Source organism: Streptomyces mutomycini (assembly GCF_001700505.1).
GTDB classification, from domain to species: domain Bacteria; phylum Actinomycetota; class Actinomycetes; order Streptomycetales; family Streptomycetaceae; genus Streptomyces; species Streptomyces mutomycini.
Window position 1 is genome coordinate 1 of the sequence record NZ_MAPV01000011.1, and the last position, 111,491, is coordinate 111,491.

Genomic DNA, 111,491 nt, shown 5'->3' on the forward strand with positions numbered 1-111,491 from the left:
GTCCCCGCGCCCGCCGTGCCCGCTCCCGCCCCGTACGTTCCCGCCGCACGTAACCCCGTGGACGCGAGCCTCACCCCGGAGGAGTCCCGCACCCTCGCCTCCTGGGACCGGGACCTCGACGCACTCGCCGGTGAGCTGCGCCGCGCCCGCGCCGCCGTGCGCGACGTCGTCGTCCCCGCCACCCTCTCCGCCACGCAGCTCCTGCACCTCGCCGACGACCCAGACGGTTTCGCGCGGGAGCTCGCCCGCCCCATGCCACGTCCCCCGCAGCCCGCGGCCCGCCGGGGGACCCGCTTCCACGCCTGGGTGGAGTCCCGCTTCGAGGAACTGCCGCTGCCCATGCTCGGCCCGGACGAACTCCCCGGGGGCGACGGGAACGACGCGGAGATCGCCGACGAGCGCGACCTCGCCGAGCTCAAGGAGGCCTTCGAGCGCACGGCGTACGCCCGGCGCACTCCCTACCGCGTCGAGACACCGTTCCAGATCACCCTCGGGGGCCGGGTGGTCCGCGGCCGGATCGACGCGGTCTACCGCACGGGCGACACCTACGAGATCGTCGACTGGAAGACCAGCCGGCACCGCACGGCCGACCCGCTCCAGCTCGCCGTGTACCGCCTGGCCTGGGCCGAACTGCACGGTCTGCCGCTGGACGCGGTCACAGCGACCTTCCTCTACGTACGCACCGGGGAGACGTCCCGTCCCACCGCGCTGCCGGGCAGGGAGGAGCTGGAGAAGCTCCTGCTGGACGAGCCACCTCCGCAGGGCCGATAGGCTCATGAGCATGAGCGACACCCCGGACAGCGCCGTCCGTACGTACACCGAGCAGCACCGCACGGCCTTCCTCGACGACCTCGCCGAGTGGCTGCGCATCCCGTCGGTATCCGCCCAGCCGGAGCACGACAAGGACGTACGGCGCAGTGCCGAGTGGCTGTCCGGGAAGCTCGCCGAGACGGGCTTCCCGGTCACCGAGATCTGGGAGACGCCCGGCGCCCCCGCGGTCTTCGCCGAGTGGCCGTCACAGGATCCCGACGCACCCGTCGTCCTGGTCTACGGCCACCACGACGTGCAGCCCGCGGCCCGTGAGGACGGCTGGAGCACCGACCCCTTCGAGCCGGTGATCCGCGACGGCAGGATGTACGGACGCGGCGCGGCCGACGACAAGGGCCAGGTGTTCTTCCACACACTCGGTGTCCGCGCCCACCTCGCCGCGACCGGCCGTACGACGCCCGCCGTCCACCTCAAGCTGCTGATCGAGGGCGAGGAGGAGTCCGGTTCGCCGCACTTCCGCGCACTGGCCGAGGAGCGGGCCGCCCGTCTCGCGGCCGACGCCGTGATCGTCTCCGACACCGGCATGTGGGACGAGAACACCCCCACCGTCTGCACCGGCATGCGCGGTCTCGCGGAGTGCGAGATCGAGCTGTCCGGCCCCGGCCAGGACATCCACTCCGGGTCGTTCGGCGGCGCCGTCCCCAACCCCGCGACCGCTCTCGCCCGCCTGGTCGCCGCTCTCCACGACACGGAGGGCAGGGTCGCGGTCCCCGGCTTCTACGACGGCGTCGCCGAACTCACCGACACCGAGCGGGCTCTCTTCGCCGAACTGCCCTTCGACGAGGAAACGTGGCTGCGCACGGCGGCCTCGCACGCCACCGCCGGCGAGGCCGGCTACTCGACCCTCGAGCGCGTCTGGGCCCGTCCCACCGCGGAGGTCAACGGCATCGGCGGCGGCTACCAGGGGGCCGGCAGCAAGACCGTCATCCCCTCGTCCGCCATGGTGAAGCTGAGCTTCCGGCTGGTCGCCGGCCAGGACCCGGAGCGGATCCAGGAAGCGGTCCGTGCCTGGGCCGAGGCCAGGATCCCGGCCGGTGTCCGCCACCGGATCACCTTCTCGCCCGCCACGCGCCCCTGCCTGACGCCCCTGGACCACCCCGCACTCCAGGCGGTGGCGCGCGCCATGGGACGGGCCTTCGGGAAGAAGATCCTCTTCACCCGCGAGGGAGGCTCGGGGCCCGCCGCCGACCTGCAGGACGTGCTCGGCGCACCCGTCCTCTTCCTGGGCATCTCCGTACCGTCCGACGGCTGGCACGGCCCCGACGAGAAGGTCGAACTCGACCTCCTCCTCAAGGGCGTGGAGACCGCCGCCCATCTGTGGAGCGAGCTGGCCGACGCACTCCGCTGAATCTCTGAACGCCCGATCCGCCCCCGGGGGAGTAGGAAGCACCTGTGAGCACCTTCGACAACGCCACCGCAGACCGCCCGATCGGTCTCACCGCGCCCAGCGGCATCGACCGCGCCGCGCACCACCGGCTCGACGAGGCCTGGCTCGCCGCGGCCTGGAGCCACCCGACGACCAGAGTCTTCGTCGTCTCCGGGGGACAGGCGCTCATCGACGACACCCCCGACGGCGGCACCGAGCTCGTCATGACGCCCGCCTTCGAGGCGCCCGTCACCGAGACCCACCGCTACTTCCTCGGCACCGACGAGCACGGCGTGCGTTACTTCGCGCTCCAGAAGGACTCCCTGCCGGGCCGCATGGACCAGTCCGCACGGCCCGCCGGCCTGCGTGAGGCCGGGCTGCTGCTCGGCCCGCGCGACGCCGGCCTGATGGTGCACGCGGTGGCCCTGGAGAACTGGCAGCGGCTGCACCGCTTCTGCTCACGCTGCGGCGAGCGGACCGTCATCGCGGCCGCCGGGCACATCCGCCGCTGCCAGGCATGCGGGGCGGAGCACTACCCGCGTACCGACCCCGCGGTGATCATGCTGGTCACGGACGACCAGGACCGTGCCCTGCTGGGACGCCAGGTGCACTGGCCCGAGGGCCGCTTCTCGACCCTCGCCGGCTTCGTCGAGCCGGGGGAGTCGATCGAGCAGTCCGTGGCCCGTGAGGTGTTCGAGGAGGCCGGCGTCACCGTCGGCGAGGTCGAGTACATCGCCAGCCAGCCCTGGCCGTTCCCCTCCAGCCTGATGCTCGGCTTCATGGCACGCGCCGTGACCTCGGAGATCACCGTGGACGGCGAGGAGATCGAGGAGGCCCGCTGGTTCTCGCGCGAGGACCTGACGGCCGCCTTCGAATCCGGCGAGGTGCTGCCCCCGTTCGGCATCTCGATCGCCGCGCGCCTGATCGAGCTCTGGTACGGCAAGCCGCTCCCGAGGCCGGGCAACGCGGCCTGAGAGCCCGCCCCTCTGNNCAGAGGGGCGGGCTCTCAGGCGGGAGTCAGGCGCCGAGCGCCTGCTTCACCTGCGCAAGACTCGGGTTCGTCATGACGACGTCGGAGCCGCCCTGGGCGGGAACCACCAGAACCGTCGGAACTGTCTGATTGCCGCCGTTGGCCTTCTCGACGAAAGCTGCCGAGTCCGGGTCGTGCTCGATGTTGACCTCGGTGTACGAGATGCCTTCGCGGTCCATCTGGCTCTTGAGCCGGCGGCAGTAGCCGCACCACGTGGTGCTGTACATCGTCACAGTGCCCGGCATGTCTTCGGTGCTCCCTTGTCTCGTCGGTCTCGCTGGATGCGGGGCCGCGCGTACGCTCCCGCATGGTGGGGGGAACGTCGCTCCCGCATGGAGGGAACGTACGGGACCTCGGCACCATTCCCCGCGGCCCCGGACGGTACGACGTACGGCACCGCTCCGCACCGCACCGGTATGACGTACGACACGGCACCCGCACAGCACCGGTATGACGAACGGCAGCCCCTGTGGACAACCGCCGCGCCGGTCCCTCGCGACCTGGCAGCATGGCAGGGTGACAGCAGCAACGCATTCCACCCTCTTCCCACAGGTCCCCGACTCCGCGGACGCCGTGCTCGACGGGCTCGACCCGGAGCAGCGCGAGGTCGCGCTCGCCCTCGGCGGACCCGTGTGCGTGCTGGCCGGAGCAGGTACGGGCAAGACGCGGGCGCTCACGCACCGCATCGCCTACGGGGTGCGTGCCGGGATCCTTCAGCCGACCACCGTGCTCGCCGTCACCTTCACCAACCGGGCGGCCGGAGAGATGCGCGGCCGGCTCCGCCAGCTCGGTGCGACAGGTGTCCAGGCCCGGACCTTCCACTCCGCGGCCCTGCGCCAGCTCCAGTACTTCTGGCCGAAAGCGGTCGGTGGTGAGCTTCCGCGGCTCGTGGAGCGCAAGGTCCAGCTGGTCGCCGAGGCCGCGGCCCGCTGCGGGATCCGGCTCGACCGCAACGAGCTGCGGGACGCCACCAGTGAGATCGAGTGGGCCAAGGTCACCCAGACCGTGCCCGCCGACTATCCGGCCGCGGTCGCCAAGACCCAGCGGGACGCCCCGCGTGACCCGGCCGAGCTCTCGCAGATCTACGCGATGTACGAGCAGCTGAAGCGCGACCGGTCGGTGATCGACTTCGAGGACGTACTGCTGCTCACCGTCGGCATCCTCCAGGACCGGCACGACATCGCCGATCATGTGCGCCGTCAGTACCAGCACTTCGTCGTCGACGAGTACCAGGACGTCAGCCCGCTCCAGCAGCGGCTGCTCGACCTCTGGCTCGGTGACCGGGACGATCTCTGCGTCGTCGGCGACGCCGGCCAGACGATCTACTCCTTCACCGGTGCCACCCCCGACCATCTGCTGAACTTCCGCACGCGCCATCCGGACGCGACGCTGGTCAAGCTGGTGCGGGACTACCGCTCCACGCCCCAGGTCGTCCACCTGGCCAACGGCCTGCTGAGTCAGGCCCGCGGCAAGGCGGCCGAACACCGTCTGGAGCTGGTGTCGCAGCGGGACAAGGGACCCGAACCGGTCTACACGGAGTACGCCGACGAGCCCGCGGAGGCCGAGGGCACCGCACGCCGTATCCGTGACCTGATCGCCGCCGGGGTCCCGGCCGGTGAGATCGCGGTGCTGTACCGGGTCAACTCCCAGTCCGAGGTCTACGAGCAGGCTCTCTCCGACGCGGGTGTGCCCTACCAGCTGCGCGGCGCGGAGCGCTTCTTCGACCGCCCCGAGGTGCGGGAGGCGGGCGTCGCGCTGAGGGGCGCCGCCCGCGCGGGAGGCAACGACTCGCTGCTCGACGGCGCCGACGACCTTCCTTCCGAGGTGCGGGCGGTGCTGTCCACGAAGGGCTGGACCTCCAAGCCGCCCGCCGGCTCGGGAGCGGTGCGGGACCGCTGGGAGTCTCTCGCCGCACTGGTGCGTCTGGCGGAGGACTTCGAACAGGCCAGGCCGGGCGCCACGCTCTCCGATCTCGTGGCTGAGCTCGACGAACGGGCCGCCGCCCAGCACGCGCCCACGGTCCAGGGTGTGACTCTTGCGTCGCTGCACTCGGCGAAGGGACTGGAGTGGGACGCCGTGTTCCTCGTCGGGCTCACCGAGGGCATGATGCCGATCGCCTACGCCAAGACGGACGAACAGGTGGAGGAGGAACGCCGGCTGCTGTACGTCGGTGTCACCCGGGCCCGTTTCCACCTCTCGCTGTCCTGGGCCCTGTCCCGGTCGCCGGGGGGCCGCGGGAACCGCCGGGCCACCCGCTTCCTCAACGGGCTGCGTCCCGGGTCGGCCGCGCTCGGCACGCGGGGCGGGGCCGGAGGCGGCGGCGGCATCGACCGCGGCTCCCGTGCGGGCACGGGCGGCACCGGCACACAGACCCTGGCGAGGCCGGGCCGGAGGGGTCCGGTGCGCTGCCGGGTCTGCGGCAAGACGCTCACCGAGGCCGGTGAGATGAAACTGATGCGCTGCGAGGACTGCCCCTCGGACATGGACGAGGCGCTGTACGAGCGGCTGCGGGAGTGGCGTGCGGACCGGGCGAAGGAGATCAGCCAGCCCGCCTACTGCGTCTTCACCGACAAGACGCTGATGGCGATCGCCGAGGCGGCGCCGGACAGCGAGGGCGAGCTCGTCGTCATCGCCGGTGTCGGCAACCGGAAGCTGACCAGGTTCGGGGCCGACGTGCTGGCCATCTGCGCAGGCCGGACGGTGCGTCAGGAGCCTGAGGAGGGCGACGGCGAGGTGTGAGAAGAACTCGCCGAAAAAATAGTTTGCGCCCGCAGCAGCAATCACCATAGGTTCTTAACCACGGGAACAGCGACTTCTCTGAAGCCCTGACTCCGTGCTGTACTTATCCGAATACCGCAGGATCGGCCCCGGCCGGTCCCTTGAGACGCCGAGAGGAGGCGATTGTCGTGATCAGCATCATCAACACCATCGAAGTGACCGATCCGTCGGTCGTCTCCACCTGCTCGCTCGGCCTCACCCGCTCTTCGGCGCTCTCGCTTCGTGGCATCGGTGTGTCCGGCGGCTCCGCCGTCAGCCCGCTGTCCATGACCGGTCTGCCCGTGTGGAAGCGCAATGAGCGACCGACCGAGGCACCGGAAGCAGCCGTAGTGAAGGGACAGGCCTCGGCCTATGCCTTTGCGGCAGCCGCAGCCGGTGCCGGAGCCAAGAAGCAGACGACGCAGCACCACCACAAGATGTGGGCCTTCCGTGGGCCTGAACCCTGGAGTGATCCAGCCTGATTCGAATCAGGCCGGCGCCTTCAGGGCCGCGGAACCCCACTCGGGATCCGCGGCCCTTTTGTTTTGTCCGAACGGATGAGACGAGACGAAGGAGCCTCGGGACAGCAGGACCTGGTACCAGCCGCCAACCGGCCAACAGGCCGGCACGACCAGACGAGGACAACGCCACCGTGCAACTCGAGACGCACGCCCCGTCCGTACCGCCTTCCGACACGATCTCCCCGCCCGGCCTCACGGAGGACTCCACCTTGATCCCGCTCACCGCGCTCACCGCGCTCGACGACGCCATCGAGAACCTCGGCGTACCCGTCCCCTGCCGTTCCTACGACCCTGAGGTCTTCTTCGCCGAGTCGCCGGCGGACGTCGAGTACGCCAAGTCCCTCTGCCGGACCTGTCCGCTGATGGAGGCCTGCCTCGCAGGTGCCAAGGAGCGCCGCGAGCCGTGGGGCGTCTGGGGTGGCGAGCTCTTCGTCCAGGGCGTCGTCGTCGCACGCAAGCGTCCGCGTGGCCGTCCCCGCAAGAACCCGGTCGCGGCGTGACCGCCGGCCTGGGGGCCATGGCCCCCGCACGAACGAAGCGCATCGGAACCATCGACCGTCCCCAGACCCATGACCCGCGAAATCAGGCACCAATGACCACCGCCACGAGGGAGCCCGTCGGCTCCGCGACCCCGGACGTCACCATCATCGGCGCGAACGACTCGCGCCAGAACAGGACCCGCGAAATGCAACTCATCCCAGAAGCCCTGGCCCGTGCGCATATGCACGAGCGTCTGAGGGAGGCCGAGGACGGACGACGGGGCGTGCGCCTGGTGACCGCCAAGCGGATGCAGCGACGCGCGGAACGCGCGTCGCTGCGCGCCCGCCGCGCGCTCGCCATGGCCGTCATGCACTGACAGTTCCACCAGCAGTACGGCGTACCACGGCTGCCGGGCCACCGCTCGGCCTCCCAGGCAGCCACCCTCCCCTTCTGCGGGGCCGGCCGGACACAGGCCGGCCCCGCAGTGCGTTGCGGCGCGCGCCGCCCGGCCCACGGCGTTATCGTCGGCGGGTGGACGAGGAGACTCATCACCCCGCGGAGTCCGTCACCGACCACGTGGTGTGTGCCCGCTGCGGCACCACCGCGAGATCGGACGGCCCGCCTCCGACGTGGCTCTGCTCCGTGGAGAACGGACAGCGCCAGTACTTCTGCGACGACTGCGCCCGCGCCCATATCCGTGCCGTCGAGAGCCGTCTCGACTCCGCCTGGTGGTGACCCGACCCGATGACGCGCGGGCGGGCGGCGCCCTGAGGGCACCGTTGCGGTGAGCCGAGGGCGTGGGTGCGCCTCTACACCTCGACGGCCGCGCCCTCCTCGGCGCCGTCGCTCTCGACGCTGTCCTCCTCTTCCGGCTCGTACTCCGGGAGGAATCCCGGCAGCCAGGAATCCAGTTCGTCCCGCAGCCGGACAGTCGCGCCCAGCTGGCACAGCACCCCGATCGTGCTCAGCGTCACGCGATGTATCAGCAGGTAGGACGGGGGCAGATTCAGCTGCTTGCCCAGCTGATGAGCCGGGGAGCGCGGGTCGGCGATCCGGGCGGCCTGGCTGCGCAGCCAGGAGCGGGTGAAGGTGAACTCGTCCGCCTGCGCCGGCTCGATGATGGGGAGCAGGTACTCAAGGACGGCCTCCGCTTCGAGATCGATCGACTCCTTGACGAAGCCGTCCTCCCGCAGCATGGCGTAGACGCCGTCCGCGTCCCCGTCCAGCGTCATCCGCAGGGCGTCGCCGATGGTCTGCGGCAGGCCGCCCGGCAGCCGGTCCACTGTGCCGAAGTCCAGTACTCCCAGACGCCACTGGCCGCAACCGTCGTCGAGTCCGTCCGCGTCCCTGTCCCCGTCTCCGTCCCCGGCAGTCACCTCTGCCGGAGGGAGCAGCCTGAAGTTCCCCGGATGGGGGTCCGCGTGCAGCAGACCGGTGCGCGCGGGCCCCGAGAAAAGGAAGCGCGACAGGAGCTGGCCGGCCCGGTCCCGCTGTTCCGTGGTGCCGTCGGCGATCACCTCCGACAGCGGAACTCCCTCCATCCACTCCGTCACCAGGACCTGGTCGGACTGGTGCACCACTGCCGGGATCACCACATCCGGATCGTCGGCGAACTCCACCGCGTGCTCCTGCTGGGCCCGCGCCTCGAGCTCGTAGTCCAGTTCCTCGGACACCCGGTCGCGCAGTTCCGTGATGAGCGGCTTGATGTCCATTCCGGGAACCAGCGGCCCGAGCAGCCGTGCGAAGCGGCTGAGTTGGGTGAGGTCCGACAACAAGGCCTCACCGGCGCCCGGGTATTGCACCTTCACTGCGACATGGCGTCCGTCGTGCCACACGGCGCGGTGGACCTGCCCGATCGAGGCTGCGGCAGAGGGCTGGTCCTCGAACTCCGTGAACAGATCCCGCCAGTCGTCGCCCAGCCGCTCCGCGAGCACCCCGTGGACCGTGCGGCTCGGCATGGGCGGTGCGGCCTCCTGCAGCTTGGTCAGCGCCGCCCGGTAAGGGCCCGCGACGTCCTCGGGCAGCGCGGATTCGAAGACGGACAGAGCCTGTCCGAGCTTCATCGCGCCGCCCTTCAGCTCGCCGAGCACCTTGAAGAGCTGATCCGCCGTGCGCTGCTGGACCTCGCGCGCCACGATCTCCGCGGACTTCCCGCCGATCCGCTTCCCGAGACCCCACGTGGCACGCCCGGCGAAGCCGAGCGGCAGCGCTGCCAGCTTCGCGGTACGGGTGACCGCCTTCCGGGGAAGATCAGACATGTGCCCCTCCAGTTCGCAGACTGCCGTGCCGCGTGAGTATCGGCTCCGCTCCGCCGGCGGCGGTCACCCCGCCATTGTGTCCTGCGTGGCGCCGGCCGCGGAGGTGAGCTCCACCTCAGTGTGCCCGGCGGCACCGCAGACGCAGTCGAGGTGTGGTTCCAGCCGCTGCGACCGCCAGTCCAGCAGGGGCATGGCGGCCTCCCACCGTGCCCCCGTGCTGCCGGGCAGCTCCCCATCGAGGAAGGACAGGGCGTGGGCCGCGGCGAGGCCGGCCACCGCGGTGGCCAGGCCCAGGTCACAGGCCTGCACACAGGTGCGCCGCCCTGACCTCCACTGCGCGAGCATCCGCGGCCACTGGGGGTCGGCCTCCGCACGGTTCAGTGCCAGGCAGCCCGCGCAGCCGGTGCCACCGGGAAGCACCAGCGGCCCGACCACTCCTGTGGCTTCGATCACTCCGGCGTAGAGATGGGGGGTGCCCGAGGCGATCCACGATGCGGCCGTATCCGGATCGGGTGCGTAGACGGAGAGACCGTCCCTGGGGGCCACCACGATCAGGGACAGCGCGGGTTCACCGCACGCCGGGGCCGCGCCCGTCCCGGCTGTCCCCCGGCCCGGCCGAGGAGGCCCGCCGACCGCTGTCCGGCGCACCAACTGCCGTGCGGCCGTGTCCCGGCGCTCTCCGACCGATGAGGCCGGGAGGCCACCCGGCGCGATGTCCCAGGGCTCGGCGCGGCCGCCGTCGAGCACGTCGACATGGCCTACCCCCGACCCGGACAGCACTGCGGCGATCGCCGCTCCGACCCTGCCCGCGCCGCGCACCTGGACCCGCATCGCGCGACGGGCGGCGAGTCTGCGCAGCCCGCCGCCGGGCGCCGGATGGACCACGGAGAGGGCCGCCGCGTCGGGGCGCTGCCGCTCCAGGGTCTCGGCCCGTCGGCGTAAGGCGTCGGCCTCCGGGCCGCCCGCGTCCGGATCGTCCAGCAGACCGGCCTCCGTGAGGCGGGATACGAGAATGTCCACGTGACGGTCCGACAGATCCAGAGCTCTGGCCTCTTCCCTGAGCAGCGGAAGTCCGCGTGTTCCGTCGAGCAGTTCGAGAAAACTTCCGGTGGCGATATCCATCGGCCCCAGCGTTACCGCGTGCGCGGGCGTCACACCGAATTGCACGGTGTTCCGTCCACGCCAGGCACGGCGGAGTGCGGGCTTCAGCATCGGGTGCATGACTTCTCCCAGGTCGGTCTCGGGATCCGTTGCCGTCGGAGTAGGGATCCGTTGCCAGAATGCAACGTGGCGACGAAGCGTGCCGAAAGTTATCCACAGGCTGGGGCATTAGTCGTTCAAAAGGTGCGGGACGAGAAGTGGATCAAGGGAGAACCGCCGGGGAGGCGGGACTTCCCGCACCGCCGGCAGGTAACGTCGTGCCGTGCCCGCCGACTCCTCTCCCGGTCTCGCCGGAGAGACCCACGCGCGCAGCGCCGGACGCCGGCCGCGCAGCGCAGCCACCCAGCAGCCCCGCACATCGGTGTCGGGCGCCGTCGAGGTCCGCAGGAGCGCCCGGCGCAGCAGAACGGTCTCCGCGTACCGGGAGGGCGACCGCACCATCGTGCTCATCCCGGCGCGGATGTCGGAGGCCGAGGAGCAGCGCTGGGTCGGCGTGATGCTCGACAAGCTCGCCGCGCAGGAGAGCAAGCGCGTCATCGGTGACAGCGGGCTCGCCGAGCGTGCCGAGCGGCTTTCCGGCCAGTACCTCGGGGGCCGTGCCCGCCCCGCCTCCGTGCGCTGGGTGACCAACCAGAACACCCGCTGGGGCTCGTGCACGCCCGCCGAGGGCAGCATCCGGCTTTCGCACCGTCTGCAGGGCATGCCGGAGTACGTCGTCGACTACGTCCTCCTCCACGAGCTGGCCCACCTGCTGGTTCCGGGTCACGGGCCGCGTTTCTGGCAGCTCCTGGAGGCGTACCCCCGTACCGAGCGTGCACGTGGCTATCTCGAAGGCGTCGTGGCGGCCGACCGGCTTCCGCATCTGCCCGCCGCTCGCGAAGAGTGACATCGCCGATTCTGTACCGGGTCTGTACCGGCTTGGCTCATTGTCGTGGTTTGCGGTTAGCCTGACGCGACGCATTCACCTTCGGGATGGGGGACGGTCGTTACGCATGGCCAGGGAATTTCAACGCGGCCACAAGGCCAAGATCAGTGATCTCACGTCAGGGACGGATCTGTACGTAGGTGTGCAGATCGCGGGCCCCGGCCTGACGTTCGACATCAGCTGCTTCGGTCTCGATGCCAACGAGCAGCTCTCCGACGACCGGTATTTCATCTTCTTCAACCAGCCGAAATCGCCCGAGGAGTCCATTCAGCTTCTTGGTGCCCAAGCCGGTGACACCGAGTCGTTCCGCGTCACCCTCGACCGCATTCCGGCGAACATCCACAAGCTGTCGTTCACCGCGACTCTCGATGGAGCCGGACAGCTCTCGCAGGTCGGCCCCGGATACATCCGGATCGTCGCGGGCGGCGAGGAAGTGGTGAAGTACGCCTTCACCGGTTCGGAGTTCACCACCGAGCGCGCGGTCATGCTCGGCGACTTCTACCTGAAGGACGTCTGGCGGTTCGCAGCCGTCGGCCAGGGCTTCGACGGCGGACTCGACGCGCTGCTCAAGAACTTCGGCGGGGAGGTCGCGGAGGAGGCTCCCGCCGCACCCCCCCAGGGCGCCGCTCCCTCGTTCGCGCCGCCCGCCCAGGCCTCCGCGCCTCCTGCCTTCGGTGCTCCCGCCGCACCCCAGGCGCCGCAGCAGCCCGCACCGGCGTTCGGTGCTCCGGCTCCCGCGCCGCAGCAGCAGCCGATGCACGCCGCGCCGACCATGGCGGCACCGATGGCGCCACCCGCACCCGGTCCGTACGGACAGCCGCCGCAGCAGCCGCAGTTCGGACAGGTGCCGGGGCAGGGAGCCCCGCCGTTCGGTCAGCAGCCTCCTGCCGCGCAGCCCTACGGGCAGCAGCCCCCGGCCGCCCCGCCGTTCGGCCAGCACGCTCAGGCACCGTTCGGACAGCAGCCTCCCGGCATGCAGCCGGGGATGCCGCAGGGCGTACCCCAGGGTGTACCCGCGGGCGGCGCGGGCCTGCAGGCAGCCCTGCAGCCCTACAAGGAAGCGGCCACGGGACAGCGCTGGACGTCACAGAACCAGCAGCTCATGCGCGTCGACCTCACGATGGGCGGAACGCCGGTGCTGGCCCGCCAGGGCAGCATGGTGATGTACCAGGGCAAGGTGGACTTCGGCTACAAGGGCGCCGGTTTCGCCGGCCGTATGGTCGGCAACGCGACGGGCCAGGAAATGCAGCTGATGCGCTGCACCGGCAAGGGCCAGGTCTTCCTCGCCGAGGAAGGGGCGCACCTGCATCCGATCGAGCTGCAGGGCGACGGCATCTGCGTCTCGGCGGAGAGCGTCCTCGCCTTCGACGAGTCCCTGCAGTACGAGGTCCGCAGGATCGAGGGGCACGGCATCCCCGGCGGCGCACTGTTCACCATGCAGTTCCAGGGCACGGGCACCGTCGTCGTCAAGACCCACGGCGTGCCGGTCGTCCTGCCTGTCACGCCGACCACCTTCGCCGACTGCAACGCCGTGGTGGCCTGGTCGTCCGCCTCCCAGGTGATCATCTCCAGCCAGGTCCGGCTGCGCCGCAACGCGTACCCGGGGCACAGCGGGGAGACCGTGAACCTCCAGTTCCGGGGAGCACCCGGAAACTTCGTCGTCGTCCAGCCCTACGAGGTCTGAGGGAGCCCGTCATGAATCAGCAACTCGCGGGCTTCGCCCCGACCCCCGTCACGGCCCGCATGGAGAACCACGGCCGCGCGATGCTCAAGGTCGCCATGGCCACCGGCCAGGACCTCTACGCACGCACCGGCTCGATGGTGGCCTACGAGGGCTTCATCCAGTACGAACCCAATCCGCCCGCCGTCCGCCAGATCGCGTCCCAGTGGATCACCGGTGAGGGCGCACCCCTGATGAAGTGCGCCGGCGACGGACTCCTCTACCTCGCCGACTACGGCGCGGACGTGGTCGTCATCAATCTCGACAACGACTCGCTCTCGGTCAACGGCACCAATCTCCTGGCCTTCGACGGGCACCTCTCCTGGGGTGTCGAGCGGGTCAAGGGACTGGCCAAGTTCGCCGGCCAGGGCCTGTGGAACGTCGGCATCCAGGGCACGGGATGGGTCGCCATCACCTCGCGCGGCACGCCCATAGTCGTCGACTGCGGCCGGGGCGAGGACGAGACGTACGTCGACCCCGACGCCCTCGTCGCGTGGTCCCCGAACCTCAAGGTGAAGGGCAAGCGCAGCTTCAAGGCGAGTTCCCTCATAGGGCGGGGCAGCGGAGAGGCCTATCAGATGGCCTTCTCCGGCCAGGGCATCGTCGTCGTCCAGCCGAGCGAGGACAGCACCGACCGCCTCCGGGTCCGGAACTGAGCGGGGGGAGGAACACATCATGCAGAGTCCGCTTTTCAGCCACACCGAGCAGCAGTCCCAGGACCGCTACACCGTCCAGAATCCGCAGCTCCTGCGAGTCGCACTGACCGGCCACGACGACGTGCTCGCCCGCAAGGGCGCCATGGTCGCCTACCAGGGCCTCATGGAGTTCGACGGGGAGTACCAGTCGCAGGGCCAGCGCCGCGCCCGCAGGAACACGGGCGAGGGCCTCGACCTGATGCGCTGCTCGGGGCAGGGCACGGTCTACCTGGCCAACCTCGCCCAGTACATCCACATGGTCGACGTCGACCACGAGGGCATGACGGTCGACAGCGCCTACGTGCTCGCGCTGGACTCCTCGCTGCACACCGAGGTCATCGCGGTGGACAGCCAGTACGGGATCTCCGGCACCGGCAAGTACCAGCTGAACATCTCCGGGACCGGCAAGGTCGCGCTGATGACCTCCGGTCAGCCGCTGATGATGCAGGTCACCCCTGACAAGTACGTCAATGCCGACGCCGACGCGATCGTCGCCTGGTCGAGCGGGCTGAGGGTCCAGATGCAGGCCCAGACCCACTCCACGGGCATCGCCAGGCGTCGCGGCAACACGGGGGAGGGCTGGGAGCTCAGCTTCCTGGGCCAGGGCTTCGCCCTCGTCCAGCCGAGCGAGGTGCTCCCGCCGCAGAGCGCGCAGATCGGCCAGGGTGCCGCGGCCCAGTTCGGTGTGGGCCAGCACGGCGCGCGCAGCCAGAACCAGAACAACGCCTGGAACTGAGCGGCCCCGCTGCGGCGGAGTGTCGCGGTGAGGGGGCGGTTCCCACGGGGAACCGCCCCCTCACCGGTGTCTAGCGACCCGCGTCCAGCCGCGCACGTGCACTCTCCAGCAGTCGCGCGACCGAGGCGTCCGCCACCTTCTCCACCTCGTCGTACGGGAACCAGCGCAGATCGAGGGACTCGTCGCTGATCTGCTCCACCGCTCCGGCCGTAGCCGTCGCGGCGTACTGCACATCGAGATGCCAGTGGCACGGCGCCGGGATGGGATGCCGGTCCAGCCGCACGGGCCCGCCGGGCAGCAGACGGAGCCCGGCGATCCCGGACTCCTCCGTGGCCTCACGAAGGGCCGCAGCCGCCAGGGTCGTGTCCTGGGGCTCGCAGTGCCCGCCCATCTGCAGCCACATTCGAAGCTTCCTGTGCAGCGTCAGCAGGACCCTGCCGCGCTCCGGGTCGATCACCAGCGCGCTGGCCGTCAGATGCCCCGCTCCGCACGCCTTCCACATGCCGTCGGGGTGACCGGCGAGGTGATCGAGGTACGCCTGACGCAGCTCCGCCTGCTGCGCGTCGTCCCCGTCGTAGCCCTTGAGTACGCCTACCGCGTCGTCGTGCAGGCTCACTTCCCGGTGTCGTCCTTGCCGTCGCTCTTCGGACCGTCCCCGGGCTCGTCCTCGTCCAGGGCGTCTTTCCGGTCCTCGCCCTGATCCTCGACGGCGGGCTTCTGCGGGCCCTTCGCCGCCTCGCCGAGCATCTTGTCCAGCTCGGAGAAGTCCAGCTGCTCGTGGTGGACGAAGCCGTCGGGGTCGTCCAGGTCCTGGGCCGTCGGCAGCATGTCCGGGTGCTCCCACAGCCCGTCCCGGCCGTCGACACCCCGGGCGTCCGTGAGCGAGGCCCACAGCCGCGAGGCGTCCCGCAGCCGGCGCGGGCGCAGCTGGAGACCGATCAGCGTGGCGAAGGTCTGCTCGGCGGGACCGCCGGAGGCCCGGCGCCTGCGCATCGTCTCGCGCAACGCGTCCGCCGAGGTCAGCCTGGACTTCGCGGCCTCGTGCACCACCGCGTCCACCCAGCCCTCGACGAGAGCGAGGGCGGTCTCCAGGCGGGCCAGCGACGCCTTCTGCTCCGGGGTGTCCTCCGGCTGGAACATGCCCTGCTGAAGAGCGTCCTGCAGCTGCTCGGGCTGCGACGGGTCGAACTGGCCGACGACGTCCTCGAGCTTGCTGGTGTCGACCTTGATGCCGCGCGCATAGGCCTCGACCGCGCCGAACAGATGCGAACGCAGCCACGGGACGTGGGCGAAGAGCCGCTGGTGGGCCGCCTCGCGCAGTGCCAGGTACAGCCGCACCTCGTCCTGCGGCACGCTCAGGTCCTTGCCGAACCGCTCGACGTTCAGCGGAAGCAGCGCGGCTTTGCCGGCCGGTGCCAGCGGAAGGCCGATGTCGGTCGAGCCGACGACCTCGCCGGCGAGCACGCCCACGGCCTGTCCGATCTGCTGGCCGAACATGGCGCCGCCCATGGACCGCATCATGCCGATCAGCGGGCCGGCCATGGCCTGCATCTCCTCCGGCAGGACGTCACCCATGGCCAGGCCGACGCGCTCGGCCACCGGGTCCACCAGCTGCTGCCACGCGGGCAGCGAAGCCTCGACCCACTCGGCGCGGCTCCACGCCACCGTCGAGACGGAACCCGAGGGCAGCGACGTCACGCCGTCCAGCCAGAGGTCGGCGAGACGCAGCGCCTCGTCGACGGAGGCCCGCTCCGCAGGGCCGACGCTCGCGTCCTTGCTTCCGTCCGTGGTGCCCTGCGACACCGTCTGGCGAGCGATCTGCTTGGCCATGTCCCAGTTGACCGGACCGCCCTCGTAGCTCAGCATCTGGCCGAGCTGCTGGAAGGCGGCACCCAGGTCGTTCGGGTTCATCGAGCCGAACATCGCTGCGAACGGATTGTCCCCGCCCGCGCCCGGCCCGAAGCCGAACGGGTTCGCCGGCCCGCCCGAGCCCTGCCCACCACCGGTGGGGTCCTTCTTCTTGCCTTCGTCGCCGTCTTCCGGCTCCTCCGGCGGAAGGCCGAATCCGAATGGGGTGTCACTCACGGGTTTCCTCGGCTCGTAGGGCCGCCGGCTCGAACCGACGGCGACTGCCCGACATCACCATCCAGCGTAGACACCAAAGACCGCTCGGGCCCTCAGTGCTCCGCCGGCTCCCGGCCTGCGGCAGGATGGACGCCACCTGGTACGCACGCGTCATTCGGGTACGTACTGAAGACAACCGCTGGAGACGCCCGGTGAGTTCCCCAGATCCGCAGGTTCGCGCAGCGCGAAACCTGGCCGACCCCTCGTCCGAAAGCAAGCCCACGAAAAATTCTTCCCGAAGCCGCGGCCCCGTCGTCGCGGTCACCGGTGCCGCGACCGGTGTGGGCGAGGTGCTCACCGCCCACCTCGCCGCATCCGACGCGATCAAGCAGGTCATCGCCATCGACGAGCGCCGGGGGGACGTCTCCGAGGCGACGTGGCACATCCTGGACGTACGCGACCCCGCCATCGCCGAGAAACTCCGCGGCGCGGACGTCGTCGTGCACATGGCGCTCGACCTCGATCTGGAGACCGACGCCGCGGCCCGTACCGCGTACAACGTGCGCGGTACCCAGACCGTTCTGACCGCGGCGGCGGCCGTGGGAGTCCACCGGGTCGTGCTGTGCACCTCGGCGATGGTCTACGGCGCGCTGGCCGACAACGACATCCCCCTGTCCGAGGACGCGGAGCTGCGGGCCACGGCGGAGGCCACCGGAGTCGGCGACCTCCTGGAGATCGAACGGCTCGGCCGCCGCGCGCCCCGGGCCCACCCCGGACTCAACGTCACGGTGGTGCGTCCCACGGTCCTGGTCGGCGGTACGGACACGGCGCTCACCCGGTACTTCGAGTCGCCCAGGCTCCTCGTCGTCGCCGGTTCGCGCCCCGCCTGGCAGTTCTGCCACGTCGACGACCTGGTGACCGCCCTGGAGTACGCGGCTCTGGAGAAGATCGACGGAGAGTTCGCGGTCGGCTGCGACGGCTGGCTCGAACAGGAGGAGGTGGAGGAGCTCTCCGGAGTGCGTCGCATGGAGCTTCCGTCCGCCGTCGCCCTCGGCGCCGCGGCCCGGCTGCACCGGATCGGCCTCACGCCGTCACCGGCGGGCGATCTCGCCTACACCATGCATCCCTGGGTGGTCAGTGTGAGCAGGCTCCACGACGCCGGATGGCGCCCACGCTGGACCAACGAGGAGGTCCTGGCGGCCCTCCTGGAAGAGGTGGAGGGACGCCACACGGTCGCCGGCCGGCGGCTCGGCCGCAAGGACGCCACCGCAGCGGGGGCCGCGGGGGCGACCGTCGCACTGCTCGGCACGGCGGCGCTGGTCCGACGGGCCCGAAGGGCGCGTCGGCGCTTCTAGGCCGGCGGTCCGGTCCCCCGTCCGGCAGGAGGCTCCAAGCGGTCCGGTGTGCCCCTGGTCGAAAACGCTATTCCGGGAAACCGGTGCCGTACGGCACGATGGCCCCATGGCACGCACCCACGACCACCCCGGCGAGCAGGCGGCACAGGACCCCATCCGGCTTCTGGACATCCGTGACACGCCGCTGTCCGTCGACGAGATCTTCCGCGCGGTCGGGGACGACGCCGCGGGTGGGATGGTGCTCTTCGTCGGCACCGTGCGCAATCACGACGAGGGGCAGGACGTCGGCGCCCTCGGTTACTCCTGCCATCCGACGGCCCCTGACGAACTCCGCAGGGTGGCCGAGAAGGTGGTGGCGGAGTTCCCGGTACGGGCTCTGGCCGCCGTCCACCGGGTGGGTGATCTGGGTGTGGGCGATCTGGCGGTGGTCGTCGCGGTGTCGTGCGCCCATCGGGGTGAGGCCTTCGACGCCTGTCGCAAGCTGATCGACGACCTCAAGCACGAGGTCCCGATCTGGAAGCACCAGCGTTTCTCCGACGGTACGGAGGAGTGGGTCGGCGCCTGCTGACCGCAAACCGCCCCGGGGGGCATCAGCCCCGATTTGCGTAACCGCACCCCTGCCGTGAGCGTTGGTCCTGCAGGTGGTTAATCTTCTGATCGTCAGTTGCGGTCGCTCATGGGGTAGGGAGGTCGTGATGGCAGCACTCGCTTGGCTGTTGATTCCGTTTATAGCCGCACTCGGCGCGGCGATATGGGGAGGGTGGGCAGCCCGCAATCGAACGACCGGCGATGTCACCGAACTCGCCGGCTACGCCAGGTTCCGTGAGGCGATGGAGAAGCCGCCCTCCGGTTCCCAGGCAGTCTGAGACTCCGCGACTGTACGCAGTTGCCAATTCCGCTCCGCACCCGCTCCCGTGGCCGTGGCCCGCGCAGCGAGTGGGCCCGCGACGACGCCCGGGCCGCCCCGGCCGCCCGTACGGCCCGGCCCCGACGGTGCACTGACAGGCCGTTCCCGTACTGTCGTTCCATGCCACGCCGCACCGCGACGATGCTCGCCTCCACCCTCGTTCTCATCGCGCTGCTCTGCGCAGGCGTGCTGATCCGCGTGCCGTATTCGGAGATGTCCCCCGGCCCGACCGTGAACACGCTCGGCGATGCCCGTGGCGAGCCGGTCCTGCACATCAGCGGGCGCAAGACGTATCCGACGTCCGGGCACCTCAACATGACGACGGTCCGTGTCACCGGCGCGGACTACGACATGAACATCGTCGAGGCCGTCTACGGCTGGCTGGCTCATGACAGCGTGGTCGTGCCCCACGACACCCTCTACCCGGACGGCAAGACCGAGGAGCAGTCGACGCAGGAGAACGCGGAGGAGTTCAGCCAGTCCCAGGAGAGCGCCAAGGTCGCGGCCCTGGAGGAGCTGAAGATCCCCGTCACCTCCCGTGTGGTGGTCTCCACGGTCGTCAAGGACAGCGCCGCCGAGGGTGCGCTGCACGCGGGCGACGTGATCAAGGCCGTCGACGGCACGGCGGTCGAACAGCCCGAGGACGTCGCGAAGCTCGTCACGAAGCACGAGCCCGGCGAGGACGTCGTCTTCACTGTCGTCCCGGCCAAGACCGCCGCCGCCGCCGAGAAGGCCGGCAAGGAGCCCCGGGGCTCCCGTGACGTCACCCTCACCACGCGGAAGGCGCCCGCGGACCCGTCGGATCCCTCGGCGGAGGACCGGGCGATCGTCGGGATCCAGGCAGGGACGGACCACACGTTCCCGTTCGAGGTCGACATCAAGCTGGCCGATGTCGGCGGCCCGAGCGCCGGACTGATGTTCTCGCTCGGCATCATCGACAAGCTGACGCCCGGAAAGCTGACGGGCGGCGAGTTCATCGCCGGCACGGGCACCATCGACGACGACGGCAAGGTCGGTCCGATCGGCGGGATCAACATGAAGCTCGTCGGCGCGCGTGACGCGGGTGCCCGGTACTTCCTGACTCCGGACGACAACTGCGACGCCGCGGCGTCCGACACGCCGGGCGGCCTCACGCTCGTGAGGGTGAAGACCCTCGACGACGCCAAGAAGTCCCTGGAGAAGATCCGCGCGGGGGACGCGGCCGGCCTGCCGAGCTGCTCGACGGGCTGAGACCGGCCCCCGCCGGAGGGATCAGGACTCGAAGGTGGCCGCGAGTGCCTCGGCCAGTCCCGGAACCAGCCCCGCACCGGTCAGGACCTCGGTCGGGGAGTCCTTCTCCCGCAGTCGCACGGCGGAGTCCCTCGCCCCGTCCCGCAGCACCGCCACGGTCATCCGCACTTCCTGCCGGTCGGGGTGCTCGGCGACCCAGCTGGTCAGCTGGGCGTCGGTCAGGCCGTCCGGCACGGACGCCTCCGCGGACGGCGGCAGCATCATGCGTTCCACGGTCATGGCGCAGCCGACCACGGCATCGGGCCAGGCGATCGTGGCGAGGAACTCGTCCAGCGCGGCGCCGGCGGGGAGCTCCTCCTGCTCGACAGGGGTGAGGGTGGCGGTCGTGGAAGCGGTGTCGTCGAGGCCGAGCTGGGCGGCGAGGCCCGGCTCGTGGGCACGTAGCCGGGCGGTGTCGACCAGGGCGAACAGCCTGGCCGGCTGGTCCCAGCCGAGGCTCCCGGCATAGGCGTCGATTTCGAGTACGGCGACGGTCAGGGGGCTCGCGGCCATCGGAGGGCCTGAGGGGGAAACGTTGGGCATGCCCAACATCCTGCCTCCTTCCGCCCCGGTAACGGGAACTAGGTAAAGCCTCAGTAAGTTGCATAGGTGGGCTCTACGATCGCTGGGGCCGCTTCACACGACCGCGAACTTCGAGGTGCGCACGTTGGCTTTCCAGATGCCGGACCGCGGCGGAGGCCCGACCGGGCCACGGATCAGAGTCGGCCGCCCGTCCCGGCGCGTCCGTACCCTGCTCATGACACTGGGTGTCCTGGCGGTTCTCGCCATGGCCTTCGTCATGTTCGCCGGGTTCTGGACGGACTGGCTCTGGTACAGGTCGGTCGCGTATTCGTCTGTCTTCACCACCACCCTGTGGACCAAGATCGGGCTGTTCCTCGTCTTCGGACTGCTGATGGCCGTCGTCATCGGTGTGAACGTCTGGCTCGCGCACCGGCTCCGGCCGCCGCTGAGCGCGATGTCTCTGGAGCAGCAGAGCCTGGACCGCTACCGGATGAGCATCGCCCCGTACAAGAAGTGGGTGCTGCTCGCGGTCACCGCGCTCGTCGGGCTGATCGCCGGAGCCTCCGCGTCCAGCCAGTGGCGTACGTGGCTCATGTATGTCAACGGCGTGCCGTTCGGGCAGAAGGACCCCCAGTTCAAGCTGGACGTCGCCTTCTACGCCTTCGACCTGCCGTGGTACCGCTTCATGCTCGGCTTCGGGTTCGCCGCAGTGGTGCTGTCGCTGATCGCGGCGGCGCTGACCCACTACCTCTACGGCGGGCTCCGGGTCACCAGCCCCGGCGCGCGGGCCACGGGGGCGGCCACCGGCCACCTCTCCGTGCTGCTCGGTGTCTTCGTCTCGCTGAAGGCCGTGGCGTACTGGCTCGACCGGTACGGCCTGGCCGTGAAGTCCAGTGACTTCAAGGCCACGGACAACTGGACGGGCCTGCGGTACGTCGATGCCAACGCCTACCTGCCGGCGAAGACGATCCTGTTCTGCATCGCCGTCATCTGTGCCGTGCTCTTCTTCGCGACCCTCTGGCGCCGCACCTGGCAGCTGCCCGTGATCGGCTTCGGCCTGATGGTGCTGTCGGCGATCCTGATCGGCGGCCTCTACCCGGCGATCGTGCAGAAGTTCCAGGTCCAGCCCAACGAGCAGGCCAAGGAAGCTCCGTTCATCCGGAAGAACATCGACGCGACCCGCGATGCCTACGACATCGACGACGCGAAGGTGGACGACTACTCCGGCAAGGGCACGACGACGGACGAGGCCAAGCTCCGCGCCTCCGCCGGAGAGGCCGCGAGCTACCGGGTGATGGACCCGAACGTCGTCTCCCCGGCCTTCCAGCAGCTCCAGCAGAAGAGGAACTACTACCAGTTCCCCGAGACGCTGGACGTCGACCGCTACAAGGGCGAGGACGGCAAGGAGCAGGACACCGTCATCGGTCTGCGCGAGCTCAACCTCGCCGGTCTTCCCAAGCGGAACTGGATCAACGACCACTTCACGTACACCCACGGCTACGGCGCCATCGCGGCCCGCGGCACCACGACGGGTACCAACCCGGCGGGTTCCCCCGACTTCACGGAGTCGGGTCTGCCGACCACCGGCGAGCTGGGGGAGTACGAGCAGCGGATCTACTACGGCGAGAAGACCGAGCAGTACTCCATCGTCGGCGGGCCCCAGAAGGAGCTCGACTACGAGGAGGACGGCGAGAAGACCACCAGCTACAAGGGCAAGAGCGGGGTCAGTCTCTCCAACGCCTTCAACCGCGCCGCCTACGCGGTGTCGCTCAGCGAGCCGCAGATACTGTATTCCGGGGCCATCGGGGACGGTTCGCGCATCCTGTACAACCGGACGCCCAAGGAACGCGTCGAGGCGGTCGCCCCCTGGCTGACCATCGACGGCGACGCCTATCCGGCGGTGGTCGGCAAGCGCATCCAGTGGGTCGTCGACGCCTACACCACGACCAACGGCTACCCGTACGCCTCGCGTACGACGCTCGGCGACACCACGGCCGACTCGCTGACCACCAACCAGCGCGCGGTCGTCGCCCAGCAGAACCAGGTCAACTACATCCGCAACTCGGTGAAGGCCACCGTCGACGCGTACACCGGAGAGGTCACGCTCTACGAGTGGGACACCAAGGACCCGGTGCTCAAGACGTGGCGCAAGGCATTCCCCGGGACCGTGAAGTCCAGGGGCGACATCCCGCAGGACCTGATGGACCACCTGCGCTACCCGCAGGATCTGTTCAAGGTCCAGCGCGAGCTGCTCACGCGCTACCACGTCGAGGATCCCGCCCAGTTCTACAGCGGCAGTGACGCCTGGCAGGTGCCGGACGACCCCACGAACAAGGAGCCCGGGGCCGTTCCGCCGTACTACCTGAGCATGAAGATGCCGGGGCAGGACGCGCAGAGGTTCTCGCTGACCACGACGTTCACCCCGAGAGGGCGCCCCAACCTGGGCGCTTTCATGGCGGTTGACGCCGACGCGGCCAGCAAGGACTACGGCACGATAAGGCTGCTGAGAGTCACCACCACCGTGAAGGGCCCCGGCCAGGTGCAGAGTGAGCTCAACGGCAACGACGACGTCGCCGAGTTCGTGAGGAACCTGAAGGGAACCGACTCGGACATCGAGTACGGCAACCTGCTGACCGTGCCGCTCGACGGAGGCTTCCTCTACATCGAACCGGTCTACACGCGCGGTGGCACGCAGAACTACCCGCTGCTGCGCAAGGTGGCCGCCTCGTACGGGTCGGAGATCGTCTTCGAGAACAGTCTCGGGGAGGCGCTCAACGCGGTCTTCGGGGTCGAGGGTTCCGATACGCCCACGGAGCCGACCGAGCCGCCGGGTGACACCACGGAGCCGCCTCCCACCGGCCAAGCGGCTCTGAAGGCGGCCATCGCGGACGCCCAGGAGGCATACACGGCGGGCGAGGAGGCCCTCAAGGAGCAGGACTGGGAGGCCTACGGCAAGGCCCAGGCCGACCTCCAGGACGCGCTCGAGCGAGCCGCGGCCGCGCAGCCCAAGGCCGGCAGCGCCTCGGACACCGGGGGCGCGTCGGACACCGGGGGCGCCGACAGTGCCTCGGGCGCCGAGAACGCCACGAAGCCGGAGGACGGTGACCAGGGCAGCTGAGAAAGGTCCACCCCGCGTCGTGGTACGGTTTGAACACAACGACGCGGGGTGGAGCAGCTCGGTAGCTCGCTGGGCTCATAACCCAGAGGTCGCAGGTTCAAATCCTGTCCCCGCTACTGGAAGGTGAAGGCCCGGATCCTTTGGGATCCGGGCCTTCGTCATGTCGCGGCGCCTTTTTCCAACTTGTCGGAGTGAAGTGCGGTTCGCGGGGCACGAGTTGGACTCAGTCGTGTTTCACTTGTCTCTCTGTGGGCATGTCGACAAAACGCTGAAGTGACCTCACTGGCCGCGATATACCAGGTGTCCGCGGGTTACAGGTGGTGCGACGATGGTATTTATGGGGGACAGGGCAACTCTGTTGGAGACAGGGCGGTTTGTGCAGCGACGCGGCCGGACGGCGGAAAACATGGCAGATGCGGCATTCGCCGTCGCCGTGGCCGGGACAGCTGACACCGCCGACGGCGGCCGGGAGGCCGCCGTCCTGACCGCGGACATCGTCGACTCGACCGGTGCCGTCGAGAGCTTCGGGACCGCCGGCGGCGCGGACCACACCGCGGGCGCGGACACCGTCGATCACGCCGACACTGCCGACACCGCTGATCACGCCGACGAGGCCGAGGCGCGGCACAGGCGTGCCGCGGAAGCCGGTGACACGGCGTCGATGAGCGTCCTGGGCGCTCTCCTTCTGCGCCGCGGCGATCTGGACGGCGCCGAGGCGTATCTGCGAGCGGCCACCGCCGAGGGCGACCGTGCGGCGGCCAACAACCTCGGCGTGCTCCTCCACCAGAAGGGATACGCGGACGAGGCCGCCGGATGGTGGCGTATCGCCGCTGTCGCCGGCTCCGCAGCCGCCGCGCACGCCCTCGGACGCCACTTCAGGGAGCGCGGCGACGAGCCGGGCGCCGAGTACTGGCTGCGCCAGTCCGCCGAGCAGGGGCACGCGCTGGGCGCCTACGCGCTGGCCGATCTGCTGGAGCACCGCGGGGACACGGGCGCCGAGCGCTGGCTGCGCGCCGCCGCGGAACAGGGGCACCGGGAAGCCGCGTACCGTCTCGCGCGGACGATCGAGCGCAATGCCGTCGGCGACGCGCACGACGCCTTCGGACTCGGCCGTGTCCTGGGCGACGGCCGCCGGGGGCTGGACGCCGGTACGCAGGCGAAGCCGGACAGTCCCGTCGCGGGCCCCGACGCCGGGCGGGTCGGCGAGGCCGAACAGTGGTACCGCCAGGCAGCGGCGCGCGGCCACCGCCGCGCCGCCCTGCATCTCGGGGCCATCCTCGAACAGCGCGGCGAGCTGAAGGACGCCGGCCGCTGGTATCTCACCGCCGCAAAGGACGGCGAGCCCCGGGCGGCCTGCGCCCTAGGGTTCCTGCTGCGCGACGCGGGTGACGAGGAGAGCGCGGCCGTGTGGTGGCTCCGTGCCGCCCAGGACGGTGACGGCAACGCCGCCAACGCACTGGGCGCACTGCACGCCGCCAGGGGCGAACAGCAGACCGCGGAGCGCTGGTACCGCGCCGCCATGGACGCCGGTGACGTCAACGGGGCGTACAACCTCGGCCTGCTCTGCGCCGCCCAGGACCGGATACCGCAGGCCGAGCAGTGGTACCGCCGGGCCGCTTACGCCGGGCACCGCGAGGCGGCGAACGCGCTGGCCGTGCTGCTGCTCCAGGCCGGGGATGCGACCGGGGCCGAGCCCTGGTTCTCCAAGGCCGCGGAGGCGGGCAGCGTGGACGCGGCCTTCAACCTCGGCATCCTGCACGCCGGACGCGACGAGGACCGCGCGGCGATCGGCTGGTACCAGCGGGCGGCCGCCGCCGGACACACCGATGCCGCGCTGCAGGTGGGCATGGCCTTGCTGCGGGATGGCGACGAGCGGGAGGCGGAGCGTCATCTGCGCTGCGCCGCGGGCGGCGGCAGCGCGGAGGCCGCCTTCCGGCTGGCAGGTGTCCTCGACCGGCGCCAGCCGGCCCCGGGACCTCCCGCGCTGGGAGAGCCGATGCCGGAGAGGACCGAGTGCGAGGAGTGGTACGAGAGGGCGGCCGAGCAGGGGCACCGCCGTGCCCAGGTCAGGGCCGGGATGCTCGCGGCCGCGCGCGGCGACATGGCGAGCGCCGCGGGCTGGTACCGCGAGGCCGCCGAGTCGGGAAGCCGCAACGGGGCGTTCAACCTCGGCCTGCTGCTCGCCCGTGAGGGCAGCGAGCGTGAGGCGGCCCTGTGGTGGAGCCGCGCGGCCAACGACGGGCACGGCAGGGCGGCCCTGCGCCTCGCGCTGCTCGCCGCCCGGCGGGGCGAGCTCACCGAAGGGCAGCGCTGGTGCGCCCGGGCCGTCGAGCTGGGGCCTGCGGAGGTGACCGAGCGGGCCGCGCGCCTGCTGGAGGCGCTGCACCAGGAGCTCACCGCGTGACGACGACCGGGCCGGCCCGCCATGGCTGCGCACGGGTGTCCGGCGAATGAATTTGCTCCGGTCGTCGTGAGTGCCGTACTGTTGCACTCACAACGACGCGGGGTGGAGCAGCTCGGTAGCTCGCTGGGCTCATAACCCAGAGGTCGCAGGTTCAAATCCTGTCCCCGCTACTGAAAGACAGAGGCCCGGAACCTTCCAAGGTTTCGGGCCTCTGTCGTATGCCGGTGCAAAGACCGGCGGCTGCCCGGATGAGGGGCCGCCCGGCGGGGTGCTTCGGGAAGCTCCGTCAGGCGGTGCCGGCCGGGGGCTCAGGCGGTGGCGGAGCAGTTCGGGCAGATGCCGCGGTAGGTCACCTCGACGTCCGAGACGGTGAAGCCGAAGCGCTCGTCGTCCGGCAGGTCCGCCAGCGGGTTGCCGGACGGGTGCACGTCCCGGATCGCTCCGCAGCGGGCGCACACCAGGTGGTGGTGGGGGCGATGAGCGTTCGGGTCGTACCGCTTCGCCCGGCGGTCGGTGGAGACCTCGATGACCTCTCCGAGGGACACCATCTCGCCCAGCGTGTTGTACACGGTGGCTCGGGAGATCTCCGGCAGTCGGTCGACGGCCCTCGCGTGGACCTCGTCCGCCGTCAGATGCACATGGTCCCCCTCGAGAACCTCGGCCACCACGCGCCGCTGTGCCGTCATGCGCCAGCCGCGTCCACGAAGTCGTTCCAGGAGGTCACTCATGGGGCCCAGCCTAACAGTGGAGAGACCGAGTCCCGAGTGGGTGTGACTTTAGATAGTTGTTTGACTTGGACAAAGTCCATTGTAGGATCGGTGACGTACTGGCCAAGGGCAGGTTCGGCCGAGTGCACGCTGCACAGCGAACGAGCTGTGCGGGACACATCGCTGTGCAGGACATGACGCAGGAGGCGCGCGTGACTCAGGGACCGCTCACCACGGAGGCCGGCGCTCCGGTGGCCGACAATCAGAACAGCGAGACCGCTGGCCCGGGTGGACCGGTTCTCGTCCAGGACCAGGCGCTTCTCGAGAAGCTCGCCCACTTCAACCGCGAGCGCATCCCGGAGCGCGTCGTGCACGCCCGCGGTGCCGGTGCGTACGGCACCTTCACGCTGACCCGTGACGTCTCGCAGTGGACCCGGGCGAAGTTCCTCTCGGAGGTCGGCAAGCAGACCGAGACGTTTCTGCGCTTCTCCACCGTGGCGGGCAACCTCGGCTCCGCCGACGCCGCGCGCGACCCTCGCGGCTGGGCGCTGAAGTTCTACACCGAGGAGGGCAACTACGACCTCGTCGGCAACAACACCCCGGTGTTCTTCATCAAGGACGCCATCAAGTTCCCCGACTTCATCCACACCCAGAAGCGCGACCCGTACACCGGCTCGCAGGAGGCGGACAACGTCTGGGACTTCTGGGGTCTGTCCCCCGAGTCCACGCACCAGGTGACCTGGCTGTTCGGTGACCGCGGCATCCCGGCCTCGTACCGTCACATGAACGGCTACGGCTCGCACACGTTCCAGTGGAACAACGAGGCCGGCGAGGTCTTCTGGGTCAAGTACCACTTCAAGACCGACCAGGGCATCGAGAACCTCACCACCGAGGAGGCCGTCCGCCTCTCCGGTGTGGACCCGGACAGCCACCAGCGTGACCTGCGCGAGTCCATCGAGCGCGGTGACTTCCCGTCCTGGACCGTGCAGGTCCAGATCATGCCGGCGGCCGAGGCGGCCACGTACCGCTTCAACCCGTTCGACCTCACCAAGGTGTGGCCGCACGAGGACTACCCGCCGATCGAGATCGGCAAGCTGGAGCTCAACCGCAACCCGGAGAACGTCTTCGCGGAGGTCGAGCAGTCGATCTTCAGTCCGGCGCACTTCGTGCCCGGCATCGGCCCGTCCCCGGACAAGATGCTCCAGGGCCGCCTCTTCGCGTACGGCGACGCCCACCGCTACCGCGTCGGCATCAACGCCGACCACCTGCCGGTGAACCGCCCGCACGCCACCGAGGCGCGCACCAACAGCCGTGACGGCTACCTGTACGACGGCCGCCACAAGGGTGCGAAGAACTACGAGCCGAACAGCTTCGGCGGCCCGGCCCAGACGGACCGGCCGCTCTGGGAGTCCGTACCCGTCACGGGCGGCACGGGCAACCACGAGGCGCCGCTCCACGCCGAGGACGACGACTTCGTCCAGGCCGGCAACCTCTACCGTCTGCTGTCCGAGGACGAGAAGGTCCGGCTGATCGACAACCTCGCCGGATTCATCTCCAAGGTCTCGCGCGACGACATCGCCGAGCGGGCGGTCAACAACTTCCGTCAGGCCGACGGAGACTTCGGCAAGCGGCTGGAGGCCGCGGTCCAGGCCCTGCGCGGCCTGTAGCCCTTGCCGACGGCGGTGGGCCGGATTCCCGGGGTGCTCCCGGGGGTCCGGCCCGCTGCCGTTCGCGGTGGGCCGGACGCACCCGGGGTGAAGGGGAGGGCCGGAGTCAGAGGGGCAGGTCCGCGGCATGTCTCCTGGCCGGCGCCCAGCACCTGATGATGTCGCGCACCGAGACGATGCCGACCGGACCGTCGCCGTCCAGCACGATCAGATGCCGGAAGCCGCCGTGCGTCATGGCCGCCGCCGCCTCATCGAGGGTCCAGGCGGGGGAGGCGAAGACCACGTCGGTGGTGGTGTGGGTGGAGGCGGTCTCGACGTCGGGGTCCAGCCCGGCGCCGACCGCGTCGAGGATGTCGCGCTCGGTGATGATGCCGAGGCCGCAGGTGTCCGGGTCGTGGACGACTGCGGCGCCGATGCGGCGGGCCGACATCAGCCGGGCCGCCTGACGGAGTGTGTGGGCCGGGCCGATGGTGAGGACCAGGGTGCTCATGGCGTCACGGACAAGCATCTGGGTAGCCGCCTCCTTCGGGAAGTGAGCTGTGGAGTCGCCTTCGTGAGGCGATTCACAAGTTCACAAGTGGGGGGACTCCCAGAGTCGCACCCAGGGGGGGTCTCAACAAGGGTGCGTGCGCCCGCCGTCGGTGGATACCCGGCTCAGATCACTCGTAGCGCTGGTTGAGATAGCCGAGCAGCTCGTGGTGCAGCAGCCCGTTGGACGCCGCCGCGTTGCCGCCGCCGGGGCCGGGCACCCCGTCCAGGCTGGTGAACCGCCCGCCGGCCTCCTGGACGATGATCGCGTTCGCCGCCATGTCCCACAGGGAGAGCTCCGGCTCCGCACAGATGTCCACCGAACCCTCGGCGACCATCATGTACGGCCAGAAGTCCCCGTACCCCCGGGTGCGCCAGCAGGCCCGCGTGAGGTCCATGAAGCCGTCGAGCCGGCCCTGCTCCTCCCAGCCGGTCATCGAGGCGTACGCGAACGAGGAGTCCTCGATCCGCTCGACCTTCGACACGTGCAGCCGCGACGCGGAGGTCAGACTGCGGCCGGAGAAGGCGCCGGCGCCCTTGGCTGCCCACCAGCGGCGGCTCAGCGCGGGGGCCGACACCACGCCGACCACCGGCTGGAAGCCGTTCTCGCCCGCTTCCATCAACGAGATCAGCGTCGCCCAGACGGGGACGCCCCGTACGTAGTTCTTGGTGCCGTCGATCGGATCGATGACCCAGCGCCGCGGACCCGTGCCCTCGATCCCGTACTCCTCGCCCAGGATCGCGTCGCGCGGGCGCGCCCGGTGCAGGTGCCCGCGGATGAGTTCCTCCGCGTGTTTGTCCGCCTCGCTCACCGGCGTCATGTCCGGCTTGGTCTCGACCTTGAGGTCCAGAGCCTTGAACCGGTCCATCGTCGCCGCGTCGGCGGCGTCCGCCAGTACGTGGGCGAGGCGCAGATCATCGTGGTAATCGGGCATGCCGTCACAGTATCCACAGCCACCCGCCCGGGCTACACGGACCCGTGCGGGGCGGCTTCCCGCCGGCCCCGGGGCTCAGTGCGCCGAACCGGACAGCTGCAGGCCGATCACTCCGACGATCACCAGCGAGATCGACACCAGTTTGAGCGTCGAGACCACGTCGTCCAGGAAGACCATCCCGTAGATCGCCGTACCCGCCGCCCCGATGCCCGTCCACACCGCGTACGCCGGGCCGACGTCGAGCTTCTTCAGGGCCAGCGTGAGGAGACCGAAGCTGCCGAGGGCGAACGCGCAGAACGCGACCGTCGGCCAGAGCCGGGTGAATCCGTGCGAGAGCTTCAGACACACGGCGAAGCCGGTCTCGAGCAGTCCGGCGACCACGACCAGCAACCACGCCATCGTCAGGTGCCTCCCACATAGGTGACGCTTCGTCTCGCTTGCGCGATTATGCCCTTACCGGCCGTGGGAGACCGCAAACGTGCGCGAGTCGGGCAGCCCGGTGTCCGTCGGTCCTGCCGTGCCGTGCCTCAGTCGCCCTCGCGCCGCTCACGGGTCGCGAGCAGCCTCCGCAGGGAGTCGAGCCGTGCCGGATCGGCGTGCCCCTCCGTGACCCACGGATCCAGGGCGCACTCCGGCTCCTGGCTGTCATGGGTGCAGCCACGCGGGCAGTTCTCCGTGCCCGGCTGGAGATCGGGAAAGGCGTTGATGACCCGCGAGGGATCGACGTGGTGCAGCCCGAACGACCGCACGCCCGGAGTGTCGACGACCCAGCCCCGGCCGTCCGGCAGAGGCAGTGCGAGCGCCGACGTGGTGGTGTGCCTGCCCCGCCCGGTGACGGCGTTGACCACCCCGGTCGTCCGGCGCCGGTCCTTGGGTACCAGGGCGTTGACCAGGGTCGTCTTGCCGACCCCGGAGTGGCCGACGAACGCGGTCACCCGGTCGTTCAGCAGCTCCCGCACCCGGTCGGCGGCGTCGCCGTTCTCCAGCTCCTCACGGCTGGTCACGACGTAGGGGACGCCCAGCGGGGTGTACGCCTCCAGGAGCTTGTCCGCCGAGGCCAGGTCCGACTTGGTCAGCACCAGGAGCGGGGTGAGCCCGCCGTCGTACGCCGCCACCAGGCAGCGGTCGATCATGCGCGGGCGGGGTTCGGGGTCGGCGAGCGCCGTGACCACGGCCAGCTGGTCGGCGTTGGCGACGACCACCCGCTCGAAGGGGTCGTCGTCGTCGGCCGTGCGGCGCAGCACCGACGTACGCGCGCTGATCCGCACGATGCGGGCCAGGGTGTCCTTGGCGCCGGAGAGATCACCCACCAGGGAGACCCGGTCGCCCACCACGGCGGCCTTGCGGCCCAGTTCGCGGGCCTTCATGGCCGTCACCGTGCGGTCGCCGACCAGACAGGTCAGCCGGCCCCGGTCGACGGTGAGGACCATGCCCTCCTGGGCGTCCTCGTGCTTGGGGCGGGTGTGCGTACGGGGCCGGTTGCCCTTGGGGTTGGGGCGGACGCGGATGTCGTCCTCGTCGGGGTTCTTCCCGTAGCGGCGCATGCCCTCAGACCCCGCGGCTTCCCGCCGGGGCGCCGAGCGCTCCGGGCGATACGCCGACGGCTCCCGAGGGCTCCCCGAGCATGCCGGTCCACATATCCGGGAAGTCCGGCAGGGTCTTGGCCGTCGTGCCGACGTTCTCGATCTCCACCCCCGCGACGGCGAGGCCGATGATCGCGCCCGCGGTGGCCATCCGGTGGTCGTCGTAGGTGTGGAAGGCGCCGCCGTGCAGCGGGCGGGGACGGATCCGCAGGCCGTCGGCGGTCTCCGAGACGTCGCCGCCGAGACCGTTGATCTCCTTGGTGAGCGCCGCCAGCCGGTCCGTCTCGTGCAGCCGCAGGTGGGCGACGCCGCTCAGGGTGGACGGGGAGTCGGCGAGGGCGGCGAGGGCCGCGATGCCGGGTGTCAGCTCACCGACCTCGCTCAGGTCCACGTCGATGCCGTGGACCGAGCCCGAGCCCGTGAAGGTGAGACCGTGCTCGGTCAGCTCGCACGCACCACCCATTGCGGTGAAGATCTCGCGCAGCGCGTCACCCGGCTGGGTGGTCCGCAGCGGCCAGTCGGGGACCGTGACCCGGCCACCGGTCACCAGCGCGGCGGCCAGGAAGGGCTGGGCGTTGGAGAGGTCGGGCTCGACGGTCAGGTCGCGGCCCAGCAGGGCGGAGGGGGAGACCCGCCAGACGTCGGGCTCGCCGCCCGACTCCGGCTCGTCGACCTGGGCCCCGACCGAGCGCAGCATGTCGACGGTCATCCGGATGTGCGGCATGGAGGGCAGGGCCGAGCCCGTGTGGCGCACCTCCACGCCCTGGTTGAACCGCGGCGCGGACAGCAGCAGCGCGGAGACGAACTGGGAGGACGAGGAGGCGTCGATGGCCACCGTGCCGCCGTCCAGTGCGCCCGCGCCGTGCACGGTCAGCGGCAGCGTCGCGCGGCCGTCGTCGTCGATCCGGGCGCCCAGGGACTTCAGCGCCCCGATCACACCGTGCAGCGGTCGCTCGTAGGACCGCGGATCACCGTCGAAGTGGACGGGGCCGTCCGCGAGGCAGGCCACGGGCGGCAGGAAACGCATCACCGTCCCCGCGTTGCCCACGTCCACCCGTGCGGGGCCGTGCAGACCGGCGGGGATGACCCGCCATGCCTCGCCCGAGCCGTCCGGGCCCACACCCTCCTCGATGCCGACGCCCATCGCGCGGAGCGCCTGGGCCATCAGCAGGGTGTCGCGGGAGCGCAGCGGGCGGCGCAGCCAGCCGGGCTCGGAGGACAGCGAGGCGAGGACGAGCGCGCGATTGGTGACCGACTTGGATCCGGGCACGGTGACGGTCGCGTCGACGGCCCCGGTCGCTCGGGGGGCGGGCCAGAGGGCGGGGTGCACGGAACTTTCGGTCATGCCCCTCACTTTAGTGGCTCACAGCAAACCCAGATCCTGAACAAAAAGGCCGAAACCGGGGCGTAATACAAAGGTGGTACGGGCGGGCCCGGTCACCCGCCCTCACAGCCCGAGGAGCCAGCGTCCGCCGCCGATCAGCGAGCAGAGCGACACCGCGTGGAAGAGGAAGAGCCAGATCGCGGCCGGCGCGTGCGTCAGCCGGGCGAGCTGGTCGGCGTCCGAGTCGGGGGCGCCGCCGTGCCTGCGCTTGGACTGGAGCTCGAACGCCGGGCGCACGCCGCCGAGCAGCAGGAACCAGACCACGGTGTACGCGAACGCCGACTGGACGTCGGCGGAGGTCAGCCAGGACACGAGCAGGAAGGCCGTCCCCGTGAGGATGACCGTCAGCGCCCCGTACAGATTGCGGATCATCACCAGCATCACCGCCAGGAGGGCGGTCGCCAGCCACAGCAGCAGGGTGATCCTGCCGTTGGTCAGCAGCCAGGCGCCGCCCAGCCCGAGCAGCGGCGGTGCCGTGTAGCCGGCCGCCGCGGTGAGGATCATGCCGGCGCCGGTGGGCTTGCCGCGGCTGACGGTCAGGCCGCTGGTGTCCGAGTGCAGCCGGATACCGGAGAGCTGCCGCCCCGTGAGCAGGGCGACAAGCCCGTGTCCTCCCTCGTGCGCGATGGTGATCGCGTTACGGGAGAGGCGCCATATGAGGTTCGGTACCACCGCGACGAGCGCCGCCGTGGCCGTGACGACCACCAGCCACTGCTCGGGGGCGGGCTGGGTTCCGAAGACGCGATCCCACAGATCGCCCAGTTCGGTGCTGTCCATGGTGCGGGCGGCTCCTTCAGGTCCTTGAGGGGATGGGGTCCACTCGGCCGGCGGGTCGTGGCAGTCTGGCACTTATGTGCGGACGGTATGCAGCGAGCCGGCGGCCGGAGGATCTGACCGGGCTTTTCGGCGTGGAGAAGTGGGAACCCACGGAGACCTTGGAGCCCGACTGGAACGTCGCGCCGACCAAGGAGGTCTACGCGGTTCTGGACCGTCCTGTGAAGGACGCAGACGATCAGCGTCCGGTTCGCCAGCTGCGCGCCCTGAAATGGGGACTCGTGCCGTCCTGGTCGAAGTCGCCGGAAGGGGGCGCCCGCATGATCAACGCCCGCGCGGAGACCGTCCACGAGAAGCCGTCCTTCCGCCGGCCCTTCGTGTCGAGGCGCTGCATCCTCCCGGCCGACGGCTACTACGAGTGGGTCACCGGCGCCGACGAGCGGCAGCTGGAGGAGAAGGGGAAGAAGAAGCGGCCCCGCAAACAGCCGTACTTCGTGACACCCGCGGACGGCTCGGTCTTCGCCATGGCCGGCCTGTACGAGTTCTGGCGCGACCGGACGCTGCCCGACGACCACCCGGGGGCCTGGTGGGTGACCTGCTCGGTGATCACCACCGAGGCGGAGACGGCCCCGCTCGCGGTGGCCCCCGCCGAGGGGCCCGCCTCGCTCTCCGACATCCACCCCCGGATGCCGCTGATGCTGACCCCGGACCGCTGGGACGACTGGCTCGACCCGTCGCACACCGGCATCGAGGAGCTGAGGGCGCTGCTGGAGCCGCCTCCAGGCGGGCTGATGCGGGCCTACCCGGTGGCGACGGCCGTCAGCAACGTCCGCAACAACGGCCCGGAACTCCTGGAGGAGCTGGCCGCGCCAGAGGTGAGCACGCTCTTCTGACCCGGCAGTATGGGGGCCGTGAGCCGTACTGCAGGGACAGCACAGCAGACCGAGAGCGTCGGCACGGATGCCGGAGAGGCCAGGATCACCTGGCTCCCCGCGAAGGGGGCGCGCCTGGTGCTCGCCGTCAGCCACGGCGCGGGCGGCGGCATCGAGGCACGTGACCTCCGGGCCCTGGCCGCCGTACTGCCGGGCCGCCGGGTGACCGTGGCCCTGGTCGAGCAGCCGTGGCGGGTGGCCGGGAAGAAGCTGGCTCCGGCGCCCCGGACCCTGGACACCGGCTGGCGGGGACTGTGGCCGGCGCTGACGGCCCCGGGGCTTCCGGTCGTCGCCGGTGGCCGCAGCGCGGGTGCCAGGGTGGCCTGCCGTACGGCGTCGGAACTCGGGGCCCGCGCGGTGCTCGCCCTGAGCTTCCCGCTGCATCCCCCCGGCAAGCCGGAGAAGTCCCGCGCCGGCGAACTGCTCGGCGCGGGCGTGCCCACCCTCGTGGTGCAGGGCGGCCGCGACCCCTTCGGGCGGCCGGAGGAGTTCCTTCCCGGAAGCCACCGCCTTGTAGAGGTGCCGTACGCGGATCATGGTTTCGCCGTGCCGAAGAAGGCACCACTGACCCAGGATCAGGCGATGGACCTCCTTGCCGGGGCGGTCGCCGAGTGGCTGGACGGACTCTCCTGACGACATGACCCCGGTCACGCTCCCCGCGCGCGGGCGCACCGGGAATGCGCCGTGCGGAGCGGCTGTTGTGGCTGGTGTCGGTACAACAACGTCGTACGTGAAGAGGGAGTCCGTCGCATGGGTTCGACCATCTGCCCGAAGCGCTCGAACGCCGCAGATCTGGAGTGGACCGTGCTGCATGCGGCGAGGAGCACCCCGGCGCGCGCTCCGGGCGGAGCCGATCGACAGCCCGCGAAGAAGCAAGGTCGACTATTCTCCGAGGCGAGCGGGTCCGGTCTCGGTTCCGCCACATCGTTGGAGGAGGTGGGTCCGGTCACTGGGACCGACACAGGGACCGACGACGGCCGCGCGCAGGAGACGACCGCCGAGCGCAACGCGCGCTTCGAGCGGGACGCCCTCGGATTCCTGGACCAGATGTACTCGGCCGCGCTCCGCATGACACGCAACCCAGCGGACGCCGAGGACCTGGTGCAGGAGACCTACGCCAAGGCGTACGGCTCCTTCCACCAGTTCCGTGAGGGCACGAACCTCAAGGCGTGGATGTACCGCATCCTCACCAACACCTTCATCAACTCGTACCGCAAGAAGCAGAGGGAACCCCAGCGCAGCGCCGCCGAGGAGATCGAGGACTGGCAGCTGGCGCGTGCGGAGTCGCACATGTCGACCGGTCTGCGCTCGGCGGAGTCCCAGGCGCTCGATCACCTGCCGGACTCCGACGTGAAGTCCGCGCTGCAGTCGATCCCCGAGGAGTTCCGCATCGCCGTGTATCTCGCCGATGTAGAGGGCTTTGCCTACAAGGAGATCGCGGACATCATGGGGACACCCATCGGTACGGTGATGTCCCGGCTGCACCGGGGACGCCGTCAGCTGCGCGGCATGCTGGAGGACTACGCGCGTGAGCGCGGGCTCGTCCCGGCCGGAGCCGGTGAGTCGGACGAAACGAAAGGCTCGGCCTCATGAGCTGCGGAGAGCCGCACGAGACGGACTGCTCAGAGGTTCTCGATCATCTCTACGAGTTTCTCGACCATGAGATGCCCGAGGGCGACTGCACCAAATTCGAGGTGCACTTCGAGGAGTGCTCCCCGTGCCTGGAGAAGTACGGCCTGGAGCAGGCCGTGAAGAAGCTGGTCAAGCGCTGCTGCGGACAGGACGACGTCCCCTCCGACCTGCGCTCGAAGGTGATGGGACGGATCGACCTGATCCGTTCGGGACAGGCCGTGCCCGAGCAGGACGTGACCATGGGCGGCGCGGACCGTCCGGCCGCCGCCGAGTGACCACCGCCGCGTGACCCCTGCCGCGTGACCGGCATCCGTCCGCGCGGCGGTTCGCCCCGCCCCCCGCTGTGTCACCCGAATGTGCTAATTCGGCTCGTTCGGGCCCCGACCGATTTCCCAGTCGCTAGCCTGGCGCCTCCATCGACCAGGCTGGGGGCGGGCGGTACGGGTGAGGGGCACACCGGGGGCAGCACGCGTCCATATCCTGTGCGCGGCGGTCTGTGCCGTACTCTGCGCCGCTCCCGCACTGTCCCCCGGGGCCGGCACCCCATGGGGCACGCTGGGCCTCCTGGCCGCGCTCTGCACGGCCTGTGAACTCCCCGGCCGCTGCCGCTTCTTCGGCAGGGCCGTGCCGGTCAGTGCCGGATCGTTCTTCCCCGTGCTGCTCACCGCCGCCTTCCTGCTGCCGCCGTCCGCCGCCGTCCTCGTCGCCGTACCCGGCGCACTCGCGGGCCGTGTGGACCGGCCGCCCGTCGCGGCCCGCCGCATCTGGCGGGCCGCCCAGCTCGCCCTGACCGTCGGTGCGGCCTCATGGACCTACGCGCTCCTCGGGGGACCGGCCACGCTCGGCGGCGCCGCGGAGGGCGCCGTTCCCGACCTCCCCTACGCCCTGGTCCCTGCCTGCGCCACGGCACTCGTCTTCAGCCTCGTGCTGGCGGCGACGGACGGCGGCATCCTCGTCACGGCCGAGCGCGTGGCCGTCCGGCACGCCTGGCGCGGGCTGCCGGCCGGTTCCGTGGGACCGCATCTGGTGCACGCGCTCGCGGGGCTGATGATGGCCGTCCTGTGGCGCAGTTCCTACGGCCCGCTGTCCGCGCTCGTCGTCCTGCTGCCGATGTACATCTCCTGCTGGGTCTTCGCGCAGTACCACCGCCGGCAGGCGGCACACCGCGCCACGATCAGGGCACTCGTCCAGGCCGTCGACATCAAGGACGGCTACACCCGTGGACACAGCGAGCGGGTGGGCCGCGCCTCCGAGCTGATCGCCCGTGAACTCGGCATGGAGGAGAGCCGGATGGAAGCCCTCCGCTTCGCCGGCATCCTGCACGACGTCGGCAAGCTGGGCGTCCCGACGAGGGTCCTGCGCAAGGACGGGCCCCTCACCCCCGAGGAGCGCCGGGTCATCGAGCTGCACCCGGAGTACGGCCACGAGATCGTCCGGGGCATCGGTTTCCTGGACGAGGCGCGCGAAGCGATCCTGCACCACCACGAGCGGCTCGACGGCAGCGGCTATCCGTACGGCCTCGCAGGCGACAGGATTCCCGAGTTCGCCCGTGTCGTCGCCGTCGCGGACGCCTTCGACGCGATGACCTCGACGCGCTCCTACCGCCGCGGACGGCCCGTTCCGGCGGCCGTGGAGGAGCTGCGGCGCTGCGCCGGCAGTCAGTTCGACCCGCGAATGGTACGAGCGCTTGCGCGCGCCCTGGACCGGCACGGCTGGTCCGCAGCGGCCAACACGGTCACCTCGGACGAGGAAGGGCCAGGACTGCCGGTGCAGCGGCCGGGATCCCTGCCGGCCGCCACAGGGTCCCCGGACCGGCCCGGACAGCAGCGGTGACCCCCGTCCGGACCCCGCCGGCCGTCCTCGCGGTACGTGGCGCCGCGCTCCTCCTCGCGGCGGTAGCCCTCGGGCACACCCTGTGGACCGGCGTCGTCGAGCCCGGGCACGCCCTCGCCTTCGGTGTGCTGGTCACCGTGGGCGAGCTGGCCCGCTGGGGCGCCCTGCCCGGTGAGCGCGAGCCCGCGCCGCTGGGGGCGGCCGGCGCACTCGCGTACGCGCTGCTCGGTCGCAGCGCCGGAGAGGACACCTCGCACGGCGTCCTCCAGGTGATCACGGTCGTCGTCGCGGCCCAGCTGCTCGCCTCCGTGCCGCACATGGCGCGCGGCAGCGGCCCCGGGCCCGACCAGGCGGCCCGCCGCGTGCTGACCGTGGCCTTCGCCGCCGTGTGCTTCCAGCCTCTCCATCATTCGGGCCGGTCGGAACGCTGGTTCGGGGAGGGGCCATACGTCACCCTCTTCCTGGTCGTGACCCTGGTGCTCACCGCACTCTGCGACGCAGTCCTCACCGCTCTGACGGCGGACACGTCCCGTCCGTACGGGCCGCAGCTCCGCGACGAGCTCCGCGCGCTCAGCGGCATCGGCTCGGCGGTCGGCGCGACCGGTGCCGTAATGGCGCTGGGGGTCGCCGTCGCCGGACTGTGGGCCCTGCCGGTCCTGTGTGTACCGCTGCTGCTCACCCAGGTGTCGTTCCGCCGCTACGCCGCCGTCCGTACGACGTACAGGCAGACCATCGCGTCGCTGGCCCGCTCCACGGAGATCGCGGGCTACACCCCGCACGGGCACGCCCGCAGAGTGGCGGAGCTCTCCACTGCCGTCGGGCGGGAGCTGGGGCTCGCCGGCCCCGAGCTGACCGTGCTGGAGTACGCGGCGCTGATGCACGACATCGGCCAGCTCTCGCTCGTCGACCCGGTGGCCGAGGGGGCGACCGCCGTCCTGCCGGCGGCGGAGCAGCGCCGGATCGCCCTGCTCGGCGGGGCGGTGGTCCGGCAGACCGGGGTGGATCCCGCGGTCGCCGTGGTGGTCGAGCAGCAGGCGGATCCGTACCGGGAACAGCAGACCGCCGCCAGGATCGTCCGTGCGGTCAACGCGTACGACGACCTGTGCGGGGAAGGCGTCAAGGGGCCCCTGGGGGCTCTGGAGCAGCTCAGGCTCGGCACCGGCAGCGACTACCAGCCACAGGTGGTGGAAGCACTGGCCAGAGTCCTGGCGCGGGGCGGTCTGACCCCGGCCGGGGCTGGGTAACCCATGGGTAATGAGCGGGCGTCCGGCCGGGCATGGTTGGATGCGAAGGAGAGCGGAAAACGAGGGTGTCCAGTCGGGACAGGCGGGAATCGTGAGGATCTTCGGGAAGGTACGGCATCGGCCGTCCGCCTCTTGGCGGCAGGCCACGGACCGCGCGTTCACGCTGATCGGCGACGGCCGGTACGAGGACGCGGGGGCCCTGCTGACGCGCGCGGCGGACCTTGAGCCCTGGCTCTCCGAGTCCTGGTTCAATCTCGCGCTGCTGCACAAGTTCCGGCACGACTGGGAACAGGCGAGGGCCGCGGGCCTGCGCGCCGTGGCGCTGCTCGACCGTGAGTCCGGGGCCCCGGACTGGTGGAACGTCGGGATCGCCGCCACCGCGCTGCAGGACTGGCCGCTTGCGCGCAGGGCCTGGCAGGCCTACGGGCTGAGAGTGCCGGGCAGTGGTCAGCACGGCGCGGCGGCGAACAGCGAGCCCACCGGCATGGAGCTGGGCAGCGCGGCCGTGCGGCTCTCGCCCGAGGGCGAGGCCGAGGTCGTGTGGGGCCGCAGGCTCGATCCGGCACGGCTGGAAGTGCTGTCGATCCCGCTGCCGTCCTCGGGGCGGCGCTGGGGAGAGGTCGTCCTGCACGACGGGGTGCCGAACGGCGAGAGGATCACGGCGGCCGGGCCGTCGTACCCGGTCTTCGACGAGATCGAGCTGTGGGCGCCTTCTCCCGTCCCCACCTGGGTGGTGCTCCTGGAGGCCGCCACCGAGTCGGACCGGGACGCGCTGGAGAAGCTCGCGTCCGATGCCGGATTCGCCGCCGAGGACTGGTCGTCCTCCGTGCGGCTGCTCTGCCGCGCCTGTTCGGAGAGCCGGATGGAGAGCGACGAGGGTGACGGCGAGCATCTGGACCCGCACGACCACAGCGAGCCGGGCCACCCAGGGCCACTGGGCCACCGCACCGCCGGTGACCTGTGGGTACCGGAGCGTGAGTGCGGCATAGCCGCCCCGCCCGGCCTGGTCCGCGGCCTGCTGGACGGCTGGGTGGCGGACAGCCCGGACAGCCGTGAGTGGCGGGATCTGGAAGAAGTCTGCTGACCGGTGCCCGTAGGCTGTACGGGCACCGATGCCGGTGCGGGTACTCACGGGTTCAGGTTTGCAGGAAGGCGTACGGCGGACATGTCGCAGCAGGAGACGGACGAGCAGACCGGTGTGGACGACGAGGGCTTCCTCGTGGACACCGAGGACTGCGAGGCGCGCGAGGCCGCGCACCGGGAGCGCGGCACCTCCCGCCCGGTCACGGTGGTCGGCAATCCGGTGCTGCACAAGGAGTGCAGGGACGTCACGGAGTTCGACGACGAGCTCGCGCGGCTGATCGACGACATGTTCGCCAGCCAGCGGACGGCGCAGGGCGTGGGCCTGGCCGCCAACCAGATCGGTGTGGACCTCAAGGTCTTCGTCTACGACTGCCCCGACGACGACGGGGTGCGGCACGTCGGCGCCATCTGCAACCCGGTGCTGGACGACCTCGCGCCGGAGCAGCGCAACCTCGACGACTCCAACGAGGGATGCCTGTCCGTGCCCACGGCATACGCCCCGCTCGCGCGTCCGGACTACGCCGTCGTGCGCGGTCAGGACGCCCGGGGCAACGCGGTGAAGGTGCGCGGCAGCGGCTACTTCGCGCGCTGCCTCCAGCACGAGACGGACCACCTGTACGGCTACCTGTACATCGACCGGCTCTCGAAGCGGGACCGCAAGGACGCGCTGAAGCAGATGGCGGAGGGCACCCCCCGCTACGAGGTCGTCCCGAACGACTGACCCGGCCACAGGGGAGGGGCCTCGCCGGCGGCGGGGCCCCTCCCCTGTGCCCCGGTGGTGCGGGCGAGCAAATGCCTCTTGGTCAACCAGCGTTTCAGCGGCGGTAGTTGACGCGCGTCGACCCGTCCGCCAGGCTCGTCCTCACGCCTCACCTCTACGCCTCACCGTGCAGGGAGATCCCATGCTCAGACGTACCGCACATCTGTTGCTCGGCCTTGTCATGACCATGGCCTTCGCCATCGGCGGTGCCGTCGTCACCGCCGGCACCGCGCAGGCCGACGGCTGTTACACCTGGAGCCGCACCCTGTCGCCCGGCGCCACCGGCGCCGACGTCACCCAGCTCCAGATCCGGGTGGCCGGCTATCCGGGATACAACTCCGTACTGGCCATCGACGGCTCGTACGGCCCCGCCACCACGGCAGCGGTCAAGCGCTTCCAGTCCGCCTACGGCCTCGCCGCGGACGGTGTCGCCGGACCGGCCACGCAGTCCAAGCTCTACGCGCTGCAGGACGACGACTGCACGCCGATCCACTTCACCTACCCCGAGCTCAACCAGTGCAACAGCACCTGGGCGGGCGGAGCGGTCGCCGCGGGCACGGCCAAGGCCAACGCCCTGAGCAGCATGTGGAAGCTGGAGGCCCTGCGGCACGCGCTCGGCGACCAGTCCATCCGGGTCACCAGTGGCTTCCGGTCCTACTCCTGCAACTCCGCGGTCGGCGGGGCGTCGAACAGCCGTCATCTGTACGGTGACGCGGTCGATCTCGGTTCCGGTCCGCACTCGCTGTGCACCATCGCCAAGCAGGCCCGGTACCACGGGTTCAACGGGATCCTCGGCCCGGGGTACCCCGGTCACAGCGACCACATCCACGTGAACCAGGGCCCGAACCACTTCTGGTCGGCCTCCGGCTGCGGCATCTGACGGTACTCCGGGGGCCGTCCGCTCAGGCCGCCTCGGCCAGGGCGTCCGGCCCCCGGAACGTGCGGCGGTACGCGTTCGGGGTCGTGCCCAGCGAACGTACGAACTGATGCCGCAGCGCGGCCGCGTTACCGAAGCCGGTCCGTCCCGCGATCGTGTCCATCGTCGCGTCCGACGTCTCCAGCAGGTGCTGCGCCAGCAGTACGCGCTGCCGCAGCAGCCAGCGGTACGGCGTGGTGCCCGTCTCCTGCTGGAAACGGCGGGCGAAGGTCCGGGGCGACATGTGGGTCTGCGCCGCCAGCTGTTCCACGGTCATCTCCTGGTCGAGATGACGTTCCATCCAGGCGAGGGTCTCGCCGACCGTGTCGCACCGGGTGCGGGGCAGCGGACGCTTGATGTACTGCGCCTGGCCGCCGTCCCGGTGCGGGGGGACCACCATGCGGCGGGCTATGGCGTTCGCGACGGCGGGGCCGTGCGCCTGGCGGACCAGGTGCAGGGCGGCGTCGATGCCGGCGGCCGTACCCGCCGACGTGATGACCGGGCCCTCGTCCACGTAGAGCACGTCCGGCTCCACGACGGCTTTCGGGAAGCGGCGCGCCAGCGCGTCGGCGTGCCGCCAGTGGGTGGTGCAGCGGCGGCCGTCCAGGAGTCCGGCCGCGCCGAGGACGTACGCGCCGGAGCAGACGCTCAGCACGCGTGCGCCGCGCTCCACGGCCCGGCGCAGGGCGTCCAGGACCTCTTCCGGGTACTCCCGGTCCATGAAGCGGCTCCCCGCCGGTACGGCGACGAGGTCGGCCTCCTCCAGGCGTTCCAGTCCGTGGGGTGTGCTGATGGTGAAACCGGCGTGGGTCTGCAGGACGGGGCCCTCCGCCGAGACCACCGCGAAGTCGTGTACAGGCAGCCCCTCGTCGGAGCGGTCGAGCCCGAACACCTCGCACAGGACGCCGAGTTCGAAGGGGTGTACCTCGTCGAGCAGCAGGACGGCGACATTCTTCAGCATGGCGCCATTGTGGCAGTAATTCGATGCTGCATGACAGTCCTGCCACTGCCGGATTCCCCTCGCGAGGGCGACAGTGGAGCCATGAACACATTCCTGAGCTACCTGGTCATAGCCGCACTTTTCATCCTCGTCCTGCTGCCCGCCCTCGTCGGCCTCGCACGGGAGCGCCACATCGACCGCCAACTGCGCGACGCGGAACGGCGGAGGCGGGCGCAACCCCCGGAGGCGGCAGGCGCCGCGCTGCCGGTCACGGCCACGCGGCGCCCGTACCTCAGGTCCTGGGCGAGGGTCTAGAAGGCCCTTGAAGGGTGCGGAGGGGCAGGAGAGGTCAGAAGTCGTCGTCGAAGCCGACGGACCCCTCCACCGCCACCTGGTACGCGGAGGGGCGGCGTTCGAAGAAGTTGGTCAGCTCCTGCACCCCCTGGAGCTCCATGAACGAGAACGGGTTCTCGGAGCCGTAGAGCGCGGGGAAGCCGAGCCGGGTGAGCCGCTGGTCGGCGACGCACTCCAGGTACTGGCGCATCGACTCGGTGTTCATCCCCGGCAGGCCCTCGCCGCACAGGTCGCGGCCGAACTGCAGCTCCGCCTCGACGGCCTCCTTCAGCATGTCCGTGACCTGCTGCTGGAGGGCGTCGTCGAAGAGCTCCGGCTCCTCCTTGCGGACGGTGTCCACGACTTCGAAGGCGAAGTTCATGTGCATCGTCTCGTCACGGAACACCCAGTTGGTGCCCGTCGCGAGACCGTGCAGCAGCCCCCGCGAACGGAACCAGTAGACATATGCGAACGCGCCGTAGAAGAACAGACCCTCGATGCAGGCGGCGAAGCAGATCAGGTTGAGCAGGAAGCGCCGGCGGTCGGCCTTCGTCTCCAGCCGGTCGATCTTCTCGACCGAGTCCATCCACCGGAAGCAGAACTGCGCCTTCTCGCGGATCGAGGGGATCTCCTCGACCGCGTCGAAGGCCGCCGCACGGTCCTCAGGGTCCGGCAGATAGGTGTCGAGCAGCGTCAGATAGAACTGGACGTGCACGGCCTCCTCGAACAGCTGACGCGACAGGTACAGCCGCGCCTCGGGCGAGTTGATGTGCTTGTAGAGCGTCAGCACGAGGTTGTTGGAGACGATCGAGTCACCCGTCGCGAAGAACGCGACCAGCCGGCCGATCATGTGCTGCTCACCGGGTGAGAGCTTGGCGAGGTCGGACACGTCCGAGTGGAGGTCGACCTCCTCCACCGTCCAGGTGTTCTTGATCGCGTCCCGGTAGCGCTCGTAGAAGTCCGGGTAGCGCATGGGACGCAGGGTCAGTTCGAAGCCCGGGTCGAGCAGGTTCTTGTTCTCGGACGTACTCATCACTGGCAGGCCTCGCAGGACTCGGGGTTTTCGAGGGAGCAGGCGATCGCGTCGGCGTCGGGCGCCGAAGCCTGCTGTACGGGGATGGGGGCGGTGGCCGCGGACTTCCCGGACGCCGCGCGGGCGATCCGGGTCGCCGGGCGCGAGCGGAGGTAGTACGTCGTCTTCAGCCCCTGCTTCCAGGCGTACGCGTACATCGAGGAGAGCTTGCCGATCGTCGGTGTCTCCAGGAACAGGTTCAGCGACTGGCTCTGGTCGAGGTACGGCGTACGGGCCGCCGCCATGTCGATCAGACCGCGCTGCGGGATCTCCCACGCGGTGCGGTACAGCGCTCGTACGTCCTCGGGGATCCAGGCGAAGCCCTGCACGGAGCCGCTCGCCTCGCGCAGTGCCTCACGGGTCCGCGCGTCCCAGACGCCGAGCTGCTTCAGCTCGTCCACCAGGTAGGCGTTGACCTGGAGGAACTCGCCGCTGAGCGTCTCGCGCTTGAAGAGGTTGGAGACCTGCGGCTCGATGCACTCGTACACCCCGGCGATCGACGCGATCGTCGCCGTCGGCGCGATGGCGAGCAGCAGGGAGTTGCGCATCCCGGTCTTCGCGATCCGGGCGCGCAGCGCGTCCCAGCGCTCGGGCCAGTGCGGCTCGGTGTCGTAGTGGTCGGGGTGCAGCACGCCGCGGGCGGCGCGGGTCTCGGACCAGGCGGGCAGCGGGCCGGACCGCTCGGCCAGGTCGCAGGACGCCTCGTAGGCGGCCAGCATGATCCGCTCGGAGATCTTCGTGGACAGCGCGCGGGCCTCGGGGGAGTCGAAGGGCAGCCGCAGCTGGAAGAAGACGTCCTGAAGACCCATCGCGCCCAGACCCACGGGCCGCCAGCGGGCGTTGGACCGGCCGGCCTGCTCGGTCGGGTAGAAGTTGATGTCCACGACGCGGTCGAGGAAGGTCACGGCGGTGCGGACCGTGGCGTCCAGCCGCTCCCAGTCGATGGTGCCGTCGGCGACGAACGAGCCGAGGTTGACCGAACCGAGGTTGCAGACGGCCGTCTCGCCGTCGTCGGTGACCTCCAGGATCTCGGTGCAGAGGTTGGAGGAGTGGACGACCCGGCCCGGCTGGGCCGTCTGGTTCGCCGTGCGGTTGGAGGCGTCCTTGAACGTCATCCAGCCCTGGCCGGTCTGCGCGAGGGTGCGCATCATGCGGCCGTACAGCTCACGGGCGGGCATGGTCTTGCGCGCCAGGCCCCTGGCCTCGGCGGCGCGGTAGGCCGTGTCGAACTCGTCGCCCCACAGGTCCACCAGCTCGGGGGCGTCGGCCGGGGAGAACAGCGACCAGTCCGTGTCCGCGTCGACACGGCGCATGAACTCGTCCGGGATCCAGTGCGCCAGGTTGAGGTTGTGCGTACGCCGCTGGTCCTCGCCGGTGTTGTCGCGCAGCTCCAGGAACTCCTCGATGTCCGCGTGCCAGGTCTCCAGATAGACGGCGGCGGCACCCTTGCGCCGGCCCCCCTGGTTGACCGCGGCGACCGAGGCGTCGAGCGTCTTCAGGAACGGCACGATGCCGTTGGAGTGCCCGTTGGTCCCCCGGATGAGTGAACCACGGGCGCGGATACGGGAGTAGGAGAGTCCGATGCCGCCCGCGTGCTTCGAGAGGCGGGCCACCTGGTGGTAGCGGTCGTAGATCGAGTCGAGCTCGTCCAGCGGAGAGTCCAGCAGGTAGCAGGAGGACATCTGCGGGTGCCGGGTGCCGGAGTTGAAGAGGGTGGGGGAGGACGGCAGGTAGTCCAGCCTGTTCATCAGCCCGTACAGCGCGGCCACTTCCTCCAGGGCGCGCTCGGAGTTGTCCTCGGCGAGGCCTGCGGCGACGCGCAGCATGAAGTGCTGCGGGGTCTCGATGACCTGGCGGGTGAGCGGGTGGCGCAGCAGGTACCGGCTGTGCAGCGTCCGCAGCCCGAAGTAGCCGAAGCGGTCGTCGGCGCCGTCGGCGAGCGCCTGGTCGACCAGGGCGTCGAGGGCGGCGGCGTGCAGCGCGACGAACTCGGCCGTACGGTCCGCGATCAGACCCTCGCGATGCCCGGCGGCGACCGACGCCGAGAAGGAGACAGCGCCCTGGCCGGCGGCCTCGTCCGCGACGGCCCGGGTGAGGAGCCGCGCGGCGAGCCGGGAGTAGGCCGGGTCCTCGGAGATCAGACCGGCGGCCGCCTCGGTGGCCAGCGAGCGCAGCTCCGCCTCGTCCGACCGGGCGTTGCGACCGCGCAGCGCGGCGGCAGCTACCCGGCCGGGGTCGGTGTCGGGCAGATCGGCGGTCAGGCCGGTCAGGGTCCGCAGCAGTGCGGTCCCGGGCGCGTCGGTCGTGCGGTCTTCGGATTCCGCGGCTGAAACCGGGTCGGCTGGCGCGATGGTCACTGGGGCTATCCCTCGCTCGGCTCGGGGCCTGCGGGAGCGGGGCAGCCGGGCACGGAGGCACCCGGGGGAGGGGCGGCGCGGCGCACGGCGTCCACCGGCCCTCCGCGGGGCCCGGACGTCTCTGCGTCCGGTTCGGTCGAGCCGGACGCGCTGTCGACAGGTCTTCGGACTGTCGCCGGTGCGCAGAAGCACACCGGTCACACCGTTGCGGGACAGTTCCGGATTCGCACCGGATTCCCCTGCGACGACAGCGAGGTCGAGCATACATGTGGGGGCTGCCGATTGAGGCAGCCCCCACATGTAGTGTCGCGGCGGTTCGGAACTCCAGGCGGAATGTCAGGAGCGCGGCCGCGGTGTCCGCCCCGGCTCCGTATGAGGGCGGTCCCGCAGGACCGGTACCCGATACGACGCCGTCCCGGCAGGGCTGACCCTGCCGGGACGGACGGATGTCACGCTCGACGACTGCCGTGGGGGTCAGTGACCGCCCGGCGCACCCGCCGTGGCCGGGGGCAGTTCGGCCTTGACGCCCGGGTCGCCCACGTCCGCGGTGTAGTCGGACGGCGAGGTCTCGTCCACACCGGCCGGGGCCTTCAGCGCGTTGAGGACGAAGGTCAGCACGACCACGACGACGATGTTCAGCACGATCGCGGTGAGACCGATGTAGCCGATCTCGCCGATGCCCGGGATCTCCTTCGAGGACCCGCCGAAGTGCTTCTGGGTCGGGCTGGCGACGCCGTACGCGGCCGCCGTGCCGTAGAGCATGCCGACCGCCCAGCCCGCGAGCAGGGCCCAGCGGTGGAACCACCGGGTGAACAGGCCGCCCACGAGGGCCGGCATCGTCTGGAGGATCCAGATGCCGCCCAGCAGCTGGAAGTTGATCGCGACCGTCTTGTCCATGGTGAGGACGAAGGCGAGCGCGCCGACCTTGACCATCAGCGAGACCAGCTTGGAGACCTTCGTCTCCTGGGCCGGGGTCGCGTCGGGCTTGATGAAGTCCTTGTAGATGTTGCGGGTGAAGAGGTTCGCCGCGGCGATCGACATGATCGCGGCCGGCACCAGCGCTCCGATCCCGATCGCGGCGAAGGCCACGCCCGCGAACCAGTCGGGGAACATGTTCTCGAACAGCTGCGGGATCGCGAGCTGCCCGTTGTCCACCTTGATGCCGGCGGCGATCGCCATGAATCCGAGCAGGGCCAGCAGGCCCAGCATCAGCGAGTACAGCGGCAGGATCGTGGTGTTGCGCCGGATCACCTCACGGCTGCGGCTGGAGAGCGTCGCCGTGATGGAGTGCGGGTACATGAAGAGGGCGAGAGCCGAGCCCAGAGCCAGCGTGGCGTAGCCCCACTGGCCCATGTCGCCGGGCACGAGCGAGCCGCGCGGCTGGCCCGTCGCCTCGTTGGTCTGCGCGTACGCCTCGCCGGCCTTGGAGAAGATCTCGTCGAAGCCGCCGAGCTTGATCGGGATGTAGATGATCGCCACGGCGATCACCAGATAGATCAGGCCGTCCTTGACGAACGCGATGAGCGCGGGCGCGCGCAGTCCCGAGGAGTAGGTGTACGCGGCGAGGACCGCGAACGCGATCAGCAGCGGCAGGTCCCTGATGAACCAGTGCGTGGTCTCGCCGCCGCCGACGCCCATGACGTCCAGCACGGCCTGGATGCCGACCAGCTGGAGCGCGATGTACGGCATCGTGGCGAGGATGCCGGTGAGGGCGACCGCCAGCGAGAGCCCCTTCGAGCCGAAGCGGCCGCGCACGAAGTCCGAGGTCGTGACGTAGCCGTGCTTGTGCGACACGGACCACAGACGCGGCAGGAACGTGAAGATCAGCGGGTAGACGAGGATCGTGTACGGGACGGCGAAGAAGCCGGCCGCGCCCGCCGCGTAGATGGCCGCCGGTACCGCGACGAAGGTGTACGCCGTGTAGAGGTCGCCGCCCAGCAGGAACCAGGTGACCCAGGTGCCGAACGACCGTCCGCCCAGGCCCCATTCGTCGAGGCTGGCCTCGTTCTCGGCCTTGCGCCAGCGCGAGGCCATGAATCCGATGACCGTGACGGCCAGGAAGAAGAAGATGAATACGGCGAGTGCGACGCCGTTCACGCCGTCCTTCATGCTGACGCACCCCCCTTGCGGGCGCGCTGGTCACGCCGCCACAACACGTACGCGATCATGGTCAGACCGGTTGAGATGAGCACCCAGAGCATCTGGTACCAGTAGAAGAACGGGATGCCGATGAAGGTCGGTTCGACCCTCGCGTACGAGCTGACCCAGAGCAACGCCACGAACGGGGCGATCAGGCATAGCGCGATGACCACCCTCCCGGGTGTGACTGTCGGTGGTTTCGCACCGGTTTCCTCTTGCATGTGGCGACTCCGTCCCCTCGCTGATCACCTGTGTAATGCGCAGGAAATCTAAGCGAGAGTTCCGGCCACCGTCACCCCTGTCCGCATTGCGGTCCTGCAACGGTACGGCGTCGCCCGAAATGACTGATCCCCCCGCTTGTGCAGGGGGATCGGACGTTCCGTGGAGCGGACCGGCCTCAGTCCGTGGGGCGCTTCAGACGGGCCACGAACTTGTACCGGTCACCCCGGTACACCGAGCGCACCCACTCCACAGGCTCGCCGTCCCCGTCGATCGAGTGCCGGGACAGCATGAGCATCGGAAGGCCGACGTCCGTGCCGAGCAGGCCCGCCTCGCGCGGTGTGGCGAGCGAGGTCTCGATGGTCTCCTCGGCCTCGGCGAGCCGGACGTCGTAGACCTCGGCCAGCGCGGTGTAGAGCGAGGTGTACTTCACCAGTGAACGGCGCAGCGCGGGGAAGCGCTTGGCCGAGAGGTGCGTGGTCTCGATGGCCATCGGTTCGCCGCTGGCGAGCCGGAGCCGCTCGATCCGCAGCACCCGCCCGCCCGTCGTGATGTCCAGCAGTCCGGCGAGTGTGTCGTCCGCCGTGACGTAGCCGATGTCCAGGAGCTGGGAGGCGGGTTCCAGGCCCTGGGCGCGCATGTCCTCGGTGTACGAGGTGAGTTGCAGGGCCTGGGAGACCTTCGGCTTGGCGACGAAGGTGCCCTTGCCCTGGATGCGTTCCAGCCGGCCCTCGACCACCAGTTCCTGGAGGGCCTGGCGCACGGTGGTGCGCGAGGTGTCGAACTCCGCCGCCAGGGTCCGCTCGGGCGGCACCGGAGTGCCGGGCGGCATGGTGTCCGTCATGTCGAGGAGATGGCGCTTGAGCCGGTAGTACTTCGGGACGCGTGCGGTGCGCGCACCCGCACCGGTCTCGCTCGTGCTGCTGCCCCCGTCGGCACCCATGGCCCGCCTTCCCGACTGCTGCGTTGCTGCCGTCACCGGCTCCTCCGTCTGTCGCGGCTCACATGGTGGCACGGCCTCGTCACGGGTCGTCGCCCTCCCTCAGGTGTCGGTCCGATAACGGACGCGAGTGCACTTCTTATACACCCTTGACACCCCTAAAGGTCTAGGCCAAGCTCCCGGTACTGGTCTAAACCATTAAAGACCAGGTCCCAGCCCCACAGGTAGCGCCAGGCGTACGTCTTCGCGGTGGGCGGGGGGTTGCTGGTATCCCTGAGGAGGGTGTGGCATGAAGCGCAAGCTCATTGCGGCAGTAGGCGTCGCAGCGATGATGACCGGGATCGCGGCGTGTGGTGGGGACAGTAGTGACAACGCCTCGAAGGACCCGAAGGACCGCACCGAGAGCCTGACGGTCTGGCTCATGGTCGACGCGCAGAGCACCTGGCCGGAACTGGTCAAGGACGTCAACGCGCAGTTCAAGAAGAAGTACCCCAAGGTGAAGGTCGACGTCCAGTACCAGCAGTGGGCGGACAAGGCCAAGAAGCTCGACACGTCCCTCGGCGGCGACAAGTTCCCGGATGTCGTCGAGCTCGGCAACACCGAGACGATGCAGTACATCCTCAACGGCGCGCTCGCCGAGATCGACCCCAAGAAGTACGACAACTCGGACACCTGGATCAAGGGCCTGAAGGACACCTGCACCTTCGAGGGCAAGCAGTTCTGCGTGCCCTACTACGCGGGTGCCCGTGTCGCGGTCTACAACAAGGACATGCTGAAGAAGGGCACCGGCAGCGACACCCTTCCGCAGACCGAGGACGAGCTGCTCGCCGCGCTCGACAAGGTCTCGGCCGAGTACGGCAAGAAGGACAAGCGCTTCTCGTCCCTCTACCTCCCGGGCCGTTACTGGTACGCGGCCATGTCCTACGTCGCGGCGTACGGCGGCTCCATCGCCGAGTACGACGAGGGTGCGAAGGAGTGGAAGGGCAACCTCTCCTCCGCCGAGTCCCAGAAGGGCATCGAGCACTTCGTCAACCTGGTCAAGAAGTACAACAAGGCCGACCTGACGAAGGACGAGCAGGACCACGCCAACGTCATGGCCAACGAGAAGGCGGCCCTGATCTACGGCAACGGCTGGGAGGCCGGCTCCGTCGTCGACGGTGCCAACAACGGCAACCCGAAGCTCGAGGGCAAGATCGCCACGGCCGGTATGCCCGGCCCGGAAGGCAAGGCCCTCCCGTCCTTCATCGGCGGTTCGGACCTCGCGGTGACCGCCAAGTCCAAGGTCACCGACCTGGGCGAGGACTGGGTCTCGATGTTCACCAGTGAGAAGTCGCAGGAGGTGCTCACCTCCAAGAACATCCTCCCGAACAACGAGAAGCAGCTCGAGCCGCTGAAGTCGAAGCCGGAGACGGCCGCCGTCGCCAACGCGGTGCCGGACGCCTGGTTCACGCCGATCGCGCCGGGCTGGACCTCGATCGAGAAGGAGGAGGTCCTGGAGAACATGCTCCTGGAGATCCTCAAGGGCGCCTCGGCCGCCGACGCCGCCAAGAAGGCCGACGACAAGATCAACGAGCTCATCAACAAGTAGTCCCCGGGCCTACGGCTCTCCAGGCGGGGGTCCGGCGAACACCGGGCCCCCGCCTCCCTTTCTCAGGTAGAAACGCCGTGATTCCCGGATGCAGATCCCCGGAATCCCGATGGAAGGTCAGTCACGTGACTGCTGCCGACACCAAGGCCGCCGGTCCACCGGTCACCCTGCCGCGTGCCCCGGAGAAGACCGGGACCTCGCCCTCCGGGCAGGAAGCCGGCGGGCCGAGCACGAAGAAGCGGAGGAAGAAGGGGGAACTCCTCCCCTACCTCCTGATCCTGCCGGCGATCCTGGCGATCGCCGCCGTCTACGTCTACCCGCTGATCAAGACCGTGATCATGTCCTTCCAGGACCTGGGACGGGCGGCCCTCTGGGGCAACGGCGAGACCCCGTGGGTCGGCTTCGAGCAGTTCACGAACATCCTCGGCGACCCCGAGTTCTGGTCGGTCGTCGGCCGGACCCTCGTCTTCATGACCATCTGCGTCGTGCTGACCATGGGCATCGGCCTGCTGATCGCCCTGATGATGCTGAAGCTCTCCACCTGGGTGCGGCTCGTCCTCACGGTGGCCCTGATCGCCGCCTGGTCCATGCCGCTCATGGTCGCCGCGTCGGTCTTCCGCTGGTTCTCCGACTCCGACTACGGCCTGATCAACACCCTGCTCGCCGACATCACGGGCAACGAGGACGAGTGGCTCGGCCACAACTGGTTCCTCGACCCCTGGCAGGGCTTCGGCATCATCACGCTCCTGGTCGTCTGGGGAGCCATCCCGTTCGTCGTGATCACGATGTACGCGGCCCTCACCCAGGTCCCCAAGGAGCTCGAGGAGGCGGCCTCACTCGACGGGGCCACCGCTTACGGCGTCTACCGCTACGTGACCTGGCCCGTCATCAAGCCCGTCTTCACCATGGTCGCGACCCTCTCGGTCATCTGGGACTTCAACGTGTTCGGCCAGATCTGGCTGCTGCGCGGAAACAAGCCCGAACCCGACTACGAGACCCTCGGCCTCTACTCCTTCTCCAAGGCCTTCGAGTCCACCTCCTTCAGCCAGGGCAGCGCGATCGCGCTGATCACCGTCCTGATGCTCTCCGGTGTCGCCGTGTACTACCTGCGCCAGCTGATCAAGACGGGAGAGGTCGAATGAGCGCCTCCACGCCCACGAACGCGCCGGCCCAGGTCCTGAGGCCCGACCGCAGGAGGAACCGCCTCGGCTACAACATCCTGGCGCTGGTCACGGCCGGGGTCATGGCCTTCCCGGTCTACTGGCTGGTCGTCAGCTCGCTGCGCCCCAACCACGAGATCCGGTCCTACGACCAGACCCTGTGGCCGTCCTCCCTCACCTTCGACAACTTCGCGCGCGCGGTGAAGCAGGACAACTTCGCCACGGCGATCCAGTCGAGCCTCATCGTGTCGGTCACCGCGGTGGTCGGCGGCATGATCATCGCGACGCTCGCCGCGCTCGCCATCGGCCGCTTCCGCTTCTTCGGGCGGAAGGCGCTGATGATGATCATGATCCTGGTCCAGATGCTGCCGCCGACCGCGATGCTGATCCCGATCTACCTCCAGCTGAACGCGCTGGGCGGCATCGACGAGTACTGGGGACTCATCGTCGTCTACCTGGTGTCCACGCTGCCGTTCGCGACCATCATGATCCGCGGGTTCGTGATCAACATCCCGGTGGAGCTGGAGGAGTCCGCGATGGTGGACGGCTGTACCCGCATGGGGGCCTTCCGCCGGATCATCTTCCCGCTGCTCGCCCCGGGGCTCGCGGCCGCGTCGATCTTCGCCCTGGTCAACGCGTGGAACGAGTACCTCTTCGCGTACATCCTGATCAACGACAACTCCAAGTACACGCTCAACGTGTGGCTGATGACCTTCACCACGGAACGCGGTACGGACTACGGCGCGCTGATGGCCGCCTCCACGCTCATCTCCATCCCGGTCGTCATCTTCTTCATGATCATTCAGGGGAAGATGGCCACGGGGCTCACCTCCGGCGCCGTGAAGGGATAACGCAGCCCCATGACCACCCTCGTATCCACCACGGACACCGTCACCCGTGACGCGCTGGCCGTCCTCCAGCCGGGCTTCACCGGCACGAGCGCCCCGGACTGGCTCCTGCGCAGGGTCGGCGAAGGCCTGGCCTCCGTCGGGCTGTTCGGCCGGAACATCCACTCGCCCGAGCAACTCGCCGGGCTCACGGCCCGGCTGCGGGCCGAGCGGGACGACGTACTCGTCGCGATCGACGAGGAGGGCGGCGACGTCACCCGGCTCGAGGTCCGCAACGGCTCGTCCTTCCCCGGCAACCTCGCTCTCGGCGCCGTCGACGACGTCGACCTGACCAGAGCCGTCGCCCGGGAGCTCGGCCGCCGGCTCGCCGAGTGCGGGGTCAACCTCAACTGGGCGCCGTCCGCGGACGTCAACTCCAACCCGGACAACCCGGTCATCGGCGTACGCTCCTTCGGCGCCGGCACCGGGCTCGTCGCCCGCCACACCGCCGCCTACGTCGAGGGACTCCAGACCGCCGGTGTCGCCGCCTGCACCAAGCACTTCCCCGGCCACGGCGACACGGCGGTCGACTCGCACCACTCGCTGCCCCGCATCGATGTGGACCTGGACACACTGCACACGCGTGAGCTGGTGCCTTTCCGTGCGGCCATCGCAGCGGGTTCCAAATCAGTGATGAGCGCCCATATCCTGCTTCCCGCACTCGACCCGACGCGGCCCGCGACCCTGAGCCCGCGGATCCTCACCGGTCTGCTGCGCGGGGAACTGGGCTACGACGGGCTGATCGTCACCGACGGCATGGAGATGGACGCCATCGCCGGCACGTACGGCATCGAGCGCGGATCGGTCCTCGCCATCGCCGCGGGCGCCGACGCCATCTGCGTCGGCGGCGGGCTGGCCGACGAGGACACCGTGCTGCGGCTGCGCGACGCGCTGGTGGCGGCGGTGCGGAGCGGTGAACTGCCCGAGGAGCGGCTGGCCGACGCGGCCGCACGTGTACGGGCCCTCGCGTCCTGGACGCAGGGGGCCAGGGGGGCTGCCCCGGAGCCGGGCGCGGACATGCAGGAGGGGACCGCGCCCGGCGCCGGCGTCGGGCTGGTCGCGGCCCGCCGGGCCGTGACGGTCACGGGATCCGCCGAGCCGCTGAGCGAGCCGGCGTACGTCGCGGCGTTCACCCCGGTCGCCAACATCGCGGTCGGCGACGAGACGCCGTGGGGCGTCGCGGCCGAGCTGGCCCGGATACTGCCGGGCACGGAGACGGGCACCTACGGCAGCGGGAGCGCGTCACCGGCCGCCGAGGTGCTCGGTGCGGCGGGGGAGCGGCGCATCGTCGCCGTCGTCCGCGACGCACACCGGCACGCGTGGATGAGTGAGGCGCTGGACGCCCTGGTGGCCGCACGTCCCGGCACGGTCGTGGTCGAGATGGGCCTGCCCGTGGCGCCGCCCCGGGGCGCGCTGCACATCGCCACGCACGGCGCGGCACGCGTGTGTGGTGTCGCGGCGGCGGAGGCGATCACGGGCCGGGCTTCCTGAGACGGCGACGCACGAGGGCCGGGTCACCTGTGACGGTGACCCGGCCCTCGTGCTCGATGGGATGGGTCCTACAGGCCCTGCCACCGCGGCTTCGCCGCATACGTGGCGCGGAAGTAGTCCGCCAGCTTCAGCTTGGAGGCCGCCGCCTCGTCGACCACCACCGTGGCGTGCGGGTGCAGCTGCAGTGCCGACGCCGGCACGACCGAGGCGACGGGGCCCTCGACGGTCCGGGCGACCGCGTCGGCCTTGCCGGCGCCGGTGGCCAGCAGGACAGGGTGGCGGGACTCCAGGATCGTCCCGATGCCCTGCGTGATGACGTGGTGCGGCACCTGCTCGATGTCGTCGTCGAAGAAGCGCGCGTTGTCGATCCGTGTCTGCTCGGTCAGCGTCTTGATGCGCGTGCGGGAGGCGAGTGAGGAGCACGGCTCGTTGAAGCCGATGTGCCCGTCGGTGCCGATGCCGAGGAGCTGGAGGTCGACGCCGCCCGCCTCGGCGAGCGCCTTGTCGTAGGCATCGCAGGCCGCCTGCACGTCCTCGGCTGCGCCGTCCGGCCCCATGAAGGACTTCTCCGACAGGCCGAGCGGCTCGATGACCTCGCGCAGCACGACCGAGCGGTACGACTCGGGGTGGCCGGCGGGCAGCCCGGCGTACTCGTCGAGCTGGCAGATGCGGGCGCGCGAGGCGTCCACGGCGCCGGAGCGGACCTTCGCTGTCAGCGCCTGGTAGATGGGCAGCGGGGTCGAGCCGGTGGCTACGCCGATCAGGGCGTCGGGCTTGCGGCTCAGCAGGGCCGCGATGGCCTCCGCGATGAGTTCGCCGCCTGCCGTGGCGTCCGGAACGATGACAACTTCCACGCTGTGCCTGCCGATCTGGAGAGTGGCGTCATGTGGTATAGACCAATTGTGGGGCCCAATCTAGCAGAACGGCGCGGCACGGAGGCGAACCGTCCACGTGTGCGTCACTGCTTGTCGCCCTGTCGGCGGACGGCTCCGTCCGCGGGGTGAACGCCCCCGGAAACACCCGCGGGCCGCGGCGCCGGGACGGGACCCTCAGCCCGTCCGGCACCGCAGCCCGGAGCTGCCTGGCCGGCGGTGTGCGGTGCCTCCGGCCACTGGAGGTACCGGCGCAGTCAGGGCAGAGAGCGCCGGATACCTCGGTCCGCCCCCCTGTGCGGGGAGGGCGGAGGTCTGTCGCGCAGGGGAGGCATCATGCCTGTCATACCCCTACGTGGTGCATTGTGGACTAGACCAAAAGCTCATGTCCATCCATGGGCGCGGACATTCTCCGGCCCGGGTCCTTCCCCGCACAGTGTCACGTATCCGCGGTCCGATCGGTTCGGAACCTCTTCGTCCCCGCGGGTACGCTCGCACATGTGCCCTCCATGAACGACCTCGTCCGCCAGCACACAGCCCTGAGTGACACCGACCTCGAGTGGCTCCATCTGCTGGTCTCGGAGTGGCAGCTGCTCTCCGACCTGTCATTCGCCGACCTCGTCCTGTGGGTGCCCACCCGTGACGGGACCCGCTACGTGTCCGTGGCGCAGATGCGGCCCAACACCGGCCCCACCTCCTATCAGGACGACATGGTCGGCCACCTCGTGCCCCGTGGCCGCCGGCCGCTGCTGGACGCCGCCCTGGACGAGGGCCGCATCGTGCGTGAAGGCGACCCGGAGTGGCGGGAGGAGGTGCCCGTCCGGGTCGAGTCGATCCCCGTACGGAGGGAGGGCCGGATCCTCGGCGTCATCGCCAGGAACACCAACCTCCTCACCGTGCGCACGCCGTCCCGGCTGGAGCTCACCTACCTCCAGTCCGCCTCGGACCTCGCCCAGATGATCGCCGCCGGGTCCTTCCCGTTCCCCGGCCAGCAGGTCGACATGGACGCCTCGCCACGCGTCGGCGACGGGCTGATCAGGCTCGACGCCGACGGCGTCGTGCAGTACGCCAGCCCCAACGGCCTCTCCGCCTATCACCGGCTCGGCCTGGCCTCGGACCTCGTCGGCCACAACCTGGGCGAGACCACCGCGGAACTCGCGCCGTCGCGCGGGCCGGTGGACGAGGCCCTGGTCAAGGTGGCGAGCGGCTACGCGCCCCGGGAGTTCGAGGTCGAGGGCGCCGGCGGGGTCATCCAGCTGCGCGCGATCCCGCTCAAGCCCAAGGGGGTGCGCATCGGTTCGCTGGTGCTGCTCCGTGACGTCACGGAACTCCGGCGCCGCGAGCGGGAATTGATCACGAAGGACGCCACCATCCGGGAGATCCATCACCGGGTCAAGAACAACCTCCAGACGGTGGCGGCCCTGTTGCGGCTCCAGGCGCGCCGGATGGACTCGGAGCGTGGCCGTGAGGCGCTCAACGAGGCTGTGCGGCGCGTCGGTTCGATCGCCATCGTCCATGAGACGCTGTCCCAGAATCTGGACGAGCGGGTCGAGTTCGACGAGATCGCCGACCGGGTGATCGCGATGGTCGCCGAGATCTCGCCGGGCAAGGTCACCTGCCGCCGCACGGGACGCTTCGGAATCCTTGACGCGGAGGTGGCCACTCCGCTCTCCATGGTGCTCACCGAGGTGCTGCAGAACGCGCTGGAACACGCGTTCACCGTGGCGGAGCACGGCACGGTGGAGGTGTCCGCGGTGCGCGGCGGCTCTCCGGCCGAGGGCCGGCTGCTGATCACCGTGACGGACGACGGGCGCGGGCTGCCCGAGGGGTTCGACCCCCAGCGGGCCGGCAACCTGGGTCTGCAGATCGTGCGGACGCTGGTCGAGGGTGAACTCGGTGGCACCTTCGGCATGGTGCCGGCCCCGGTGCGCGGCACGCAGGTGGTGCTCGACATCCCCGTACGGAACGACAAGTAGCAAGGTGGTGCGGCGGGCGCCGCCACACAGCAGTGGGCCCGGACCGTGGTGACGGTCCGGGCCCACTGCGTGGTGCTCACGATGCGATGCGTTTCGGGGGTACTGCGCGCTGCGACTCGAAGGCGGGGTTGTGCGTACGCTCTGTACGCGCCGCCGGGCTGAGGCTCGTCGTGCGGGGGGCGTCGGTCAGGCGCTGGCGTTACGCGCCCGGTTGCGAGCGGCGCGGCGCTTCATTGCGCGGCGCTCGTCCTCGCTGAGGCCACCCCAGACGCCGGAGTCCTGGCCGGACTCGAGCGCCCACTGCAGGCACTGCTCCATGACGGGGCAGCGACGGCAGACGGCCTTGGCTTCCTCGATCTGCAGCAGCGCAGGACCGGTGTTGCCGATGGGGAAGAACAGCTCCGGGTCTTCCTCACGACAAACGGCGTTGTGACGCCAGTCCATGGCTGCTACCTCTCCTTGGTATTACATGCTGATGCTTGTGAATGTGAACGCTTTCACGAATCCCCCCGCGGACAAAGGTCCGACGCCCAGATGAGCTGGATGTGGTCCTGTTGTGGTGAGGAGGGGTTCTGGCTCTCAGTGGAGGCCGATGTTGCGGGCCGTCCCGATCGCCATGTAGAGATTCGCAAACCTCGGCGGCGGATACAACCCCTTCTGGAAAGTTTTTTTTGATTCCTCGGTGTCGACTAGGTCACAGCCGTACTTCTAAGGGGTGGGGGCCAGCCCAAACGTTCGAGTCAAAGGACTTTGGCCCCTTCCACTCACACAATCACACGCAGTGCACGGCGTACGCCTGTGAACGTCACGCTCGTACGCAGTCCCAGGTGGTCACCGTCCATCTGGAAGGGCAGTGGAGCCTTTGAATGCAAGGTGAAGTCCGTGAGGTCGTGCATGGATACGGCGTGCTTGCCGTGTGGGCCCTTCTCGGGGCTCGAGGTGAGCAACTGAGTGGCGTACCGGGTCACGGCGGGGGTGGAGAGACGCTTCAGGCCGAGGATGTCCAGGGCGCTGTCGAAGGAGGCCTTCGGCGAGGCGTATATCGGACGATTCCCCAGGTAGGTCCAGGGGGCGGTGTTGCAGATTATCGACAGTGCGAGGTCGGTGACCGGGTCCCGGCCGGGGACCTCGAGGGTGATCTGGCCGGCGCGCCGGTGCGGCTCCTCCAGGAACTGCCGGAGCACCTGGCGCACGTACAGCGCATGGGTGGACCGCTTGCCCCGCTCGCGTTTCTGTTCGACCCGGCCGATGACACCCGCGTCGAAACCGAGTCCCGCGCAGAAGGTGAACCATCGCCCGGGGACGGCCTCGTCCGCCGTGCCCGGGGTGCCGGCGGCCAGGCCGAGCCCCACCGTGCGCTCGCTGCGGTCGGCGAGGGCGTCCAGGATGGCGCCCGTCGCCTCCACGGCGTCGTTGGGGATGCCGAGGGCACGGGCGAACACGTTGGTGGAACCGCCGGGCACCACGGCCAGGCTCGGCAGGTTCTCGGGGTCCGGTCCTTTGTGCAGCAGCCCGTTGACCACTTCGTTCACGGTGCCGTCGCCGCCCAGGGCGACCACCAGGTCCACGTCGTCGGAATCGGCGGCCCTACGCCCCAGGTCCCGGGCGTGGCCGCGGTACTCCGTGGTCACGGCCTCGATCTTCATCTCGCTCGCGAGGGCGTGGATCAGTACGTCACGGGTCCGCGCACTGGTAGTGGTGGCAGCTGGGTTGACCACGAGAAGTGCGCGCATGCCCGCCAGGGTACCCACCGCGCCGTACCGCCCTGAAGTCACGATCCACCGGGCTCACATCCGGTCACGCAGCGTGACGGCCCTTCCGTGGTGTGCGCGTCCCGGCCCCGGCTTCGCTTTCGGCGGTCCGGGATGCGAATCTGAGAGGCGTGAGCACTCAGCAGAACGCGCCCTCCCCGTCACCTTCGGCCGGCCCGGAGAAGCCGGGCCGGATCGCCGCCCTGGCCGCACTCAACGCGCTCGAAGGCGCGGCGCTCGTCGTCGGCGGGATCTACATGCTGGCCGTCGGGCTCCTCGGGCGGCCCGACAGCATCCAGCAGGCCGAGATGGGCGGGCTCACTCTGGTGGCACTCGGTCTGATTCCGCTCTTCGCCGCGCGTGGGCTGCTGCTGCGGCGCAGCTGGAGCCGCGGCCCCGCGCTCATCACCCAGCTCATGGCGCTGCCCGTGGCCTGGACGCTGCTGCGGGCCCAGGGCGCCCTGATCCCCGCGGGCATCGTCCTCGCCGCGGTCGCCGTCACGGGGCTCGTGCTCGTGCTCAACCCCGCGACCACGCGGGCGCTGGGCATCCGGGGGCCGCGGACGACCCCCGACGCCTGATCCGTCGTAGTTCCCCTGCTCCCGCGGGCCGGCTACTCCTCGACGAGCAGTCGCTCGCGCAGCTGGGCGAGCGTCCGCGCGAGGAGACGGGAGACGTGCATCTGGGAGATGCCGACCTCCTGGGCGATCTGCGACTGGGTCATGTTGCCGAAGAAACGCAACAGCAGAATCCGCTTCTCACGCGGCGGGAGGTCCTCCAGCAGAGGCTTGAGCGACTCGCGGTACTCGACGCCCTCCAGTGCCTCGTCCTCGGAGCCCAGCGTGTCCGCGACCGCCGGTGACTCGTCGTCCGTGTCCGGGACGTCCAGCGAGAGCGTGCTGTAGGCGTTGGCCGATTCCAGCCCCTCCAGGACCTCCTCCTCGGAGATCCCCAGGCGCTCGGCCAGCTCGTGCACGGTCGGGGAGCGGCCGTGCTGCTGGGAGAGCTCGGCGGTGGCCGTGGTCAGCGACAGCCGCAGCTCCTGGAGCCGCCGCGGCACCCGCACCGCCCAGCCCTTGTCCCGGAAGTGGCGCTTGATCTCGCCGACGACCGTGGGGGTCGCGTACGTCGAGAACTCGACGCCGCGGTCCGGGTCGAACCGGTCCACCGACTTGATCAGGCCGATCGTGGCGACCTGGGTCAGATCGTCCAGGGGCTCGCCCCTGTTGCGGAATCTGCGGGCCAGGTGTTCCACGAGCGGCAGGTGCATCCGCACCAGCCGGTTGCGCAGCTCGGCCTTCTCCACGGAGCCGTCGGGAAGTGCCCGGAGCTCGATGAAGAGCGCCCGCGCCCCGCTGCGGTCCCGTGGATCGTGGTGCCCGTGCTCGCTCATCTGGACCGCCCGCTCCGCCTGCGGCTGCTCCGCCGCGACCGGACGGCCCTGTGTTCCGTCCGCACCGTTCGCCTCGCCCTCCGGATGCGGCCGGGCCTGCTGTTCCGGGAGGGCTGCCGGGCGTACCGCTTCCGACCGGATCGTCTCGTCACGCACAGGACCGTCCCCGTTCCCGTCGCTCACGCCGGCCCGGGTCCCGCGCCGCGCTGTTTGTACAGGCTGATGCTGACCGTACGGTCGTCGGCGACCGTGGAGTCGACCTTGCCGGCCAGTGCGGAGAGCACCGTCCAGGCGAAGGTGTCGCGCTCAGGGGCGCGGCCGTCCGTCGTGGGTGCCGAGACGGTCACCTCGAGGGAATCCCCGACGAGCCGGAAGACGCAGCTGAGGACGGAGCCGGGCACGGCCTGCTGGAGCAGGATCGCGCAGGCCTCGTCGACCGCGATGCGAAGATCCTCGATCTCGTCGAGAGTGAAGTCCAAGCGGGCTGCGAGGCCGGCCGTGGCCGTACGCAGCACCGACAGGTAGGCACCCGCAGCGGGCAGCCGGACCTCTACGAAGTCCTGGTTCCCGGGCTCGCCTGCGATCTGGGACACCCTCACCTCCAAGGTGGCACAAACTCGTTCGAGGCTCCGGGACGAGTGCCCGGGGCCGTATGGTCCGTCGTCGGTTCTGTGGTCAGGCGACGCTGTCGCCACCCATGATGCCGTGTCGCCGGGACCGCAGCCTTGCGATTACTCATCGTATGCACATGGGTACGCACAGTGGCTAGGGGTCTGCGGCGGTCAATTGCGAAGAACCGGCGCCGGTTTGACGTACCCAGGCGTCAGACGATCGAACCGTCCACGAAGCACCAGCGCCAGCTCTCCGACGAGTCGAAACTGCGCATCACGGGATGGCCGGTCGCCTCGAAGTGCGCCGAAGCGTGCTTCAGGGGCGAGGAATCACAGCAGCCGACATGCCCGCAGACCAGGCACAGCCGCAGTTGCACGGGATGGGTGCCGGCGGCCAGACACTCCGGACAGGTGTCGCTGAGCGGGGCGGGCTCGGGGCGCGGCAGTTCCGATACGTGGGGGCACTCACTCATGATGGCCACGTTACGTCGGATGTGAGGACAGCGAGATGGACGCATTGCCGCTGGTGGCGCTCATCGCGGTGAGCGCGGTGGTCGCCGGGGCCGCCCGCCGGACACCGGTGCCCGCACCGCTGCTGCTGGTCGCGGCCGGACTGCTGGCCTCGTACCTGCCCGGAGTGCCCAGCTACACCCTGGACGCGCACATCGTGCTGCCCCTGCTGCTGCCGCCGCTGCTGTACACGGCGGCGGTCGACAGCTCGTACCTGGATCTGCGGGCCAACCTGCGGCCGGTCGCGCTGCTCTCCGTCGGGTACGTGCTCTTCGCGACGATCGCGGTGGGCTGGCTCGCCTACCTGCTGGTGCCGGACCTGCCGCTCACCGCCGCGCTGGTGCTCGGCGCCGTCATCGCACCGCCGGACGCCGTCACCGCCGCGGCGGTCGCCCGCCGGGTCGGCCTGCCCGCCCGGCTCACCACGATCCTCCAGGGGGAGTCCCTGGTGAACGACGCCACCGCCATCACCGCCTTCAAGGTGGTGCTCGCCGCGGCGGTCGGCGAGGGCATGAGCTGGGGCGAGGGGATCGGCGAGTTCCTGCTGGCGTCGGTCGGCGGAGTCGCCGTCGGCCTGCTGCTGATGGTTCCGCTGCACTGGCTGCGCACCCACCTCAAGGAGGCGCTGCTGCAGAACACCCTGTCGCTGCTGATCCCCTTCGTGGCCTACGCGGCCGCGGAACGGGTGCACGCCTCCGGGGTGCTCGCCGTGGTCATCGTCGCGCTCTACCTGGGGCACCGCTCCTGGCAGGTCGACTTCGCGACCCGGCTCCAGGAGGCGGCGGTATGGAAGATGGTCGCGTTCGTCCTGGAGTCCGCGGTCTTCGCGCTGATCGGGCTGCAGCTGCCCTTCGTCCTCCGGGAGCTGGGCGCGTACAGCGTGACCGAGGCGCTCCAGTACGCGGTCCTCGTGTTCGTCGCCGTGGTGGTCGTGCGCTTCGTCTGGGTGTACCCCGCGAGCTACCTGCCGCTGTGGCTGTCCCGGCGCATCCGGGAGCGCGAGGGGCCGCTGCCCTGGACATCGCCCCTGATCATCGGCTGGGCCGGCATGAGGGGCGTCGTCTCCCTCGCCATCGCCTTCTCCATCCCCCTGCTCACGCACGAGGGGGAGGACTTCCCCGCGCGCAGCCTGGTGCTGTTCCTGACCTTCACGACCGTCATCGGGACGCTCGTCGTCCAGGGACTCAGCCTGCCCCTCCTGGTGCGCGTCCTGAAGCTCCCGGGACGCGACGTACGCGCCGAGACGCTGGCCGAGGCGCAGGCGCAGAGCGAGGCGTCGGCGGCCGCGGACGAGCGGCTGGACGGGCTGCTTGCCGACCCGGTCAACGCGCTGCCCGATCCCCTGACCCAACGGCTGCGCGCCGTGATGGAACGCCGCCGCAACGCCGTCTGGGAACGGCTCGGGGCGGCGAACCCGGTGACCGGGGAGTCGGCGGACGACACCTACCGGCGGCTGGCGAGGGAGATGATCGCCGCCGAGCGCGAGGTCTTCGTACGCCTCAGGGACGAACGGAGGATCGACGACGAGATGCTGCGTGCCCTGCTGCGCCGGCTGGACCTGGAGGAGGCCGCCGCCTACCGGGAGTCGGACGGCGGCTGACCGTCGCCCGGCGTCCGGGGCCGTCCGGTCACGACCGCGGTGACCGTGTGCCCCGGAGCGAAAGCGCCCTCTCCCGCGAGCACGGTCAGCCCGTACAGGAGTTTGGCCACGTAGAGCCGTTCGACGGGCAGACCGTGACGGTCCTCGAAGTCGTCGGCGAAGGCGTGCAGCTCGGGTGTCGTGCGGGCGTAGCCGCCGAAGTGGAAGCGGTCGTCCAGGGCCCACTGTCCGGCCGGGGCACCGAACGCCTCCTGCTGCAGATCACGCACCGCCGCTCCCAGGAAGCCGCCGCGCAGGACGGGGACACCGAGGGCGCGCTGCCGGGGGCCGAGCCCGGCGGCCAGGCCCGCGAGGGTGCCGCCGGTGCCGCAGGCGACCGCCACGGTGCCGGCCGGGCCGCGCAGTTCGCGGCCGAGCTCTGTGCAGCCCTGTGCCGCGAGCGCGTTGCTGCCGCCCTCCGGGATGACCGCGCACTCCCCGAAGAGGCTCAGCAGGCCTTCCAGGACCGCGGGAGAGGTCTTCGCGCGGTAGGTCGCGCGGTCCACGAAGTGCAGCCGCATGCCGTCGGCCGCGCATTGTGCGAGGGAGGGGTTCAGCGGCCGGTGGGCAAGCTCGTCGCCCCGTACGACGCCGACGGTGGGGAAACCCAGCAGCCGTCCGGCTGCGGCGGTGGCCCGGAGGTGGTTCGAGTAGGCCCCGCCGAAGGTCAGTACGGTGCGGCCGGCGGCGGCCCGGAGATTGGGTGCGAGTTTGCGCCACTTGTTGCCCGGCAGGTCCGGGTGGATCAGATCGTCCCGCTTGAGCAGCAGCGTCACGCCGTGCCGTGCGAAGCGCTCGTCCTCGGCCGGCTGCAGGGGTGAGGGCAGCACCGGCCGCAGCCGGGAGAGACCGAGCGCTTCGTCGTACATGCCTTCATTGTGTGCCGCCCCGTGCCGCCCTACTTCAGCCGGTCGTGGATCCGGTTGCGCATGCCCGTCATCGAGAAGCCGCGCGGATCGACCTTGCCGGGCTGCCACTCCCGGTGTCCGATGACCGATGGGGCGTCCCAGCCGTGGAAGCGGCAGAGCGCCGCCGCCGCCTTCTCGACGGCCTCGAGCTGGACGGCGGGCCAGGGGTCCTCGCCGTCGCCGAGGTTCTCGCACTCGAAGCCGTAGAAGTGCCGGTTCCCGTCGGTGTTGGACTCGTTGTCCGACGGCAGTCGCTTCTCGGCGACCACGGCGCGCAGGACGTCGTCGTCGCCGAGGCCGGCGTGGTTGGCGCGGCCGTAGCCGACGAGATGGACCCGCCCGTCCTTGGCGATCACGCCGTGGCAGAGCGGGCCCGGCAGCCCCGGGTGTCCGTCGCGGCAGATCTCGACGGTGCGGGCCGTGCCCTTCGTGACGGTGTGGTGGAGCATCACACCGTGCACCGGCCCCCAGGGGCCCTTGTGATTGCGGTTGTGCGTACGCCAGTCGCCCACCTGGACGACGGTGAGTCCCTCGTTCTTCAGGGCCTTGAGGAAGTTGCTCGCTGACATGGGTGAGGACATGTCCGACTCCTTTTCCGGCGGGGGAGCGTGTCCGTACAGCGCTCTTACCGGAACGCAAGGCTCCGGCAAACCTGTTCGGGCGCTGTTTGCACCTTGTGCGATTTGATCCGGACAGTCCGCGCGTGCCCTCGTGCGGGTGTGCTCAGCCCTGGGCGAGCCAGAGGTCGGGACCGAACACCTCGTAGTGGATGTCGGCCGCCGCGACCCCCTTGTCCAGCAGCTGGGCACGGACGGCGCGCATGAAGGGGAGCGGACCGCAGAGATAGGCGTGGGTGCCCGGGGCGACCGGAACACCGCTCAGGTCGACCGTGCCGGTGAGCTCCGCCGGGTGGCCGGGCTCCGGGTTCTCGTACCAGAAGTGGGCGACGGCGTCGGGAAGCTTGCCGGTGAGCGCCGCGTGGTCCGTGCGCAGCGCGTGGTCGGCGGGCGACCGGTCGCCGTGGACCACGACGACGGGGGAACGGTGCTCCTTCTCCGCCAGGTGCTCCAGCATCGACAGGATCGGAGTGCAGCCGATCCCGGCCGAGGCGAGGAGCAGCGGTACGTCGGAGCCGTCGAGAACCAGGTCGCCGTACGGCGCGGAGACACGCAGCCGGTCGCCCGGGTGCAGTCGCGCGTGCAGCTGCGCGGAGACCTCGCCCTCCGGACCGACGCCGGCCCGTACCCGCTTGACCGCGAAGGTTCGCTCGTCGACGCCGGGTGCCCCGGTGAGGCTGTACTGGCGTATCTGCCGGGCGCCGTCGGGGAGTTCCACCTGGACGGAGACGTACTGGCCCGGCCGGAAGGCGGGGGCGGGCGCGCCGTCGGAGGGGGTGATCCGGAAGGTGGCCACGTCAGGGGTGTCCTCGATGCGGGAGGCCACCGTCCATTCGCGCCACACGTCCCCCGCCGTCACGCCCTGCTGCGCGTAGAGCCGTTCCTCGATCGCGATCAGGGCGTTGGCCATCAGCCAGTAGACCTCGTCCCAGGCCGCGGCCACCTCGGGAGTGACGGCGTCGCCGAGTACCTCTGCGATCGCGGCGAAGAGGTGTGTGTGCACGATCTCGTACTGCGGGGCGGTGATGCCCAGTGAGGCGTGCTTGTTCGCGATGCGGCCCAGCATCACGTCGGGCCGGGTGTCCGGGTGTTCGACGAGCTGGGTGGCGAAGGCCGCGATGGATCCGGCGAGCGCCTGACGCTGTGTTCCGGAAGCCTGGTTGCCCCGGTTGAACAGGTCCCGGAGCAGCTCGGGGTGAGCGTCGAACAGCTTCCGGTAGAAGAGGTCCGCGATGTCCCCGATGGCCGCCCCCACGGCGGGGAGCGTGGCTCGGACGGTGGCGGTCGACGTCTCGGAGAGCATCGGGTGACTCCTGGGGTGTGAGCCGGCCGTGTCCGCGGCCGGGCAGCTAATTGGTATATGGAATGCGTATTTTTGGGCAGTGCGATCCACCCCTGTGCGCAGCAGGCGTTCGGGGGCGGGGTGTGTGGCCGGATCAGGCCGGCGCGGGGCGGCCGCGACTGATGCCGAGCAGCAGCGGGCCGGTGGGGGAGGAGGTGAGATCGCTTACGGTGAGCGGGTCGAGCGAGGCGTGGAAGGCCTCTTCCGCCCGGCGTAGCGCGGAGCGGAGCCGGCAGGCGGAACGCAGGGGGCACGGGGTGCTGCCCTCGCATTCGACGACCTCGCCCGGCCCTTCCAGCTCCCTCACCAGGGAGCCGATCGAGGCCGACCGGCCGGCGGTCGTGAGGGAGAGACCCCCGCCCCGGCCCCGCCGTGCGTCGACCAGGCCGAGGTGCTGGAGGCGGGCGACGACCTTGGCCGCATGGGTGTAGGGCACCTGCATGGTGGCCGCCACCTCGCGGGTGGTCGGCGGGTCCTCGCCCTCGGCCGTGACGGCCAGGCGCATCAGTACCCGGAGCGCCACATCGGTGAATCGCGTCAGCCGCATGGCGGTAGCGTAGATAAGTTGCATAGGAGATGCAACTTAGGGCGCTGGCTGTACGTGCGAGGGGGCGCGCCGTCATGGGGGTGCGGTCCCGTGACGCATGCGGGGCGCGCGGGAGCAGGAGAGGCGGCCGGCGGCCATGCCGAAGCCGAACGCAGCTGACGGGATACCGGCGAGCAAGGTCATCACCGACCCGGACAGGCTGGGCCGTTACGCGCACGACGAGGCGGAGTGGACCCCGGCGGGCCCGCCCCTTGCCGTCGTACGGCCCCAGGACAAGGTCGCCTCGGGTGCCCCCTGCTGCACCGAACGGCCCTACCGCAGCGGTTCGCTGAGCTCGACGGCGCGCAGAGCCGCCGCGAGCGCCTGCTCGTCGCCGACGTCCAGGGCCGTGTCGGTCAGCTTGACGACGTGTTCGTCACCGTGTGCCAGGGCCCGTTCGAAGACCTCCTCGGGCGTCACCGTGCCCGGTGGGGCGTAACGCACCGGGGCGGCCGGTGCGTACATGGCGGTCACAGCCGCGGACGCCGTCCATGCCGCCTGGAGGCTCGGAACCCACAGGGGCCGCGGGAGAGCGGGAAGGGTTCGCAGGACGGCGTTGGGCGCCGTGGCCGCGTGGACCAGCATCGTCGCGTCGCCGTGGCCGTGGGTGGCGTACCGGTGAGTGGCCGCCGTGACCAGTTCGGTGAGCCGTCGGTGTGCCTCGGCCGGGTTTGTGACCGTCGCGGCCCAGACCGGCAGGCTCCTGATCCGGCCGAGCCGGGTGGGGAAGCCGCCCTCCCGCCCGGCGACGGGCGGCACCGCGTCGAGTGCCGCCGCAGCACTGTCGGCACCGGGTACGGGGGCAAGAATCCGCACGGGGTGGTGGCGGGCCGCCCAGTATCCGAGGCCGTGGGCCAGCTCGGTCAGGCGCGGCCCGGTGCTCTCGTCCGCCAGGAGCGTGCGTACGGCGTGGCCCACACGGATGACCGGATGCGTCGATCCGCCGTACATGCCGGGCAGGAGGCGGGGCCACCACCGGGTGAGCACCTCGCGCCAGGTCCGGTCGGCGAGCTCGCGTCCGAAGTAGGCGATCCAGCCGGCGGCTCGGCGCGGATCGCCCAGTGCGGAGGGTCCAGTTGGCGTCCGTGACCGTCTCGACGAACGCCGGGAACTCCTCGAGTCTCGACGCGTACAGGTCGAGCCAGCGGTGCACGGCCGCCGCCCGGCCGTTGGCGGCGAGGGCCTCGACCGCCATCGGCGCGTGGTTGGTGAGCCGCCCGAGCCGCTCGGGGCCGCTGAGGTGCAGCCGCTGGAGTGCCTCGTCGAGAGTGCCTGTCGTATCCATGGCGAGAACGCCAGGAGGCCGTCCGCGGCGGCGTAACGGGCATACGGCCGAGGTGGTGTCGGGCCGGAGTCCTGGACGTGTCGTCCCGCCGAGTTGCTGATGCAGCTCGGGGCGGTCGGCTGCCTAGCGCGGGCGAACGTGCCCCGACTCAAGCCCGATTAGTCACACTCTTTTGTGTAATAGCGCGCGGTGTCCTCCGGCTGCGAGTCTTCTTCTCGCAGGTCAGCCCATGATCGAGAGGATGTCGGATGTCCGTTGGTGAAGAGGTTCGCGACACGCAGCCGCCGCAGCAGAGTCTCGGCACAGCGGCTGCGCGGAACCTCGCGACGACGACCAAGTCCGCCCCGCAGATGCAGGAGATCACCTCGCGGTGGCTGCTGCGCATGCTGCCGTGGGTGCAGGTGCAGGGCGGCACGTACAGGGTGAACCGCCGGCTGAGCTATTCGGTCGGCGACGGCAGGGTGACTTTCGTCCAGACGGGCGACCGGGTCACGGTCATCCCCGCCGAGCTCGGTGAACTTCCCGCCCTGCGCGACTTCGGCGACGAGGAGGTACTGGCCGAGCTGGCGCGCAGGTGTGAACAGCGCGACGTCGCGGCCGGGGAGGTGCTCGTCGCGTCGGGGGAAGCGGCGGACCGGGTGCATCTGCTGGCCCACGGCAAGGTCGAGAAGATCGGCAGCGGGCCGTACGGCGACGAGACGGTGCTCGGGGTCCTGGCCGACGGCGCCTACTTCGGCGACCACGTCCTGGTCGACGGCGACGCCACCTGGGAGTACACGGCCCGTGCGGTGACCGCCTGCACGCTTCTGACCTTGCGCCGGTCCGATGTCCTGAACCTCGCTGCCCGCGCGGACTCGCTCCGCGACCATCTCGCCGGGCTGCTCGCCATCCCGCACCAGCGCACCAACAAGTACGGCGAGGCGGAGATCGACCTTTCGGCGGGACACGTGGGGGAGAGCGTCGTCCCGCACACCTTCGTCGACTACGAGTCGGCGCCCCGCGAGTACGAACTGAGCGTCGCCCAGACGGTGCTGAAGGTCCACAGCCGGGTGGCCGACCTCTACAACCAGCCGATGAACCAGACCGAGCAGCAGTTGCGGCTCACGGTCGAGGCGCTGCGTGAGCGCCAGGAGCACGAGCTCATCAACAACCGGGAGTTCGGGCTGCTCAACAACTGCGACTACGGGCAGCGGCTCCAGCCCCACGACGGGGCGCCCGGCCCCGACGACATGGACGAACTCCTGTCGCGGAGGCGCGGATCGAAGCTGTTCCTCGCCCATCCGCGCGCCATCGCCGCGTTCGGCCGGGAGTGCAACAGGCGGGGCCTGGTGCCGGAGAGCGTCGAGGTCGGGGGGCATCACGTGCCTGCCTGGCGGGGGGTGCCGATCTTCCCGTGCAACAAGATCCCGGTCACCGACGCCCGTACCACATCGATCATCTGCATGAGGACCGGCGAGGCCGATCAGGGCGTCATCGGGCTCCAGCAGAGCGGCATCCCGGACGAGATCGAGCCGAGTCTCTCGGTCCGCTTCATGGGCATCGACGAGCAGGCGATCATCTCGTACCTCGTGACGGCCTACTACTCCGCCGCCGTCCTCGTGCCCGACGCCCTCGGCGTCCTGGAGAACGTGGAGGTGAGCCGCTGGCGGTGACGCTCCCCGGGGGCCGGGCGGCAGCCGCCCGGCCCCCGGCAGGCCGCCGCGACCAAGGTGCCCCCCCGGGGTGCCCGGAAGGAGTGACCATGACCATGACCAGTACGGATACCGAGATGGAGGGGCACAAGGCCGCCGTGCTCCTGGAGCACACCCGCAACGCCGTCGACCCGCACCTGCGGGCAGCCGTCGAAACGCTGCCGGGGGCGATACGCCGGGTCGCCATGTACCACTTCGGCTGGCAGAACGCCGACGGTACGCCCGCCTCCGGGCAGGCCGGCAAGGCCATGAGGCCCGCGCTCGTCCTGGCCGCCGCCCGTGCGCTGGGAGGGGATGCCCAGGCAGCGATGCGGGCGGCCGTCGCAGTGGAGCTCGCGCACAACTTCACCCTGCTCCACGACGACGTCATCGACGAGGACACCACCCGGCGGCACCGGCCCACGGCCTGGGCGCTGTTCGGTGTGCCGGACGCCGTCATCACAGGTGACGCCCTGCTCGCCCTCGCTCTGCGGCTGTTGGCGAACGACCCGCACCCGGCATCCGGACAGGCCGCGACGCGGCTTTCGACCTGCGTGATCGAACTCTGTGCGGGACAGCAGGCCGACTGCGCCCTGGAGGAGCGCGGCCCCGACGACGTCACGCTGGACGAGTGCCTGGCCATGGCCATGGCCAAGACGGGCGCACTGCTGGGCTGCGCCTGCGCTCTGGGGGCGCTGTACGCCGGAGCGGGGGAACGGGAGGTCGACGCCATGGACGGCTTCGGCCGGGAGGCGGGTCTCGCCTTCCAGCTCATCGACGACCTGATCGGCATCTGGGGGGACACGGCCCGCACGGGCAAACCGGTCGGGGCGGACCTGACCGCCCACAAGAAGTCCCTGCCGGTGGTGGCGGCACTCACGTCGGACGCCCCCGCCGCCGCCGAGCTCGCCGCCCTCTACCGGGGTGCCATGAACACACCGGCGGAGGTGCGGAGCGCCGCCGACGCCGTCGACCGGGCCGGTGGCCGGGACTGGGCCCAGATCGCCGCGGCGGACCGGATGGCCCGTGCCGTCCACCACCTGTCCCGTGCACTGCCGGCGCCCGCCGACGCCGGAGAACTGCTGGCCCTCGCCGAGTTCGTCACGCGCAGAACGCACTGACCGGGCCGCCCGTGACCGGCTTCGAGGGCCAACTCTAGGATTCCGTGCGTCGGTTGGGACCACCATCACGGACGAAGAGGACGGGGCCGGTCATGGGTGTGCGCGTACGGCAGGCGGACGAGCGGGACAGGGATCAGGTCGTACGGATCCTTGAACAGGCCTTCCACGACGACCCGGTGAGCAGCTGGGTCTTCCCCGACGAGGAGCACCGGCGGGCGGTGCACGGGAAGTTCCTCGGGGTCTTCGCCGACGTCACGCTGGAAGGAGGCCGGATCGACCTGCTGGAGGACGGGACGGCCACGGCTCTCTGGCTCTCCGTGCCGGCGGGCGCGCCGGAGGACGACGACACCCCCGCGCTCATGCGGGAGACCGCGGATCCCGACAACGAGAGGGCCGAGCTGGTGGGGAGGCTCACGGGTGCCGTACACCCCCATCACCGCGCGCACGAGTACCTGTTGATGATCGGCGTCTCTCCTGAGCGCCAGGGGGACGGTATAGGTGAAGCGCTGATGAGGGGGGTCCTGGAGCGATGCGACCGGGAGGGGACCCCCGCCTATCTGGAGGCGAGCAGCGCGCGCAGCCGCGGTCTCTACGAACGGCTCGGGTTCACCTTCACGGGGCGGACCGTCGACCTTCCCGGGGGCCCGTCGATGTGGCCCATGTGGCGTGAACCCCAGGACGGATGACCGGGATCGGGCACCGGAGGTGCGGAAGGGGGTGCCACGGGGAGGGCCCGGGGGCACGGGCTACAGTCCCTGCTCATGACAGATGAGTCGTGGGCAGGCTGGTACCGGGACCGTCAGGGTTCCGAGGCCGTCATTCTCACCACGGACGGACAGCAGCTCCGTATCCGCGTCCGGGGCACGGACTTCGAGGGCGAGAGCTTCGACGCTCTGGGTCCCGTCTCGGGTACGCCTCTCCAGGAGGGGCTGTTCGACCTGGTGGACGGCGTGCTCGACGACTGCGTCCTGGAGTGGGACCTCCCGCTCCCGGTCCTCGTGGCCGGGACGGTCCGCCAGGCCACGCTCAGCTGCCTGCTGTCCCTGCGCAGGACGGACCCGGATCTGTATCTCGCCCTCCATCTGGACGGGGCGGTGTACGAGTCGAACCGCGCCGAGGGCGACTTCGCCGCGGCGCTGGCGACGGTCCAGCGGATCATGCCGCAGGACATGCATCTGCAGACGTGCATAGCCTGCGCCTTGTCCGACTACTTCCCGGCCCCGGCCCGCGGTCTGTCCGGCGGGCTCGCCTGCTTCCGCGGCGCGAAGGACGCGTACCGCGATGCGTCGGGTGGGGGCGACGTCGCGGACCTCTGGGACCGGCGTACCGGATTCGTCCAGGAGATATGGAGCTGCCGGGAGTTCGAACCGCGCCCGGCACACGGGGCCGGCACGGGCCATCGGGGCGCCTTCCCGCTCGAACTCGCCTGAGCCCCGCCCGGGCGGTCCGGACCGGCCCCAGGCCCCGGACGTGCCCGTGGGGCCGCCCCGCTGTCGCGGAACGGCCCCTGCGCCGGTGGCGCCGTGCTGTCAGGACGCGGTGCGGGCGAGGGCAGCCGCGAGGCCGTTCTGCCAGAGGCTGTTCACCCGCGAGCGCTCGGTCGCGTTCGGAGTCGCGTTCGTGCAGGACGTGCCGGGGCCACCACCCGACATGAGCTCGCTGCACGGACCGGTGTAGTGGTCCGGCAGCCCCAGCACATGCCCGGTCTCATGAGCCGTGACCCGGGTCGAGTTGTACTGCTGGTTCTGGGCGTAGTCGAGGAAGATGTAGCCGCTGCCGTGCCCGTTCGTGCTCGCGTACGAACCCCGGGAGTCGTTGCCCTCGCGGTAGGTGAAGTCGGGGTTCGACCCCTCCTGCAGCTTGACGTTGCTGACCGAGCTGTTCCAGATGCTCGTGCTGCTGGCTATCTGGCTGCGGAAGCTCGGGGCGTTGGTGGTGCTGTAGATCACGGTGACGGCTGCGGCGCCCGGGTTCGCGGCCCGCTTCTCGGCGACCGATTTCATGACGGCGTCGAAGAACGCCTTGTTCGCGGCGGCGTTCTCGCTCGAACCGGCGTACGCGGCGTACCCGGCCTGCGCCGAGGCCACGCCGGCCGTGGGCACGGGAGCCGGAGCGGCGGCGACCGCGGGGGTGGTGCCCAGCGCGGCGGCGAGTCCGAGACCAGCAACGGCCGACATGACAGCTGTCCTGAAGTGCCTCATGGGGGGTGTCTCCTACCTGTCCGATGAACCCCGTCCGGAGGCGGACGGGGAACGGGTGGGGGGTACGGAGAGAGTGTCGGGGCAGCCGGGCCCGCGGCGGATGATGTCAACCGGCGATAGCGCCGCCCTATCGCCCGGACAGGAAGCACACAGGATCACCACGTGCCGGTCGCCCCGACACCCCCTGAATCGGCCCGGTTGGTGGGGGTTGGGACATCTGGTGTCCACGTACGAACAGTCATACGCTCGCCGTCATGGAGCTCGAGGTGAGACACCTCAGGGCGCTCTGCGCCATCGCCGACACGGGCAGCCTTCACCAGGCGGCACGGCGGCTGGGCGTCAGCCAGCCCTCCTTGACGACCCAGCTCCAGCGGATCGAGAAGACCATGGGCGCTGAGCTGTTCCGCCGGGAGCGGACGGGCTGCCTGCCGACGCTCCTGGGGCGTGCCGTCCTCAGCCGCGCCCGTCCCCTGGTGGACGGCATGTCCGCTCTGGTCGGCGCCGCGACGGCGGAGGCCGAGGCCGCCCGGGCCGGTGGCCCCTGCCTGCGGATCGGCTCCACCGGGAGCCGCGTCATCGGCGGCTGGCTGCGCGGACTGCGGGTGAGGCTGCCCGGCACGGACATCTCGCTCCGGGTGGATGTGTCGGCCCGGGCGCTGCTGGGCGCGGTGGCGGCCGGCCGGCTCGACGTGGCCTTCGTGCACGAGGTGGAGGGGTGCCCGCTCGCCGTTCCGGACGGACTGAACCAGCGCGTACTCCTCGAACGCGAACCGCAGTTCATCTCGCTGGCCAGCGACCACCCCGCGGCCGGACAGCCGGTCGTGGACCTCGACGACCTGGCGGGGGACCGGTGGATGGTCGACCCCTCGGTGGACGGTGAGTGGGACGGGGTGCGCCGGGTCCTCGGCGCCGCGGGTCTCGATCCGCCCGTCCTGCACGGCGACTACCTCACGGCGGCTTCCCTCGTCGTGCTCGGTGAGGCGGTCGCCCCCTGCCAGCCGACCACGGTTCCCCGTGAGGACATGGCGATCCGCCCTCTGCGCGGTGACCCCCTGGCGGTGCGGCTGCTGCTGGTCTCGCGGCCGGGTGCGGACACGGACGCCGTGTACGAGGAACTGGAGGCGGCCTACCGCGACGCGGCTCGGCGGGCCGAGGAGTACCACCGGTGGCTGCTGCGTCATCGCAGCCCCCTGGCCCACACGGCCTGAGGCGGAAAGTTCCCCGTTCTGCCGACAGCGAGGTCCGGTTCCCAACACCTGCTGCGCCGGGCACGATCACCGTATGAAGCTCTTGATGCTCGGCGGTACGGAATTCGTCGGACGCGCGGTCACCGACGCCGCTCTCGGGCGGGGCTGGGAGGTCACCGTCTTCCACCGGGGCCGCCACGCCGCCCCTGCCGGAGTCCGGACGCTGACCGGCGACCGGACGACGGGCGGGGCGGGGCTCGCCGCGCTGGCCGACGGCACCTGGGACCTGGTGGTCGACACATGGAGCGGCGCACCCTCGGCCGTCCGGGACGCCGCCCGGCTCCTGTCGGGCAGAGCGGGACACTTCAGCTATGTCTCCAGCAGGTCGGTGTACGCCTATCCCACCCCCGCGGGGCTCGCGGAGGACGGGCCACTGGTGGCCGGCGCCTCCCCGGACGCCGGAGCGGACACCCCGTACGCCGAGGCCAAGCGCGGCGGGGAGCTCGCGGCGCTCGACGCCTTCGGCGACCGTGCCCTGCTGGCGCGGGCCGGGCTGATCCTCGGCCCGGGGGAGAACATCGGCCGTCTGCCGTGGTGGCTGGGCCGGACGGCCAGGGGCGGGCCCGTCATCGCGCCGGGGCCGGCGGATGCCGCGCTCCAGTACATCGACGCGCGTGACCTGGCGGACTGGCTCCTCGACGCGGCGTCGAACGGACTGGCAGGCGCGTACAACACCGTGAGTCACCCGGGGCACACGACCATGGGCGAGTTTCTGGAAGCCTGCGTCCAGGTGACCGGTTCCCGCGCCCAACTGCGCTGGACCGAACCCGAAGTGCTCCTCGCGGCAGGCGTCGAGCCATGGACCGACCTGCCGGTCTGGCTGCCCGCCGGAGAGCTCTACGACACCCTGCACATGGGTGATGTCGCCAAGGCGCACGCAGCCGGTCTGCGCTGCAGACCGGTCGGCGACACCGTCGCCGACACCTGGGCCTGGCTGCGCGAACGGGGAGGGACCGCCCCGCAGCGGCCGGACCGGCCCTCGGTCGGTCTCGACGCGCAGACCGAGGCGAAGCTCCTCGGCGCGCCCGAAAGCCCTTAGCGTGGCCCGATGACCGAACAGTTGCTGCACCTCACGGAAGAGCCCCTGTGGGAGGCCGCCCGCAGAGCCGGGACGTACGAGATGTCCACCCGTGGCCGCACCCTGCGGGAGGAGGGGTTCATCCACTGCTCGCTGCCCCATCAGCTCCCGGCTGTGGCACGGGCGTTGTACGGGTCCGACGACGAGGGCCTGGTGGTCCTGGTCATCGACCCCGGCCGTCTCCCGGCACCCGTCCGGTACGAGGCCATGGAGCCCGGTGGCGAGGAGTTCCCGCACATCTACGGGCCGCTGCCGGCGAGTGCCGTCGTCGAAGTGCGCTCCTGGGCCAGGCACATGGCACAGGAGGAGGGCGAGGCGGGATGATCAGCTCTCTCGTAGCGGTGACGGGCGCCGGCGGGGCGGTCGGCGGCCGGGTGGCCGCACGGCTGGCCCGGACCGGCGTGCCCGTGCGTCTCCTGGGCCGGAACCCCTCCCGGCTGCCCCGGCTGCCCGGCGCGGTCGCCGCTCCAGCCGCCGCGTACGGCGACGGCGAGGCGATGCGCCGCGCGCTCGACGGTGCGCACACCCTGTTCCTCGTCTCGGCGCACGAGAGTCCGGACCGGGTTCTGGAGCACACCACGGCGGTGGACGCGGCCCTCGCCGCGGGCGTCGAGCGCATCGTGTACGTGTCGTTCCTCGGTGCGGCTCCGGACGCGACGTTCACGTTCGCGCGCGACCACTGGCACACCGAGGCGCACCTGAGGATGACCGGCGCGCGCCACACCTTCCTCCGCGACAGCTGGTATCTCGCGGCGATCCCCGCGATGACCGGGCCCGACGGGACCCTGCGCGGTCCCGGTGGCGAGGGACGGGTCTCGGCCGTTTCCCACGAGGACATCGCGGACGCGGCGTCAGCCGTCCTGCTGGACGAGGGAACCGTCCACGACGGCGCGACGTACGACCTCACGGGGCCCGAAGCGTTCACCCTGGCCGAGGCGGCCGAAGAGCTGAGCCGGTGCACCGGCCGCACGATCCGGTACGTGCCCGAGACCAGGGAGGAGGCCTACGCCTCCCGCGCCCACTACGGGGCCCCGGAGTGGGAAGTAGCCGGCTGGGTCACGTCGTACGAGGCGATCGCGGCCGGTGAGCTGGACACCGTCTCCGATGCCGTCCCCACGCTCACCGGCCACCCGGCCCGGGGCCTGGCCACCTTCCTCCAGGAGAACCCGGAGAGCTGTCGGCACCTCCTCCCGGGAGCCTGAGCGGGCCCACCGGCCCCGCCACTGGGCCCGCCCAGGGCCCCTGGGCCCATGACCGCAGCCCGGCCGACTGTCTCCAGGAGGACCCCGACAGCCAGGCCGTCTCCGGGAGCCTGAGCGGGCCCACCGGTCGCGGCGGCTGGGCCCGCTCAGGGCCCCCGGGCCCATGACCGGGCAGACCTCGCTTCCGTAGCGTCGAAGCGGGCGGCTTTCGGCGTGCAATCCCCAAAGCTGCCCTCGGCAACACGTGCCCGATTCAGCAGCCCTGAGGGAGCGAAAATGTGCGATTCCTGCGCAACAGCGGCCGAGGCGACGACGGCGGACGGGACGGAGCGGGGCGGCGGCCTGTCCCGCCGCGGCCTGATGGCCGGGCTGGGGCTCGGCTTCGGCCTTGCCGCGGTGGGTCTGCCGACCGGAGCGACGACGGCCTCTGCGGCGACGGCTTCGGCGAAGAACGGCAAGTGGGCCAATCCGGCCCTGGGCCGCTTCCCCGCCGGCGGTCACTACGGTGCGCCCAGAGGCGGTGCCGCGCACGCGGGTCAGGACGTCTCGAACTCGACGGGCACCGGGGTGTACGCGGCGGCGGCCGGCACGGTCGTCCGCCGTTCGTGGGGAGGCGGGCTCACCGGCCGGACCGGCAACGCCCTGGTCCTTTCGCACGGCGGCGGCCAGTACACCTACTACGGCCATCTCAGCGCCTACCGGGTCGCGCTCAATGCCACGGTCGCCGCCGGTCAGCGCATCGGCGACATGGGAGCCACCGGCAATGTGACGGGGCCCCACCTGCACTTCGAGACACACTCCGGAGGGCTCGGCGTCACGGTCGCCCCCGTCGCCTTCCTGGCCGCCCGGGGTGTGGACCTGGGTGGCGGCTGGCCCAGGATCGACCCCGGAGCGAGCGGCGCGACGGTCGTCGTGACGCAGCAGCTGATGACGCAGCGCGGCTACGGTCTGGTCGCCGACGGGCAGTACGGCACGGTGTCGTCCGACGCCGTCAAGCGCTTCCAGAATGCCAAGGGCCTGGTGGCCGACGGTCAGGTGGGCCCGGCGACCTGGCCGCATCTCGTCTACACGCTGCGTCAGGGCAGCGGCGGCTCTCATGTCCGGGCGCTGCAGACCGCGTTGAACAGGCGTAGTGCAGGCCTGGCTGTCGACGGTACGTTCGGAGCGGTCACGACGACCGCCGTGCGCACGTACCAGGGCGTCAACCGGCTGGTCGTCGACGGCGAGGCGGGCCCGGTGACCTGGCAGGCGCTAGTCGGCTGACGACCGGTTCCCGGGCCGTGGGGCTACGTCGAGGCCCGGCGGATCACGCGTGGGTGGCAGGTACGTGGCCCGGGGCGCGGGCCTGGGACGACGTGAGTCCCGAACCGGTGTTCTCCCAGCCGGGCGACCTGGCACGGGCTCTGCGCAACTCGGTCGCGACGGCTTGAAACCGTCCACGGCCCCCGTCGGACGAGCCCGACCGGCAGATGAAAAACTGACCGCACCCGGTCCGGACGGTGTCCTGTCCGGACCGGGTGCGGCAAGTAGGCCGATGCGACCCGCGAGACCGGGGGTCGGACAAGCCCAGGCGTGGATCACGCCTTCTTGGTCTCCTAGTAATGGGCCGGGTCGGCGACCTGCAGCGTTGATCGCTGCAGGTTGCTGACCTGGCCTTTTGCTGTTGGCTGGGGATGGGGTGCGACGGTCTTGACTGGGTGTCCTGCGGACTGTGTGCGGACTGCTGTGTTGCGTTTAGAGTGGCAACTCGGATCCTGTGGGGGCGCCGTGGTTCAAGGGCGCAGGCGAAAGCTCTCCACGCGGCTCGCCACGTGCCCCAGGTGGATGCGCTCAGGGCGGCCGACAAACAGGTAGAACATCGACTCCGGCACATAGCCGGGCCTACGGAACCAGTTCCGAACCTTGGAGCCCATGCCCATTTCGTCCGCGATTTCGGCTAGCACGCGCTCGGTGTCCTCGTAGATACGCCCCCTTTGGAGGCGCCCCTTGGATCTGTTCATCATGAAGTCCGTCAGTACCGGGATGCTGCTGCCGCTGTCTTTTATGGCCCAGTTCTGCAGCGACCTGCTGGCGCCCAGGATGTCGTTGATGGCGTTGCCGGCCTGCACGTGGTGCCACACGTCGAGAAGCGTTGCAAAATGGCCCGGGTGTTTCAGTTCCTCGACTACGTTCGCGAGGAAGCGGACCATAAGCATTGCGTTGCGGTCGACACGCACCGGGACCTGTGTGCCAAGTACGGCGAGCACACCTTCGCGGAGTAGCAGGTCGGTCACGCTGACTGCGCCAGCGCCCCTAGGGGCGACATGACAGGCGCTGAGCATTACGACGGGAGGCGTATCCCCGGGGCCGAGGCCGAGTTCCAGGCATAGCTTGTCGCCGATGACGAGCCCGGCTACGTTGCCCCTGAATGAGCCGTGTGCGCTGATGATCAGAAAGTCCGGGCGGTACTCGGTGACGGCGTGGCGGAGGGCATCTGGGGTGAGTGTTTCGACCTCATCGATCTTGAGCGCATCGCCCGCTTCCTGGGCGGTCTCCTTCGCGACCTTCCAGCCCTGGCGCGAGAGTCGGCCCACAGGGTCACTGGTAGGTATGCATTCTGCGATGAGGACCCTCACTCTGCCATTGAGGTTGACGCTTGAGGGCGTGTTGGTCTCGTGCTGGAGGGTGCGGATCAACGGAGTAAGCGGGCGGTAGGTAAGGGGCAACCGTGCAGTCAGCGGGGAGGTGTCGCCGGGCAAGGTTAGGAGGCCGAGGGGGAAGTTGGAGAACACCGTTAACTGCGACGCCCGTTTGATCAGCTCGACGACGTCCTCGCTCCAAACGCAGCTGGCGGCAGCGTCGAGACGTGCCATCAGCCTGCGAACGCTGGCGGGGTTCTCGTTGCCGATGAAGTGTCGTTCCAGTTCGGCCAAAGCCACGAAGGCATCCCGGGGGACGGGCGGCATCATTAGCCCAAGCCCGTTTGTGGCAACGGCGTGATGTGTCGCGGCGAACTCGATGGCGGCGTCTTCTACCGCGCTGTCGGAACGCTCGTGAAGTGCCACGGACCAGACGTTGGGTTCAACTTCGCTACTGAGAGGGGAACTGTGGCTGCGCAGTTCGCTGCTATATGCCGTGCGTGAGTAGGCGACAGCAACTCCTGGTAGCGCGAGCGTCAAGGGGAATCTGAGACTTCGCGCTTCTTCGTCTAGTGTGCTGTCGAAGCGCTGTTCGGCGACTTCCCGCGATGTTTGCTCACTTTCCAGCCGAGCAATTGTAGCGAGGAGGATCTGCCCGTGCACCGCTCGTAAGGCCAGCCCGTCGGCGCCATTATCCAGCGAAGGCTCGGCGAGGTCGTCAGCCCACCCCATCTGCCTTGCGAGCCTTCGGTGGGGTAGTAGGACAGGAGCGAGATCCAGGCGTCGAGTCAGGGTGAGTGCGTTCCCCAGCGGCTCGCTGTCTGGGACGAAGTGACGGTGGATCGCCTTCCAGTGTGCGGTAAGGCTTTCGTCGCCTAGGGAGGCGTAGCCCACTGCAGGCAGAGCGAAGTCCATAGTCTTGGAGCGTTGTCGGGCCTCTTCCAGCAAGTCGTCGGGGCACACCACTAGTGTGCGATGGAGCCCACGGAAGAATCCGTCGACGTATCTTGCATCGAACACGTCAATCGGTAGGAGCAGGATGTGATGGTCGAGCTTCAGCTGCTGGGCCGCTTTGAGGATCCTGGCTGGTGTGTCGACGAGGTCGCTGAGGGTGCTCGGAAGGTGCAGGGTGTACCAGAGTCCCGGGAGCGCGGCGGCAGCGGCTCGGGATATTCCATGGGGTACGGTCACATCCTTGTTCGCGACTTCGTCCATCTGTTCCATGGCGAAGGGCGAGTAAACCGCCGGATTGGTTCCGCCGTTCTGGGCGCGACACAGGACGACATAGCCGAGCGGCCGCTCAAACGGTGATCCCGATTCCATGATCGCGCCCTTTCCAATGCGAAAATTGCTGCCTATTCACAGCTTTTTTCTGTTCGCCGCTTGAACCCGTCTACGTCCAGCCGTCCAGCGATACCTGAAGCCCCCCTGTGAGGTAGCGATGGAGGGCGCTGGCCGTAGTGTCCACGAACGCCTCGGGAATGGCCTTGGCGTCGATCCAGCAAACCTGGCTGTGCTTGCGGGGTTCGCGGTTTTCGGGTTCGCCGGTCCATTCGTGGGTGGCGAAGACGACCGTGAGGAAGCCATTGGGGGACTCAACGCCCCAGGCTCCGTGGATGATGTGGGCGACCTTGAGGGCCTCCGGCTTCACCGTGAGGCCGGTCTCCTCGTACAGCTCGCGGACCGCAGTCTCGGTGATCGGCTCCCCCGGCTCGCTCTTGCCGACCGGCAAGTCCCACAGGCCCTGGGCGAACTTGGCGTTCTCGCTGCGCTGCAGGAGCACGACACGGTTGGCCGCCTTGTCGTGGACGATGACGGCCGCGACCAGCAGCGTCATCGAGTCGAGCGCCGGCTTGAGGGCTTGGGGGCGGTTGTCGGTCTGCTGAGCCACGAGGTTCCCTTCGTCGGGCAGGTTGTTGGGCATGTTAGGCGAGGGCCTCGCGGGCTCGGCGGGCGAGATCTGCGGCTCCGGGGACGCGGCGGCGCTGGTAGATCGCGAGCGTGGAGCGGATCGAGGTGATCGCCTTGCGGGTGCGGTCGGAGGTCATGCCCTCCATGAGGACCAGGGCCTGGGTCCAGGCCGCGACAGCTTCATCGGCTCGGGCCTGGGCGGCGAGGCTGTCGCCGAGGTCGGCGTGGGTGAGGGCGTGGACTCGCTTGTACTTCTCCGGGTCCCAGCGGGTGAGCGCGTCGCGGTGCTGCTGTTCCGTACCGATGTGGTCGGCGAGGTCGGTCAGCGTGCGTGCGGTGTGGCTGGCCACGGTGCCGGCTGCTGGGCCACTAACGCGGGAGAAGCTGGGCTGGGGCCCGTCTTCGCGCAGGAGTGCGTCTTCGGCGGCTAGGAGAGCGCGGGCGGCCAATGGGTTCTCGCCGACCGCTGCGTAGGCGCGGGCGTGCGTGATGTGGAGGAGAGCTTCGGTCTGGCCGTCCACGTGGCCGAGGCCGCGGGTGAGGGCGCCCTCGACGAGCTCGACGCAGTGGTCTGGTTGCTTGAGGCTGAGAGATTGATGGGCGAGGGCGCGCATCATCCATGCGGCGTGGCCGTGGGGGTCCGCTTCGCAGGCGAGTTGGTAGCCGACCTGGTAGTAGCGCTGGGCGGCGCCTTCGTGGCCGAGGTCGTGGTGCTTCCACCCTGCGAGGTAGGCGAGTTCGGTGACGGCGCCGAAGGCGGCCTGACGTAAGGCTTCTGTGGGGAAGCGGCCGCGCAGCATGGGGGCTGCCGTGTCGGCGAGGTACGCGGTGACTGTGGTCAGGCCGTGGCCGCCGCCGAGCCGTTCGTCGGCGGCGCTGAAGGCTGCCGTGATCTGTCGTACGACGTCGATGTCGTCGCTGCCGACGAGGGAGCGGGCGGTGCGGGCGCGGAGCATCCGCGAGGTGGCTTCGTGGTCGTGCAGGAGCGGCATGGCCACGCCGGCCGTGGTGAAGGCGGCGATGGCGAGGAAGCGGCGGCGCTCGACGTCCGCGCGGCCGAGGTCGGTGACCGCGGTGACGGGGTCGGTGTCCGGTGGCGACTCCGTGTCGGGTGAGTGGAGGCCGAGCTCGGTTCGGGTGACGACGCGTCCCAGCCGCCGGGAGAGGGCTTCGGCGAGGTACTGGCCTGCCTGGCCGGTCGGTGTGCGGGCACCGCCCACCCAGTGGGAGATGGCCGACTTGTTGGTCTGGAGCAGTTCGCCGTTCTCGGCGGCGATGCGGCGTACGTCCTTGGCGAGTGCCTCGTACGTGCACCCGGCGGCGTTGATCGTCTCGCGCAGGCGGGAGTTGTCGCTGGTCGGTGCCGGCACGATCGCCTCCACTCCGATTCCGTAAACCGCGTATACCGCTTGACCTCCGTCACACCGTACCCACTCTGCGTAGCGGGCGGTTCACTTATCGACAGCCGCCCCACTCACGGCATCACGGGCCGGGCGGCCCCCAAGTTCCGTACGCCTTAACGGGCTCGGGCATTCCTGTGCCCCGGTCCGGACGATCAGAGACGGAGACACGGTGACCACCATCGACACCGCGACCATCACGGTCGAGCTGCCCGACGCCTTCGACCCGCGCTGGAACCGCCTGCCCGGCATCCAGGTGGACGGTCGGCGCGTCACCATCGACCCGGCCGAGTACTTCTTCCGCTTCGAGTCCAGCACCTGGCTCGTCGCCGACTGGGAGTTGGTGAAGGCGCAACTCCTGGACGTGGACGAGACGACCGAGAGCGCGGTCGAGCAGCTCGCGCTCGACTTCATCAAGCAGCACAGCGAATCCACCTCCGACGCGGCCCGTGTGCTGGCGACGGCGTACGGGGTGTACGCGTACCTCTTCCGCGAGGAACACCTGGCCGGCCTCGGCCTCCCGCAGATCACCGCCGACCACCTGCGCATGCTGCGCGAGGCCGCCACGCTCATGGCGCTCAACAAGGTCGAGTTGGACGGGCACATCTCCAACGTCGGCCCGTGCTGGTTCTTCCCCGCCGCCACCTCCGTCGTCTTCGACCTGGACGACGCGACGGGCGGAATGCTGGACGAGGTCTACCACGGCGGCTGGTTCAACGAGTACCGCCGGATCGAGTCCATCAAGGCCCACGCCGCGCTCGGCGGCAGACTCGTGCACGGCTGCCAGTCCGTCCCGGACCAGTCCGGCGGCGTCGTCGCGCCCTACGGTGCCTCGATGGCCAACTTCCGTGACGACCTGGCCGAGTTCAAGGCGGGCTGGATCGAGCAGGTCTACGCCCGCCGCGTGACCGCAGCCGAGTAACCCCACCCCAGTACGGCTCCGGGGCGGGCCAGCTCGCGCGCGCCCGCCCCGGAGCCAACCAGCCCCCTGGAGACCCCCATGGCCCAGAGCCTGTCCGCCGCCCTGCTGGACGACCTGTGCACCCTCGTCGGCAAGCCCCTCCCCGAACGTACCGAGATTCGCGTCTGGGGCATGTCCGGCGTCGAACGCGTCACCTTCCCCGACAGCACCACAGCCGTCTTCAAATACGCCAAGGAACCCTTTGACCGCGAGGCCCAGGCCCTGCGGGCGGCATACCAGCGACGGCTCCCGGTCCCAGCCCTCCACGCCACTGCCACGCAGGACAAGTGGCTCGGGATGCTCATGGACGACCTCGGCACTCCCGTACGGGACGCCGACGACCTCGACGGTGTCGCCGCCGCCGTGATGCTCCATGCCGCCCGCCCGGCCGGCGGTCTGCCCCTCCTCGACGGTGCCGGCCTCGCAGCCCTGCCCGGCCGAGCCCTCGATCACCTCCAGCGGCTGCGGAAGACCGACCGCTGGACGGACTGCGACGACATCGAGACCGCGCTGGGGAAGATCTCCGCCGCGGCCGAGGCCCGTGTCCAGGGGGCGACGCTCGACCCGTTCGGCTGGGTGCATTCCGAGTTCCACCCCACGAGCGTCCACATCGGGGAGAACGGCTGGCACCTCCTCGACTTCGCACGCGCCTTCACCGGCCCCGGCCTGATCGACCTCGCCTCGTACCACGGCACCACCGACGTGCCGAGCCCCTTCCGCATGCGGGTACTCCTGGAGCAGTACGTCACCGCAGGTGGCCATGAGGACGCCCTCGCCGCCCGGGGCGGCCTGACCGCCGAGGCATGGGCCCTGGGTTGGCATCGGATGTGGGCCGTGGAGTGGTTCATGGAGCAGGCCATCCGCTGGATCGACGACCCGGCTAAGGACCCCGCGTACATCCCCGTTGTCCGCCGCCACCTGAACGACGTGGTCCAACTCCTGGAGGTCTAGGTGCTCGCCCAGGTCTCCCCCTGGTACACCCATGCAGCCCAGCGCACAGCCGCTGTCCCCGCACACGCCCTCACCGCGCCTGCCCGGATGGAATGGAGCACCCACGCCGGCCTCGGTCCGGGCGCCGAGATTTTGGGCCGGGACCTGTGCGGCAAACGCGTCCTGGAGCTGGGCTGCGGCCCCGGCCACAACGTGGCCCACCTTGCGAAGCACCACCAGGCCCGTGTCACCGGGGTGGACCTGGTCGGCCTGCAGGTGCGCCGGGCCCGCTCCCACTACGGCCACATCGACGGTGCCACGTTCGCCGCCGGCCACGCACTGCACCACCTTCAGGCCACCGGCCGGACCTTCGACGCGATCTACTCCGTCTTCGGTGCCGTCGGCCTCGTCGCCCCCGAGCTCCTCCTCACCGCCGTTTCCCGAGGCCTGAAGCCTGGCGGTGTCCTGGCCTTCTCCGTCCCTCACCCGGCACGGGCCGGAAGACATCCATCCACGGACGACCGTCCGCGCGAGGACTACGTCACCATGCCCGACCGCACCCGATTGCCCCTCGCTCGATGGGAGTTCGACGCCCGCCGCTGGGGAGCCCACCTCTCCCGGGCGGGCCTGGGCGTCACCTCGACGGTGGAGCTGCGGCACCCGCGCCGTGACCCGTGGCCCACCACCCTCCTGATCACCGCCCGTAAACGCTGACCGACGGAGGCACGATGACCCTGCCCTACCTGCTTCTCGACATCGACGGCGTACTCATACCGTTCCCGGCCGCCGACGGGAGCACCCCGCCCACCCACGTCCGTCACACCGTCCTGCCTACCGGCCGGCGCTCCGACGACTCCGTGCCCATCTGGCTCGACCCGAGCCAGGGCCGCATTCTCACCGACCTCCTGACCAACGGGATCGTCACCCCCGTGTGGTGCACGAGTTGGCGCAACGACGCCACCACGATCATCGGCCCCCTCCTGGGGCTGCCCGACTTCCCTTACCTCGACCTGCCTCGCCCCCAGATCACCACCAGCCACCCCGACGGCTACCTCTGGAAACGCGACCACGTCGATGTCTGGCTGGCAGACGCCCCCGCCGTCTGGATCGACGACGACTTCACCAGCCTCGACCACGACTGGGCGGCGGAGCGTACCGCCAGCGGAACGCCGACCCTCCTCGTTCAGCCAGACCCACACCTCGGGCTGCAGCCCGAGCACCTGACCGAACTCAGGACGTGGGTTTCGCGGATACTCACAACCCACGCCGCATGAGGGCTGGCGCCCTTGTTGCCATGAGCAGCGAGGGCATCAGAGTGTTGCTCAAGCTTGAGCCGTCTGTGGTCTGTGGCAGGTATCGGCACCGCTGATGTCGGAGGCGGCTGGAACACTGCGACCGTGATCAACGAATCAACCCCGGACCTTCCCGCAGACTCCCTGCCACCCGCAGCGCAGGCCGAACTCACAGGCATCGCCTGGGAGGAGCTGCCGCACCTCTGCACGGGCCGGCACGATGTGCCCGACACCCCGGACATCCTCGGCGCAGTGCTCGCCGCCGACCCGGCCCACCGGGTGCGGGCGGTCGGGGATCTGTACCGGCTACTCCTCCATCAGGCGCGGGTGTTTCCGGCGACCGCCCCGGCGGCCTTGGTCCTCGCTCGTCTTCTCGACGATCCGCGCACCCTCGCCGAAGGCCGGTGGGAGCGGAGGGCCGGTCGGCGGCCGCTCCGTGCCGAACTGCTGAACTGGCTAGCTTCGTTCGCCGACATTGCCCGACTGGACATCGAGGATGGTGTCGGGGCGGCGCGGGATCTGGCCGCTGCCCGTTCGGCACGGCCGGTGCTCCACGACTGCATCGCGGATTTCTGCGACGCCGATGATCCACTGGTGAGGGAGGCCGCGCTCGCGGCCACCGCCCTGCTCCTGGCCGACCCCTGCCTCGTCTCGTCCGTCCCCCGGTACGCACCTGCCGTTCGTGCGGTCCTTGCCGTGAGCGCAGACTCGTACTACCGGTGGATCGCCCGGGAGCGCTTGGCGGCCTGGGGCGAGAGCGTCACTGGTCTTGTCGCCGCAGAGGAGGAACACTGCGCAGCCCTGGACCGGGCACACGCTCTGGCGGACGACCCGTTCGGGGAGGGCCAGGAGCAGGCGATCCGCTGGCTGGAAGCGCAGCCCGAGGACACCGCGGCTCCGGAACAACGCGGCCGCCGACGTGAGGACCCGCCCGCGCCCACACATGCGGCCCCGCCGGAACCAGCACCCGAACCGCCGGTACCCGCCCCAGGGAGCGAGGCGGGGTACCAAGGCCCGTGGCGAATCGCCAGGCAGGAGGAGCGCGCCGAGTGGACGTTCACGCCGTACGTAGGAGTCGGCCCTCTGCACTTCGGGATGACACTGGAGGAGATCACCCATGCTCTCAGTGAAGGACCGGCCGTCTCGTCCTACTTCGCTCACGGCGATGGCCAACAGCTCAACTACGTCGATTTCGCCGAGATTGGGATCAGGGCCCTCTTCGAGGAAGGCCGCCTGGGGTGTGTCGCCGTGAACGCCCTCACCGGCCCCCAAGTGAGACTGGAGGCAGCCCCGCTGACCGGCTGCGCGCCTTCCCAGGTGGAGGACTGGCTCGTCCACCGCACGACACTGCAGTCCGGCAGCCTGATGTACAGTCCAGCCGCCGATCCGGTCTTCGTCGACCTCGGCCTCGCAATCCGATCCCAACGGGCTGGCGACATCGTCCTGACCCGACCGCTCTTCCTGCTCCATGACTGGCTCGATCTGTGGCACTCGCTGCCCAGTGAAGAGTGGAACTACGCCTAGAACGGGATGGCGAGAGCATTTGACCAGGCCGTCAGCGGCGCCGACCGCGCTCTTGGGGCATCATGGCCACTGGTGTGGCCGGAAGGTTTGGGGCGGTGGACATGGACGATGGGCCGTTGAAGGTGTTTCGCCTGCGCGCCGCCTGAACCAGCTTGTTCGGCTGAGCGTAGACGTGCCAGTTGAGCACCTCGGCGGGGTGCTCGGCACTGTCGAGTTCCTGCTGGGTACCCAGCTCAGCCAGGAGACGCCGGGGGTTGTGGCCGGCGGTCTCGGCGTGGGCGAGAGTTGTGGTCAGAGCGGTCCAAGTGGGGTCGGCGAGGATCCGGTCGGCGTGGTCGGGAAAGGCCGCGCGGAGGTCTTGCTCGAAGCGGCGGGCGGTCTCGGCCCGTGGTGCGCGGCGGGATAGGTCTGCCAGGACGGGGGCGGCGGCCTGCTGATAGCCCGCCTGGAGGTGGTGGAAGGCTTCTTCGGCCGCAGCGACCTGTTGTTCGTGGCCTCGCCGCTCGTGCCACCTGGCGGCGGCGCGGGTCAGGTGCACGGTGGCGAAGAGCAGGGCGATGGTGAGTCCGCCGGGTCCGTTGGAGGCGTAGGTGAGTTCCTTGGCGGCTTGGCGTAGGGCGTGGGCTGCTTGGTGGTCCGCGCGGGTAGCGGATCGGCGGGCGCGGTTGAACGCTGTGGCGGCTGCGCGTAGCTCTGCGCGGTGTGGGCCGGGTGTGGCGCTGGCGATGTTGTAGAGGACGTCGCCGAAGGCGGCGAGCTGGCCTTGGGCGGCGGCATGGTCGTCGGAGTCGAGGGCGAAGTGCGCCGTCTGAATCGCGGTGATGGTGTGCTGCCACGGCTCGGCGGGATCTGCCGCGAACCTGGGGCGGTCGGTTACCTCCTGGTCGGGGAGGCGTTCGCGGAGGCGGTTGATGGAGAGGTCGGGGGCGAGTTTCGAGCCGCCGTACCAGATGGGTTCGCCAGCGCTGTTGGTGTCGCCGGGTGCGGCGAGGCTGTAGCCGATCACGTCGCCGCTCTCGGGGCCGAGGCGTGTCTTGACCTTGATGCCGAGGGACTGCAGCACGGTGAAGTAGTCGGCTTCGGTGTGTACTGCGGCGGCGACCGCGTATGCCCGCTCGCGCAGCCAGTGCCGTGCCGTCACGGTCTGGCCCTGGCGCTCGGCCTTGGCGCGTTCGGCACCGGTGGGGGTGCGGGGCGCGGTGAGGTCGCCGGACTTCAGGCGGCGCAGACCGAACTCAGCTTCGATCCGACGGCACTCGGCCTGAGCTCGTCGGCCGTCCTGGTGGGTGCGTGGGCGGCGTCCGTCGGCGCGGACGGTGGTGGCCATGATGTGGATGTGGTCGTCGGCGTGGCGTACCGCGATCCATCGGCATGCCCTCTCGTCGCCGTCGGGGGCGATGCCCGTAGCGTGCACGACGCGGCGGGCGACCTCGGCCCACTCGGTGTCTGTGAGGTAGCGGTCGCCGGGGGCGGTGCGGACCGGGCAGTGCCAGACGTGCTGCGGTGGCTTCTTGCCGCCCAGCTCGCGGGTGCGGAGGTCGACGTGGTGGTCGAGTCGCCTGGCGAGCTGGGAGTAGGTGGCTGCCGGGTCGCGGCCGGGGTCGGGAGCGCCGGCCATGTCCCAGGCGGCGACGATGTGGGGGTTGGTGTGCTCGTCGCGGCGGCCAGGGCCGAAGAGGTAGGCGATCAGTCCGCGGCTGTCGGAGCCGGTGGAGACGTCAGGAACCATGAGCCGTGCCGTTCGCGAGGAGCTGGTCGATGAGGTGGAAGCTGTTCTGTGCTGCTTGCTCGACGCGGTCGAGAACCGTCTCGGCGCGCTCGGGCACGGTTCCTCGGTTGATGGCTGCGGTGATCTGGTTGAGGTTGCCGCCGATGCGGTTCAGTGCGACGGTGTGCGCCTCGACGGCCTCGATCAGCGGGCGGAGAGGATCGTCCTCCGGGCTGCCGACCATCCCCGCCTTGCCCTGCGCAACAGCCAGGGCTGCGTCCCCGACGAATCCGGCGAACCTCTGACCGCGCTGGTGAGCGGCGGCGCTGATCACCTGGACTGCGGTGCGTGTAAAGCGGATGGTCTTCTCCTGGTCGCGCTTCTCCACGGTGCGCTTGCGGTTCATCTGCGCGGGCAGGGCAGGGGCGTCGAGATCCCGCCAGGAGAGCTGCTCGACGAGCGGCGGGGCATCGGCCGGGCTACTGGGAGGAGCGGAGTCGGCTGCGGGCCGGCCGGAGTCCTCGGCCACCCCCTCCTTCGGCTCGGGCGCCCCCTGGCGCTCGGCCTTGTCCTCCGCCATCCCTGAGGCGGGGGCAAGCGCGGACGAAGCCTCGCTAGAGGCTCGTTCGCTCCAGCTTGCTGCTGGTCGTCGGGTGAGCCTGAACAACTTCCTGCGGCGGCGGGGGGTGGGGTCGTCGGCGTTCGATTCGGGCATGGTGGTGCTCCGTCAGTCGTGTGGGGTGGCCCGTCGTCGCATCCGTCGCATCCGTCGCGTGGCTGGTCAGCACAGGTACGGAGACGGAGGCAGGTACGGAGTGATCCGTAACGCCGAGGAGATCCGTCCCCGCGCTGACCTGCGCGGGGACGGATGCGACGGATTGATGCGGACCTGGTGTCAGCGAGTGGGCCTGGGGCCTGCGGGCCCTCCCGGCGGGCCGGTGGGCAGCGTCCCGGACGGAGGGGCGGGCGGCCTGCCCCGGGTCGGATGTGCCGGGACCTCGGCGGTGGGTGCCGACAGGGCGGGGTCGGGGCAGTAGCGGGCCCAGGCGTCCACGAACTGGTTGCGGGCGTACGCCTTGGCCTGCCTGCCCTTCTCGAATCGGTAGTTGGCCGGGCTGATACCGAAGTCGCGCAGCAGATTCGCCAGGTGGTAGGCGTTCAGCCCCTTCGTGCCGTACTCCGCCCACGGGGCCTCGGCGTCCTGGATGAGCACGGCGAGCAGGTCCTGGCTGCGCATGGCCTCCTTGCCGGCCTCCTGGTCGAAGACGCGGCGGATGTCACGCAGCAGCCGCGTCTTCAGCGTCGTCTGCTCGTCTTGGACCACCTCGTTGCGCGTCATCGCCAGACAGGCGGCACGTGCCCGCGCGGGCCATTGCCCGCCGGCGAGGTCGGCGACGATGACGAGCGGCTCCCATGTGTCGGCGGCGCGGTCCTCGACGGGCATCTTCGGCACCGCGCCCGCGACGGTGCCACGCAGCGGGACCAGCCAGTCGGCCAGCCGGTCGCGAAGCGCGTGCAGTTCCGGCACGGAGTACCGCGAGCGGAACGGGGTGATCCGCTCGCCCGGCTTGCGCTTCTGCATGCGGATGACGATCGCGCGGTCCATGATCGTGTCCGGCAGGTCGCCGATACCGGCCAGAGCCGCCATCGCGAAGGTGGGGAACGCGGTTGGCTTGTGCTCCGGCCCGGAGATCCGCCAGGCTGGCCGGTTGCGCTGATGCCCGGCGTTCAGCAGGCCGCGCAGGTCCTCCTTGTCGCCCGCCTTGGGGCCGAAAATTGTGTCGGCCTCGTCCACCAGCAGCGTCGGCGGGTTCTTGCCGATGACGCGGAAGACGACCGCGGGGGAGGTGTTCACCGTCATCATCGGCTGGTGGACGGTCTCGTAGAGAACGTCCAGGAGACGGGACTTGCCGCACCCCTTGGTCGGTCCCACCACGGCAAGCCGTGGCGCGTGCTGGAGGCCGGGCTGGATGTGGGAGGCCGCGACCCAGAGGGTGACGGCGGTCAGGGCCTCGTCGCTCGGCAGCACCACGTACCGCCCGATCGCCGTGCGGACATCGTCCAGCAGCGCGCTGCCTTCGCCTGCCGGCCCGCCGCTATCTTGGGACTCTGGTCCGCCTGGAGCAGGAACGCCTGCGCTGTCCGACGCTGTTGTCGGGGCACTAGCTTCGGCAGGTCGGGAATCGCGTGAGCTCCGGCTCGGAGCATCGGCGGGCGGGCCTCCGATGGCGGGGCGTGCTTCTCGGTCGCGAGGCAGACCCTGGCCCGGGACCGCGATCGGTGGCCAGGCAACACCGGATGCCTTCGAGGTGGCGGGGGACGTAGGGTCCTTCATAGATGTTCCTCTCAGGTGGGGGCGAGACGGGCAAGGTCTCGCCCCCGACCAGTTCGTTCAGGGATGGGCGAGGTGCAAGGGGATCTCCGGTCCTCGGCGTAGGCGCGCCGAGGGCCGTTCCTGTGTCCGGGCGGTCCCGCGGCTCATGAGGCCAGGCCCCACTCGTCTCCGCCGTCGATCAGCGCGCGCTCGTAGCGCAGCAGTTCGGCCTCGGGGTAGAGCACCCGCTTGCCGACCTTGATGCCGCGCGGCCCCTTCTTGAGCTGGCGCCAGTAGCGGACAGTGCTCTCGGCGGTGCGGTAGCGCTCGGCGACCTCGGCAGTGGTCAGGTATCGCATGTGTTCCCATTCGGCTAGGCGGCGATTCGATCTGCATAATCAGTACCTCATGATCGGCGGTTAGCCAAACCGGGAAGCCCATGTTTCAATTTGGATAGCGACGGTCGCGATGGAGGTTCGATGGCAAGCGAGAAGCCCGAGGGTGGCGAGGTGCCGCTGCTCTACAGCGAAGGCAACGTGGCGGGCCGTGTGGCCCTGGAGCGCGAGGTCAGAGGGTGGAGCACGACCGAGCTGGCCGAGCGGGTGACCAGAGCGGGCGTGAAGATGAACCAGACGGCCGTGTGGCGCATCGAGAACGGCTCACCCCGCCGTCGGATCAACCTCGATGAGGCGCTCGCCTTCTCCCGCGTCTTCGAGCTCCCCCTCGAAGAGCTGATGTCCCCGCCCCTCGAAGGGCTCGACGTCGACAGCCGACGGCTCGTCCAGGAAGCCGTCGAAGCGTTCTACGAAACCCGTGACGCCCGCGACCGTCTGCACCGTGCCGTGGTCGCCGTCGCCGGCCACATCAAGGCCCACCCGGACAGCTCGCGAGCGATCCACGAGCAGTGCCTCCGCCTCATGGGGGACGAGCGAGACGCGCGCGTCCTCAGCGGCGACATCGAGGACGGGGGCCACTACTGACAACCAGCACAGAGGAGAAGCCACTTGGCGAACGTACAGAAGCGCCCCAACGGCAAATGGCGCGCCCGCTACCGTGATCTCGACGGCAAGGAGCACGCTCGCCACTTCGACCGGAAGCTCGACGCCCAGCGCTGGCTCGACGAAGTCACGACCAGCGTGGTCACCGGTCAGTACGTCGACCCGCGCGCCGGTCGCATCACGTTCCAGAAGTACGCCGAGAGGTGGCAGGGCTCGCTCATCGCGAGCGAGGCGGGTGAGCGCATCACCGATAACGCGCTCCGGCTCCACCTCGTACCGGCGTTGGGCGCCCGCTCACTGGCGGCGATACGCCGTAATGACATACAGGTGCTCTTCAAGCACCTGTCCGACCAACTCGGCCCCGGCAGCGTCCGGAACGTCCACGACGTCCTCGTGCGCGTCATGACCGCGGCCGTGGACGACAAGGTCATCGCATCCACTCCGTGCCGCCGGATCACCCTTCCGGTCATGCCGGACGAGGAGGTCACTCCGCCCACCGTCGCCCAGGTGGAGGCCATGGCACGCGTGATGCCGCCGTACATCCGGGCAGCCGTCGTCGTGCTCGCAGGGTCAGGCTTGCGCATAGGTGAGTTGCTGGGCCTGAAGGTGTCGGACGTCGACTTCAAGGCCGGCAGCATTCGCGTGGAGCGGCAGCGGCTCCAGTCGGGGAAGATCGGCCCGCCGAAGACCGCGAAGTCCCGGCGTACGGTTCCGGTCGGGGAGGTCGTCACCGACGCGCTCCTCGGGCACCTCGCCGCGCGCCCCTCCACGGAGTGGCTGTTCACGATGGAGGAGGGGGAACCGCTCAACTACCGCCGCTGGAAAACCGAGTGGAATTGCGCACGTAGGGCGCTCCAGGCGGCGGAGAGCGAAGCAGCCAAGCGTGAGGGCCGCAAGCCCGTCGAGCTGCCGCACATGGTGACCCACGACCTGCGGCACTTCTACGCCTCCGCGCTCATCGCGGGCGGGGCGAGCGTCAAGCAGGTCCAGATGGTCCTCGGCCACGCGTCCGCCGTCATCACCCTGCGGATCTACGCGCACCTGTGGCCGGGCGAAGAAGACCGCACCCGGTCCGTGATGGACGCCGTGCTCGGCGGCCTGCGGACCGGGTGCGGACCGGTAGGCCATATGACCAGCGAAACCGCAGGTCAGACGGCCTAACCGTAGATCAAGCCTTCTTGGTCTCCCAGAAGATCGTGTCGATCTGGGCGATCAGGTTCAGAGCCTTCTGGCCCGTGGCCGGGTCGTTCGAACCCTTGGCCGCGGAGAGCGCCTTCAGGGTGTCGTTGACCAGCTGGTGCAGCTCCGGGTACTTCTCGAAGTGCGGGGGCTTGAAGTAGTCGCTCCAGAGCACCGAGACGTGGTGCTTCGCGAGCTCGGCGCGCTGCTCCTTGATCAGAACGGCGCGCGTGCGGAAGTCCGCGTCCTCATTGGCCTGGTACTTCTCCTGGACGGCCTTGACGGACTCCGCCTCGATGCGGGCCTGGGCCGGGTCGTACACGCCGCAGGGCAGGTCGCAGTGGGCGCTGACCTTCACCTTGGGGGCAAACAGGCGGGAAAGCATGGAGCTGTCCTTCCTCGTGATCGTCTTCTCAGGTGGGACATTACTCCGTAGGAAGCCTCTTTCACCGGCTGCCCCCTGGTGCTTAGGCCAAAAGTCCGGGGTGAGGATGAGACCGGCGGCCGAGAATGCGAAGCGGTTCGCGCGGGAGGATGGACCGGGAGGTGCCACATATGCCGGAACCGGCGCAGGAGCCGTGGAGTGGGCGGGCGGCGCGTAAGCCGTTCCAGGTGGTGGAGGTGACGGGGCCGTCGATGGTGCCCACGCTCTACCACGGGGACTGGCTGCTCGTGCAGCGCGGGGCGCCGGTGCGCCCCGGGGACGTGGTGATCCTGCGTCACCCGCTCCAGCAGGACCTGCTGGTCGTCAAGCGGGCCGCCGAGCGGCGGGGCCGCGGCTGGTGGGTGCTGGGCGACAACGCGTACGCGGGCGGGGACAGCACGGACTACGGGACGGTGCCCGAAGAGCTCGTGCTGGCCCGGGTGCTGGCCCGCTACCGGCCGCTGCGCAGGGATCAGCGGTCGGTGCTCGGGCTGCTGGGCTGGGCGCTGTCCGCGGTGCGCCGCGTCTCGCCGGAGAGTTCCGTCTCCAGGCGCTTGCGGGCCCGGTAGGCGGCCACGTTGGCGCGGGTCGCGCAGCGGTCCGAACAGTAGCGCCGCGAGCGGTTGGTCGAGGTGTCGAGGTAGGCGTTGCGGCACGGTGCCGCCTCGCACAGTCCGAGCCGGTCCACGCCGTGCGAGGTGAGGTGGAAGGCCAGGCCCATCGCGGCGATCGCGGCGAAGCCCGCCGTCGCGTTCGACGGGTGGTCTGCGAGATGCATGTGCCAGTCCGGTTTGCCGTCCTCGTCCCGAGTGTCATGGCCGGAGATCTGCGGGCTCACCGGGAACTCCAGCAGAGTCGAGTTGAGCAGATCGACGGCGAGGGTCTCGTCGCCCTCGTCGGCCGCCTCGAAGACCGCGCGCAGCCGGGCCCGCACCGAGCGGAAACGGGTCACGTCCGCGTCCGTCGCACGGCGGGCCGCCTGGGCGTTGGCGCCGAACAGTTCCCGGACGGACTCGACCGTGGTGAGGGAGTCCCTGCCGCGGGCCGGCTCCTCGGTGTTGACCAGACGCACGGCATAGTCCGAGTAATAGGCCAGTTCCACTTGTAGTCCTTACGGCGTCGGTCTATGGTCGCTGTGTCGACCAGTGTAATGGGTGGTTGCGCCCAACAGGCCTTACGGAGGCGGTGGCAGGTGGAGGTTCCGGTGACGGCGACGGGCACCGACTGGCGGTCCTGGCAGGAGAGCTGGGACCGGCAGCAGGAGTGGTACATGCCGGACCGCGAGGAGCGGTTCCGGGTGATGCTGGACATGGTGGAGGCCGTCGTGGGGCCCGAGCCGCGTGTGCTCGACCTGGCGTGCGGTACGGGCAGTATCACGGACCGGCTCCTCAAGCGGTTCCCCCGCGCCACCAGTACCGGGGTCGATCTCGACCCCGCGCTGCTCGCCATCGCGCGCGGCACCTTCGAGGGGGACGAACGCGTCACCTTCGTGACCGCCGACCTCAAGGACGCCGCGTGGACGCAGCGGCTTCCGCACCCCTCGTACGACGCCGTGCTCACCGCCACCGCCCTCCACTGGCTGCACAGCGAGCCGCTCGCCGGCCTGTACGGGCAGATCGGCGGACTGGTCAGGGACGGCGGAGTCTTCATGAACGCGGACCACATGATCGACACCGGCACCCCCCGCATCAACGCCGCCGAGCGTGCCCACCGGCACGCGGCCATGGACCGGGCCAGGGCCGGAGGGGCCGTGGACTGGGCGGAGTGGTGGGCCGTCGCGGCGAAGGACCCGGTCCTCGCGGCACCCACCGCCGAGCGGTTCGAGATCTACGGCGAGCACGCGGACGGCGACATGCCCTCCGTCCACTGGCACGCACGCACCCTCCGCGAGGCCGGCTTCGGTGAGGCACGCGCGGTCTGGGCCTCGCCGTCGGACAGCATGGTGCTCGCCCTGAAGTAGGGCGCGCAGAGGCACGGCGGAGGGGCGGCTCCCGGCCGCCCCTCCGCCGCTTTCCGCTATGCCCCGCGATCCCCTGCAACCTCCCCGCTGCTCCGGCGCACTGGAAGGGTGAGACGGTCCGCATCCGCGGACCGGGAAAGGGCGCCGATGACGCGGATCGATGACGATTCCGCACTGCACGCGTTCGTGGAGAGCAGACGCACGGCGCTGTTCCGCAGCGCCTATCTGCTGTGCGGCGACCGGCACGAGGCCGAGGATCTGGTCCAGTCGACGCTGGTGAAGGTCGTCCTCGGGGGTGAACGGCACGGGCGGTTCGACAACATCGAGGCTTACGCCCGCAAGACCCTCGTCAACACCTTCATCGCCGGACGCCGCCGGTTCTGGCGCCGCGAACAGCCTTACGGAGAACTGCCCGACCGCGCGGGAGACCCCGCCGACACGGACACCGGACTGATGGTGCGGGCGGCACTCGCCCGGCTCACGGTCAAGCAGCGAACCGTGCTGGTGCTGCGCTACTGGGAGGACCTGAGCGTCGAGGCGACCGCCGACCTGCTCGGGATGCGGGAGAACACGGTCAAGAGTCACACGGCACGAGGGCTTGCGGCGCTGCGCGCCGGCATGGCCGCGGACATGGCGGAGGAACTTGTATGAACGATGTACGCGAACTGCTGGAGCGGGCCGCCGAGGGTGCCGGCCGGCCCGCCGTCTCCACCGGCGCGGTGTATGCCCGGGCCGCGAGGATCCGGCTTCGGCGCAGGGCCGCCGGGGCGGTGGCCGTCCTCGCGGTCGTCGCGGCCGGTGGCGCCGCACTGCCGGGGCTCACCGGTCCTGCGGCCACGGAGCAGACCTCCGTGGCGGCGGTCCCGGTGAGCGACTCCGGCCGGCAGGGCAAGGCCGAGTCGCTGACCGCGCTGCTGCCGAGGGGCGTGGGTGACGTCACGCGGGTCTCGCTCCTGACCCTGACCAAGAACGCGACCCCGGAGCAGGCGGAGAAGACCTATGCCGGCCCGCTGGACGGCGAGTACCTGATCCGCAAGGACGGCGGCACCGGTTATCTCCTCCTGAGGTACATGAAGGGCTCCGCCGTGGCCGAGAGGTCCGGCGGCACGGGCCTGGATGACGTCTGCGCGGCGCGGAGCGGCGAACCGGCCTTCACCGACTGCGCGCGGGAGGAGCTTCCGGACGGCAGCATCCTGACGACCTGGAGCGACTCCATGGCGTACGCGGGCCAGGACGGCACCCCGGAGTGGGGCCCCGAACGCGTCGGGCGCCTGGAGCTCGGGGACGGCTCCCTACTCGTGGTAAGGGCCAGCAGTGGCTATCTCGGTGACCGGTCCCAGGGGCCGCTGCTCACGGGCCCGCCCCTCGACCAGGAGCAGCTCCGGACGTTGATACAGCGCCCGGAGCTGCTGCCGCACGGATGACGTAGCGGCGGGGCTGCTGCGGGGCGATGGAGTTACGGCGGGGCAGACGGTCGCCCGATCACACGACGCCGGTCGCCTGCAGCCGGGCCGCGCTGGGGGAGTGCGAAGGAGGGCGGTACGGGACCGGGTCCCGTACCGCCCTCGCGTGCTCGGCCGGGCTTACAGCACCTTCGACAGGAACGACTTCGTCCGGTCGTGCTGCGGGTTCGTCAGGACGTCGCGCGGGTGGCCGGACTCGACCACGACGCCGTCGTCCATGAAGACCAGCGCGTCGCCGACCTCACGGGCGAAGCCCATCTCGTGCGTGACGACGATCATCGTCATGCCTTCCTCCGCGAGCCCGCGCATGACGTCCAGGACGTCGCCGACCAGTTCCGGGTCGAGCGCCGATGTCGGCTCGTCGAACAGCATCAGCTTCGGCTCCATGGCCAGGGCGCGGGCGATGGCCACCCGCTGCTGCTGTCCGCCGGAGAGCTGGGAGGGGTAGTTCCCCGCCTTGTCGGACAGGCCGACCCGGTCCAGCAGCCGCTCCGCACGGGCCCGGGCGACGGCCCTGGTCTCGCCCTTGACCTGGATCGGGGCCTCGATGACGTTCTCGAGGGCCGTCATGTGCGGGAACAGGTTGAAACGCTGGAAGACCATGCCGATGTCCCGGCGCTGGAGCGCGACCTCGCTGTCCTTGAGCTCGTAGAGCTTGTCGCCCTTCTGCCGGTAGCCGACGAGGTCGCCGTCCACGTACAGCCGCCCGGCGTTGATCTGCTCCAGGTGGTTGATGCACCGCAGGAACGTCGACTTGCCGGAACCGGACGGGCCGATCAGGCAGAACACCTCACGCGGGGCGACCTCCAAGTCGATGCCCTTGAGGATGTGCGCGGCGCCGAAGGACTTGTGGACGCCCTCGGCCTTCACCATGGCGGTCATGCGGAGACACCCCCCGAAGGACGGTTGCTGAAGGAGGCGAGGTTGACCTTGACCCGCTGCCACGGAGTGAGCGGCAGGCTGCGCAAGGAGCCACGGGCGTAGCGGCGCTCCAGGTAGTACTGGCCGACACTGAACACGCTGGTCATCACGATGTACCAGATGGAGGCGACGAAGAGCATCTCCATCACCGCGTAACTGGTCGAGCCGATCTGCGACGTGGAACGCAGCAGCTCGTTGTAGGTGACCGCGTAGACCAGGGACGAGGTCTTCAGCATGTTGATGAACTCGTTGCCGGTCGGCGGGATGATCACGCGCAGGGCCTGGGGGAGTACCACGCGGCGCATGGTCTTCGCCTGGGTCATGCCGAGTGCGTGCGACGCCTCGGTCTGGCCCTCGTCCACCGACTGGATGCCGGCCCGGACGATCTCGGCCATGTACGCGGCCTCGTTGAGGGCGAGCCCCAGCAGGGCGCACATGAACGGCGTCATCACGTCGGTCATCTCGTCCTTGTAGATGAACGGGATGTTGAGCACCGGGAAGATCAGGGCCAGGTTGAACCAGAGCAGCAACTGCACATAGACCGGAGTGCCGCGGAAGAACCAGATGTACAGCCACGCGACCCAGCTGGTCACGGGGTTCCTGGAGAGCCGCATGACGGCGAGCACCACACCCAGGATCACGCCGAAGACCATGGCCAGCACACTGATCATCAGCGTGCGGCCCGCCCCCGCGAGCACGGTGTCGTCGAACAGCTTGTCCTGGACCGCCTGCCACTGGATGTTGCCCTGCGAGAAGGCGTAGACCAGAGCTGCCAGCAGCGCGAGCACGACTGCGCCGCTGATCCAGCGGCCGTAGTGCCGGACGGGGATGGCCTTGATGGTCTCCGGTGCGACGGTGGTTGCCTTGGAGACGGGTGCGTCGGCGACCGATGGGCCGCCGGGCACCTTGTCGAACTTGTCAGTCACGGTGACTGCCCTTCGGTGGTGCGCCGGTCACTTGCCGCCGTTGACGGCGGCCTTGTCGATCGCGCCGGTGCCGGCCCCCCACTTGTCGAGGACCTTCTGGTAGGAACCGTCGGCGATGATCGCGTCCACGGCTTCCTTGAGCGCGTCCCGCAGCTCGGTGTTGTCCTTGTTCACGGCGATACCGAACGGGCCGGCGTCGACCTGCTCGCCGACGACCTCGAAGTCCTTGCCGCCGTTGGCCTTGCGGGCCAGGTCGAGGGCGACCGGGTAGTCGTTGACGCCGGCGACCGCACCGCCCGACTTCACGCGGGTCTGGGCCTCGGTGTCGTTCTCGAAGGACTGGATGTCGACGGCCTTCTTGCCGCCGTCCGTGCAGGCCTTCGACTGCTTCTGCAGGGCCTTCTCGTACGTGGTGCCGCGCTGGACGGCCGCGCCCTTGCCGCACAGGTCCTCGATGGACTTGATGCCCTCGGGGTTGCCCTTCTTGGTGTAGACGGCGGTACCGGCCAGGAAGTAGTCGACGAAGTCGACGCCCTTGCCGAGCTTCTTGCCGCTGTCGTCCAGGCCCTCCTGGCGCTGCTTGTTGTCCGTGATGGACGACATGGCGATGTCGTGGCGGCCGGTGTTGAGAGCGGTGATCAGACCGTCGAAGGAGCCGGAGGTGAACTCGAACTTCACGCCCAGCTGCTTGCCGAGGGCCGTCGCGAGGTCGGGGTCCACACCGACGATCTTGCCGTTCTCGACGGACTCCATCGGGGCGTACTCGGCATTCGTGCCGACCTTGATGACGCCGGACTTCTGGTACTTCTCCGGGAGCTTGTCGAAGAGCGGGGCGCTGTTCTCGGCAGTGCCGTCACCGGCCTTCGTCGAACCGCTTTCGGTCTGGTCGCCGCACGCGGTCAGCAGCAGGGTGCCGGCGACCGCGACTGCGCAGACCGCGGCAATCCGGGACTTCGCGGCCGTACGGCAGAGGGTGCTTGCGGTCATGATCGGAATCCTCCGGCAGTGAGGGAGCGCTGGTCAGATGGTCACGCACACACCTTCGAGTGACGCCACCTTGTGTGATTACGGCATCTTGCCATTCGGACTCGCCCAATCAGGGGGCCGGGCATGTCAAAATCGGGTAACGGGCGACCCCCGAACATCAATGGACCGGTACCGCAAGGCCGGACCATCTGCTGGAAAGTGCGTGCTCCTCCGGAGAATCTCCGGTGCGTCTCGACCTACGGACGGCCTTTGTAGCCCTTAGTGGACTTGTCCAGATATTCGGCTATGAGTCATGTCACCGAGTCGATACCGACTCGTAAGAGGCCCGGTCCGTCCGGTAAGAAAGACTTTTACACCCCTCATCCGGGGCTCAGGGCGCGTGTGCGGCGCGCCCGCGCGTATCTGTTCCCCTGCCGGAGCGGTCCGACCGCTCAGCGCCGGGAACGTACGCGGTGCCCGCCCACCCCTCCTCAACCAGGAGTGGCCACCCTCAAATGATGAAGACTTAAGGGGTCAACACAATGGCAGCGGAGATCGTCAATCCTCGCAGCGACAGCAAGACGCACGGCACGGCCGGTGCGGCAGGGCTCAGCAGTGCGGACGAGCCCTTCGATCCGGCCTTCGCCCTCCACCGCGGCGGGAAGATGGCCGTGCAGGCCACCGTTCCGATCCGCGACAAGGACGACCTGTCCCTCGCGTACACGCCCGGCGTGGCCAAGGTGTGCAGCGCCATCGCCGAGAATCCGGAACTCGTCCACGACTACACCTGGAAGTCGCAGGTCGTGGCGGTCGTGACGGACGGCACCGCCGTCCTCGGGCTGGGCGACATCGGGCCCGAGGCATCCCTCCCCGTGATGGAGGGCAAGGCGATCCTCTTCAAGCAGTTCGGCGGGGTCGACGCGGTGCCGATCGCGCTGGCCACCACCGACGCGGACGAGATCATCGAGACCGTGGTGCGCCTCGCGCCGTCCTTCGGCGGGGTGAACCTGGAGGACATCTCGGCCCCCCGGTGCTTCGAGATCGAGCGCAAGCTCCAGGAACGTCTCGACATCCCGGTCTTCCACGACGACCAGCACGGCACTGCCGTGGTGACCCTCGCGGCCCTGCGCAACGCGGCCAAGCTGTCCGGCCGGACGCTCGGTGACCTGCGCGCCGTCATCTCCGGTGCCGGTGCGGCTGGTGTGGCCATCGCGAAGTTCCTGCTGGAGGCGGGCATCGGCGATGTCGCCGTCGCCGACCGCAAGGGCATCGTCAGCGGCGACCGCGACGACCTCACGGACGTCAAGCGCGAGCTGGCGGAGCTCACGAACCGGGCCGGCATCACCGGCTCCCTGGAGACGGCGCTGGCCGGCGCCGACGTCTTCATCGGGGTCTCCGGCGGCACGGTCCCCGAGCCCGCCGTGGCCTCGATGGCGCCCGGCGCGTTCGTGTTCGCCATGGCCAACCCGAACCCCGAGGTCCACCCCGACGTCGCGCACAAGTACGCGGCCGTGGTGGCGACCGGGCGGTCCGACTACCCGAACCAGATCAACAACGTGCTGGCGTTCCCCGGCATCTTCGCGGGCGCGCTGCAGGTGCGGGCCTCCCGGATCACCGAGGGCATGAAGATCGCCGCGGCGAACGCCCTGGCGGACGTCGTCGGCGAGGAGCTGGCTGCGGAGTACGTGATCCCGTCGCCCTTCGACGAGCGGGTCGCTCCCGCCGTCACGGCAGCGGTGGCCGCGGCCGCCCGGGCCGAGGGTGTCGCGAGGCGCTGACGCAGAGAGGGGCGGGGCCGGGTGCGCGGGTCGCACCCCGCCCCACCTCTTTCCGTAGCCGGCCCCGCCTTCCGGCCCTCGCCTTCCGGGTGCGGCTCCGTCCGTCCGCGGAGGGCGGGGGCGCACGCAGGTGGGCTGGGGTGTGTGTCACACCACCGAACAGTTACGTCACGGCGCGTCACGGCCTATCGTCATGGCCATGTTCGCCGCCTACGCAGCCCGCATCGACCGTGACCGGCCCCTCGACGGACTCGAGCTGGGTGAACGCCCGGCGCCCGAGGCGCGGTCCGGGTGGACCACCGTCCGGGTCCGGGCCGCATCCCTCAACCATCACGACCTCTGGTCCCTGCGCGGCGTGGGCCTCGCCGAGGACAAGCTGCCCATGATCCTCGGGTGCGACGCCGCAGGGGTCGACCAGGACGGCAACGAGGTCGTCCTGCACTCCGTCATCGGCCAGACCGGGCACGGCGTCGGCCCGGACGAGCCGCGCTCCATCCTCACCGAGCGCTACCAGGGCACGTTCGCCGAGCAGGTCACCGTCCCCAGCTGGAATGTGCTGCCCAAGCCGAAGGAACTCACCTTCGAGCAGGCCGCCTGCCTGCCGACCGCCTGGCTCACGGCGTACCGGATGCTGTTCACCAACGCCGGCGTGCGGCCCGGCGACTCCGTCCTGGTGCAGGGGGCGGGCGGCGGTGTGGCCACGGCCGCGATCGTGCTCGGCAAGGCCGCCGGGCTCCGGGTGTTCGCCACCAGCCGTGACGAGGCCAAGCGCAAGCGGGCCGTCGAGCTGGGGGCGGTCGAGGCCTACGAGCCCGGTGCGCGGCTGCCGAAGCGTGTCGATGCCGTCATCGAGACCGTCGGAGCGGCGACCTGGTCGCACTCGGTGAAGTCGCTGCGGCCCGGAGGCACCCTGGTCATCTCGGGTGCCACCAGCGGCGACCGGCCCTCGCACGCCGAGCTGACCCGGATCTTCTTCCTCGAACTCAAGATCGTCGGTTCCACGATGGGCTCCAAGGACGAACTGGAGGACCTGCTGTCGTTCTGCGCGGCCACCGGCGTGCGGCCCGTCATCGACGAGGTGCTGCCGCTGGACCGGGCCCGCGAGGGCTTCGAGCGGCTCGCCACCGGTGACCTGTTCGGGAAGATCGTCCTCACCACCTCGTGAGGACGGCCGATGAGCTGCCGGCACCGGGAGGGCTGTTGCTGAGGCCCTGGCAGCCGGACGACGCTCCGGCGGTGCTCCGTGCCTTCGCGCCCGAGGAGATGGCGCGTCAGACGGCTCGGCCCGTCACCACCACCGCCGAGGCGCTGGAGTGGATCGCCGCCCGGGAGGGCGAACGGGCGGCCGGCAGCGGATACGCGTGGGCCGTCGTCCGGGAGGGCGTCGCGGTCGGATCTGTGGCCGTGGCGGCGGTGAACCATGTCCACGGCACCGGCTGGGTCTCGTACTGGACCACGGGAACGGCACGCGGGACAGGGGTTGCCGCCGCGGGCGTGCGGGCGCTGGCCCGCTGGGCCTTCGGCGGCCTGGGGCTCCACCGGCTGGAGCTCGGACACCGGACGAACAACCCGGCCTCCTGCGCCGTGGCCGTACGAGCCGGCTTCGCCGCGGAGGGCATCGAACGCGAGAAGCTCCGCTACGGGGATGCCCGCTACGACGTGGAACGCCATGCCCGCCTCGCCACCGATGATGTCAACGGAGGTTGACAGCCTTCGAGTGTCGATCCGGGCCGAGGCGGGCTGACCGGACCGCGTGGGCCGGCCCGGGCTGGGCGGCCGCCGGCCCACACGCGGCCATCAGGATGTTCCGGAGGTGCCTGGCGTCTTGGAGGTGCCTGGCGCCTTGTCGGTCGCGTCACGCAGCAGCGAGTCGATGTGTGCCGCGGCGGTGGCCAGATGGCCGCGGGCCGCGGAGAGCTGACTCTCTGAGACGCCCCGGTCCCGGGCCGCGTCACGGATGTCGTCCCGGAAACGGTCCAGCAGACGGTCCAGGTCGCGGGCCGGATCGCCCGTGGTCGCGGCGTCGGCGGCCCACTCGATGTCCGGCTCCTCGGGTGCCGGGCGGCTGTACGAAGGCCAGGTGCCGGTTCTCGCGAAGCTGCCGAACTGGCCGGTGATCTCGGCCAGTCCGTCCCGCACACCTGCGGGCCAGTCGCCCCGCGAGAAGTGTTCCTGGACCTGTCGCGCGGCGTTCTGCATCTGCTCCCGCGCCTTCTCGTGCGCCTCCTGAGCCTGGCGGCGGGCCCGGTCCGCGTCCTCACGGGCCTTGCGGGACTCGTCCTTCGCCCTGCGGGCCTGCTCCTTCCATTCCTGTTTGGCCTTGCGCAGCTCCTCCTTCGCCGTGCGCCACGCCTCCCTCTCCCCGAGGCCGGGGTCCCAGCCGCTCCGGTCGCCGCCGGCGGTGTGCCGGGACTCGGAGGCCGCCGCGCGCATTTCGCTGCGAAGCCGCCCGGCCGCGCCACGCACGTCATCCCGGATCTCGGCGGCCAGCTCGGAGACGGACTCGCGGATCTCCAGCTCGAGATCGGCGAGCTCGCCGCTGCGGCCTGCCAGTTCGGCCCGCCCGGCGTCGGTGATGGAGTAGACCTTGCGGCCGCCCTCGGTGGCGTGGGTGACCAGGCCCTCGGCCTCCAGCTTGGCCAGCCGCGGATACACGGTGCCCGCCGACGGTGCGTACAGCCCCTGGAAGCGCTCCTCCAGGAGTCGGATCACCTCGTATCCATGGCGGGGCGCCTCGTCCAGCAGCTTGAGGAGGTACAGCCGCAGACGGCCGTGGGCGAATACGGGGGCCATGTCAGAGCACCTTTCCGGTCGGCTCGGCACCATGCGCACTGTCCTGAGCAGGGGGCCGACGCAGCAGGGCGATGGAGCCCGACACGGTGGTCGCCTTCAGCTTCCCCGTGCCCGCTCCCAGTGTGCCGGTGATCTTCTTCGCGCCCCACTGGCCTCCCACGCGCAGGTCCTCGAAGGCATTGGAGACGGAGCCGCTCGCGGTGTTCGCCTCGACCCTCGCGTCCGCCGGGTGCGGCAGCCGGATGGCGATCTCGCCGGACACCGAGGTGAGTCTGATGTCCGTCGGCTTCGGCGAGGTGTCGAGATCGAGCACCATGTGGCCGGTCACGGACTCCGCCCGGACCGAGGTGCCGGCGCCCTCGACGACCGTGAGGTCTCCCGAGACGGACTGGAAGCGGAGGTCGCCGGTGACGGCCTGGGCCTCCAGGCTGCCGGACACGGTCTCGGCCCGGACGGCTCCGGAGAGACCGACCAGGGTGCTGTCGCCCGAGATGCCCCGCAGCTCCGCGCGTCCCCGGATACCCGAGACGACCGCCTCGGCTCCGATCACGCCGACCTCCACCGTCGCGCCGGCGGGCACGGCCAGCGAGACCACGGCGCTGCGTTGCGGACTCCGGCGGTCGAGCCAGGTGAGGAGGCCCTGCCATGGCAGGTCCTCGTAGGCGACGGTGAGTGTGCCGTCCTCCAGGGTCACGATCAGAGGGGGACCGGTGAGCGCGGACACCTCCAGCCGGGCGGTCGGTTCGTCCGTGCCGACGACATTGATCATGCCGTCGACGATGCGCACGTTCAGTGCTGTCACGGGGTCGTCGAAGGCGAGCTTTCGTGGCTCGGCGACGCTCCACGTCGATTCAGGCATGAATCCGACCTTCCGCTGGATAGCATGACGCAACATATCGCGTCTACTTGAGAACACGATATATCGCGGACTGGGGAAGTCAAGGGTGAATCGAAAGGGTGCTCGCGCAGAGGGGTGCGAGAGCGGCGGGAGAGCGGCAGGAGTGCGGGCCGGGGCGGGGCGGGAGTGTGGGCCGGAGAGTGGCGAAGGGGTGCCGAATGGTTCATATGCGGGCAAATTGCCTTAGCGTGAGGGGCATGACCGCGACATCCGTGGGCGCCCTGCTGTTGTGCCGGGCCGACCCCGAGACCGTACGGCCCGTGGCCCGTCTCCTGCATGAGCGCATGCTGCTCCTGCCCGCCGGAGAGGGCTGGAGCGTGCTCGTCCCCGAGGGGAAGCCCTGGCGGAGGAACGGACACGAAGGCGGCGGCAGGGCGCCGGCCGACCCGGGCGCGGGAGGAGCACCGGCCGACGGCATCGGCCCGGAGCCCGTCGACCGCGTCGTCGGAGGCTGGGCCACCGCCCTCGCGGTGGGCTCCACCTGGCCCGTACTGGCCCTGTGGTGGGACGGTGACCGGTCCGGCTACACCCTCGCCTCGGGCTTCCGCCGCCCGGTCGGCTACATCTGGCTGGCCGACGGCACCCCGGCGGCCGAGGACGAAGCCATGCGGACGTCCGCCCTCCGGCTCGGCCTGGACCCCGTCCTGGACGTGCAGGCGCTGGAGGCCCTCACCCGCGCCGACCCGGAGGCGGACGCCGACGCCCGGCTGCGCGGACTGCTCGCCGTGCTCACCCGGGCCCGGGTGGACCTGCCGCCCGGTCTCTCGCCGGGCGAGCCGGCCGACCGGCTGCGCTCGGTCGCCGGGATCCATCCGGAGGCGGAGCAGATCGAATGGGCCGGCTGGCGCGACGCGGTGCGCGAGGAACTCGACGCCGTCGAGAGCAGCGGCCTCGGCCCCTGGGTTCTCGGCCCGAAGGCCAGGGCGGTGGCCACGGCTCAGGTCGCCACGGGCCTGCCGCTCGCCCTGTGGGGAGCCCGCCGGCGCAGCGGCGGATGGATCGCCGCAGGGCTGGTCCTTCTCGCGCAGGGCCTGCTGGGGTTCGCGTACGACCGCCTCAGGAACGAAGGGGGCGGCGGCAGGCGGTGACTAGTCGTCCTCGTCCTCGTCGTCCAGCCGTGCCAGCCAGGTCGCGAGCCGCTCGACCGGGACCTCGAAGTCGGGATTGAGGTCGACGAACGTACGGAGCTGCTCGGCGAGCCACTCGAAGGTGACCTCCTCCTCGCCGCGCCGCTTCTCCAGTTCCTCGATGCCACGGTCCGTGAAGTACATACGACCAGAATAACGAGGCCGGAATGCCGGAGGACCCGGCCCCGCCAGTTGCTCGCGGGGCCGGGTCCTCCGGTGACGTACAGCCGCTGATCAGGCCTCGAAGACCTCGGAGACCAGCTGGGCCTGCTCGGCCTGGTGACGCTTCGCCGAGCCGACCGCCGGAGACGAACCGCGCGGGCGCGAGATGCGCCGCAGGCGCTCACCGTGCGGCACGTCGGCGCCGACGGCAAGGTCCAGGTGGTCGATCAGGTTGAGCGCGATGAACGGCCACGCACCCTGGTTCGCCGGCTCCTCCTGGGCCCAGAGGTACTTCGCGGCGTTCGGGTACTTGGCGATCTCGGCCTGGATCTCCGCACCCGGCAGCGGGTACAGGCGCTCCAGACGGATGATCGCCGTCTCCGTGTCACCGCGCTTCTCGCGCTCGGCGTCCAGGTCGTAGTAGAGCTTCCCGGACACGAAGACGACCTTGCGGACCGCCTCGGCGTTGACCGTCTCGTCGCCGATCACCGGGCGGAAGCCGCCGGTGGTGAACTCCTCCACCTTCGAGGCCGCCGCCTTGAGGCGCAGCATCGACTTCGGGGTGAAGACGATCAGCGGCTTGTGGTGCGGGTTGTGCACCTGCCACCGCAGGAGGTGGAAGTAGTTCGACGGGAGGGTGGGCATCGCGACCGTCATGTTGTCCTGCGCGCACATCTGCAGGAAACGCTCCGGACGGGCGGACGAGTGGTCCGGGCCCTGGCCCTCGTAGCCGTGCGGCAGCAGCAGGGTGACGCCGGACGTCTGGCCCCACTTCTGCTCGGCCGAGGAGATGAACTCGTCGACGACGGTCTGCGCGCCGTTGACGAAGTCACCGAACTGCGCCTCCCAGATGACCAGCGACTCCGGACGGGCCAGCGAGTAGCCGTACTCGAAGCCCATCGCCGCGTACTCGCTGAGCAGCGAGTCGTAGACGTTGTAACGGGCCTGTTCGTCGGAGAGGTAGAGCAGCGGGGTGTAGTCCTCGCCGGTCTTCTGGTCGACGAGAACGGCGTGACGCTGGCCGAACGTGCCGCGACGGGTGTCCTGGCCGGCGAGCCGGACCGGGGTGCCCTCCATCAGCAGCGATCCGATGGCCAGGGTCTCGCCCATGCCCCAGTCGATCGTGCCGTTCTCCACCGAGGCGGCGCGACGCTGCATCTGCGGCATCAGACGCGGGTGGACGGTGATCCCGTCGGGGATGTTGACCTGGGACTCGGCGATCAGCTTCACGACCTCCGAGGAGACCGCGGTGCCCACCGCCACCGGGAACTCGGCCTGGACGTCCGGGACATGCGGCTGGGAGGGCGCCGAGGTGGCCTCGCGGACCTCCGCGAAGACCTTCTCCAGCTGGCCCTGGAAGTCCTGGAGCGCCTGCTCGGCCTCCTCCAGCGTGATGTCGCCGCGACCGATGAGGGACTCGGTGTAGAGCTTGCGCACCGAGCGCTTCTTGTCGATCAGCGTGTACATCTGCGGGTTGGTGAACTCCGGGTTGTCGCCCTCGTTGTGACCGCGGCGGCGGTAGCAGATGAGGTCGATGACGACGTCCTTGTTGAACGTCTGCCGGTACTCGAAGGCGAGCCGCGCGACGCGGACCACGGCCTCCGGGTCGTCGCCGTTGACGTGGATGATCGGCGCCTCGATCATGCGCGCCACGTCCGTGGCGTACATCGAGGAGCGCGAGGACTCCGGGGCGGCGGTGAAGCCGACCTGGTTGTTGATCACCACGTGCACGGTGCCGCCGGTGCGGTAGCCGCGCAGCTGCGACATGTTCAGCGTCTCGGCGACGACGCCCTGGCCCGCGAAGGCCGCGTCGCCGTGGAGCGCGACGGGCAGGACCGTGAAGTCGGTGCCGCCCTTGTTGATGATGTCCTGCTTGGCGCGGGCGATGCCCTCCAGGACCGGGTCGACCGCCTCCAGGTGCGAGGGGTTGGCGGCCAGCGAGACCTTGATCTGCTCGCCGTCCAGACCGGTGAAGGTGCCCTCGGCGCCGAGGTGGTACTTGACGTCGCCGGAGCCGTGCATCGACCGCGGGTCGAGGTTGCCCTCGAACTCCCGGAAGATCTGCGCGTACGACTTGCCGACGATGTTCGCCAGGACGTTCAGCCGGCCGCGGTGGGCCATGCCGATGACGACCTCGTCGAGGCGGGCCTCGGCGGCGGAGTCGATGACCGCGTCGAGCAGCGGGATGACGGACTCGCCGCCCTCCAGCGAGAACCGCTTCTGGCCGACGTACTTGGTCTGCAGGAACGTCTCGAACGCCTCGGCGGCGTTGAGGCGGCGCAGGATCCGCAGCTGCTCCTCGCGCTCCGGAGCCGGGCGCGGACGCTCCACCCGGTCCTGGAGCCACTTGCGCTCCTTCGGCTCCTGGATGTGCATGAACTCGATGCCGGTGGTGCGGCAGTAGGACTCACGCAGGACACCGAGGATGTCGCGGAGCTTCATCATCGTCTTGCCGGCGAAACCGCCGACCGCGAAGTCGCGCTCCAGGTCCCACAGGGTGAGGCCGTGCTCGGTGATGTCCAGGTCCGGGTGCTTGCGCTGGCGGTACTCCAGCGGGTCGGTGTCGGCCATGACGTGGCCGCGGACCCGGTAGGAGTGGATCAGCTCGAAGACCCGCGCGGCCTTGGTGACGTCGTCGTCGTGCGAGGCGTCGATGTCCTTGAGCCAGCGGACCGGCTCGTAGGGGATGCGCAGCGCCTTGAAGATCTCGTCGTAGAACTCGTTCTCGCCGAGCAGGAGCTGGGCCAGGACGCGCAGGAACTCGCCGGACGCGGCACCCTGGATGACCCGGTGGTCGTACGTCGAGGTCAGGGTCATGACCTTCGAGATGCCCAGCTTGTTCAGGGTGTCCTGCGAGGTGCCCTGGAACTCCGCCGGGTAGTCCATCGCGCCGACGCCCATGATGAGGCCCTGTCCGGGCATCAGGCGGGGCACCGAGTGGACGGTGCCGATGCCGCCGGGGTTGGTCAGCGACGCGGTGACACCGGAGAAGTCGTCCATGCCGAGCTTGCCGACGCGGGCACGGCGGACGATGTCCTCGTACGCCTGCCAGAACTCGAAGAAGTTGAGCGTCTCGGCCTTCTTGATGGCCGCGACGACCAGCTGGCGGTCGCCGTTCGGCTTCACCAGGTCGATGGCGAGGCCGAGGTTGACGTGCTCCGGCTTGACCAGGGTCGGCTTGCCGTCCTTCACCGCGAAGGAGCAGTTCATCGACGGCATGGCCTTGAGGGCCTGCACCATCGCGTACCCGATGAGGTGCGTGAAGGAGATCTTCCCGCCGCGGGCGCGCTTCAGATGGTTGTTGATGACGATGCGGTTGTCGAAGAGCAGCTTCACGGGGACGGCGCGGACGGACGTGGCCGTCGGCAGCTCCAGGGAGGCGTTCATGTTCTTCGCGACCGCGGCCGAAGGGCCACGCAGCGTCACGAACTCCGGGCCGCCCGGGGCCTCGGCCGGGGCCTCCGCCTTCGCGGGTGCCGGGGCGGCCTTCGCGGGCGCGGCCTTCGCCGGGGCGGCCGGGGCCTTGGCGGGAGCTGCCGGAGCAGCGGCCGCGGGCTTGGCCGGGGCAGCGGGGGGCGCCGCCGGGGCCTGCGCCGGAGCTGCGTTGTTCACGGTGTTCACGGCGGCGGCCGGAGCCGGGGTCACCGCTCCCGCGGGTGCGGGGACGGGCTTGTCCGCCGTGCCGGACGTACCCGGCTTGTAGTCGGCGAAGAAGTCCCACCAGGCACGGTCGACCGAATTGGGATCCTGGAGGTACTGCTGGTAGATCTCGTCGACGAGCCACTCATTGGGGCCGAAAGCGGCGGCCGGGTTGGACCCGGAGCCTGCTTCTTGATCGGTCGAGATGCTCGAGTTACTGGGGGACTGAGACGACACGGCGGCAACCGCCCTCTTCCGCTTCACAAGGTGATGGACAGCGGAAATCAAGGCTACGCCTCCCGAGCCGTTACGTGCAGGCCGGGCCGGTCTTCGTCGTGCACATCACATCGGAAGCCGGGTTTCGGCGCAT

At 70.2% G+C, this 111,491-nt stretch carries 106 protein-coding genes, 2 tRNA genes, 1 pseudogene and 1 riboswitch; of the genes and pseudogenes, 62 read left to right on the forward strand and 47 right to left on the reverse strand.

Annotation, left to right across the window (positions count from 1 at the left end):
* The 3 genes from BFF76_RS00665 to nudC all read left to right on the forward strand — a co-directional run.
* On the forward strand, positions 1-771 hold a 771-nt coding region (locus BFF76_RS00665), incomplete at its 5' end, for a PD-(D/E)XK nuclease family protein (RefSeq protein WP_141695555.1).
* A gap of 10 nt (positions 772-781) precedes the next feature.
* Complete coding sequence (locus BFF76_RS00670; protein ID WP_031091229.1) at positions 782-2,176, forward strand: dipeptidase; 1,395 nt, start codon at positions 782-784, stop codon at positions 2,174-2,176.
* A gap of 44 nt (positions 2,177-2,220) precedes the next feature.
* Entirely contained in the window at positions 2,221-3,168 is a 948-nt protein-coding gene (nudC, locus tag BFF76_RS00675) for an NAD(+) diphosphatase (RefSeq protein WP_031091232.1), read from the forward strand.
* A 43-nt stretch (positions 3,169-3,211) separates the two neighbouring features.
* Here the strand turns inward: nudC and BFF76_RS00680 are convergent, their stop codons facing one another.
* On the reverse strand, positions 3,212-3,469 hold the full coding sequence (locus BFF76_RS00680) for a mycoredoxin (protein ID WP_031091234.1): 258 nt from the start codon (positions 3,467-3,469) through the stop codon (positions 3,212-3,214).
* Between the two features lie 271 nt (positions 3,470-3,740).
* Here BFF76_RS00680 and BFF76_RS00685 point away from each other — a divergent pair, with 271 nt between their 5' ends.
* From BFF76_RS00685 to BFF76_RS00705, 5 genes are all read left to right on the forward strand, one after another.
* Positions 3,741-5,963 carry an ATP-dependent DNA helicase UvrD2 gene (locus tag BFF76_RS00685; protein ID WP_065846681.1) on the forward strand — a complete coding sequence of 741 codons (2,223 nt, stop codon included), beginning with the start codon at positions 3,741-3,743 and terminating at the stop codon, positions 5,961-5,963.
* Between the two features lie 167 nt (positions 5,964-6,130).
* Positions 6,131-6,463: a hypothetical protein gene (locus BFF76_RS00690; RefSeq protein ID WP_053930439.1), complete on the forward strand. Its 333-nt coding sequence runs from the start codon at positions 6,131-6,133 to the stop codon at positions 6,461-6,463.
* A 170-nt stretch (positions 6,464-6,633) separates the two neighbouring features.
* Entirely contained in the window at positions 6,634-7,002 is a 369-nt protein-coding gene (locus tag BFF76_RS00695; RefSeq protein WP_031091240.1) for a WhiB family transcriptional regulator, read from the forward strand.
* Positions 6,999-7,358: a hypothetical protein gene (locus BFF76_RS00700; RefSeq protein ID WP_079122283.1), complete on the forward strand. Its 360-nt coding sequence runs from the start codon at positions 6,999-7,001 to the stop codon at positions 7,356-7,358. The genes BFF76_RS00695 and BFF76_RS00700 overlap by 4 nt, the downstream gene beginning before the upstream one ends.
* Before the next feature lie 155 nt (positions 7,359-7,513).
* Entirely contained in the window at positions 7,514-7,717 is a 204-nt protein-coding gene (locus BFF76_RS00705) for a hypothetical protein (protein ID WP_031091244.1), read from the forward strand.
* Positions 7,718-7,791: 74 nt separating this feature from the next.
* On the opposite strand, the gene BFF76_RS00710 is transcribed toward BFF76_RS00705, so the two are convergent.
* A complete protein-coding gene (locus BFF76_RS00710; protein WP_031091246.1) occupies positions 7,792-9,240 on the reverse strand; it encodes an ABC1 kinase family protein in 1,449 nt (482 codons plus the stop codon).
* A 63-nt stretch (positions 9,241-9,303) separates the two neighbouring features.
* Complete coding sequence (locus tag BFF76_RS00715) at positions 9,304-10,461, reverse strand: ThiF family adenylyltransferase (protein WP_065846683.1); 1,158 nt, start codon at positions 10,459-10,461, stop codon at positions 9,304-9,306.
* Between the two features lie 202 nt (positions 10,462-10,663).
* Here BFF76_RS00715 and BFF76_RS00720 point away from each other — a divergent pair, with 202 nt between their 5' ends.
* The 4 genes from BFF76_RS00720 to BFF76_RS00735 all read left to right on the forward strand — a co-directional run bounded on the left by BFF76_RS00720 (position 10,664) and on the right by BFF76_RS00735 (position 14,477).
* Positions 10,664-11,287 (forward strand): M48 metallopeptidase family protein, encoded by a 624-nt coding sequence (locus BFF76_RS00720; RefSeq protein WP_053930441.1) that lies wholly within the window; start codon positions 10,664-10,666, stop codon positions 11,285-11,287.
* Positions 11,288-11,393: 106 nt separating this feature from the next.
* Positions 11,394-13,010: a TerD family protein gene (locus BFF76_RS00725; protein WP_031091250.1), complete on the forward strand. Its 1,617-nt coding sequence runs from the start codon at positions 11,394-11,396 to the stop codon at positions 13,008-13,010.
* Between the two features lie 11 nt (positions 13,011-13,021).
* Positions 13,022-13,702 carry an AIM24 family protein gene (locus BFF76_RS00730; RefSeq protein ID WP_031091251.1) on the forward strand — a complete coding sequence of 227 codons (681 nt, stop codon included), beginning with the start codon at positions 13,022-13,024 and terminating at the stop codon, positions 13,700-13,702.
* Between the two features lie 19 nt (positions 13,703-13,721).
* Positions 13,722-14,477, forward strand: coding sequence for an AIM24 family protein (locus BFF76_RS00735; protein WP_031091252.1), 756 nt, complete (start codon positions 13,722-13,724; stop codon positions 14,475-14,477).
* A 70-nt stretch (positions 14,478-14,547) separates the two neighbouring features.
* Here BFF76_RS00735 and BFF76_RS00740 read toward each other — a convergent pair whose 3' ends face one another.
* Complete coding sequence (locus BFF76_RS00740; protein ID WP_031091253.1) at positions 14,548-15,093, reverse strand: NUDIX hydrolase; 546 nt, start codon at positions 15,091-15,093, stop codon at positions 14,548-14,550.
* On the reverse strand, positions 15,090-16,562 hold the full coding sequence (locus BFF76_RS00745) for a zinc-dependent metalloprotease (RefSeq protein ID WP_053930442.1): 1,473 nt from the start codon (positions 16,560-16,562) through the stop codon (positions 15,090-15,092). Before BFF76_RS00745 ends, BFF76_RS00740 begins: the two co-directional genes overlap by 4 nt.
* Positions 16,563-16,753: 191 nt before the next feature.
* Here BFF76_RS00745 and BFF76_RS00750 point away from each other — a divergent pair, with 191 nt between their 5' ends.
* From BFF76_RS00750 to BFF76_RS00760, 4 genes are all read left to right on the forward strand, one after another.
* Positions 16,754-17,896 (forward strand): SDR family oxidoreductase, encoded by a 1,143-nt coding sequence (locus BFF76_RS00750; RefSeq protein ID WP_065846685.1) that lies wholly within the window; start codon positions 16,754-16,756, stop codon positions 17,894-17,896.
* Between the two features lie 106 nt (positions 17,897-18,002).
* On the forward strand, positions 18,003-18,464 hold the full coding sequence (locus tag BFF76_RS00755) for a molybdenum cofactor biosynthesis protein MoaE (protein WP_031091259.1): 462 nt from the start codon (positions 18,003-18,005) through the stop codon (positions 18,462-18,464).
* Between the two features lie 127 nt (positions 18,465-18,591).
* Positions 18,592-18,762, forward strand: coding sequence for a hypothetical protein (locus BFF76_RS32815; RefSeq protein WP_167359457.1), 171 nt, complete (start codon positions 18,592-18,594; stop codon positions 18,760-18,762).
* 161 nt (positions 18,763-18,923) lie between these two features.
* Positions 18,924-20,033, forward strand: a complete 1,110-nt coding sequence (locus BFF76_RS00760; RefSeq protein ID WP_031091262.1) for a YlbL family protein — start codon at positions 18,924-18,926, stop codon at positions 20,031-20,033.
* A 21-nt stretch (positions 20,034-20,054) separates the two neighbouring features.
* Here the strand turns inward: BFF76_RS00760 and BFF76_RS00765 are convergent, their stop codons facing one another.
* A complete protein-coding gene (locus BFF76_RS00765; protein ID WP_234316673.1) occupies positions 20,055-20,624 on the reverse strand; it encodes a PPA1309 family protein in 570 nt (189 codons plus the stop codon).
* 127 nt (positions 20,625-20,751) lie between these two features.
* Between BFF76_RS00765 and BFF76_RS00770 the strand changes: the two genes are divergently transcribed.
* The 4 genes from BFF76_RS00770 (at position 20,752) to BFF76_RS00785 (ending at position 26,286) form a co-directional block, all read left to right on the forward strand.
* Positions 20,752-23,712 carry a UPF0182 family membrane protein gene (locus BFF76_RS00770; RefSeq protein WP_065846687.1) on the forward strand — a complete coding sequence of 987 codons (2,961 nt, stop codon included), beginning with the start codon at positions 20,752-20,754 and terminating at the stop codon, positions 23,710-23,712.
* Between the two features lie 42 nt (positions 23,713-23,754).
* Positions 23,755-23,828, forward strand: a tRNA-Met gene (locus BFF76_RS00775).
* Between the two features lie 212 nt (positions 23,829-24,040).
* Entirely contained in the window at positions 24,041-26,116 is a 2,076-nt protein-coding gene (locus tag BFF76_RS00780) for a tetratricopeptide repeat protein (RefSeq protein ID WP_065846689.1), read from the forward strand.
* Between the two features lie 96 nt (positions 26,117-26,212).
* Positions 26,213-26,286 (forward strand) — tRNA-Met (locus BFF76_RS00785).
* Between the two features lie 138 nt (positions 26,287-26,424).
* Here BFF76_RS00785 and BFF76_RS00790 read toward each other — a convergent pair.
* The gene (locus tag BFF76_RS00790; RefSeq protein WP_031091271.1) at positions 26,425-26,844 is read right to left on the reverse strand and encodes a Fur family transcriptional regulator; all 420 of its coding nucleotides are present in this window, start codon (positions 26,842-26,844) and stop codon (positions 26,425-26,427) included.
* A 173-nt stretch (positions 26,845-27,017) separates the two neighbouring features.
* On the opposite strand from BFF76_RS00790, the gene BFF76_RS00795 reads away from it, so the two are divergent.
* Entirely contained in the window at positions 27,018-28,490 is a 1,473-nt protein-coding gene (locus BFF76_RS00795) for a catalase (protein ID WP_031091272.1), read from the forward strand.
* A gap of 106 nt (positions 28,491-28,596) precedes the next feature.
* On the opposite strand, the gene BFF76_RS00800 is transcribed toward BFF76_RS00795, so the two are convergent.
* From BFF76_RS00800 to BFF76_RS00825, 6 genes are all read right to left on the reverse strand, one after another.
* Positions 28,597-28,998 carry a CBS domain-containing protein gene (locus BFF76_RS00800; RefSeq protein ID WP_053930446.1) on the reverse strand — a complete coding sequence of 134 codons (402 nt, stop codon included), beginning with the start codon at positions 28,996-28,998 and terminating at the stop codon, positions 28,597-28,599.
* 151 nt (positions 28,999-29,149) lie between these two features.
* Entirely contained in the window at positions 29,150-29,953 is an 804-nt protein-coding gene (gene hisN / locus BFF76_RS00805) for a histidinol-phosphatase (RefSeq protein WP_031091273.1), read from the reverse strand.
* A gap of 75 nt (positions 29,954-30,028) precedes the next feature.
* Positions 30,029-30,352: a DMT family transporter gene (locus BFF76_RS00810; RefSeq protein WP_031091275.1), complete on the reverse strand. Its 324-nt coding sequence runs from the start codon at positions 30,350-30,352 to the stop codon at positions 30,029-30,031.
* 128 nt (positions 30,353-30,480) lie between these two features.
* On the reverse strand, positions 30,481-31,497 hold the full coding sequence (rsgA, locus tag BFF76_RS00815) for a ribosome small subunit-dependent GTPase A (protein WP_065846691.1): 1,017 nt from the start codon (positions 31,495-31,497) through the stop codon (positions 30,481-30,483).
* A gap of 4 nt (positions 31,498-31,501) precedes the next feature.
* The gene (gene aroA, locus BFF76_RS00820; RefSeq protein WP_065846693.1) at positions 31,502-32,881 is read right to left on the reverse strand and encodes a 3-phosphoshikimate 1-carboxyvinyltransferase; all 1,380 of its coding nucleotides are present in this window, start codon (positions 32,879-32,881) and stop codon (positions 31,502-31,504) included.
* 102 nt (positions 32,882-32,983) lie between these two features.
* Entirely contained in the window at positions 32,984-33,697 is a 714-nt protein-coding gene (locus BFF76_RS00825) for a M50 family metallopeptidase (RefSeq protein ID WP_031091281.1), read from the reverse strand.
* Positions 33,698-33,771: 74 nt separating this feature from the next.
* On the opposite strand from BFF76_RS00825, the gene BFF76_RS00830 reads away from it, so the two are divergent.
* From BFF76_RS00830 to BFF76_RS00870, 9 genes are all read left to right on the forward strand, one after another.
* Positions 33,772-34,587, forward strand: a complete 816-nt coding sequence (locus tag BFF76_RS00830; RefSeq protein ID WP_031091282.1) for an SOS response-associated peptidase — start codon at positions 33,772-33,774, stop codon at positions 34,585-34,587.
* Between the two features lie 9 nt (positions 34,588-34,596).
* Positions 34,597-35,259 carry an alpha/beta hydrolase family protein gene (locus BFF76_RS00835; RefSeq protein WP_065846695.1) on the forward strand — a complete coding sequence of 221 codons (663 nt, stop codon included), beginning with the start codon at positions 34,597-34,599 and terminating at the stop codon, positions 35,257-35,259.
* Between the two features lie 303 nt (positions 35,260-35,562).
* A complete protein-coding gene (locus tag BFF76_RS00840) occupies positions 35,563-36,219 on the forward strand; it encodes a sigma-70 family RNA polymerase sigma factor (protein ID WP_031091284.1) in 657 nt (218 codons plus the stop codon).
* Positions 36,216-36,533, forward strand: a complete 318-nt coding sequence (rsrA, locus tag BFF76_RS00845) for a mycothiol system anti-sigma-R factor (protein ID WP_031091286.1) — start codon at positions 36,216-36,218, stop codon at positions 36,531-36,533. Before BFF76_RS00840 ends, rsrA begins: the two co-directional genes overlap by 4 nt.
* Positions 36,534-36,702: 169 nt before the next feature.
* Positions 36,703-38,091, forward strand: coding sequence for an HD-GYP domain-containing protein (locus tag BFF76_RS00850; RefSeq protein WP_053930451.1), 1,389 nt, complete (start codon positions 36,703-36,705; stop codon positions 38,089-38,091).
* On the forward strand, positions 38,088-39,335 hold the full coding sequence (locus tag BFF76_RS00855) for an HD-GYP domain-containing protein (protein ID WP_065846697.1): 1,248 nt from the start codon (positions 38,088-38,090) through the stop codon (positions 39,333-39,335). Before BFF76_RS00850 ends, BFF76_RS00855 begins: the two co-directional genes overlap by 4 nt.
* Positions 39,336-39,426: 91 nt before the next feature.
* Complete coding sequence (locus BFF76_RS00860) at positions 39,427-40,419, forward strand: tetratricopeptide repeat protein (RefSeq protein ID WP_031091292.1); 993 nt, start codon at positions 39,427-39,429, stop codon at positions 40,417-40,419.
* Positions 40,420-40,500: 81 nt separating this feature from the next.
* Positions 40,501-41,139, forward strand: coding sequence for a peptide deformylase (gene def, locus BFF76_RS00865; protein WP_031091293.1), 639 nt, complete (start codon positions 40,501-40,503; stop codon positions 41,137-41,139).
* Between the two features lie 181 nt (positions 41,140-41,320).
* Positions 41,321-42,058 (forward strand): D-Ala-D-Ala carboxypeptidase family metallohydrolase, encoded by a 738-nt coding sequence (locus tag BFF76_RS00870; RefSeq protein ID WP_031091295.1) that lies wholly within the window; start codon positions 41,321-41,323, stop codon positions 42,056-42,058.
* 22 nt (positions 42,059-42,080) lie between these two features.
* Here the strand turns inward: BFF76_RS00870 and BFF76_RS00875 are convergent, their stop codons facing one another.
* Positions 42,081-43,055, reverse strand: coding sequence for a GlxA family transcriptional regulator (locus BFF76_RS00875; protein WP_065846699.1), 975 nt, complete (start codon positions 43,053-43,055; stop codon positions 42,081-42,083).
* Positions 43,056-43,136: 81 nt separating this feature from the next.
* On the opposite strand from BFF76_RS00875, the gene BFF76_RS00880 reads away from it, so the two are divergent.
* Positions 43,137-43,349, forward strand: a complete 213-nt coding sequence (locus BFF76_RS00880) for a hypothetical protein (RefSeq protein ID WP_053930453.1) — start codon at positions 43,137-43,139, stop codon at positions 43,347-43,349.
* 34 nt (positions 43,350-43,383) lie between these two features.
* Here BFF76_RS00880 and BFF76_RS00885 read toward each other — a convergent pair whose 3' ends face one another.
* From BFF76_RS00885 to BFF76_RS00905, 5 genes are all read right to left on the reverse strand, one after another.
* Entirely contained in the window at positions 43,384-44,400 is a 1,017-nt protein-coding gene (locus tag BFF76_RS00885; RefSeq protein ID WP_031091301.1) for a ribonucleotide-diphosphate reductase subunit beta, read from the reverse strand.
* The gene (locus tag BFF76_RS00890; RefSeq protein WP_031091303.1) at positions 44,400-46,796 is read right to left on the reverse strand and encodes a ribonucleoside-diphosphate reductase subunit alpha; all 2,397 of its coding nucleotides are present in this window, start codon (positions 46,794-46,796) and stop codon (positions 44,400-44,402) included. Before BFF76_RS00890 ends, BFF76_RS00885 begins: the two co-directional genes overlap by 1 nt.
* Positions 46,797-46,934: 138 nt before the next feature.
* A riboswitch (cobalamin riboswitch) is annotated at positions 46,935-47,060 on the reverse strand.
* A 210-nt stretch (positions 47,061-47,270) separates the two neighbouring features.
* Positions 47,271-48,905, reverse strand: coding sequence for a monocarboxylate uptake permease MctP (gene mctP, locus BFF76_RS00895; RefSeq protein WP_031091305.1), 1,635 nt, complete (start codon positions 48,903-48,905; stop codon positions 47,271-47,273).
* A complete protein-coding gene (locus tag BFF76_RS00900; protein WP_031091308.1) occupies positions 48,902-49,156 on the reverse strand; it encodes a DUF3311 domain-containing protein in 255 nt (84 codons plus the stop codon). Before BFF76_RS00900 ends, mctP begins: the two co-directional genes overlap by 4 nt.
* Before the next feature lie 176 nt (positions 49,157-49,332).
* Complete coding sequence (locus BFF76_RS00905) at positions 49,333-50,097, reverse strand: GntR family transcriptional regulator (RefSeq protein WP_031091309.1); 765 nt, start codon at positions 50,095-50,097, stop codon at positions 49,333-49,335.
* 286 nt (positions 50,098-50,383) lie between these two features.
* Between BFF76_RS00905 and BFF76_RS00910 the strand changes: the two genes are divergently transcribed.
* The 4 genes from BFF76_RS00910 to BFF76_RS00925 all read left to right on the forward strand — a co-directional run bounded on the left by BFF76_RS00910 (position 50,384) and on the right by BFF76_RS00925 (position 55,220).
* Entirely contained in the window at positions 50,384-51,682 is a 1,299-nt protein-coding gene (locus BFF76_RS00910; protein WP_031091312.1) for a sugar ABC transporter substrate-binding protein, read from the forward strand.
* 125 nt (positions 51,683-51,807) lie between these two features.
* Complete coding sequence (locus BFF76_RS00915; RefSeq protein WP_065846701.1) at positions 51,808-52,824, forward strand: carbohydrate ABC transporter permease; 1,017 nt, start codon at positions 51,808-51,810, stop codon at positions 52,822-52,824.
* Positions 52,821-53,693 (forward strand): carbohydrate ABC transporter permease, encoded by an 873-nt coding sequence (locus BFF76_RS00920; protein WP_031091317.1) that lies wholly within the window; start codon positions 52,821-52,823, stop codon positions 53,691-53,693. The genes BFF76_RS00915 and BFF76_RS00920 overlap by 4 nt, the downstream gene beginning before the upstream one ends.
* 9 nt (positions 53,694-53,702) lie before the next feature.
* Entirely contained in the window at positions 53,703-55,220 is a 1,518-nt protein-coding gene (locus BFF76_RS00925; RefSeq protein ID WP_065846703.1) for a glycoside hydrolase family 3 protein, read from the forward strand.
* A 68-nt stretch (positions 55,221-55,288) separates the two neighbouring features.
* Here BFF76_RS00925 and nagB read toward each other — a convergent pair whose 3' ends face one another.
* Entirely contained in the window at positions 55,289-56,074 is a 786-nt protein-coding gene (gene nagB, locus BFF76_RS00930) for a glucosamine-6-phosphate deaminase (protein WP_065846705.1), read from the reverse strand.
* A 527-nt stretch (positions 56,075-56,601) separates the two neighbouring features.
* Between nagB and BFF76_RS00935 the strand changes: the two genes are divergently transcribed.
* A complete protein-coding gene (locus tag BFF76_RS00935; RefSeq protein WP_031091323.1) occupies positions 56,602-58,068 on the forward strand; it encodes a sensor histidine kinase in 1,467 nt (488 codons plus the stop codon).
* Between the two features lie 186 nt (positions 58,069-58,254).
* Here BFF76_RS00935 and BFF76_RS00940 read toward each other — a convergent pair whose 3' ends face one another.
* Both BFF76_RS00940 and BFF76_RS00945 read right to left on the reverse strand, forming a co-directional pair.
* The gene (locus BFF76_RS00940; protein ID WP_003953983.1) at positions 58,255-58,512 is read right to left on the reverse strand and encodes a WhiB family transcriptional regulator; all 258 of its coding nucleotides are present in this window, start codon (positions 58,510-58,512) and stop codon (positions 58,255-58,257) included.
* A 320-nt stretch (positions 58,513-58,832) separates the two neighbouring features.
* Positions 58,833-59,801 (reverse strand): diacylglycerol/lipid kinase family protein, encoded by a 969-nt coding sequence (locus tag BFF76_RS00945; protein ID WP_065846760.1) that lies wholly within the window; start codon positions 59,799-59,801, stop codon positions 58,833-58,835.
* Positions 59,802-59,950: 149 nt separating this feature from the next.
* Here BFF76_RS00945 and BFF76_RS00950 point away from each other — a divergent pair, with 149 nt between their 5' ends.
* Complete coding sequence (locus BFF76_RS00950) at positions 59,951-60,400, forward strand: hypothetical protein (RefSeq protein WP_208604801.1); 450 nt, start codon at positions 59,951-59,953, stop codon at positions 60,398-60,400.
* A 32-nt stretch (positions 60,401-60,432) separates the two neighbouring features.
* Here the strand turns inward: BFF76_RS00950 and BFF76_RS00955 are convergent, their stop codons facing one another.
* The 3 genes from BFF76_RS00955 to BFF76_RS00965 form a co-directional block, all read right to left on the reverse strand.
* Entirely contained in the window at positions 60,433-61,395 is a 963-nt protein-coding gene (locus BFF76_RS00955; RefSeq protein WP_420877196.1) for an RNA polymerase sigma factor SigF, read from the reverse strand.
* The gene (locus tag BFF76_RS00960) at positions 61,392-61,805 is read right to left on the reverse strand and encodes an ATP-binding protein (RefSeq protein ID WP_014154139.1); all 414 of its coding nucleotides are present in this window, start codon (positions 61,803-61,805) and stop codon (positions 61,392-61,394) included. Before BFF76_RS00960 ends, BFF76_RS00955 begins: the two co-directional genes overlap by 4 nt.
* Positions 61,806-62,035: 230 nt before the next feature.
* Entirely contained in the window at positions 62,036-62,296 is a 261-nt protein-coding gene (locus BFF76_RS00965) for a UBP-type zinc finger domain-containing protein (protein ID WP_031091329.1), read from the reverse strand.
* 35 nt (positions 62,297-62,331) lie between these two features.
* Between BFF76_RS00965 and BFF76_RS00970 the strand changes: the two genes are divergently transcribed.
* A complete protein-coding gene (locus BFF76_RS00970) occupies positions 62,332-63,933 on the forward strand; it encodes a Na+/H+ antiporter (protein ID WP_065846707.1) in 1,602 nt (533 codons plus the stop codon).
* Here BFF76_RS00970 and BFF76_RS00975 read toward each other — a convergent pair.
* The 5 genes and pseudogenes from BFF76_RS00975 to BFF76_RS00995 all read right to left on the reverse strand — a co-directional run bounded on the left by BFF76_RS00975 (position 63,909) and on the right by BFF76_RS00995 (position 68,710).
* On the reverse strand, positions 63,909-64,841 hold the full coding sequence (locus BFF76_RS00975) for a 1-aminocyclopropane-1-carboxylate deaminase/D-cysteine desulfhydrase (protein ID WP_065846709.1): 933 nt from the start codon (positions 64,839-64,841) through the stop codon (positions 63,909-63,911). The two genes, BFF76_RS00970 and BFF76_RS00975, sit on opposite strands and share 25 nt — an antisense overlap.
* A 29-nt stretch (positions 64,842-64,870) precedes the next feature.
* The gene (locus BFF76_RS00980; RefSeq protein ID WP_053930457.1) at positions 64,871-65,461 is read right to left on the reverse strand and encodes an N-acetylmuramoyl-L-alanine amidase; all 591 of its coding nucleotides are present in this window, start codon (positions 65,459-65,461) and stop codon (positions 64,871-64,873) included.
* 142 nt (positions 65,462-65,603) lie between these two features.
* Positions 65,604-66,800 carry a globin domain-containing protein gene (locus BFF76_RS00985; protein ID WP_053930458.1) on the reverse strand — a complete coding sequence of 399 codons (1,197 nt, stop codon included), beginning with the start codon at positions 66,798-66,800 and terminating at the stop codon, positions 65,604-65,606.
* 133 nt (positions 66,801-66,933) lie between these two features.
* Positions 66,934-67,386, reverse strand: a complete 453-nt coding sequence (locus BFF76_RS00990; protein ID WP_031091337.1) for an RrF2 family transcriptional regulator — start codon at positions 67,384-67,386, stop codon at positions 66,934-66,936.
* A gap of 312 nt (positions 67,387-67,698) precedes the next feature.
* Positions 67,699-68,710: pseudogene (locus BFF76_RS00995) on the reverse strand (questin oxidase family protein).
* Between the two features lie 248 nt (positions 68,711-68,958).
* On the opposite strand from BFF76_RS00995, the gene BFF76_RS01000 reads away from it, so the two are divergent.
* The 4 genes from BFF76_RS01000 to BFF76_RS01015 all read left to right on the forward strand — a co-directional run bounded on the left by BFF76_RS01000 (position 68,959) and on the right by BFF76_RS01015 (position 72,931).
* Positions 68,959-70,362, forward strand: a complete 1,404-nt coding sequence (locus BFF76_RS01000) for a family 2B encapsulin nanocompartment shell protein (protein WP_053930459.1) — start codon at positions 68,959-68,961, stop codon at positions 70,360-70,362.
* 95 nt (positions 70,363-70,457) lie between these two features.
* The gene (locus BFF76_RS01005) at positions 70,458-71,501 is read left to right on the forward strand and encodes a family 2 encapsulin nanocompartment cargo protein polyprenyl transferase (protein WP_199831580.1); all 1,044 of its coding nucleotides are present in this window, start codon (positions 70,458-70,460) and stop codon (positions 71,499-71,501) included.
* 92 nt (positions 71,502-71,593) lie between these two features.
* Entirely contained in the window at positions 71,594-72,187 is a 594-nt protein-coding gene (locus tag BFF76_RS01010) for a GNAT family N-acetyltransferase (protein ID WP_031091345.1), read from the forward strand.
* A 75-nt stretch (positions 72,188-72,262) separates the two neighbouring features.
* Positions 72,263-72,931 carry a DUF6304 family protein gene (locus tag BFF76_RS01015; RefSeq protein WP_065846711.1) on the forward strand — a complete coding sequence of 223 codons (669 nt, stop codon included), beginning with the start codon at positions 72,263-72,265 and terminating at the stop codon, positions 72,929-72,931.
* A gap of 99 nt (positions 72,932-73,030) precedes the next feature.
* On the opposite strand, the gene snpA is transcribed toward BFF76_RS01015, so the two are convergent.
* A complete protein-coding gene (gene snpA, locus BFF76_RS01020; protein WP_031091349.1) occupies positions 73,031-73,702 on the reverse strand; it encodes a snapalysin in 672 nt (223 codons plus the stop codon).
* Positions 73,703-73,956: 254 nt separating this feature from the next.
* On the opposite strand from snpA, the gene BFF76_RS01025 reads away from it, so the two are divergent.
* From BFF76_RS01025 to BFF76_RS01045, 5 genes are all read left to right on the forward strand, one after another.
* Complete coding sequence (locus BFF76_RS01025) at positions 73,957-74,910, forward strand: LysR family transcriptional regulator (RefSeq protein ID WP_053930461.1); 954 nt, start codon at positions 73,957-73,959, stop codon at positions 74,908-74,910.
* Positions 74,911-74,983: 73 nt separating this feature from the next.
* The gene (locus tag BFF76_RS01030) at positions 74,984-75,988 is read left to right on the forward strand and encodes an NAD-dependent epimerase/dehydratase family protein (protein WP_244167200.1); all 1,005 of its coding nucleotides are present in this window, start codon (positions 74,984-74,986) and stop codon (positions 75,986-75,988) included.
* Positions 75,989-75,997: 9 nt separating this feature from the next.
* Positions 75,998-76,351, forward strand: a complete 354-nt coding sequence (locus BFF76_RS01035; protein ID WP_065846713.1) for a DUF952 domain-containing protein — start codon at positions 75,998-76,000, stop codon at positions 76,349-76,351.
* On the forward strand, positions 76,348-77,229 hold the full coding sequence (locus BFF76_RS01040) for an SDR family oxidoreductase (RefSeq protein WP_031091357.1): 882 nt from the start codon (positions 76,348-76,350) through the stop codon (positions 77,227-77,229). Before BFF76_RS01035 ends, BFF76_RS01040 begins: the two co-directional genes overlap by 4 nt.
* Before the next feature lie 276 nt (positions 77,230-77,505).
* Complete coding sequence (locus BFF76_RS01045) at positions 77,506-78,492, forward strand: peptidoglycan-binding protein (protein WP_065846715.1); 987 nt, start codon at positions 77,506-77,508, stop codon at positions 78,490-78,492.
* Positions 78,493-79,001: 509 nt separating this feature from the next.
* Here the strand turns inward: BFF76_RS01045 and BFF76_RS01050 are convergent.
* From BFF76_RS01050 to BFF76_RS01060, 3 genes are all read right to left on the reverse strand, one after another.
* Positions 79,002-81,170, reverse strand: a complete 2,169-nt coding sequence (locus tag BFF76_RS01050; protein WP_079122284.1) for a CHAT domain-containing protein — start codon at positions 81,168-81,170, stop codon at positions 79,002-79,004.
* 70 nt (positions 81,171-81,240) lie between these two features.
* On the reverse strand, positions 81,241-81,771 hold the full coding sequence (locus BFF76_RS01055; RefSeq protein WP_065846719.1) for an NUDIX domain-containing protein: 531 nt from the start codon (positions 81,769-81,771) through the stop codon (positions 81,241-81,243).
* Between the two features lies 1 nt (position 81,772).
* Positions 81,773-83,128 carry an NsdA family TPR-like regulatory protein gene (locus tag BFF76_RS01060; RefSeq protein ID WP_065846763.1) on the reverse strand — a complete coding sequence of 452 codons (1,356 nt, stop codon included), beginning with the start codon at positions 83,126-83,128 and terminating at the stop codon, positions 81,773-81,775.
* A 202-nt stretch (positions 83,129-83,330) separates the two neighbouring features.
* Here BFF76_RS01060 and BFF76_RS01065 point away from each other — a divergent pair, with 202 nt between their 5' ends.
* From BFF76_RS01065 to BFF76_RS01085, 5 genes are all read left to right on the forward strand, one after another.
* Positions 83,331-84,080, forward strand: coding sequence for a hypothetical protein (locus BFF76_RS01065; protein ID WP_065846721.1), 750 nt, complete (start codon positions 83,331-83,333; stop codon positions 84,078-84,080).
* Between the two features lie 78 nt (positions 84,081-84,158).
* Positions 84,159-85,070 (forward strand): phosphotransferase family protein, encoded by a 912-nt coding sequence (locus tag BFF76_RS01070; protein ID WP_065846723.1) that lies wholly within the window; start codon positions 84,159-84,161, stop codon positions 85,068-85,070.
* Positions 85,071-85,763, forward strand: coding sequence for an SAM-dependent methyltransferase (locus tag BFF76_RS01075; RefSeq protein ID WP_065846725.1), 693 nt, complete (start codon positions 85,071-85,073; stop codon positions 85,761-85,763).
* A 14-nt stretch (positions 85,764-85,777) separates the two neighbouring features.
* Positions 85,778-86,323 (forward strand): HAD domain-containing protein, encoded by a 546-nt coding sequence (locus BFF76_RS01080; RefSeq protein WP_065846727.1) that lies wholly within the window; start codon positions 85,778-85,780, stop codon positions 86,321-86,323.
* A gap of 123 nt (positions 86,324-86,446) precedes the next feature.
* Positions 86,447-87,865, forward strand: coding sequence for a serine/threonine-protein kinase (locus BFF76_RS01085; protein WP_065846729.1), 1,419 nt, complete (start codon positions 86,447-86,449; stop codon positions 87,863-87,865).
* A gap of 31 nt (positions 87,866-87,896) precedes the next feature.
* Here BFF76_RS01085 and BFF76_RS01090 read toward each other — a convergent pair whose 3' ends face one another.
* From BFF76_RS01090 to BFF76_RS01105, 4 genes are all read right to left on the reverse strand, one after another.
* Positions 87,897-89,594: a relaxase/mobilization nuclease domain-containing protein gene (locus tag BFF76_RS01090; protein WP_065846731.1), complete on the reverse strand. Its 1,698-nt coding sequence runs from the start codon at positions 89,592-89,594 to the stop codon at positions 87,897-87,899.
* Positions 89,584-90,153 (reverse strand): hypothetical protein, encoded by a 570-nt coding sequence (locus BFF76_RS01095; protein WP_065846733.1) that lies wholly within the window; start codon positions 90,151-90,153, stop codon positions 89,584-89,586. Before BFF76_RS01095 ends, BFF76_RS01090 begins: the two co-directional genes overlap by 11 nt.
* A gap of 315 nt (positions 90,154-90,468) precedes the next feature.
* Positions 90,469-91,908, reverse strand: coding sequence for a DUF3631 domain-containing protein (locus BFF76_RS01100; RefSeq protein WP_167359458.1), 1,440 nt, complete (start codon positions 91,906-91,908; stop codon positions 90,469-90,471).
* Between the two features lie 143 nt (positions 91,909-92,051).
* Positions 92,052-92,246 (reverse strand): helix-turn-helix transcriptional regulator, encoded by a 195-nt coding sequence (locus BFF76_RS01105; RefSeq protein WP_030628141.1) that lies wholly within the window; start codon positions 92,244-92,246, stop codon positions 92,052-92,054.
* Positions 92,247-92,366: 120 nt separating this feature from the next.
* Here BFF76_RS01105 and BFF76_RS01110 point away from each other — a divergent pair, with 120 nt between their 5' ends.
* Together BFF76_RS01110 and BFF76_RS01115 are read left to right on the forward strand one after the other, a co-directional pair.
* Positions 92,367-92,867: a helix-turn-helix transcriptional regulator gene (locus BFF76_RS01110; RefSeq protein ID WP_028438806.1), complete on the forward strand. Its 501-nt coding sequence runs from the start codon at positions 92,367-92,369 to the stop codon at positions 92,865-92,867.
* 24 nt (positions 92,868-92,891) lie between these two features.
* Complete coding sequence (locus BFF76_RS01115; protein WP_065846735.1) at positions 92,892-94,046, forward strand: tyrosine-type recombinase/integrase; 1,155 nt, start codon at positions 92,892-92,894, stop codon at positions 94,044-94,046.
* Positions 94,047-94,053: 7 nt separating this feature from the next.
* Here BFF76_RS01115 and sodN read toward each other — a convergent pair whose 3' ends face one another.
* A complete protein-coding gene (gene sodN / locus BFF76_RS01120) occupies positions 94,054-94,449 on the reverse strand; it encodes a superoxide dismutase, Ni (protein WP_065846736.1) in 396 nt (131 codons plus the stop codon).
* A 170-nt stretch (positions 94,450-94,619) separates the two neighbouring features.
* On the opposite strand from sodN, the gene sodX reads away from it, so the two are divergent.
* On the forward strand, positions 94,620-95,057 hold the full coding sequence (gene sodX / locus BFF76_RS01125) for a nickel-type superoxide dismutase maturation protease (protein WP_065846738.1): 438 nt from the start codon (positions 94,620-94,622) through the stop codon (positions 95,055-95,057).
* Here sodX and BFF76_RS01130 read toward each other — a convergent pair.
* On the reverse strand, positions 94,961-95,590 hold the full coding sequence (locus tag BFF76_RS01130) for a CGNR zinc finger domain-containing protein (RefSeq protein WP_053930465.1): 630 nt from the start codon (positions 95,588-95,590) through the stop codon (positions 94,961-94,963). The genes sodX and BFF76_RS01130 overlap by 97 nt on opposite strands.
* A 48-nt stretch (positions 95,591-95,638) precedes the next feature.
* On the opposite strand from BFF76_RS01130, the gene BFF76_RS01135 reads away from it, so the two are divergent.
* From BFF76_RS01135 to BFF76_RS01145, 3 genes are all read left to right on the forward strand, one after another.
* The gene (locus BFF76_RS01135) at positions 95,639-96,448 is read left to right on the forward strand and encodes a class I SAM-dependent methyltransferase (protein ID WP_065846740.1); all 810 of its coding nucleotides are present in this window, start codon (positions 95,639-95,641) and stop codon (positions 96,446-96,448) included.
* A 147-nt stretch (positions 96,449-96,595) separates the two neighbouring features.
* The gene (locus tag BFF76_RS01140; protein ID WP_031091387.1) at positions 96,596-97,099 is read left to right on the forward strand and encodes a SigE family RNA polymerase sigma factor; all 504 of its coding nucleotides are present in this window, start codon (positions 96,596-96,598) and stop codon (positions 97,097-97,099) included.
* On the forward strand, positions 97,096-97,872 hold the full coding sequence (locus BFF76_RS01145; protein ID WP_065846742.1) for a hypothetical protein: 777 nt from the start codon (positions 97,096-97,098) through the stop codon (positions 97,870-97,872). Before BFF76_RS01140 ends, BFF76_RS01145 begins: the two co-directional genes overlap by 4 nt.
* Positions 97,873-98,031: 159 nt before the next feature.
* On the opposite strand, the gene BFF76_RS01150 is transcribed toward BFF76_RS01145, so the two are convergent.
* Genes BFF76_RS01150 through BFF76_RS01160 form a run of 3 tightly spaced genes read right to left on the reverse strand, consistent with a single transcriptional unit; the run spans position 98,032 to position 100,745 of the window.
* Complete coding sequence (locus BFF76_RS01150) at positions 98,032-98,793, reverse strand: amino acid ABC transporter ATP-binding protein (RefSeq protein ID WP_065846744.1); 762 nt, start codon at positions 98,791-98,793, stop codon at positions 98,032-98,034.
* Complete coding sequence (locus BFF76_RS01155; protein ID WP_031091392.1) at positions 98,790-99,758, reverse strand: amino acid ABC transporter permease; 969 nt, start codon at positions 99,756-99,758, stop codon at positions 98,790-98,792. Before BFF76_RS01155 ends, BFF76_RS01150 begins: the two co-directional genes overlap by 4 nt.
* Before the next feature lie 27 nt (positions 99,759-99,785).
* Positions 99,786-100,745, reverse strand: a complete 960-nt coding sequence (locus BFF76_RS01160; protein ID WP_031091394.1) for an ABC transporter substrate-binding protein — start codon at positions 100,743-100,745, stop codon at positions 99,786-99,788.
* Positions 100,746-101,266: 521 nt separating this feature from the next.
* On the opposite strand from BFF76_RS01160, the gene BFF76_RS01165 reads away from it, so the two are divergent.
* From BFF76_RS01165 to BFF76_RS01175, 3 genes are all read left to right on the forward strand, one after another.
* Positions 101,267-102,502, forward strand: a complete 1,236-nt coding sequence (locus tag BFF76_RS01165; RefSeq protein WP_053930468.1) for an NAD(P)-dependent malic enzyme — start codon at positions 101,267-101,269, stop codon at positions 102,500-102,502.
* 199 nt (positions 102,503-102,701) lie between these two features.
* Positions 102,702-103,667, forward strand: coding sequence for a zinc-binding dehydrogenase (locus BFF76_RS01170; protein ID WP_031091403.1), 966 nt, complete (start codon positions 102,702-102,704; stop codon positions 103,665-103,667).
* Positions 103,664-104,209 carry a GNAT family N-acetyltransferase gene (locus BFF76_RS01175; protein ID WP_065846746.1) on the forward strand — a complete coding sequence of 182 codons (546 nt, stop codon included), beginning with the start codon at positions 103,664-103,666 and terminating at the stop codon, positions 104,207-104,209. The genes BFF76_RS01170 and BFF76_RS01175 overlap by 4 nt, the downstream gene beginning before the upstream one ends.
* Positions 104,210-104,299: 90 nt before the next feature.
* On the opposite strand, the gene BFF76_RS01180 is transcribed toward BFF76_RS01175, so the two are convergent.
* Both BFF76_RS01180 and BFF76_RS01185 read right to left on the reverse strand, forming a co-directional pair.
* A complete protein-coding gene (locus tag BFF76_RS01180; RefSeq protein WP_053930470.1) occupies positions 104,300-105,295 on the reverse strand; it encodes a PadR family transcriptional regulator in 996 nt (331 codons plus the stop codon).
* Position 105,296: 1 nt separating this feature from the next.
* A complete protein-coding gene (locus tag BFF76_RS01185) occupies positions 105,297-106,154 on the reverse strand; it encodes a DUF4097 family beta strand repeat-containing protein (protein ID WP_031091408.1) in 858 nt (285 codons plus the stop codon).
* 236 nt (positions 106,155-106,390) lie between these two features.
* On the opposite strand from BFF76_RS01185, the gene BFF76_RS01190 reads away from it, so the two are divergent.
* Entirely contained in the window at positions 106,391-107,281 is an 891-nt protein-coding gene (locus tag BFF76_RS01190) for a hypothetical protein (RefSeq protein ID WP_065846748.1), read from the forward strand.
* Here the strand turns inward: BFF76_RS01190 and BFF76_RS01195 are convergent, their stop codons facing one another.
* Positions 107,282-107,464 carry a DUF6104 family protein gene (locus tag BFF76_RS01195; RefSeq protein ID WP_031091411.1) on the reverse strand — a complete coding sequence of 61 codons (183 nt, stop codon included), beginning with the start codon at positions 107,462-107,464 and terminating at the stop codon, positions 107,282-107,284.
* A gap of 90 nt (positions 107,465-107,554) precedes the next feature.
* Positions 107,555-111,358 (reverse strand): multifunctional oxoglutarate decarboxylase/oxoglutarate dehydrogenase thiamine pyrophosphate-binding subunit/dihydrolipoyllysine-residue succinyltransferase subunit, encoded by a 3,804-nt coding sequence (locus tag BFF76_RS01200; RefSeq protein ID WP_065846750.1) that lies wholly within the window; start codon positions 111,356-111,358, stop codon positions 107,555-107,557.
* Positions 111,359-111,491: the final 133 nt, after the last annotated feature.

What these genes read in the sequence shown, in the direction of transcription:
- BFF76_RS00920 (WP_031091317.1), top strand. Translation starts at nt 52,821, where the DNA reads ATGAGCGCCTCCACGCCCACGAACGCGCCGGCCCAGGTCCTGAGGCCC.
- hisN (WP_031091273.1), bottom strand. Translation starts at nt 29,953, where the DNA reads ATGCCCGATTACCACGATGATCTGCGCCTCGCCCACGTACTGGCGGAC.
- sodN (WP_065846736.1), bottom strand. Translation starts at nt 94,449, where the DNA reads ATGCTTTCCCGCCTGTTTGCCCCCAAGGTGAAGGTCAGCGCCCACTGC.
- BFF76_RS01095 (WP_065846733.1), bottom strand. Translation starts at nt 90,153, where the DNA reads ATGGCGGAGGACAAGGCCGAGCGCCAGGGGGCGCCCGAGCCGAAGGAG.
- BFF76_RS01090 (WP_065846731.1), bottom strand. Translation starts at nt 89,594, where the DNA reads ATGGTTCCTGACGTCTCCACCGGCTCCGACAGCCGCGGACTGATCGCC.
- BFF76_RS01110 (WP_028438806.1), top strand. Translation starts at nt 92,367, where the DNA reads ATGGCAAGCGAGAAGCCCGAGGGTGGCGAGGTGCCGCTGCTCTACAGC.
- BFF76_RS00755 (WP_031091259.1), top strand. Translation starts at nt 18,003, where the DNA reads ATGGCACGCACCCACGACCACCCCGGCGAGCAGGCGGCACAGGACCCC.
- BFF76_RS01045 (WP_065846715.1), top strand. Translation starts at nt 77,506, where the DNA reads ATGTGCGATTCCTGCGCAACAGCGGCCGAGGCGACGACGGCGGACGGG.
- BFF76_RS00905 (WP_031091309.1), bottom strand. Translation starts at nt 50,097, where the DNA reads ATGGGTGCCGACGGGGGCAGCAGCACGAGCGAGACCGGTGCGGGTGCG.
- BFF76_RS00765 (WP_234316673.1), bottom strand. Translation starts at nt 20,624, where the DNA reads ATGTTGGGCATGCCCAACGTTTCCCCCTCAGGCCCTCCGATGGCCGCG.
- BFF76_RS00725 (WP_031091250.1), top strand. Translation starts at nt 11,394, where the DNA reads ATGGCCAGGGAATTTCAACGCGGCCACAAGGCCAAGATCAGTGATCTC.
- mctP (WP_031091305.1), bottom strand. Translation starts at nt 48,905, where the DNA reads ATGAAGGACGGCGTGAACGGCGTCGCACTCGCCGTATTCATCTTCTTC.
- BFF76_RS01150 (WP_065846744.1), bottom strand. Translation starts at nt 98,793, where the DNA reads ATGACCGCCATGGTGAAGGCCGAGGGCGTCCACAAGTCCTTCGGCGCC.
- BFF76_RS00935 (WP_031091323.1), top strand. Translation starts at nt 56,602, where the DNA reads ATGAACGACCTCGTCCGCCAGCACACAGCCCTGAGTGACACCGACCTC.
- BFF76_RS01035 (WP_065846713.1), top strand. Translation starts at nt 75,998, where the DNA reads ATGACCGAACAGTTGCTGCACCTCACGGAAGAGCCCCTGTGGGAGGCC.
- rsrA (WP_031091286.1), top strand. Translation starts at nt 36,216, where the DNA reads ATGAGCTGCGGAGAGCCGCACGAGACGGACTGCTCAGAGGTTCTCGAT.
- BFF76_RS01135 (WP_065846740.1), top strand. Translation starts at nt 95,639, where the DNA reads ATGGGTGGTTGCGCCCAACAGGCCTTACGGAGGCGGTGGCAGGTGGAG.
- BFF76_RS01015 (WP_065846711.1), top strand. Translation starts at nt 72,263, where the DNA reads ATGACAGATGAGTCGTGGGCAGGCTGGTACCGGGACCGTCAGGGTTCC.
- BFF76_RS00715 (WP_065846683.1), bottom strand. Translation starts at nt 10,461, where the DNA reads ATGCACCCGATGCTGAAGCCCGCACTCCGCCGTGCCTGGCGTGGACGG.
- BFF76_RS00770 (WP_065846687.1), top strand. Translation starts at nt 20,752, where the DNA reads ATGCCGGACCGCGGCGGAGGCCCGACCGGGCCACGGATCAGAGTCGGC.
- BFF76_RS00975 (WP_065846709.1), bottom strand. Translation starts at nt 64,841, where the DNA reads ATGTACGACGAAGCGCTCGGTCTCTCCCGGCTGCGGCCGGTGCTGCCC.
- BFF76_RS01010 (WP_031091345.1), top strand. Translation starts at nt 71,594, where the DNA reads ATGGGTGTGCGCGTACGGCAGGCGGACGAGCGGGACAGGGATCAGGTC.
- BFF76_RS00780 (WP_065846689.1), top strand. Translation starts at nt 24,041, where the DNA reads ATGGTATTTATGGGGGACAGGGCAACTCTGTTGGAGACAGGGCGGTTT.
- BFF76_RS00870 (WP_031091295.1), top strand. Translation starts at nt 41,321, where the DNA reads ATGCTCAGACGTACCGCACATCTGTTGCTCGGCCTTGTCATGACCATG.
- BFF76_RS00835 (WP_065846695.1), top strand. Translation starts at nt 34,597, where the DNA reads ATGGGGGCCGTGAGCCGTACTGCAGGGACAGCACAGCAGACCGAGAGC.
- BFF76_RS01005 (WP_199831580.1), top strand. Translation starts at nt 70,458, where the DNA reads ATGACCAGTACGGATACCGAGATGGAGGGGCACAAGGCCGCCGTGCTC.
- BFF76_RS00760 (WP_031091262.1), top strand. Translation starts at nt 18,924, where the DNA reads ATGCCACGCCGCACCGCGACGATGCTCGCCTCCACCCTCGTTCTCATC.
- rsgA (WP_065846691.1), bottom strand. Translation starts at nt 31,497, where the DNA reads ATGCGCCGCTACGGGAAGAACCCCGACGAGGACGACATCCGCGTCCGC.
- BFF76_RS00985 (WP_053930458.1), bottom strand. Translation starts at nt 66,800, where the DNA reads ATGCTCTCCGAGACGTCGACCGCCACCGTCCGAGCCACGCTCCCCGCC.
- BFF76_RS00945 (WP_065846760.1), bottom strand. Translation starts at nt 59,801, where the DNA reads ATGCGCGCACTTCTCGTGGTCAACCCAGCTGCCACCACTACCAGTGCG.
- BFF76_RS00880 (WP_053930453.1), top strand. Translation starts at nt 43,137, where the DNA reads ATGAACACATTCCTGAGCTACCTGGTCATAGCCGCACTTTTCATCCTC.
- BFF76_RS00990 (WP_031091337.1), bottom strand. Translation starts at nt 67,386, where the DNA reads ATGCGGCTGACGCGATTCACCGATGTGGCGCTCCGGGTACTGATGCGC.
- BFF76_RS00825 (WP_031091281.1), bottom strand. Translation starts at nt 33,697, where the DNA reads ATGGACAGCACCGAACTGGGCGATCTGTGGGATCGCGTCTTCGGAACC.
- BFF76_RS00680 (WP_031091234.1), bottom strand. Translation starts at nt 3,469, where the DNA reads ATGCCGGGCACTGTGACGATGTACAGCACCACGTGGTGCGGCTACTGC.
- BFF76_RS01025 (WP_053930461.1), top strand. Translation starts at nt 73,957, where the DNA reads ATGGAGCTCGAGGTGAGACACCTCAGGGCGCTCTGCGCCATCGCCGAC.
- BFF76_RS00925 (WP_065846703.1), top strand. Translation starts at nt 53,703, where the DNA reads ATGACCACCCTCGTATCCACCACGGACACCGTCACCCGTGACGCGCTG.
- BFF76_RS00800 (WP_053930446.1), bottom strand. Translation starts at nt 28,998, where the DNA reads ATGCTTGTCCGTGACGCCATGAGCACCCTGGTCCTCACCATCGGCCCG.
- BFF76_RS00965 (WP_031091329.1), bottom strand. Translation starts at nt 62,296, where the DNA reads ATGAGTGAGTGCCCCCACGTATCGGAACTGCCGCGCCCCGAGCCCGCC.
- aroA (WP_065846693.1), bottom strand. Translation starts at nt 32,881, where the DNA reads ATGACCGAAAGTTCCGTGCACCCCGCCCTCTGGCCCGCCCCCCGAGCG.
- BFF76_RS01070 (WP_065846723.1), top strand. Translation starts at nt 84,159, where the DNA reads ATGGCCCAGAGCCTGTCCGCCGCCCTGCTGGACGACCTGTGCACCCTC.
- snpA (WP_031091349.1), bottom strand. Translation starts at nt 73,702, where the DNA reads ATGAGGCACTTCAGGACAGCTGTCATGTCGGCCGTTGCTGGTCTCGGA.
- BFF76_RS00900 (WP_031091308.1), bottom strand. Translation starts at nt 49,156, where the DNA reads ATGCAAGAGGAAACCGGTGCGAAACCACCGACAGTCACACCCGGGAGG.
- BFF76_RS01050 (WP_079122284.1), bottom strand. Translation starts at nt 81,170, where the DNA reads ATGGAATCGGGATCACCGTTTGAGCGGCCGCTCGGCTATGTCGTCCTG.
- BFF76_RS00885 (WP_031091301.1), bottom strand. Translation starts at nt 44,400, where the DNA reads ATGAGTACGTCCGAGAACAAGAACCTGCTCGACCCGGGCTTCGAACTG.
- BFF76_RS00830 (WP_031091282.1), top strand. Translation starts at nt 33,772, where the DNA reads ATGTGCGGACGGTATGCAGCGAGCCGGCGGCCGGAGGATCTGACCGGG.
- def (WP_031091293.1), top strand. Translation starts at nt 40,501, where the DNA reads ATGTCGCAGCAGGAGACGGACGAGCAGACCGGTGTGGACGACGAGGGC.
- BFF76_RS00795 (WP_031091272.1), top strand. Translation starts at nt 27,018, where the DNA reads ATGACGCAGGAGGCGCGCGTGACTCAGGGACCGCTCACCACGGAGGCC.
- BFF76_RS00810 (WP_031091275.1), bottom strand. Translation starts at nt 30,352, where the DNA reads ATGGCGTGGTTGCTGGTCGTGGTCGCCGGACTGCTCGAGACCGGCTTC.
- BFF76_RS01170 (WP_031091403.1), top strand. Translation starts at nt 102,702, where the DNA reads ATGTTCGCCGCCTACGCAGCCCGCATCGACCGTGACCGGCCCCTCGAC.
- BFF76_RS01190 (WP_065846748.1), top strand. Translation starts at nt 106,391, where the DNA reads ATGACCGCGACATCCGTGGGCGCCCTGCTGTTGTGCCGGGCCGACCCC.
- BFF76_RS00875 (WP_065846699.1), bottom strand. Translation starts at nt 43,055, where the DNA reads ATGCTGAAGAATGTCGCCGTCCTGCTGCTCGACGAGGTACACCCCTTC.
- BFF76_RS01055 (WP_065846719.1), bottom strand. Translation starts at nt 81,771, where the DNA reads ATGCCCAACAACCTGCCCGACGAAGGGAACCTCGTGGCTCAGCAGACC.
- BFF76_RS01195 (WP_031091411.1), bottom strand. Translation starts at nt 107,464, where the DNA reads ATGTACTTCACGGACCGTGGCATCGAGGAACTGGAGAAGCGGCGCGGC.
- BFF76_RS01180 (WP_053930470.1), bottom strand. Translation starts at nt 105,295, where the DNA reads ATGGCCCCCGTATTCGCCCACGGCCGTCTGCGGCTGTACCTCCTCAAG.
- BFF76_RS00980 (WP_053930457.1), bottom strand. Translation starts at nt 65,461, where the DNA reads ATGTCCTCACCCATGTCAGCGAGCAACTTCCTCAAGGCCCTGAAGAAC.
- BFF76_RS01165 (WP_053930468.1), top strand. Translation starts at nt 101,267, where the DNA reads ATGGCAGCGGAGATCGTCAATCCTCGCAGCGACAGCAAGACGCACGGC.
- BFF76_RS01000 (WP_053930459.1), top strand. Translation starts at nt 68,959, where the DNA reads ATGTCCGTTGGTGAAGAGGTTCGCGACACGCAGCCGCCGCAGCAGAGT.
- BFF76_RS01185 (WP_031091408.1), bottom strand. Translation starts at nt 106,154, where the DNA reads ATGCCTGAATCGACGTGGAGCGTCGCCGAGCCACGAAAGCTCGCCTTC.
- BFF76_RS01145 (WP_065846742.1), top strand. Translation starts at nt 97,096, where the DNA reads ATGAACGATGTACGCGAACTGCTGGAGCGGGCCGCCGAGGGTGCCGGC.
- BFF76_RS01080 (WP_065846727.1), top strand. Translation starts at nt 85,778, where the DNA reads ATGACCCTGCCCTACCTGCTTCTCGACATCGACGGCGTACTCATACCG.
- BFF76_RS01030 (WP_244167200.1), top strand. Translation starts at nt 74,984, where the DNA reads ATGAAGCTCTTGATGCTCGGCGGTACGGAATTCGTCGGACGCGCGGTC.
- BFF76_RS01105 (WP_030628141.1), bottom strand. Translation starts at nt 92,246, where the DNA reads ATGCGATACCTGACCACTGCCGAGGTCGCCGAGCGCTACCGCACCGCC.
- BFF76_RS00670 (WP_031091229.1), top strand. Translation starts at nt 782, where the DNA reads ATGAGCGACACCCCGGACAGCGCCGTCCGTACGTACACCGAGCAGCAC.
- BFF76_RS00730 (WP_031091251.1), top strand. Translation starts at nt 13,022, where the DNA reads ATGAATCAGCAACTCGCGGGCTTCGCCCCGACCCCCGTCACGGCCCGC.
- BFF76_RS00790 (WP_031091271.1), bottom strand. Translation starts at nt 26,844, where the DNA reads ATGAGTGACCTCCTGGAACGACTTCGTGGACGCGGCTGGCGCATGACG.
- BFF76_RS00735 (WP_031091252.1), top strand. Translation starts at nt 13,722, where the DNA reads ATGCAGAGTCCGCTTTTCAGCCACACCGAGCAGCAGTCCCAGGACCGC.
- BFF76_RS01140 (WP_031091387.1), top strand. Translation starts at nt 96,596, where the DNA reads ATGACGCGGATCGATGACGATTCCGCACTGCACGCGTTCGTGGAGAGC.
- BFF76_RS00940 (WP_003953983.1), bottom strand. Translation starts at nt 58,512, where the DNA reads ATGGACTGGCGTCACAACGCCGTTTGTCGTGAGGAAGACCCGGAGCTG.
- sodX (WP_065846738.1), top strand. Translation starts at nt 94,620, where the DNA reads ATGCCGGAACCGGCGCAGGAGCCGTGGAGTGGGCGGGCGGCGCGTAAG.
- BFF76_RS01160 (WP_031091394.1), bottom strand. Translation starts at nt 100,745, where the DNA reads ATGACCGCAAGCACCCTCTGCCGTACGGCCGCGAAGTCCCGGATTGCC.
- BFF76_RS32815 (WP_167359457.1), top strand. Translation starts at nt 18,592, where the DNA reads ATGGCAGCACTCGCTTGGCTGTTGATTCCGTTTATAGCCGCACTCGGC.
- BFF76_RS00710 (WP_031091246.1), bottom strand. Translation starts at nt 9,240, where the DNA reads ATGTCTGATCTTCCCCGGAAGGCGGTCACCCGTACCGCGAAGCTGGCA.
- BFF76_RS01100 (WP_167359458.1), bottom strand. Translation starts at nt 91,908, where the DNA reads ATGAAGGACCCTACGTCCCCCGCCACCTCGAAGGCATCCGGTGTTGCC.
- BFF76_RS01040 (WP_031091357.1), top strand. Translation starts at nt 76,348, where the DNA reads ATGATCAGCTCTCTCGTAGCGGTGACGGGCGCCGGCGGGGCGGTCGGC.
- BFF76_RS00910 (WP_031091312.1), top strand. Translation starts at nt 50,384, where the DNA reads ATGAAGCGCAAGCTCATTGCGGCAGTAGGCGTCGCAGCGATGATGACC.
- BFF76_RS00970 (WP_065846707.1), top strand. Translation starts at nt 62,332, where the DNA reads ATGGACGCATTGCCGCTGGTGGCGCTCATCGCGGTGAGCGCGGTGGTC.